This is a genomic window from Streptomyces sp. A0958 (assembly GCF_004795035.1).
GTDB lineage: Bacteria > Actinomycetota > Actinomycetes > Streptomycetales > Streptomycetaceae > Streptomyces.
Genome location: NZ_SSBK01000003.1, coordinates 286,718 through 367,874, shown reverse-complemented (window position 1 = coordinate 367,874; position 81,157 = coordinate 286,718). Strand labels below are relative to the sequence as shown.

The following is an 81,157-nucleotide window of genomic DNA, read 5'->3' as shown; positions in this document are numbered from 1 at the left end:
CGGGCCTTCGGTGCGTCCAGCCCAAGCCGCCGGTCCTTGAGGGCCGGGAACTGCTCCCGCGTCGCGGCGACCTTGGCCGGGTCGAACTCGACGGTCAGCACCTCCTCGTCCGCTCCCGCCTCGGCAAGCACCTCGCCCCACGGGTCGACGACGACGCTGTGCCCGGCCTGCTGGATACCGGCGTGGGTGCCGGCGGAGCCGACGGCCAGGACGTACGCCTGGTTCTCGACGGCCCGGGCGCGGGCGAGCAGGCTCCAGTGGGCGCGGCGGCGCTCCGGCCAGCCGGCCGCGACGACCAGGGTTTCGGCGCCGGCGTCGACCAGGCCCCGGAACATCTCCGGGAAGCGGAGGTCGTAGCAGGTGGCGAGGCCGAGGGTGGTCTGCGGGAGGGCGACGGTCACCAGATCCTCACCGGCGCCCATCATGACCGCCTCGCCCTGGTCGAAGCCGAAGCGGTGGACCTTGCGGTAGGCGGCGGCCCGTTCGCCCTCGGGCGTGAAGACGAGCGTGGTGTTGTAGAGGGTGCCGTCACCGGCCCGCTCCACGAAGGAGCCGGCGTGCAGCCAGACCCCGGCACCGGCGGCCGCCTCGGCCATGACCGCGTGCGTCGGGCCCGTCAGCGGTTCGGCCTCGTCCTCGAACGACTTGTACGCGAAGGCCCCCACCGGCCACAGCTCGGGGAGCACCACCAGGTCCGCGCCCCGCTGTTCCGCGACCAGGGAAGCGGCGCGTTCCCTGCGGGAACCGACGGGTTCGTCCGGGTCTACTGCGATCTGGATGAGGGAGGCGCGCACACTACCACCGTCCTGGCATTCGGGCCGTCAACACGGGCCTACGATCGTCACACGAAAGCACTGCCGGGGTGCCTGCTCGCAGCGTAACTTAGCCAACGAAGCCCATCGCCGCTCACAGCCCGCAGCCCGACCGTCCGCGCCCAGTTCTCCAGCCCATGCACCGCAGAACCGCACGAGGGGTCCCGTGACCGTCCATCCCAGCCTCCAGACCTACGCCGACGCCTGGACCCACTCCATCGAGTCGATAGTCGAGTTGGTGAGCCCGCTCACCGAGGGAGAGTGGAACGGCCGTACGCCCTGCCCCAACTGGTCGGTGCGCGACATCGTCTCGCACATCATCGGCATGGAGTGCGAACAGCTCGGCGACCCGCGTCCGATCCACACCCTGCCGCGCGATCTCTACCACGTACAGAGCGACTTCGCCCGCTACATGGAGATGCAGGTCGACGTCAGGCGCCACCACACCGCGCCGGAGATGACCTCCGAGCTGGAGTACACGATCATCCGCCGGGCCCGGCAGCTGCGCAACGAGACGCGTGATCCGGAGACCATGACACGGGCCCCGCTGGGTGCCGAGCAGACCCTTGAGACGGCGCTGCGGATGCGCGCGTTCGACGTCTGGGTGCACGAGCAGGATCTGCGTACGGCGCTGGGCAAGCCCGGCAACCTGGACTCCCCCGGCGCCGCTATCGCCCGCGACGTCCTGCTGATGGGGCTGCCGAAGGTGGTGGCCAAGAGCGCGGGCGCCCCGCCCAACTCGGCGGTGGTGCTGGACGTGCACGGTCCGGTGGAGTTCCTGCGCACGGTCCGGGTCGACGCCGAGGGCCGCGGTTCGGTGGACGGTGCTCCGTCGCTCGGCCCGGCCGCGACGCTGTCGATGGACTGGGAGACGTACGTCCGGCTGGCCTGCGGACGGGTGCGGGCGGGCGCGGTCGCGGACCGGGTCAAGACCGAGGGCGATCAGGACCTGGTGGCCGCCATCCTCCAGCACTTCGCACTCACCCCGTAGAACGAGGCAGTACACGGCGACAGCGGCGCCCGCCCCCGCAGGGGGGACGGGCGCGCCGCCATGTCCGGGGTGCTCACACGGGGACGTGCACGGCCTCCACGCGGCTGATCACGTGGTGCTCCCGCTCCCGGTGCGCGGCCTTCGCGCGCAGCCGCAGGATCTGGGCGACCCCGAGCGCTTCCAGGACGAAGACGGAGGCGAACGCGACGCGGTAGTTGTCGCCGGTCGCGTCCAGCAGCACACCGACGGCCAGCAGCGTGGTCATCGAGGCGACGAAGCCGCCCATGTTGACGATGCCGGACGCGGTGCCCTGGCGCTCGGGCGGGTTGGCCGGGCGGGAGAAGTCGAAGCCGATCATCGAGGCGGGCCCGCAGGCGCCGAGCACCACGCACAGGACGACCAGCAGCCACATCGGCGCGTGGTCCCCGGGGCGGAAGATGGCCGACGCCCACAGGACGGCCGTCGTCCCGACCGTGCCCAGCGCGAGGGGGATGCGGGCCGCGTGGTGCCGGGCGATGACCTGGCCGTAGACGAGCCCGACCGCCATGTTGGAGAGCACCACCAGGGTCAGCAGCTCGCCGGCGGTCCCCCGGCTCAGCCCCTGGTCCTCGACCAGGAACGGCATGCCCCACAGCAGCAGGAACACCATGGCCGGGAACTGCGTCGTGAAGTGCACCCACATCCCGAGCCGGGTGCCGGGCTCCCGCCAGGCGGCGGCGATCTGCTTGCGTACGTACGTCCCGCCGGCGTGCTGCGCGGGCTGCGGCTCGTGCCCCTCGGGGTGGTCCTTCAGGAAGAGCAGGAGCAGCACCAGCACCACGACCCCGGCCAGTGAGCTGCCGACGAAAGTGGTGGTCCAGCCGAAGCCGTGCAGGGCGCGGGCGATGACCAGCGTCGAGACGAGGTTGCCCGCCATGCCGAAGAGGGCGGCGACCTGCCCGATCAGCGGGCCGCGCCGGGCGGGGAACCAGCGCGCGCCCAGCCGCAGCACGCTGATGAACGTCATCGCGTCGCCGCAGCCCAGCAGCGCGCGGGAGGCGAGCGCGGTGCCGTACGAGGGGGAGAGCGCGAAGCCGAGCTGGCCGAGCGTGAACAGGACGGCCCCGAGGGCGAGGACCTTCTTCGTGCCGAGCCGGTCGACCATCAGGCCGACGGGTATCTGCATGCCCGCGTAGACCAGGAGCTGGAGGATGGAGAAGGTGGAGAGCGCCGAGGCGTTGACGTCGAACCGGTCGGCGGCGTCGAGTCCGGCGACGCCGAGGCTGGTGCGGAAGATGATGGCGACGAAGTAGACGGCGACACCGATGCCCCAGATCCGGGCGGCACGCCGGCCGCCGGGCGGGTCACCGGGCAGATGCAGGGTGGGTGCGGCGGCGGAACTCACCGGTCCTCACCCCGGACCAGCACCTTGACCCTGCTGACGTGGCGGCGCACGACCTGCGCGGCGCCTTCCGCGTCCCCGGCCCTGATCGCCTCCAGCAGCTCGCTGTGCTCCGCGATGTTGGCGGCGATCCTGCCGGGGTGGGCCTCCATGACGGCGACGCCCATCCGCAGCTGCCGGTCGCGCAGCTGGTCGTAGAGCCGGGACAGGATCTCGTTGCCCGCGTGGCGGACGATCTCGGCGTGGAAGCAGCGGTCCTTCACGGAGACGGCGGCCAGATCGCCCGCCTCCGAGAACTGCCGCTGCTCCTCCAGCAACCCTTCCAGCCGGCTGATGAGCTGCGTGGAGGCGGGCACGGCCTTGCGCGCGGCGAACTCCTCGACGAGCAGCCGGGTCTCCACCACGTCCGAGATCTCCTGGGCGGAGACGGCGAGGACCAGGGCGCCCTTCTTGGGGTAGAGCTTGATCAGCCCCTCGACCTCCAGCCGCAGCAGCGCCTCGCGCACCGGCGTACGCGAGACCCCCACGGCCTCCGCGAGGTCGCCTTCGGTCAGCAGCGTGCCGCCTTCGTAACGGCGGTCCAGGACCGCGTCCTTGACGTGTGTGTAGACGCGCTCGGCGGCCGGGGGCCGCTTCACGGGCGGGCGGGCGGGGGACGCGGCGGGTGCGGGGGCAGGCATGCACACAGCATAGATACAACCTGCACGCAAGCGGTCACCCGTCCCACGATGTGGGCGCAGACCTGTTCCGGCCCGAGCGCCGAGAGGCCCTGCGGCCGTACGCGGCGGCGGTCCGCGCGAACTCCGCGCCGAGCCGCCACCCTCCTACGTCGGCGGGGTGTCGTCCCCCACGAGTCGGAGCACGGGCCTCTGGGGTGCGAACTCGCCCAGGCCGAGCGCCGCCTCGCGCCAGTGCGCGGCCAGTTCGAGCAGCCGCTCGTCGTCCTGCCGGTAGGCGGGCGGCGGAACGTCCGGCACGGTCCGCCACAGGATCGTCGCGGCGAACCGGACGGCGTGCAGGGCGGCCGTCGTATGCGCCTCGACCCCGTTCTCGCCCAGTTGCCGCAGCACCTCCAGGCGCTCGGCGAGGGCGAGAAGCTCGCCGTACGCCCTGACGGACTCCTGCGCACGCACGACATCGTCCACGGTTACCTCCGGCCTCTGGGGCGCTCGGCGCACCTGTCGCTGCGGTGCGTCGGGCCGGCTCGCCGATCCCCGTGCCGGACCTCCCGCACAGGGCCTCGGATGTGACGCCGATGGTAGCCCCTGGCCACCGCACCCGACCGCCGAGCGGACTCCACAGGCCCGCCCCCGGCCCCGGATGTCGTAAAAAATCACCCCCCCGTGGACCACAACCATGGGGTGCGGTCATACGTCTTATCAGCGCAGCGGCACCCTCATGTGGCCGCATTCCAGGGGCATTTGGAGCGTTTAAGTTGAAACTCGGCATTAAGGGCATAAGGCGCGCTTCCGCAACCGCCACGGTGGCCCTCACGACGGGCGCCCTCCTCGCGGGCGGCGCGTTCGCCTCCACGGCGCAGGCCGCCACGCCGAAGGCGCCCTCGATCGTCGCCAAGGGCGGCTTCGTGATGAACAACGGCACCGGAAAGGCCCTGTTCACCAAGGCCGCGGACACCCGCCGCTCCACCGGTTCCACCACGAAGATCATGACCGCCCGGGTGGTGCTGGCCCAGAAGGGCCTGAACCTGGACTCCAAGGTCACGATCCAGAAGGCGTACAGCGACTACATCGTCTCCAAGGGCGCGTCCTCGGCCCGCCTGATCGTCGGCGACAAGGTCACCGTCCGTCAGCTGCTGTACGGCCTGATGCTGCCGTCGGGCTGCGACGCCGCGTACGCGCTGGCCGACAAGTTCGGCTCCGGCTCCACGCGCGCGGCGCGCGTGAAGTCGTTCATCGGCAAGATGAACAGCACCGCCAAGACGCTCGGCCTGAAGAACACGCACTTCGACTCGTTCGACGGCATAGGGAACGGGTCCAACTACTCGACCCCGCGCGACCTGACGAAGCTCGCGAGCAGCGCGATGAAGTACTCCGCGTTCCGCACGGTCGTGAAGACGAAGTCGACGAAGCAGAAGGTCACGACCAAGACCGGCGGCTACCGCTACATGTCGTGGACCAACACGAACAAGCTGCTCGGCACGTACAGCGGCGCGATCGGCGTGAAGACGGGCTCCGGCCCGGCGGCCAAGTACTGCCTGGTCTTCGCCGCGACCCGCAAGGGCAAGACGGTGATCGGTACGGTCCTGACGTCCACCTCGGAGGCGACCCGCACCGCGGACGCCAAGAAGCTGATGGACTACGGCTTCAAGAAGTAGGCCAGTGAGTTCGGTTGCACGAAGAAGGGGCCCCGCACGCCACGGCGTGCGGGGCCCGTTCGTTTCGCGCCTCAGCGCACGGAGGCGGCGTCGAAGACCACGATCCCGACGTTCGACGCCCCGTACGGGTACCCGTACTTGCAGCAGACGACCAGGGACTGCGCGTCGTCCAGGCACCGCCGGTCCCGGCTGTCGAGGGTGCCGGGTCCGTACGAAAACCAAGAAGCGCGTGGACGGCCCGGGCCCCGGCCCGACCAGCTCGGCCCCGAGTACGGAGGCCAGGGGCCGGGTCAGCTCGAACGGCTTGACCCGGCCCCCGAGAAAGGGGAACCCCATGGCCTTGCTGTCCCAGTAGACGAACGACAACCCACCCCCGAGCCCGAACAGCATGGGCTCGGAGAGGTCGATCCCCTCATGCCGCAGCAGAACCCCCAGCGCGGTCGTCTCGCAGTGCTGCGTTTCGCGTGCCTCGACGCCTTCCACATGACCATGCGGCACATCCTGCTAAGGGGCTGGGGTCGCAGAAGTGACGCCACCCGAGTTCACCGACTCCTGGCCGGCAGTCTCAGTCTGCTCTCCCGCCTCTTTCGCGCACGCCTCGCGGGCCCTCTTCTCGCGCCACGCGTTCCTCACGGCAACGGCGACCCCGCCCGCCGCCAACGTGCCCAGCGCCCCGGCCCCGGCGCCCATGCAATAGATCTTCGGCGCCGCCTTCGCGACGGCAGCCTTACCGATGACTGGCGCCGCCTTCGCGACGGCAGCCTTTCCGATGTTCTTGACCAGGTTATCGACGCCGCCCACTCGACTGGCAAGCACCACGATGTCCTGGTATTTCCCTAGGTTCCCCACCCTTGGCCCCCTCCGCTCATGCTCCGGCTTCCCCTCACCCGAGCAGCCGGGCACACCGGCAACTCGCCGGGAAACGTTACCGCCTGATGCCGAACGGGCCTACGCCGCAGAGGGTTTGACCGGCCCCCACCCCCGACTGTGATAGGGGTCGCCGGGGACAGCACCAGTTGCCCGCGACGTAATTGCCTGACTAAAGTCAGAGAATGGCAGCGGACCAGATCGAGCAAGTACGACGCTTCAACCGGACGGTCGCCGAGCGCGTGGGCGTCCTGCAGGACCACTACCTGGACGGCACGCGCCCCTACGGGCAGGCGCGGCTGCTCTGGCAGATCGGGGACGGGGAGACGCACGACGTGCGGAGCGTACGGGCCCGGCTCGGGCTCGACTCCGGGTACGCGAGCCGGCTCCTGCGGGCCCTGGAGCGTGACGGCCTCGTCGCCGTCGAGACCCACCCCGAGGACCGGCGGGTACGCACCGTGCGGCTGACCGACGCCGGGTGGCAGGAGCGGGCCATGCTCGACGCCCGTAGCGACGCGCTCGCCGCGTCCCTGCTCGACCCGCTCGACGCCCGGCAGCGGGACCGGCTGCTCGGCGCCATGGAAGAGGTCGAGCGGCTGCTGACCGCCTCCGTGGTCTCCCTGGACGTCCTCGACCCCGACCACCCGGACGCCATCCACTGCCTGCGCGGCTTCGCGGACGAGCTGGGCGCCCTCTTCGGCTTCGACCCGGCGAACAGCCTCCTGCCCGACCCGGGCGAACTCCGCAGCCCTCGCGGCCTCTTCCTCGTCGCCCGCCTGCACGGCGAACCGGTGGGCGCCGCCGGCCTCAAGCTGCCGGCCGACGCACCGGCGGAGATCAAACGCCTGTGGGTCTCCCCCCGCGCCCGGGGCCTCGGCCTGGCCAAGCGGCTCCTGACCACCCTCGAAGCGCACGCCGCCGGCCACGGCAGAGACCTGGTCCGGCTCGACACCAACAAGGCCCTGACAGCGGCCCTCCACCTCTACCGCACCAGCGGCTACACCGAGATTCCGGCCTTCAACGACGAGCCGTACGCCCACCACTGGTTCGAGAAGCGAATCGCGCGGGAGGCGTGAGGGGGAGGGGGCCACCCAAACCGCCGCTCGCAGCCATGGAAGGTAAAACGATGACGGGTGAAGCGAGCGCGATCGTTCTGAGCAAGCAGGACCTACGCGAGGTCACCGCGTTCGCCGCGATGTGCGCCGAAGCGGCGCTGGGGACGTTCGAGGCGGATCAGCCGGACGATTCACGGCCTCGCGACGCCGTCGAAGCCGCGTGGGCGTTCGCCCGGGGCGGCGAACGAGGAAAGGCCCTGCGCGATACGGCGTCGGCGGCCCTCAAGGCGGCGAAGGGTACGGACACCACGGCTGCCCGTGAGGCGGCTTGGGCGGCGATGTCGGCGGCAGCCGCCGCGTATCTGCACCCCTTGGCCAAGGCCACCCAGGTCAAGCACATCCTCGGAGCCGGTGCGCATGCGGCCCGAGCGGCCGAACTCGTCGCCGACGACGATCGAAGCGTGGGCTCCCGGCACCTGGAGCACGTGGTGCGACGCGCGACGCCGACCGCCGTCGACGTGCTCAAGCGCTTCCCGGCTGCGCCGGGTGGTGGCGGGCGGGTCGGCGAGCTGATCCGCGCACTGGACAGGGACCTGCGTGCGCTGACCTCTACGCGGTGACCGCCCCTACGCCTGGAGCAGGATCACCTGGAAGGCGTCCCACGCGGTGGGGGCGAGGACGACGACGGGACCGTCCGTCTGCTTGGAATCGCGTACGGCGACCGCGCCGGGGACGTTACGGGCGACCTCGACGCAGTCCTTCTCCAGGGTGCTGTAACTGGACTTGATGAACTGGAACTCAGACATACAACCCCCTCAGCCGTCGGCTCCCGCGCCGGACGGCTTGCTCAGCTCACGCTGAAAAGCGTCCCACGAGGCAGGGGCGACCACCAGTACGCCACCGGCTGTCCGCTTGGAGTCCCGCACGGCGACCGCGCCGGGGACGTTGCGCGCCACCTCGACGCACTCCTGCCCGGCGTTGCCTCCGCTGTAGCTGGACTTGACGAACTCGTACGCGGGCACGCGGTCTACAGCTCCTTGAAGATTCCGTCGATGAGCGCCAACGAGTTGCGCTGCGCGAGCGCGACTCGGGTCATGCGATCGAAGAGCCTGTCGTGACGCTCGGCATCAGTATCGCTCTCCAGCCAAAGAGTGGTCGAGGTGGTATCCATGTGGACCACGTCGAGCGCCCCAGGTTCGGCAAAGGACACGATGGTGAAAGCACTCGTCATGCCGGGGTGCGCGCCCGCGAGGTACGGCATGACCTGAAGCTTCACGTTTGGGCGCCGGGCCATGTCCAGCAGGTGACCAAGCTGCTCCCTCATCACTTGGCGGCCGCCGACGAGTTGGCGGAGGGCACTCTCCTGCACGAGCGCCCACAGCTCCAACGGGCGGTCGCCGGTCAGGCGGGCTTGTCGGGCCATACGCGCCTCGACGAAAGGCTCGATCTCGTCGGGGTCCTCCCAGGAGCCATTCCCCACCGCAAGCGCCCGTGCGTAGTCCGGCGTCTGCAATAGGCCCGGCACGATGGCGAGTTGCCAGGTACGGAGGCCCGTGGCGATGTCCTCCAACGCCACGTACTCGACCATCGCGTGGAGTCCCGGGTACTGGTTCCACCAGCCGCTCGCCTTGCGGCGCTCCCGATCTGCCTTGGCAAGCGCCAGCAGCCTGCCCAGCATGGCCTCGTCCGCCTCGCCGTAGAGGTGGCACAGGGCCCGGACGTCCGGGTCCCGGATCGGAACGAGCCCACGCTCGATCTTCGCGACCTTGGCAACCGACGCGGTGAGCGCCTCCGCAGCGTGCGACTGGCGCAACGAGCGCGCCTCCCGCATTCGCAGCAGTTCGCCACCCAGGCGGCGTCCGAGCACGGTCGAAACCGTACGCCCCCGATCCGGACTGTTACCCGCCACAGCCAACTCCCTCCCGCGCAGTCCGCACCAGTCTGAGACCCCGAACCATCGAACACCAATTAGGGCAGAAAATTCTCTGCGCGAATCACTTGCTGCCTCAGAGAAGGTTCCACTACTTTCAGTGGCACATCGATTACGCAGCGACTCGCGGCGGAAGCGCACCGCCCTGCCCAACCGCAACCGCAACCGCGCGCAGGCCCGGCACTGCCACCGCCGCCCACCACCCACCGCACCCGACCCCAGAAAGGCGCGCGACCATGACCGCAGCCCCCGAAGAGACGCCCGTCCCCGAGCCCCCGCTCCACGAGGACCGCCTCGACTACACGCCCACCGCACGCAGCGTCACCCTCGCCCGCAGGCGCGCCGCGCGACTCGTCACCGCCTGGGGGCACCCGCAGCGCGCCGGGGAGGTAGCCCTCCTGGTCAGCGAGTTGGCCACCAACGCCCTGCTGCACGGAAGCCTGCGCGGGCGGCTCTTCCGGGTGCATCTCACCCTCACCGCCGGCGCGCTCCGCATCGAGGTCACCGACCCCCGGGGCGAGCGGCTGCCCGGGCTCCGCTCAGCCGACAGCAACGAGTGCTACGGACGCGGGCTCCTCATCGTCGCCGCGGTCGCCGACCGCTGGGGCGTCGAGCCGCGCACCGTCGGGAAGACCGTGTTCGCGGAACTCACCCTCCGCCAATCGGGCATGTCGATGACCCCCGCAACCGCGCGGTGAAGTCCGCCCGAGCAACGTCGGCGGGGAGCCGGAAGCCAAGTGGGCGCGGTGGATGCGCCCGTGATGGCGTCAGGCCTCGTCCGCGTCCGCGTCCGCGCGATTCAGGGCTTCGGCGATCATCCGGACGGCGAACTCGCGGTCGTCGGCGATGCGGTTGATCTGCTCCGCGAGCAGGAACGCGGTGGCCTCCAGAGGAGTCATCTCCGCGATCGTCCAGTCTCCGTACTGCTTGCGCCACAGGTTGGGGCTCAGACCGGTGCCCGCGGCGACGACCAGGGCGGTCATGGTGGGAATGACCTCCCGGGGAACGCTCCTCGGCATCCTGCGCATCGAGGTCACGAAACCGGGCACCACGTACTCGATGACATCCTTGTCGTGCTCTTCGTGAGCCTTCCGCAGCCAGGTCATGAACATGTAGATGATCGTGCACGTGCCGTCGAGTACGTCATCGATTCCGCCGGGACCCAGGGAAGCGGTGAACTGCTCGATCAGCACCTTGTGCTCGGGATCGGTCCCGGCGCCGCCCTCGTAGACGCTCTTGAGCCGGGAGTCGATCATCAGGAGCGCCGCGTCCACGTCACCGGCGGGAGCGTGCTTGGGGTCGCAGGTCGAAGTCACGGCATTTCTCCCTCAGTTGACTGCGTTCAGTAGTGTCACGCGTCCTTACAGTAGTCGTCGTACGGGGCGGCGGTGCGGGTCCGCGAAAGTTGCGTCCGGGCCACCTCACACGCCCCGGACATGGCAAAGGGCCCGCGCAGACTTCACGCGGGCCCCTCACACACGTACCACCAAGGCGCCTACGCCCAGGTGATCAGCCGCTTCGGCTGCTCCAGGATCGCGGCGATGTCCGCCAGGAACCTGGAGCCCAGCTCGCCGTCGATCAGACGGTGGTCGAACGACAGGGCCAGCGTCGTCACCTGACGCGGCTTCACCTTGCCCTTGTGGACCCAGGGCTGGAGCTTGATCGCGCCGACCGCGAGGATCGCGGACTCGCCCGGGTTGAGGATCGGCGTACCGGTGTCGACGCCGAAGACGCCCACGTTGGTGATGGTCACCGTGCCGCCCGCCATCGCGGCCGGAGACGTCTTACCGTCGCGGGCCGTGGCGACCAGCTCGCCCAGGGACGCCGCCAGCTGCGGGAGCGTCCGGTCGTGCGCGTCCTTGATGTTCGGGACGATCAGGCCGCGCGGAGTGGCGGCGGCGATGCCCAGGTTCACGTAGTGCTTCTGGACGATCTCCTGGTTCGCCTCGTCCCAGACCGCGTTGACCCCGGGGTTCCGCTTGATCGCGACCAGGAGGGCCTTGGCGATGATGAGGAGCGGGTTGACCCTCACCCCCGCCATGTCCTTGTCCTCCTTCAGCTCCGCCACCAGCTTCATCGTGCGCGTCACGTCGACGGTCACGAACTCGGTGACGTGCGGAGCCGTGAACGCGCTGCCGACCATCGCCTGCGCGATGGCCTTGCGCACGCCCTTGACCGGGATACGGGTCTCCCGGGCGCCCACCTCGACGGGAGCGGCCGAAGGCACCGCGGCCTCCTGAGGTGCCGGAGGTGCGACGGAAGGCTCCGGCTCCACCACCGGGGCCGGCGTCGCCGCCGCGTGCACGTCCTCGCGGGTGATGACACCGCCGGCGCCGGTCGGGGTCACCGTCGCCAGGTCGATGCCCAGGTCCTTCGCGAGCTTGCGCACCGGCGGCTTGGCCAGCGGGCGGGCCTCCGGGACCGGGGCGGCGGTGCCCTGGCCGTTCAGCTCGCCCTGGACCGCGGCGGGCACGGCGGCCGGGGGTGCGGTCTCGGCGCCCTTGCGGGCCCGCCGCTTCGTGGAGGACTCGGCCACGCCGTAGCCCACCAGAACCGGCTGGCGGCCCTTCGGGGCCTCCTCGGCCTCGGGTTCCGGAGCCGGCTCGGGCGTCGCGGCGGGCGCCTCGGGCGCGGAACCCGGCGCCACGTCCACCGCGATGATCACCTGGCCGACGTCGACGGTGGTGCCCTCGGGGAAGCGCAGCTCGTGGACGACCCCGTCGAACGGGATCGGCAGCTCCACGGCCGCCTTCGCCGTCTCGACCTCGCAGACGACCTGGCCGTCGGTGACGGTGTCGCCGGGCTGGACGAACCACTTGAGGATCTCGGCCTCGGTCAGTCCCTCGCCCACGTCGGGCATCTTGAACTCACGGAAGCGTGCGGCGTTGGAAGTGTCGGTCATCGTAGTCACGCCCCTGTCCTCAGTACGCCAGCGAGCGGTCGACGGCGTCGAGCACGCGGTCGAGGCCCGGCAGGTACTCGTCCTCCAGCCGCGCCGGCGGGTACGGGACGTGGTAGCCGCCGACCCTCAGCACGGGCGCCTCCAGGTGGTAGAAGCACCGCTCCGTGATGCGGGCGGCGATCTCGGCACCGGAGCCGTAGAACACCGGCGCCTCGTGGACCACGACCAGCCGGCGGGTCTTCTCGACGGATGCCTGGATGGTGTCGAAGTCGATCGGGGACATCGAGCGCAGGTCCACGACCTCGATCGACTTGCCCTCCTCCTGGGCAGCCGCGGCGGCCTCCAGGCAGACCTTCACCATCGGGCCGTACGCGGCGAGCGTCAGGTCCGTGCCGGTGCGGGCGACGGACGCGGCGTGCAGCGCGCCGGGGATGGAATCGGTGTCGACCTCGCCCTTGTCCCAGTAGCGGCGCTTCGGCTCGAAGAAGATGACCGGGTCGTCGCTCTGGACGGCCTGCTGCATCATCCAGTACGCGTCCGACGCGTTGGACGGGGAGACCACCTTCAGCCCCGCGACGTGCGCGAACAGCGCCTCGGGCGACTCGCTGTGGTGCTCGACGGCGCCGATGCCGCCGCCGTAGGGAATCCGCACGACGACCGGGAGCTTGATCTTGCCGAGCGCGCGGGCGTGCATCTTCGCGAGCTGGGTGACGATCTGGTCGTACGCGGGGAAGACGAAGCCGTCGAACTGGATCTCCACGACGGGCCGGTAGCCGCGCAGGGCCAGGCCGATCGCCGTACCGACGATGCCGGACTCGGCGAGCGGGGTGTCGATGACCCGGTCCTCGCCGAAGTCCTTCTGGAGGCCGTCGGTGATCCGGAAGACCCCGCCCAGCTTGCCGACGTCCTCGCCCATGATGAGGACCTTGGGGTCGGTGTCGAGGGCCTTGCGCAGCGACTCGTTGAGCGCCTTCGCGATGGACATCTTTTCCACGGCCATGGCTACTTGCCCTCCTCGGCGAACGATGCCTGGTAGGCGGCGAACTCGGCGCGCTCCTCGTCCACGAGGGGGCTGCCGTCGGCATAGGCGTGGTCGAACAGCGCCATCCGGTCCGGGTCGGGCATGGCCCGTACCGCCTCGCGGACCCGCTTGCCCAGGGTCTCGCTCTCCTCTTCGAGGGCGGTGAAGAACGCCTCGTCGGCCGCGCCCTGCTTCTCCAGGTACGTGCGCAGGCGCAGGATCGGGTCCTTCGCCTCCCAGGACGCGCGCTCCTCGTCGGCCCGGTACTTCGTCGGGTCGTCGGAGGTGGTGTGCGCGCCCATGCGGTACGTGAACGCCTCGACCAGGGTCGGGCCCTCGCCGCGCCGGGCCCGCTCCAGGGCGGAACGGGTGACGGCCAGGCAGGCCAGGACGTCGTTGCCGTCGACCCGGACGCCGGGGAAGCCGAAGCCCTGGGCGCGCTGGTAGAGCGGGACGCGGGTCTGCTTCTCGGTGGGCTCGGAGATCGCCCACTGGTTGTTCTGGCAGAAGAAGACGACCGGGGCGTTGTACACCGCGGAGAAGGTGAACGCCTCCGCGACGTCGCCCTGGCTGGAGGCGCCGTCACCGAAGTACGCGATCACGGCCGAGTCCGCGCCGTCCTTGGCCACGCCCATGGCGTAACCGGTGGCGTGCAGGGTCTGCGAGCCGATGACGATGGTGTACAGGTGGAAGTTGTTGGTGTTCGGGTCCCAGCCGCCGTGGTTCACACCGCGGAACATCCCGAGCAGGTTGGTCGGGTCGACGCCCCGGCACCAGGCCACACCGTGCTCGCGGTAGGTCGGGAAGACGTAGTCGTCGTCGCGCAGGGCGCGGCCGGAGCCGATCTGGGCGGCCTCCTGGCCCAGCAGGGAGGCCCACAGGCCCAGCTCGCCCTGACGCTGGAGCGCGGTGGCCTCGGCGTCGAAGCGGCGGGTGAGGACCATGTCCCGGTACAGGCCGCGCAGCTCTTCCGCGGTCAGGTCGATCGAGTAGTCCGGGTGCTCGACGCGCTCGCCCTCGGGCGTCAGCAGCTGTACGAGTTCGGGTGCGGAACCCTTCGCGGGCGTTTTCGCGGCGCTGGTCCGCTTGCTGCTGCGTCGCGGTTTGCGCGCGGCAGCAGTGCTCTCCACGGTCACGTGCGTGCTCCTCCGTCGGTCCGGCCCCCGGGGTCTGCCGGGAGACCAGTGCGGCTCGCCTGTGTCCGTACCCGTGCACGGGGTGGGTGCCGCTCGGTCCGGGAACAGGCGTGACAGGTGCCCCGGCGAGCGCCCTGTTCAAGGCACGTTACCCAGTGGGTCCCGTAACTGCGAAACCCTTCCTGACCTGCGATTTTGCTTGGATATCCAAGTAAATCGAGGAATTCGGGGAGTCTCGCTGGTCACAGCACTGGTCACAGCCTCGCAGGCCGCCGGAACAACGGCACGTTATCCCGCGCGACACCGGCAGGGAAGGGGGGAGTGTGTGAGACTGCGTTTGTGAGCGAAGAAGGAAAAATCACCGTTTTTCTGCTCGACGACCACGAAGTGGTCCGCCGCGGAGTCCATGAGCTGCTGGCGATGGAGGACGACATCGAGGTGGTCGGTGAGGCCGGTACGGCGGCCGACGCGCTGGTGCGGATTCCGGCGGTCCGCCCCGATGTGGCCGTGCTCGACGTACGGCTGCCGGACGGCAGCGGCGTGGAGGTCTGCCGCGAGATCCGCTCCCAGGACGACTCCGTCAACTGCCTGATGCTGACCTCGTTCGCCGACGACGAGGCACTGTTCGACGCGATCATGGCGGGCGCCTCCGGCTACGTGCTCAAGGCGATCCGCGGCAACGAGCTGCTGACGGCCGTACGGGATGTGGCGGCCGGGAAGTCGCTGCTCGACCCGGTCGCGACCGCGCGCGTCCTGGAGCGGCTGCGCGACGGCAAGAAGGCGCAGGGGGACGAGAAGCTCGCGAACCTCACGGACCAGGAGCGCAAGATCCTCGATCTGATCGGCGAGGGCCTGACCAATCGGGTGATCGGTGAGCGGCTGCACCTCGCCGAGAAGACGATCAAGAACTACGTCTCCAGCCTGCTGTCCAAGCTGGGCATGGAGCGCCGCTCGCAGGCCGCCGCGTACGTCGCACGGCTCCAGGCGGAGAAGCGCTGAGGGACGGCCGCCCGCGCATCGCGCAGATCGGGACTTTGGTCCCGGCCACCCCGGGGCCCCGGCCTCTTATTCGCGCCCACACACAGGGCCGACAGTGGAAGACATGTCCCTTGAGGAACTACACGCGATCGACCTGCTCGGCCGGGTCCCCTACGGCCGGCTGGCGACCAGCATGCGGGCCCTCCCGTTCCTGACGGTGGCCCGGCACATCGTCATCGACGGCCGCGTCGTGCTGCGCCTGCACAGCGGCCTCGGCTGCCACGACGCCTGCGACGGCACGGTCGTGGCCTACGGTGCGGACAACTTCAACGCGGCGGCCTCCGCAGGCAGCGACGACCTGTGGTCCGTGCAGTTCACCGGGCCCGCGCGGATCATCGAGCCGACCTGCGCCCAGCGCGAGCGCTTCGGGCCGGTCCCCGTCGAGGTCAACGGCGAGCCGTTCGTACCGTCGTATCTCCGGCTCGAACCGCACTTCGTCACCGTGCACACTCTGGGCTTCGACGCAAGTCAGCAGATCCGCAACGCAGCGTGATCTAACATCTGACGCGTGTCGCGCTCATCTGTCGCCCTGCCGCCTGTTCCCCCGGTCGGTGAGGTGCTTCGCCGTTACCCGCACGCCGGTGAGCCGCTCACCTGCACCCCGCTCTCCCAGGGTCTGCTCAACCACGGTTACCGGGTGTCCACCACCCGGGGCCCGTACTTCCTCAAGCACCACCTGGACGACGCCACCCGCGACCGCGCCACCATCGTCCGCCAGCACCGCGCCACCCGGCGCCTCCAGTCACTCGGCGTGCCCGTCGCCCCGCCCATCGAGGCCGGCGACGGCGAGACCGTCACGGAGATCGCCGGCCGCTGCTACGCCCTGCACCCCTGGGTCGACGGCCTGCACCGGGGCGGCGCGCAGCTCACCCTCGCCCAGTCGATGCGTCTCGGGACGCTGCTCGGAGCCGTACACACGGGTCTTGAGCAGGTGATGGGGAGCGAGCGGGACACGGACACGGGCGGGGCCGGTGGGAGTCCGGCCGGGTACGCGAGTCCGGAGGCGGCCGACACCTTCGCGCTGATCGGCGACCTGCTGGCCGCCGCGCGCGGGCGCCGGACCCGGGACTCCTTCGACGAGCTGGCCGAACACCGGCTGCGGGAGCGGCGCACCCTGCTGGAACGGCACGCGGACCGCCGCCCGCCCGACCCCGGGGTGCCGGCGACCGGCTGGGTGCACGGCGACTTCCACCCGCTGAACGTGCTCTACCGGGGCGCCGATCCGGTGGCGATCCTCGACTGGGACCGCCTCGCGGTCCAGCCGCGCGCGGAGGAGGCGGTCCGGGCGGCGGCGATCTTCTTCGTCCAGCCGGCCGGCGCGCTGGACCTGGCGAAGGTACGGGTCTACGCCCGCGCCTACCGGCGGGCGGCCGGGGCCGACGCCGCCGAACTGGCCGCCGCGGTGCACCGGGTGTGGTGGGAACGGCTCAACGACTTCTGGATACTGCGCTGGCGCTACTGCCTGAACGACCGGAGGGCCGACCCGCAGTTCCCCGCGGTGTCGGCCCTGGCGGTCTGGTGGACCCGTGAGTACGAGGCGGTGCGCGCGGCCTTCACGGGGTGACGGCCGCGCCGCGCTCAGCCGCCCGTGGCAGAGCCGGCCGCACCCGCGGGCGCTCCGGCGGTGGCGCCTTCGACGACACCGCCGGCGGCCCCGTCCGCGCCTTCGGACGCGCCTTCGCTGGTGCCCGTACCGCCGTCGCTGGTGCCGGTGTCGCCGCCGTCGGCCCCCGCACTGCCGTTGCCGGAGCCGTTGCTGCTCCCGTTGCTGGTGCCGGTACTGCCGTTGCTGGAACCGTTGCTGCTGCCGGTCGACGCCGAACCGCCGCTGCTGGTGTCCGTGCCGCCGTCCTCCGTGCCGCCCGTGTCCGGCTCGATCGAGGGGCTCGGGGGGGCTTCCGACGTCTTGCTCGGCGTGTACGAGGGCCGCCGCGTGTTGTCCCACTGGTTGCCGGTGCTGGTGCCCGGCTGCTCGGTGTCCTCGGTCTGTTCCGGGGTCGGCGTCGGGGACTCCTCCGTCGGGCTCGGCGAACTGGAGGTCTCGGTGGGCTTCTTCTCGTGCTTGTCGCCGCCGCTGTTCGCCGCGCTGACCGCGATGGCCACGCCCGCGCCGATCGCGATCAGGGCGAGCACGACGAACAGCAACAGCTTGCCGCGCCCGCTGCCGCCCTGCCGGGTGCTGCCGCCGTCGTAACCGCCGTCGTCCGGGTTCATCGGCGGCAGGATCGGGGCCTGCGAGGTGTCCCCGTGCTGCGGGTAGCCCATGGCGCGGGTGGCGCCGGTCATGCCCTGGGGCGGGGTGCCGGAACCGTCGTTGAGGAGGACCGGGCCGGTGTTCCACGTGCCGGTGTGGCCGCCCTGGACCTGGAGCATCTGCAGGCCGTACTGGACGAGCCCGCGCATCTCCTCGGCGCTCTGGAACCGGTCGTCCGGGTCCTTCGCCAGCGAGCGCATCACGAGCCCGTCGAGCTCCGGCGGCACCACGTCGGAGATCTGCGACGGCGGGACCGGGGTGTCCTGGACGTGCTGGTACACGACGGAGAGCGGCGTCTCACCCGTGAACGGGGGCCGCAGCGCGAGGAGTTCGTACAGCAGGCAGCCGGTGGCGTACAGGTCGGAGCGGTGGTCGACGGCCTTGCCGAGGGCCTGTTCGGGGGAGAGGTACTGCGGCGTCCCCATGACCATGCCGGTCTGCGTCATCGTGGACTGCGCGCCGTGCAGCGCGCGGGCGATGCCGAAGTCCATCACCTTGACCGCGCCGGAGTGCGTGATGATCACGTTGGCCGGCTTGATGTCGCGGTGCACGATCCCGTGCTGGTGCGAGTAGGCCAGCGCCTCCAGCACGCCGGAGACGATGATCAGCGCCTGCTCCGGAGGCGGGGCCTCGGCGTTGAGCAGCAGATCGCGGATCGTACGGCCCTCGACCAGCTCCATCACGATGTACGGGACGGTCTGGCCGTTGACCGTGTCCTCGCCGGAGTCGTACACCGCCACGACCGCATGGTGGTTGAGCCCGGCGACCGACTGCGCCTCGCGCGTGAACCGTGCCTTGGAGACCGGGTCCTCGGCGAGGTCGGAGCGCAGCAGCTTCACCGCGACCGTGCGTCCCAGCCGGACGTCCTCCGCCGCGAACACCTCGGCCATGCCGCCCCGGCCGAGCCGGTGCGTCAGCCGGTAGCGCCCGTCACCGACGACCCCTCCGATGCCCCAGGATTCGGTGCCATCCGGAACTCCGCCGCCGTTTGCTTCGGGTTCGGGTGCCATCAGTCCTCGCCGTCGTATCTGTCCGCGTCCGTCCGCGCGTCCGCGGGGTCTCACGGTGCCTTGCTGCGTTACCGGCTGCGCCGCCGGCCGCATTGCCCCGTCACGCTACAGCCTCCGTCGGACACGCCGATTCCGAGCCGGACCGGTCATCCAATCGGCTGGCGCGCCACCGACGCAAATCCCGCACGGTTCCTGTAACGCTTCCGAGACGCTTCTTGGGCGTACGGTCACGGAACGGGCACCCGGCTTGACGTGTCGTACCCCTCGGGCAGACTTGGCCAGTAATACGGATCTTCGCGTGAGTCGCGCGCCGAGGGGGAAGCAAGTCATGGGCCAGGACGGCGCACACGGTTCACAGGGTCGCTACGCGGGCGGTTCGGTCGCCGGCGGCCGGTACCAGCTGCGTGATCTGCTCGGCGAAGGCGGGATGGCGTCCGTATACCTGGCGTACGACTCCGCGCTCGACCGGCAGGTCGCGATCAAGACCCTCCACACGGAGCTGGGCCGCGAACAGTCCTTCCGTGAGCGCTTCCGCCGCGAGGCCCAGGCCGTCGCGAAGCTCCAGCACACCAACATCGTCTCGGTCTTCGACACCGGCGAGGACGAGCTCGGCGGCGCGCTGATGCCGTACATAGTCATGGAGTACGTCGAGGGGCAGCCGCTCGGCTCCGTACTCCAGGCGGACATCCGCGCCCACGGCGCGATGCCGGCCGACAAGGCGCTCAAGGTCACGGCCGATGTGCTGGCCGCGCTGGACACCAGCCACGAAATGGGCCTGGTCCACCGCGACATCAAGCCGGGCAACGTGATGGTGACCAAGCGCGGCATCGTGAAGGTCATGGACTTCGGCATCGCCCGCGCCATGCAGTCGGGCGTCACGTCGATGACGCAGACCGGCATGGTCGTCGGCACTCCGCAGTACCTCTCCCCCGAACAGGCCCTGGGCCGCGGGGTGGACGCGCGCTCCGACCTCTACTCGGTCGGCATCATGCTCTTCCAGCTGCTGACCGGCCGCCTCCCCTTCGACGCGGACTCCCCGCTCGCCATCGCGTACGCGCATGTGCAGGAGGAGCCCGTCCCCCCGTCCACGATCAACCGCTCGCTGACCCCGGCGATGGACGCCCTCGTCGCCCGCGCGCTCAAGAAGAACCCGAACGAGCGCTTCCCGAGCGCGGCGGCGATGCAGGACGAGATCGCGCGCGTGCTGAGCGCGAGCGGGCAGACCGGCGCCCCGGTGATCGTCGGGGGCGGCAGCGCTCCGGCGAACAGCGGCTCGGGCGTCGGCTCGGCGGTCTTCCCGCCGGTCGACCAGTCCGCGCCCGCCCCGCAGAGCGTCCAGACGCCGTACCAGCCGGGCCCCTACCAGTCCCAGCAGCAGCACGGCCCGTACGGTCCCGCGACGCCGGCCCCCGCCACGAGCCCGTCCTACGGCTACCCGCAGACGGCGGCGCCGGCCTACCAGGGCGTGGCGCCCATGTCGCCGATGCAGCACCAGACGCCCACGCCGTACACGATCTCCCCGCAGACCGCGACGGCCTCCGGCCCGGGTGGCGGCGGTTCCAAGCGGAACATGCCCGTGATCATCGGCTCGATCGTCGTCGCGCTGGTCGCCATCGGTGGCCTGGTCACGGTCATCGCGCTCAACGGCAACGACGACAAGGGCAGCACCGACGCCGCCGCGAGCGCGTCCCCGTCCGGCGAGCACCGCGATCCGGAACGCAACCGGACGATGAAGACCGATAAGTGCACGGACGCGTTGGAGGACTCGGACGACCCGAACAAGGTCGTCGCCCCGAGCTTCCTCTACAAGGACATCCTCTCGGTGCGCGCCTGCGCGGACGCGGCGGGCTGGACGATCAAGCAGATCAAGGTCCCGGGGAACGCGTACGCGGAGGACCAGGTCGTCGACCAGTTCCCCACCCCCGGGACGGCCGTGCCGGAGACCGGCGCCCACTTCGAGCTGCGCATCGCTACGGGAGACCCGGAGTAGGGCCGCTTGTCGGTCATCCGTACGTATCAACTGAGATGCCGGTCATATCGCCACATGTGACGCTGGCCGCATGGCTTCGGGACGGTTCTCCGCGCGCTCCTCGCGGGGCGTGGCCTGCCTGACGTTGACGGCAGCCGCGGCCCTGGGGGGCGTGGCGCCGGCTTCCCCGTCTTCTCCCGCACCCTCTCCCTCGCCTACGCTTTCGTCCTCACCTTCGCCTTCGCTTTCGCCCCTACCTTCGTCCTCGCCCTCACCCTCACCCTCGCTTTCCTCCTCGTCCTCGCTTTCCTCCTCGCCCTCGCTTTCCTCCTCGCCCTCGCCTTCGTCTTCGCCCACCGCCGGGACTGCGCGTCCCGGGGAGTTGCAGTCGCCGCTCGCCGGGCGGCCCGCCGGGGCCGGGCGGCAGCGGCCCGGACGGTCGCCCGCCGAGCTGGCCCGGCAGGACGCGCTCGACGACCGGGCCGAGCGCGACGAGCCGTCCGCGACGGCGCAACCCGCCGCCGTGCCGGCCTTCACGCCGGACCCGCGGGACTTCCCCGACAACCTCCCGGCGGGGCGGCAGGCGCTCGACGGGGCGACCGTGCGGCGGGTGCAACAGGTGTCGCTCGGCGCGGGAATCGCCCTGGTGGGGCTGGGTATCGGCTTCCTCGCCTTCCGTATGCGCCGCGCCCGCTGAGGGCCGGGGCGAGCTCCACAGAGGTCCCCGGAGAAACTTGCGTCGAACAACATACTCGGTATACATACTCAGTATGTCGATCCGTCACGGGCTCCTCGCCCTCCTGGAGCGAGGGCCGCGCTACGGCTCCCAGCTCCGCACCGAATTCGAATCACGCACCGGCTCCACCTGGCCGCTCAACGTCGGGCAGGTGTACACGACGCTGAGCCGGCTGGAGCGTGACGGCCTCGTCGTCCAGGACGGCGAGGACGACCAGGGCCACGCCCTCTACTCGATCAGCGACGCCGGGCGCACCGAGCTGCGCTCCTGGTTCGAGACGCCGGTCGACCGCAACAGCCCGCCCCGCGACGAGCTGGCCATCAAGCTCGCCATGGCGGTCGGCGCGCCCGGCGTCGACATCAGGGCCGTCATCCAGGCCCAGCGCCACCACACGGTGAAGGCCATGCAGGACTACACCCGCCTCAAGGCGCAGTCCCTCGCCCAGGCCCCCGCCAACCGCGACGAGGTCGCCTGGCTGCTCGTCGTGGAACAGCTGATCTTCCAGGCCGAGGCCGAGGCCCGCTGGCTGGACCACTGCGAGGCCCGGCTGGTCCGCCTCGCCGAGGCCGCCGCCACCGAGCCGGAGCGGAGCCCGTCCCAGGCCACCGCCCCCCGCCCCGCCGGCCGGACCCGCGCGCGCCGCTGAGCCCGCGGCCCCGGGCACGCACGCACGGGCGGCCGCAAGCCCGTAACTCCGTCACCGATGACGTCACCACCGACCTCATCGACGTCACCGAGGCTCCACGCGGTGCCCACGCATCCGGCACCGCCCACAGAACCGTTCCGAGGGGGAACCACCCGCATGTCCCTGCACGTTCCGTCCCCAGCCGCACCGCCCCCGACGGTGGACACACCGGTGCTCGAACTCCGCGCCCTCACCCGCACGCACGGCACCGGCATCGCCGAGGTGCACGCGCTGCGCGGCATCAGCCTGTCGGTGCACGCCGGTGAACTCGTCGCCGTGATGGGCCCGTCCGGCTCGGGCAAGTCCACCCTGCTGACGCTCGCCGGCGGTCTCGACACCGCGAGCGGCGGCCAGGTGATCATCGAAGGCCAGGACATCTCCACGCTCGGCCGCAAGGGCGTCGCCGCCCTGCGCCGCCGCAGCGTCGGCTACGTCTTCCAGGACTACAACCTGATACCCGCCCTGACCGCCGCCGAGAACATCGCCCTGCCGCGCGAACTCGACGGGGTCTCCGTGCGCAAGGCCCGCAAGGAGGCGCGGGCCGCGCTGGAGGAGATGAACCTCCTGGAGATCGCGGACCGCTTCCCGGACGAGATGTCCGGCGGCCAGCAGCAGCGCGTCGCCATCGCCCGCGCGCTGGTGGGGGACCGGCGCCTGGTGCTCGCCGACGAACCGACCGGGGCCCTGGACTCCGAGACCGGCGAGACCGTCCTCGCCCTGCTGCGCAACCGCTGCGACCAGGGCGCGGCCGGGGTGATGGTCACGCACGAACCGCGGTACGCGGCCTGGGCCGACCGGGTCGTCTTCCTCCGGGACGGGTCGATCGTCGACCAGACGCTGACGGCCGGGGCCGACTCGCTGCTGGCCGCCGGGGGAGCCGAGTGAGCGTCTTCACGGGGTGGCGCGCCGCCCTCCGGATAGCCCGCCGCGACGCCCTGCGGGCCAAGGGCCGCAGCGCCCTGGTGGTCGCGATGATCGCGCTGCCGGTCCTCGGGGTGACGGCCGCCGACATCACGTACCGCAGTGCGGAGCTGAGCCCGGCGGAGCAGTTGACGGCCCGTATCGGCTCGGCCGACGCGCTGTACAGCGACCCGGGCATGGGGCCGCTCCAGCAGATGCCCGACGGCGACATGTACAACAGCGAGAACAGCGAAAGCAGCGACCTGCCCAATCAGGACGTGCCGCCGATCGACATGCACGCCGTGTTCCCCAAGGGCGCGCGGGCGATCAGCGAGCAGTCCGTGCCCGCGAGCGTCACGACCGCGTACGGGCTCGCCAGCGCCGACATCGTGGAGCTCAAGACCTCCGACCGCATGGCCCGGGGGAAGATCGAACTCGTCAAGGGCGCGTTCCCGCGCGGCTCGGGCGAGATGGTGGCCACCGAGCCGTTCCTGAAGTCGACGGGCCTGCACGTCGGCTCCGACGTCACGGTGACGGCCTCCGGCAAGAAGTACACGATCACCGGTGCGGTCGAACTGCCCGCCGATCTGAAGACGAAGCAGCTGTACGCCGACCCGGGCGCGGTGATCGCCCCCTGGCAGGCCATGGCGGACCGCGACAAGAAGGTGCCGGCGCCCCACCCGGGCACGTCGCAGTGGCTGGTCGAGGGGGCCGGGCAGGCCGGGATCGTCTGGAACGACGTGCTGACGGCCAACAAGGCCGGTGCTGTCGTCACCTCGCGCCAGGTCCTCGAGAACCCGCCGCCGGACTCCGAGATCCCGCTGCTGCGGTCGTACCCGGACTACAACTCCGGCAACGCCGGCTCCAGCGAGACCAGCGCCGCCCTCATCACCGTCGTCGCGATGGCGATCCTGGAGATCGTGCTGCTCGCCGGACCTGCGTTCGCCGTCGGCGCGCGCCGCTCCCGGCGCCAGCTCGGCCTGCTCGGCACCTGCGGCGGCGACCGCAGCCAGGTCCGTGCCGTCGTCCTCGGCGGCGGTCTCGTCCTCGGCGGCGTCGGAGCGGTCGCCGGTGTCGCGGTCGGGCTGCTGCTGACGGTGGCGTTCCGGCCGATGATCGAGAACTGGGCCGGGCACCGCTTCGGCTCGCTGTCGATGCGGCCCACCGAACTCCTGGTCATCGCCGTGCTCGGCCTGATCACCGGCCTGCTGGCGGCGCTCGCCCCGGCGATCGTGGCCGGCCGGCAGTCCGCACTGGAATCGCTCACCGGCCGGCGCGGGGTGCGCCGCAGCTCCCGGGTGCTGCCCGTCACGGGCGCCTGCGTGCTCGTCCTCGGCATCGTCATCGCCGTCTACGGAGGCATCAGCGGCAACTCCACCCTGGTCGCCGGCGGCTCGGTCGTCGCCGAACTGGGCCTGCTGGCCTGCATTCCGGTGATCGTCGGGCTGTTGGGCCGGCTCGGCCGCAGGCTCCCGCTCTCGCCCCGGATGGCTCTGCGCGACGCGGCCCGCAACCGCGGCCGCACCGCTCCGGCGGTCGCCGCCGTGATGGCGGCCGTCGCGGGCTCGGTGGCCATCGCCACGTACATGTCCAGCACCCTGGCCGAGTCCGACTACGACTACACCCCCATGCTGACCCAGGGCACGATCGTCCTCTCCGGCGACGGCGAGGCCGTGGAGCGGCTGCCGGTGGCCCGGGCCGCCGTCGAGCAGAACATGGCGGTGACCGGTGGCCGCGCCGACATCTCCCGGGTCTGGGCGGGCAGCGACTGCCACGTCTACTACGAAGACGCGGAGGACGCCTGCGGCACCCTGGAGTTGGTCAAGCCCACCGGCAAGGGCCACACCTGCCCGCTCAACACCAAGGGCGCCAAGGAACTCGCCGCACGGCTCTCCGCCGAGGAGCACCGCACGATGATGCGGTCCCCGGCCTGCGTGGACGAGTACATCTCCGTGGGCTCCCTCAGCACGGACTCCAACAACATCGTCGTGGGCGACGCCGCCCTGCTCGCCACGTATGTGAAGCTCGACGACCCGGCCGCCACCGCGGCCCTCAAGGCGGGCACGCCCGTCCTGCTCAACCGGGCGTACGCGCAGAACGGCGAGGTCACCCTCAAGGCCGTCCACGCGTACAACGACAAGGACAAGAAGAACCGCAAACTGCACCCCGGCCCGGCCCGCAAGACCACGGACCGGCTGAAGGTGTACGTGGCGAAGGCCGAGTACGCCGCCACGCCCGGAGTCCGCATGATCCTCCCCCAGCAGACCGCCGAACGCCTCGGCCTGCACACGCAGCCGAACGGCAGCGTGTACGCCGTCAGCCACCGGCCCACGGACGCCGAGGACCAGCGCGTCACGGCCGCCATCGAGCAGGCCGGCGGCGGGATCTGGGTGCAGTCCGACTCCGGGCCCAACGACCGGGGCAACACCATCCTGCTGATCCTCACCCTGTTCGCCGGGGTGGTGACCGTGGGCGCGGCGGCGATCACCACCGGTCTCGCCAAGGCCGACGCCGAGGCCGACCTCACCACGCTCAGCGCGGTGGGCGCGCCCCCGCGGGTGCGGCGGACGCTCTCGGGCTTCCAGTGCCTGGTGGTGGCGCTGACCGGGGTGCTGCTCGGGACGGCCGCGGGACTGGTGCCCGCGGTGGCGCTGCGCCTGGTCGACCTACGCCAGTCGATGGAGCAGATGCGGCTCCAGCCCATGGAGTCCGCCTACACGCCGATCGTGCTGCCCTGGACGGCCATCGGGCTGCTGGCCGTGGCGGTCCCGCTGCTGGCGGGCATCCTCGCGGCGGCGTTCACCCGCTCGCGGCTGACCCTGGCACGGCGGGCCGGCTGAACCACTGGGCTGTTCCGGTGCCCCCGGGGACGGTGGATCATCCGTTCCCGGGGGCACCACAGTGGTGAACGCCGTATGTGCGCGACAATGGTCGGCATGGAGATGCCGAGGAATGAACGGTCGCAGGAGCACCCCCAGGTCCTCGTGGTGGGCCAGGACGGAATGGCGATCGGCGGCGGTGGCACTGACGACGAGTCGCGGGAGGTCCCGGTGACGGAGATGGTCGAGCAGCCCGCGAAGGTCATGCGCATCGGCAGCATGATCAAGCAGCTCCTGGAGGAGGTCAGGGCGGCTCCTCTCGACGAGGCGAGCCGGGTGCGCCTCAAGGAGATCCACGCCGGCTCGGTCAAGGAGCTGGAGGACGGCCTCGCGCCGGAGCTGGTGGAGGAGCTGGAGCGGCTTTCCCTGCCGTTCACCGAGGACTCGGTCCCCTCCGAGGCGGAGCTGCGGATCGCTCAGGCCCAGCTGGTGGGCTGGCTGGAGGGCCTGTTCCACGGCATCCAGACCGCCCTGTTCGCCCAGCAGATGGCGGCCCGCGCCCAGCTGGAACAGATGCGCCGCGCCCTGCCGCCGGGCAGCGGGAGCGATGAGGAGGACGGCGGGATCGACCCGCACGGCCCGGTCCGCTCGGGGCCGTACCTCTAGACCGTGTTTTGAAAGACCCGCCTGCCGGGCGGTGTCCGGCACGCACGCTCTACTCAGGAACCCGTACCCCTACCTACCTACCGACCGACCATGCCCGAGGGGCCCGGCACGTGTGCCGGGCCCCTCGGTTCGGTGTCGCGCCTCAGGCGGCTGTGGGCGGCTGGAGCAGCACCTTGCCGATGTGGGCGCTGGACTCCATGACCCGGTGCCCTTCCGCCGCGTCCTGCATCGGCACCGTGCGGTCGACCACCGGTTTCACGACGCCCTCGGCGATGAGCGGCCAGACGTGCTCGCGCACCGCCGCGACGATCGCCGCCTTCTCGGCGAGCGGGCGCCCGCGCAGCGAGGTCGCCGTGACGGCCGCCCGCTTGTTCAGCAGCGCGCCGAGGTTCAGTTCGCCCTTGGCACCGCCCTGGAGCCCGATGATCGCCAGCCGGCCGTTGACGGCGAGCGCCTGCACGTTCCGGTCGAGGTACTTCGCGCCGATGATGTCGAGGATGACGTCCGCGCCCGCCCCGTCCGTGGCCTTGCGGATCTCCTCGACGAAGTCCTGCTCGCGGTAGTCGATCAGGATGTCCGCGCCGAGCTCCGCGCAGCGCGCCAGCTTCTCGGGCCCGCCTGCCGTCACCGCGACCCGCGCGCCGACCGCCTTGGCGAGCTGGATCGCCATCGTGCCGATGCCGCTGGAGCCGCCGTGCACCAACAGGGTCTCGGCAGGCCGCAGGTGGGCCACCATGAACACGTTGGACCAGACCGTGGCCGTCACCTCGGGCAGCGCCGCCGCCGACGTGAGGTCCAGCCCTGCGGGTACGGGGAGCAGCTGGCCCGCCGGGACGGCGACCTTCTCCGCGTAACCGCCGCCCGACAGGAGCGCGCACACCTCGTCACCGACGGCCCAGCCGGTGACCCCGGGGCCGAGAGCCGACACCCGGCCGGCGCACTCCAGGCCCGGGTAGGGGGGCGCCCCGGGCGGCGGGTTGTAGAAGCCCTGCCGCTGGAGCACGTCGGCCCGGTTGACCGCGCTGGACACGACATCGACGAGGACTTCGCCCTCGCCGGGAACGGGATCGGGCACCTCGGCCCACACGAGCGCCTCGGGGCCACCGGGTTCGGGGATCGTGATCGCATGCATGGCCGCGAGGCTACTCCGTGGCACGCCGCCCACGACGATGCGCGGGGCCGGGGCGGCGAAACGGGCTCAGGGCCACCCGGGCGCGCGCTCAGGAACACGCGGACGCACTCTCAGGAACACGCGGACGCACTCTCAGGGGCCCGGGACGTGGCCAGGGCGGCGGACCCGGGCCAGGGACACGCGGGCGCGCTCAGGCACACCCGGGCACGCTCAGGAACACGCGGGCGCGGCCGGGGGCCCTCAGGCATGCTCGGGGGCACTCAGGGGCGCGGGACGGCCTGGTGCAGGGGGTTGGGGGGCGGATCGTTCGACGCGCGGACGATGGTGATCAGCCGGTCCGTCAGCTGCAGGGGACTGGCCGCCGGATCGTCGTAGCCGAGCAGCCGGTGCCCGCGCAGGACGTTGACCACGAGGTCGTCGGTCTCCCGCACGTTCTTGCCCACCTCGGACTTTATGACCGGGCGCTCCACGAGGTCGAGCCCACTGCCCTGCTGGATGAGGTCCTCCATCACCGTGCCCGCGCTGGGGCTGAGCACCGAGAGGCCGAGCAGCCGTCCCGCCGCACTGGCACTGGTGATCACCGCGTCCGCACCGGACTGCCGCAGCAGCGGTGCGTTCTCCTCCTCGCGCACCGCGGCCACGATCTTCGCGCCGCGGTTGAGCTGGCGGGCGGTCAGCGCGACCAGGACGGCGGTGTCGTCGCGCTGGGTGGCGATGATGATCTGACGGGCCTTCTGCAGCTCGGCGCGCCGCAGCACATCGCTGCGCGTGGCATCCCCGAGGACGCCGGTGAACCCCTCGGCGTTGGCGATCTCGATCACCTTGGACGCCGGGTCGACAATGACGATCTGTTCCTTGCTCAGCCCGGTGGCACACAGGGTCTGGATGGCCGAGCGGCCCTTCGTACCGAAGCCGACGACGACAGTGTGGTCACGCAAGTTGGTTCTCCAACGCTTCAGCCGGAAGTCCTCCCGGGTCCGCTCCGTGAGGACCTCCAGGGTGGTGCCGACCAGGATGATGAGGAAGAGCACGCGCAACGGTGTCACGAGCACCACATTGGTGAGCCGGGCACCGTCGCTGTACGGGGTGATGTCGCCGTATCCGGTGGTGGAGAGGGTGACCGTCGCGTAGTACACCGCGTCCAGCAGATCGACCTTGTCGTCGGCCGCGTCGTGGTAGCCCCCGCGGTCGACCCAGACGATGAACACGGTGACGGCGAGCACCACCAGAGCCATCATCAGCCGCTTGGCGACCTGGCGCGCCGGTCCGTCCACGACCCGGCGCGGGAGCATCACCCTGGTCGGGACGACCTGTTCGTCGGCCCGCCTGGCCATCGCGTCATGGCCGGGAAGTTTCACGTGAAACACCCTTCAGTCCACGGCGTCGCCGAGGCCCACGGTAGATCGAGGATCTCCACCTCGGTGCCGGACCGTACCCCGCCCGGCTCCACGACGGCCAACCCGTCTGCGGCTGCGATCCCGCGCAGCATGGCGGGACCGTTGTAATGCAGTGGTACGACGTGCTCCTGTCCGCCTCCGGTTCCGGGTTCACCGGCCGACCGATGGACCACGGGCACCAGCCGGGTGTCGTGCGGATGCCCGTGCATATCGTCGCGCACGGCCACCCGGTAGGGATCGTCGGGGGTGCGGCCGGCCAGTCCGGTGAGGAGCGGCCCGGCCAGCGTGAGCAGACCGGAGACGGCGGCCAGTGGGTTGCCGGGCAACCCGACGAGACAGGGCCCGCCCGGGGCGAGCCGGGCCAGCAGCATGGGGTGACCGGGGCGCACGGCGACCCCGTCGACCAACAGCTCGGCACCGATCCGGGCGAGAACGCGGTGGACGTGGTCGACGGGACCGGCAGCGGTGCCGCCGGTGGTGATGATCAGGTCGGCGTCGGAGCCGGTGATCGCCTGCCACAGGGCCTCCGCGTCATCGCCGAGGCGGCGCGGCGCGGAGACGTCGGCCCCCAGCGCGCGCACCCAGGGGCCGATCATGGGCCCGAGCGCATCACGGATCAGCCCGTCGTGCGGCAGCCCCTCGGTCAGCAGTTCATCGCCGAGCACCAGGACGTCGACGCGCGGCCGGGGGCGGACGGGCAACGCGTCGTACCCGGCGGCTGCGGCCAGCCCGAGGACGGCCGGGGTCACCACCGTCCCGGCGGGAAGCAGGTGCTCCCCCGACCGGCACTCCTGGCCGCGCGGCCGGATGTCCTGCCCCTGGCTCACGTGACCCTGCGCGTACAGCAGCCCCTTGGCCTCGTCGGCGTGCGCGTGCTCGCTGCGGATGACGGCGGTGACCTCCGCCGGGATACGGGCACCCGTGGCGATGCGGACGGCGTCGCCGTCGGGCAGCGGGGCGGGGGCGTCGTGCCCGGCGAGGATGCCGCCGTCCCTCCGGATGTTCCACGGCCCCGGCCCGGCGACGGCCCAGCCGTCCATGGCCGAGGTGTCGAACGACGGCAGATCGGTGAGCGCGACGAGCGGTTCGGCGAGCACGTGCCCGAGCGCGTGACCGAGGACCGGCCACTCGACCCGCGCCCGAATCCCCCGCCCAACCCGCACGGCAACCCCCCGCGCCTCCCCCCAGGAAACCTCCCGGCGACGCGGGTCGGTGGGCGGGGAGGTACGGGGGTCGGTGGGCGGGGAGGTGCGGGGGGCGGTGCGCGGGTCGGTGGGCGGGGAGGTGCGGGGGGCGGTGCGCGGGGAGGTGCGGGGGGCGGCTTGTGGGTCGGTGCGGGGGGCGCTTTGAGGGGAGGCGGGGTAGCGGGGGGAGGGGGAGTCGGGAGCGGAGGTGGAAGTGGGGGCGGAGGCCCGGTCGTCGTGGGCGGAGGTGGCGGGCCGGCGGCTCGGCCGGTCGGTGGGCGAGTCGGGGGCCCGGTCGTCGTGGGCGGAGGTGGCGGGCCGGCGGCTCGGCCGGTCGGTGGGCGAGTCGGTGGGCCGGCTGCTGGCGGCGGGCCGTCCGGAGGACGGGCCGGTGGGCCGGTCGCTGGCGGTGAGCCGCCCGGAGGGCGGGTCGGTCAGCCGGTCGCCGGGCTCCCCGGAGGACGGGCCAGTCGGCCGGTCGCCGGCGGTGAGGCGCCCGGAGGGCGAGTCGGTCGGCTGATCGGTCGGCCGGTCACTCGGTGACGCGGCGGCGCGGGCGCTGGGCGGGCCACCGCGCAGCCCAGCGGCCCGGTTGCCCGGCTGCTCGGCGGTCCAGTCACCCGGCAGGCCGGAGGTCAGGTCGCCCGGCAGGCCGGCCACGCGGTCATCCGGCAGGCCGGCAACCCGGTCGTCGTCCGACAGCCCGGCGGCCGAATCGCTCGGCACCCCCGCAGGCGGGTCGCTCGGCCAGTCACCCTGTAGGCCGGTAAGCCAGTCGTCCGGCCCGTCCATGCGCCGGTCGCTCGGCAGCCCGGCGGCCCGGTCCGACCGCCCGACGGGCTCTGTCGCGGCCTCCCGAGGCGCCTGCCGACCCACGAGGGCCAGAGCCTGGGCGACAGCCCGCTCCTCGTCGGCCCGCGCCTCGGCCTCGGCGGCGACGCGCTTCTCCGCAGCGGCGCGCCGCTCGTCGGCGGCGGTGCGGCGCTCGTCGGCGGCGGTGCGGAGCCCATCAGCGGCGCCACGCCCCTCGGAGGCGGGCTCACCCCCAGCGGCCCCGGACGCACCGGCGGCCCCGGACGCACCGGCGGCCCCGGACGCACCGGCGCCCCCGGCAACACAGGGCTCCCCGGAAGCACCGGCGCCCCCGGCGCCGCCCGCGCCCCCCGTCCCGCCCCTGCGGCTCGTCACGGCGACCCGGTCTCGTCCGCCCACCGGAGCGCGAGTGCCGCCGCCTTGCGGGCGGCCTCCGCCACCGCCTCGGGCCCGCCGCCGTCGCCGCTCGCCTTCGCGGCCGCGTATCCGACGAGGAAGGTCGTCAGGGGTGCGGCGGGGCGGGCGACGCCATGCGCGGCGTCACGGGCGAGGTCGAGCAGGAGGCCGGTGTCGACGTCGAGGTCGATGCCGAGTTCATCCTTGACTGCGGTGATCCATTCATCCAGCACGGTCCCATGTTCTCTGATCCGGGCCCGGGCCGAAGCAATGTCCTCCCAGGTGTCGCAGTCGAACGAGGCGAGCGGCCCCGCCGGTACCCGGCACAGCGTCAGCTCGTGCGTGAGCAGCCGCAGGGGCAGCCCGGCCAGACCGCCGTGCTCGGCGGCGAGCAGCGCCAGTTCGCGGCGCAACGGCTCCGCCCGGTAGACGGCGACCAGCGGCTGGTCGCGCCCGTCCTCGTCGGTGCAGAGGGCGCCGTCGACGCCGGCTCCCGGGCCGGAGGCCGCCAGCAGCGCGCGCACCGTATCGGGCCCCAGGAACGGCAGATCGGCGGAGAGCACGAGAACGTACCCCGCCGACGTGTGCCGCACCCCCGCACCGAGCGCCGCCAACGGCCCGCCACCGTGCGGTTCTTCGCGCGCCCAGGTCACCGCGCGCACGGTGGGCCGCCGGCCGCCCACCACCACGGTGGACCCGGCGTCGGCGCAGGCGGCGAGCACGCGGTCGAGCAACGCCCGGCCACCGACCCGCAGCCCGGGCTTGTCGGCACCGCCCAGCCGCTTGGCGGCTCCTCCGGCGAGAACGATGGCGTCGTAGGCGGTCATGCCCCGAGTATGCGGGGCCCGCCACGCCGTACCCCCGGCAGGTGACGGAACCACGGCCTCACCGCCCCGCCCGCTCCCGCCGGGCCCCCGCTCCCGCCGCTTCTGCCGCCCCGCCGGGCCCGCGTCTGGTCCGCGTCTACAGACTCCGCAGGAGCAACGCGGGCTGCTCCACGCAGTCGGCCACATGACGCAGGAAGCCCCCGGCGGTGCCGCCGTCGCAGACCCGGTGGTCGAAGGTCAGAGACAGCTGGACGACCTGGCGCACCGCGAGCTGCCCCTCGTACACCCACGGCTTGGGGACGATGCGGCCGACACCGAGCATCGCCGCCTCCGGGTGGTTGATGATCGGCGTCGATCCGTCGACCCCGAACACCCCGTAGTTGTTGAGCGTGAACGTGCCGCCGGTCAGCTCCGCCGGCTTCAGCGTCCCCGTTCTGGCCGCCTCGGTCAGCCGGGTGATCTCCGCACCGATCGACTCCGTGTTGCGCGCATGGGCGTCCCGTACGACCGGGACGACCAGGCCCCGCTCGGTCTGGGCCGCGAACCCGAGGTGCACCTGCGGCAGCCGTACGATCTCGCGCGCCTCCTGGTCCACCGTGGAGTTGAGCTCCGGGTAGCGGGCCAGGGCCGCCGTACAGATCCGGGCGAGCAGGGCGAGCACCGACACCTTGGGGCCGGCTCCGGGTCCGCCCGCGCTGTTCATCGCCGCCCTCGCGGCCATCAGCTCGGTCGCGTCGGCATCGACCCAGCAGGTGGCGTCGGGGATCTCCCGGCGGCTGCGGCTCAGTTTGTCGGCGACCGCGCCACGCACCCCGCGCAGCGGAATCCGCTCGCCGGCGGAACGTACGGACGCCTCGTCCGGCACCGCGGGTGCCGCCGCCGGTGCCTCGGCGGCGGACCGGATGGCGGACTCGACATCGGCCCTCAGGATCAGCCCGTCGGGGCCCGATCCGGAGAGCCGGCGCAGATCCAGGTCGTGCTGGCGCGCGAGCCTGCGCACCAGCGGCGACACAACGGCGACCGGCCCCAACACCCGCTCGGGACCAGCGGACGAGGCGCCGGAGGAAGCCGCCGCAGGAGCCACCGCACTCGCGGCAGGCGGCGCACCGGCCGCCTTCAGCGCCTCCGGCCGCACCCTCCGGCGACGCACCGGCGGCGCCCCGGTCCCGTACCCCACCAGCACGTTCCCGGACCCGGAGCCGGAGCCGGAATCCGCCGCCGCGGGCTCGGCGTCAGCCGCACCGGTCGCGGAATCGGTCTCCCCCGAGGCCTCCCCGGACGACCCGACCGCCACCGTCAGCAACGGCGACCCGACCGGAAGCTCCGTGCCCTCGTCACCGAACCGGGCGGTCACCACACCCCCGTACGGGCACGGCACCTCCACCATCGCCTTGGCCGTTTCGACCTCGACGACGGGCTGGTCGATGGCGACGACGTCTCCGACCTCCACCAGCCAGCGCACGATCTCGGCCTCGGTCAGCCCCTCGCCGAGGTCCGGCAGCTTGAACTCAAGCACCTGGGCCATCAGTTCTCCGCCTCCCACTGCAGCCGCGCGACGGCGTCGAGCACCCTGTCCACGCCGGGAAGGTGGTGGCGCTCCTGCATCGGCGGCGGATACGGGATGTCGAATCCGGCGACACGCAGCACCGGCGCCTCCAAGTGGTGGAAACACCGCTCGGTGATCCGGGCCGCGATCTCCCCGCCGGGGCCCCCGAAGCCGGTGGATTCATGGACGACGACCGCGCGCCCGGTGCGGCGCACCGAGGCGGCGACGGTCTCGTCGTCGAACGGCACCAGCGAGCGCAGGTCGACGACTTCGAGGTCCCAGCCCTCCTCGACAGCGGCCTGTGCGGCCTCCATGCAGACCGGCAGGGACGGCCCGTACGTGATCAGCGTGGCGCTGCGGCCGGGACGGCGTACGACGGCCCGCCCGATGGGCTCCACGGCTGCGGGCTCCTGCGGCGACCAGTCCGCCTTCGACCAGTACAGGCGCTTCGGTTCCAGGAAGACCACCGGGTCGTCCGAGGCGATCGAGGCCCGCAGCAGCCCGTACGCGTCCTCGACCGTGGCCGGCGTGACGACGTGGAGACCGGGAGTCGCCATGTAGTACGCCTCCGAGGAGTCGCTGTGGTGCTCGACGCCCCCGATGCCGCCGCCGTAGGGCACCCGTACGGTGATCGGCAGCGGCATCGCGCCCCCGGTCCGGTTCCGCATCTTGGCGACATGGCTGATGAGCTGCTCGAACGCCGGGTAGGCGAAGGCGTCGAACTGCATCTCGACCACGGGCCGCAGCCCGTACATCGCCATGCCGACCGCCGCCCCGAGGATGCCCGCCTCGGCCAGCGGGGTGTCCGTGCAACGTTCGTCGCCGAACTCCTTCGCCAGGCCGTCGGTGATCCGGAAGACTCCGCCGAGCGTCCCGACGTCCTCACCGAGGACGTGCACCGAGGGGTCCTCGGCCATCGAGTCGCGCAGCGCACGCCCCAGGGCCTGCGCCATCGTGGCGGGCTTGGCCCTCGCGGTCCGCTCCCCGGCCGTCGCCGCTGCCGTGGTCATCGGGCTGCTCCCCCGTCGTCCGTGCCGTGCTGGTCGTGCTCCGCGTCCAGCTCACCGCGCAGGCGGTCCGCCTGCTCGCGCAACTGCGTCGTCTGCTCCGCGTACACATGGGTGAAGAGGTCCATCGGGTCGAGCACCGGGTCCGCGTTCATCCGCTCGCGCAGCCCCGCCGCCATCCGCTCCGCGGCCACCCGCGCCTCCTCGATGCCGTCGTCGTCGAGCAGCCCGCGCCCGGTCAGCTCGCGCTCCAGCAGCTGCACCGGATCGTGGGCCCGCCAGGCCTCGACCTCGCTGTCACCGCGGTAGCGGGTCGCGTCGTCGGCGTTCGTATGGGCGTCCATGCGGTACGTCACCGCCTCGACCAGCGTCGGCCCGCCGCCGCTCCTGGCCCGCTCGACGGCCTCGGAGAGCACCTGGTGCACCGCCACCGCGTCGTTGCCGTCGACCAGCCGGCCGGGCATTCCGTACCCCACGGCCTTGTGCGCCAGGGACGGGGCCGCGGTCTGCTTGGCCAGGGGCACGGAGATGGCGAAGCCGTTGTTCTGTACGAGGAAGACGACCGGGGCCCGCCAGACGGCCGCGAAGTTCAGCGCCTCGTGGAAATCGCCCTCGCTGGTGCCGCCGTCGCCGACCATGGCGAGCGCGACCACGTCGTCGCCCTTGAGCCGTGCCGCGTGGGCCAGGCCCACCGCGTGCGGCAGCTGGGTGGCGAGCGGGGTGCAGAGCGGGGCGATGCGGTGCTCGCGCGGGTCGTATCCGGTGTGCCGGTCGCCGCGCAGCAGCGTCAGCGCCTCGACCGGGTCCAGGCCCCTCGCCACGGCCGCGAGGGTGTCGCGGTAACTGGGGAAGAGCCAGTCCCGCTCCTCCAGCACCAGGGCCGCCGCGATCTCGCACGCCTCCTGGCCCGTGCTCGACGGATAGACCGCCAGCCTGCCCTGCTTGGTGAGGGCCGTCGCCTGGGCGTTGAACCGCCGGCCGCGCACGAGCTCGGTGTGGAGCCGCCGCAGCAGCTCCGGGTCCGCGTCGGCCACGGCTTCCGTACCGAGCACCCGGTACGGCTCGGGGTCCGGGAGCAGCGGTGCGGGATCGGTGAGCGGCTTCCAGGCCGGGGGCGGCGTGGGCCGGTAGGCGGCCGCGCCGGGCAGCTCTTGGACCGTCATGACAGGCACCTCCGAGCATCGAACGGTGTCGAAATATGGCGATATATCGAAAACGGCACAAGGCGCGAGTGTGGCGCGCCTCACCTACCGATTGTTCGGTCGCGAGCGCATTTTGGCTACAGGCACCGCCAGCCTGTGGACAAACGGTTCTCCACAGCCTGGGATGGGAACAGGTCGTCCAGGACGGGGAGGCACGGGAACATGCCAGCTGAACAAATGGCCGACGGGGCCGAGGAGCCCGGCCGACTTCCCCCGGCGCGCCCGCTGGACGCCATCGACCGCGCCATCCTGCGACTGCTCCAGACGGACGGCCGCGCCTCGATACGGTCGGTGGCCGACCGCGTCCACGTATCGCGCGCCAACGCCTACGCGCGGATCAACCGGCTCATCGAGGACGGCGTGATCCGGGGGTTCAGCGCGCGTGTGGACCACGAGCGGGCGGGGCAGGGCGCTTCCGCGTACATCACGCTCAAGATCGTCCAGAACTCCTGGCGCACCGTCCGCGAACAGCTCCAGGCTCTGCCGGGCGCCACACACATCGCGCTGGTCAGCGGCGATTTCGACGTGCTGCTCCTGGTGCACACACCGGACAACCGGACACTGCGCGAGCTGGTGCTGACCCGAATTCAAGCCATTCCGGAGGTGCTGTCCACCCGCACGCTACTGGTGTTCGAGGAAACGGACCTGGCCCCCGGCGCGGACCGCCCCGCGGAACTCACCTGACCGGAGACCTACGAGGCCGCGTGGACACGTACCAGGGGGCTGCGGGGGCACGGGCGCATCAGCTCGGACACGGCAAGCAGCGCGTCCGTATCGGTGTACTGCGCCGGGGCGGAGAGCGCGACGACGGCGGAGCGCAGCGGCCACGGCGCGGTACCGGTCTGGACCTACGCGGTGGTCAACGGCTCGACGAACCGGACTTCATGCCGTCGAAGGCCAGCTGCACCACGGTGTCCGCGAGCCGTTCCCCTTCCGCGCCCCCGTCGGGCAACGGCCGGTACCACTCCACCAAGGAGTTGACCATGCCGAACAGGAGCCGCGTCGCGAGTCGTATGTCCACGTCGGAGCGGAGATCGCCGTCCGCGACGGCCGCCTTGAGCAGTTCGGCGACCCGCTGGTCGAACTCGCGCCGCCGCTCCAGGGCCCAGCGCTCGGTCTTCGTATTGCCCCGCACCCGCAGCAGCAGCGTGACGTAGGGCAGTTCGGCTATCAGCACTTCGACCGTGCGACGCGTGACGTACTCGACCCGCTCGATCGCGCGGCCCCGCACCGCCCCCGACTCGTCGAGGATCTCGAACAGCCCGTCCAGGGCCCGGCTGACCGCCCGGCGCAGCAGTTCTTCCTTGCCCGCGACATGGTGGTAGATGGACGACTTGGAGATGCCCGCCGCCTTCGACAGGTGCTCCATGGACGTTCCGTCGTAACCGCGCTCGTTGAAGACACGGACGGCGACGGTCAGCAGAGTCTCCGGTGTGTACGTGTCCCGCTTGGCCGTGGTCATGCCCGCGATCCTCCCCTACGAGTTGTCCACAGGTTTCGTGGGCCCCCTTGTCCCGACCGATCGTTCGGTTACTCTAACTCTGTCCGCCCGTCCCTGCCCAGCTCGATGAGGAGTTGGTCCGTCATGGCCGCCGAGCTCTCCCCGCGCCTGCTGTCCGAGAAGCACCGCCCCACACTGGACCGGGCCCTCGAAGCGATCCGCACGCGGGACTACTGGTCCCCGCATCCCGAGCACCCGAAGGCATACGGGGAGGGCGGCGCCCCCGGCAGCCTCGGCGCCGCCGAGGGCAAGGCGGCCTTCGACGCCGTGCTGCACACCCGTATCGACCTAGGCCAGCCGGGCACCGACGGCTGGACGGGCGGGGAAGTCTCTCCGTACGGCCCCGAGCTGGCCGTCGAGTATCCGCACGCGGACCTGGACGTCCTGCTCCCCGCGATGCGCGCGGGCATGCCCGCCTGGCGCGAGGCCGGCCCCGCGACCAGGGCCCTGGTCTGTCTGGAGATCCTGGCGCGGATCAGCGCCCGCACCCACGAGTTCGCCCATGCCGTGATGCACACCAGCGGCCAGGCCTTCATGATGGCGTTCCAGGCCGGCGGCCCGCACGCACAGGACCGGGGCCTGGAAGCCGTCGCGTACGCGTACGAGGAGCAGCTGCGAGTCCCCCGCACCGCCGACTGGTCCAAGCCGCAGGGCAAGCGCGATCCGCTCGCGCTGCACAAGACGTTCACCCCGGCGGGCCGCGGCATCTCGCTGCTGATCGGCTGCAACACCTTCCCCACCTGGAACGGCTACCCGGGCCTTTTCGCCTCCCTCGCCACGGGCAACCCGGTCCTGGTCAAGCCCCACCCCCGCGCGGTCCTCCCGCTTGCCCTCACCGTGCAACTGGCGCGCGAAGTGCTCACCGAGGCGGGCTTCGACCCCAACCTCGTCGCCCTGGCCGCCGAGCGCCCGGGCGAGGGCATCGCCAAGACGCTGGCGGTCCGCCCCGAGATCAAGATCATCGACTACACGGGGTCCACGGAATTCGGTGACTGGCTGGAGACCAACGCCCGCCAGGCCCAGGTCTACACGGAGAAGGCCGGCGTCAACACGATCCTCGTGGACTCCACCGACGACTACCGCGGCATGCTCGCCAACCTCGCGTTCTCGTTCTCCCTGTACAGCGGCCAGATGTGCACCACCCCGCAGAACGTGCTCATCCCCCGGGTCGGCATCGCCACGGACGCCGGCGACAAGACGTACGACGACGTAGTCGGCGACATCGCGGCCGCGGTCACCGGCCTCCTGGGCGACGACGCCCGCGCGAACGGCCTGCTCGGCGCCCTGGTCAACCCCGACGTGAAGGCCCGCCTCGACGCCGCGGCCCAACTGGGTGAGGTGGTGCTGCCCTCACGCGAGGTGACCAACCCCGACTTCCCGGACGCCACCGTCCGCACCCCCGTGATCGTGAAGCTCGACGCCGCCAAGGCGGACGACGAACCTCCCTACCTCGCGGAGTGCTTCGGCCCGGTCTCCTTCGCCGTAGCGGTCGACTCGACAGCGGACGCCGTGGAGCTCCTGCGCCGCACGATCCGCGAAAAGGGAGCGATGACGGTCGGCGCGTACACCACGTCCGAGGAGGTGGAGCGCGCAGTGGAGGACGTCTGCCTGGACGAGTCCGCCCAGCTCTCCCTGAACCTCACCGGCGGCGTCTACGTCAACCAGACGGCAGCCTTCTCCGACTTCCACGGCTCAGGCGGCAACCCAGCAGCAAACGCAGCCCTCTGCGACGGCGCCTTCGTCTCCAACCGCTTCCGCACCCTGGAAGTCCGCCGCCAACGCTGAACCATCCAGCCCACCGACAAAATCCAGCCCGTCCGGCGTTTGAGGACCAGGACCGCCGGCAAAAATCCAGCCCGTCCGGCGTTTGAGGACCGGGGGCCCGGGGGCGGAGCCCCCGGTTACGGGAAGGGGCGGGTAGGGGAACAGCCCGCCGCAGGCACCCCACCCACCACAGCCCCACCGTCCCGCACCCACCGCGAGCGCCGGACACGGGGCGCCCCGCACCCCGCACCCGCACCCGCACCCGCACCCGCACCCGAAACCACCCAGGCACCGCCCAAAGGCAGGCGCCCCGCCCCACCCTCACCCCCCAGAGATCACCGCATACCGCCCCACCCACGCATGCATCGCAATCGCCGCAGCCGCCCCCGCATTGATCGACCGCGTCGACCCGAACTGCGCGATCGAGCACACCATGGCCGCATGCCGACGCGCCTCCTCCGTCAGCCCGGGCCCCTCCTGCCCGAACAGGAGCACACACCGCCGAGGCAACACCGTCCGCTCCAGCGGCACCGCCCCGGGCAGATTGTCGATGCCGATGATCGGCAGCCCCTCGACCTCCGCCCAAGCGGTCAGGCTCGCGGTGTCGGGGTGGTGGCGGACATGCTGGTAGCGGTCGGTGACCATGGCACCGCGCCGGTTCCAGCGCCGCCGCCCCACGATGTGCACTTCCTTGGCGAGGAAGGCGTTGGCCGTACGCACCACGGACCCGATGTTGAAGTCGTGGCCCCAGTTCTCCACGGCGACGTGGAAGTCGTGCCGGCGTAGATCGAGGTCGGCGACGATCGCCTCCCGGGTCCAGTAGCGGTACTGGTCGCCGACGTTGCGCCGGTCGCCCTGGGCCAGCAGCTCGGGGTCGTACCGCGCGTCCTCGGGCCAGGGCAGCGGGTGCGGCCCGACGCCGATCTGCGTACCGAACCCCTCGTCGTACTGCGCGGGCTCAGCACCCCCCGACTCATCGCCACCCAACTCGCCGCCCCCAGACCCACCGCCCCCAGACCCACCGCCCCCAGACCCACCGCCCACCGACTCGCCACCCACCGGCCCACCCGCCGCGGACGCATCCACCACGGACGCATCCACCACGGACCCATCCACCACAGGCCCACCGCTCCTGCTGGTACCACTGGTCTCACCGGTGCTGCCGGTCTCACTGCTCTCACTGCTCACCCGACGAGGGTATGGCTCCCGTCGCCACCGGCCGGCGGTGACTCCGGGTCGTCGGCGGCACACCGCTGGGCCGGGACCTTCCCGCGCCGCCGGAAGAGCAGCTGCCGCCCGAGGGCCGCCCGGCCGCCCAGCCACACCAGGAAGACGGTCGGCAGGAAGACGGCGTCCGCGGCGATCATCGCCATCGAGAAGAACGGCAGCCCCAGCAGAAGCGCGATCCCGGCGTGCTCACAGATCATCGCGCCGAGCAGAACGTTCTTGACGCGCCGGTTGAACAGGGTGAAGGGGAAGGCAACCTGCACGATGACGGTGGCGTACGACAGCACCATCACCATGAGACCGCTGGAGGCGAGAAGGTCCGAGAGAGCGGGCCACGGCGTGAAGTAGTCGAGCTTGAGCGGGTAGTACAGGGCGGTGCCGTCCTGCCATCGCGAGCCCTGGATCTTGTACCAGCCGGCCGTCGCGTAGATCAGACAGACCTCGGCCATGATCACGAAGAGCGTGGCGTTGTGGGCGAGGTTGGCGATGACGTCGAGCAGGGTACGCAGCTCGCTGCGCGGCGCCTTCCGGTTCACGGCCCACCAGGCGCCCTGGCCGATCCACAGGGCCCACAGGAGGACCGGCAGCCATATGGTTCCGCCCAGGCCGCCCGCCACCGTGGCTCCGACCAGAACGGCCCCGAGCGCCACCCACAGCAGCACCCCGGCCAGGTCCCCCGGCACCCGCCGGACACCGGCACCCGCCTCCCCGTCCGTCACGGCGGCCTCCGCCCGCCGCGCGCGCCGGGCGTCCAACGACCAGACCTGCCCGCAGCGGGCCAGCACCAGGTAGATGGCCATCAGATGGATGACGTTGTCGCCGCCGTCGCCCATGAAGATGCTGCGGTTCTGCAGCGAGAGGACTCCGGCCATGAAGAGGACGGAGGTGGCGCGGGTGTGCCAGCCGACCATCAGCAGCGCGGCCGAGAGCAGCGCCAGCGCGTAGACGATCTCGAACCAGAGGGCGCTGTCCGACCACATGAGCGTGGTGAAGGCCTGATTCCCCGATATCAACTGCTGCGCCAGGTCCCAGCGCCAGGGCGCGTCGGGCCCGTACATCTCGTGCCGGTGGGGCAGCTCCCGGAGCAGGAACAGCAGGTAGGTGGCGGAGAAGCCGATCCGGATGACGGCGCTCTGGTACGGCCCCAGGGCCGAGGCGGTGAGGCGCTGGATGCCGCGGGCGAGCCCGCGGTCGGGGCGGGGCGTGTTCACTGGTCCGCCTCCTCGTAGCCGGCCGTGCCCTTGGGCAGGTCGGCCGCATTGACCTTCCACCAGGGCAGTACGCGGTAGGACGGGCCGGTGCTGACCTTCTCGTCGCTCCACTCGGGCGCCGCGACGGCCCGCACCTCTGATCTGACCTGGACCCGCAGGATGGTCTCGCCGCCGTTGTGCTCGGTGAGGCGCAGCATCACGAGGCGGCGGACGTACTGCTCGGAAAGGGTGCCGCGCAGGCCGTTGGCCCGGTTCTGGTCGTCGTGCGATCCGACGTAGAAGTCCCAGGCGCGGCGGAGTTCGTTCTGCTGGACATGGCTGGGCAGCAGATTGCCGCGTATCGCCCGCCCGTCCTCGGCGGAGAGATCCGTCCAGGCCGTGGTGCGGGGGCCGTCGGGACCGGCTGTCTCCATACGTACCTGCACGGCGATGTTCTGCTGCAACGGGTTCGGGGCGAAGAGCTTCCAGTTCTGCTCGAACTCGGGGTAGACCCACTCGTCGACGGCCGCGCCGTGCTGCTTGGTCAGCGTGTTGGAGGGCGCGACGTGCAGAAAGACCACGGCCAGCTGGACACAGGCGATCACCCCGAACACGGCGAGCGCGACAGCGGCGGCGATCTGGTACGGAAACGAGAGCCCGGCCATTCCACCGACCGCCACGGGGGCCTCGGCAACGGGAACCTCCGCCGAAGAAATCTCGGCCTCGGGAACCTCGCCGGCGGACGCCTCGGCAGCGGAGGCCGTCCCGCTCGTATCGCCGGCGCCCCGGCCGTCGTCCGAATCCATCCCGCCCCGATCCCCGCCGATCTTGGTCAGTCAGTTATCCACAGGGTTGACACCCTACGGGCCGCAGACTCACCATTGAAGACATTGAACCGAACGATCGGTCGGTAGGGAGTCCGGGATGGCGGCAGTGACTGCGGGCCAGACAGCGCAGGCGACAGAGGGCAGTGCGGAAGGGGCGGACGACGCGGCCCTGCAGGCGGCTTTCGACGCCGCGGTGGCGGCCGACGAGCGCATCGAGCCCCGCGACTGGATGCCCGACGCCTACCGCGCCTCGCTGGTCAGGCAAATGGCCCAGCACGCCCACTCGGAAATCATCGGCATGCAGCCCGAGGCCAACTGGATCACCCGCGCCCCTTCGCTGCGCCGCAAGGCCATCCTCATGGCCAAGGTGCAGGACGAGGCGGGCCACGGCCTGTATCTGTACAGCGCGGCCGAGACCCTGGGCACCGGCCGCGACGAACTGCTCGACAAGCTCCACGCGGGCCGGCAGCGGTATTCCTCGATCTTCAACTACCCGACGCTGACCTGGGCGGACGTCGGGGCCATCGGCTGGCTCGTGGACGGCGCCGCGATCACCAACCAGGTGCCCCTGTGCCGCTGCTCCTACGGCCCCTACGCCCGCGCGATGGTCCGCATCTGCAAGGAGGAGTCGTTCCACCAGCGCCAGGGCTACGAACTGCTCCTCGCGCTGAGCAGCGGCACCCCCGCGCAGCACGAGATGGCGCAGGACGCGGTGAACCGGTGGTGGTGGCCGTCCCTGATGATGTTCGGCCCGCCGGACGACGCCTCATCGCATTCGGCGCAGTCGATGACCTGGAAGATCAAGCGGCATTCCAACGACGAGCTGCGGCAGCGCTTCGTGGACATCTGCGTCACCCAGGCCGAGGCGCTCGGCCTCACCCTCCCCGACCCGGACATCCGGTGGAACGAGGATCGCGGTCAGCACGATTTCGGGGCGATCGACTGGACGGAGTTCCAGGAGGTCCTGAAGGGCAACGGCCCGTGCAACGAGCAGCGCCTCGGCCAGCGCCGCCGGGCCCACGAGGAAGGCGCCTGGGTCCGCGAGGCCGCCGCCGCGTACGCACGCAAACACACGACCGGCCCCGGCCCCGCTCCCACCACAGTCGGCGCACCCGGCGCACCCGGCGCACCCGGCGCACCCGGTGAAGACACGGTCGTACCGAATGGAAAGGCGACAGCATGAGCAGCTCCACGGACTGGCCGCTGTGGGAGGTGTTCGTCCGCTCGCGGCGCGGGCTCTCCCACACCCACGCCGGCAGCCTCCACGCGCCGGACGCCGAGATGGCCCTGCGCAACGCGCGCGACCTCTACACCCGCCGGTCCGAGGGGATCTCCCTGTGGGTGGTGCCCTCCTCCCAGATCACGGCGTCCTCGCCGGACGAGAAGGACACGTTCTTCGAACCCGCCGGTGACAAGCCGTACCGGCACCCGACGTTCTACGAGATCCCGGACGGGGTGAAGCACCTGTGACGGCGGCCCTCGCCCTCGGCGACGACGCGCTGGTGCTGTCGCACCGGCTGGGGGAGTGGGCGGGCCACGCCCCGGTGCTGGAGGAGGAAGTGGCCCTCGCCAACATCGCCCTGGACCTGCTGGGCCAGGCCCGGCTGCTGCTCTCGCTCGCGGGCGACGAGGACGAGCTCGCGTACCTCCGAGAGGAACGCGCCTTCCGCAACGTCCAGCTGGTCGAGCAGCCGAACGGCGACTTCGCCCACACCATCGCCCGGCAGCTCTACTTCTCGGTCCATCAGCAGGGGCTGTACGAGCAGCTGGCCGCCGGCGACGGTGCGTTCGCGGGGATAGCGGCCAAGGCGGTCAAGGAGGTCGCCTACCACCGGGACCACGCCGAGCAGTGGACGCTGCGCCTCGGCGACGGGACGGACGAGAGCCACGAGCGCATACAGCGGGCGGTGGACGCGCTGTGGCGTTTCACCGGCGAGCTGTTCCAGCCGGTCGAAGGCGTGGACGTGGACTGGCAGGCGCTGCACAGCCACTGGCTGGAGGCGGTCACCACCGTCCTGGAGCGAGCGACCCTGACCGTGCCGTCGGGCCCGCAGTCCGGTGCCTGGACGGCGGGGGCGGGCCGGCAGGGCATCCACACCGAGCCCTTCGGGCGGATGATCGCCGAGATGCAGCACCTGCACCGCAGCCACCCGGGGGCGTCATGGTGACCTGGACGCCCCTTGAGGAGGAGCTGCTGGGCCTCGCGGGCTCGGTCCCCGACCCGGAGCTGCCCGTGCTGACGCTGGAGGACCTGGGCGTGGTCCGGAGCGTGGAAGTGGTCGAACCGGGCAGGGTCACGGTCAAGCTCACGCCGACCTACACCGGTTGCCCCGCGATAGAGGCCATGTCCACGGACATCGAGCGCGTGCTGCACGACTACGGCGTGCCCGAGGTCTCCGTGGTGACGGTCCTGTCCCCGGCCTGGTCGACGGACGACATCACCGCGGAAGGACGCCGCAAACTGGCCGAGTTCGGCATAGCGCCGCCCCGGCCCCACGACGCCGCGTCCGCCTCCGGCTCCGGTGGCCCGGTTCCGCTCGCCCTGTCCGTGCGCTGTCCGCACTGCGGCTCCACGGACACGGAGTTGCTGAGCCGGTTCTCCTCCACCGCCTGCAAGGCGCTCCGCCGCTGCGTGGCGTGTCAGGAACCGTTCGATCACTTCAAGGAGTTGTAGATGTTCCATCCGCTCCGGGTCAGCGGGATCGAGCGGCTCACGGACGATTCGGTGGCCGTCACCTTCGCCGTGCCGCCGGACCTGCACGAGACCTTCCGGCACAAGCCCGGTCAGCACCTCAACGTGCGCTACACCGTCGACGGCAAGGAGGTCCGCCGCTCGTACTCGATCTGCGCCCCGGCAACCGAGCGCCCGGCCTCTCCGGCGCTGCGCGTGGGCATCCGGCTCGTGGACGGCGGCGCGTTCTCGACGTACGCGCTCAAGGAGCTGCTGGTCGGCGACACGCTCGAGGCGATGCCCCCGATGGGCCGCTTCGTACTGGAGCCCCGCGCCGGACGGTTCGCGGCGATCGTCGGCGGCAGCGGCATCACCCCCGTGCTGTCCATAGCGGCCACCCTGCTCGCCCGTGAGCCGGGCGCCGACTTCTGCCTGTTCCGCAGCGACCGGACCGCCGCTTCGACCATGTTCCTGGACGAGGTCGCCGACCTGAAGGACCGCTACCCGGACCGGTTCCAGCTGGTCACCGTCCTCTCCCGGGAGGAGCAGCAGGCCGGCCTGCCGTCGGGCCGGCTGGACGGCGATCGGCTCTCCGGACTGCTGCCCGCGCTGCTGCCGGTGGCGGAGATCGACGGCTGGTATCTGTGCGGCCCGCTCGGCCTGGTCCGCTCCGCCGAGGGTGCGCTGCACGGTCTGGGCGTGGGCCGTTCCCGCATCCACCAGGAGGTTTTCCACGTCGACGAGGGTCCGGCCGCCCCCGCCGGACCACGCGTCGAGGCCCCCGTCGGCAGCACACTTACGGCGACCCTCGACGGACGGTCGGGCAAGTGGCCGGTGGCTGAAGGCGAATCACTGCTGGAGACGGTGCTGCGCAGCCGTTCGGACGCGCCGTACGCGTGCAAGGGCGGGGTATGCGGGACGTGCCGGGCCTTCCTGGTCGCGGGTGAGGTGCGGATGGACCGCAACTTCGCTCTGGAGCCGGAGGAGACGGACGCGGGCTACGTACTGGCCTGCCAGTCCCGCCCGGTGACCAAGGAGGTGGAGCTCGACTTCGACCGGTGACCATCTTCGGCCGCTACTCACAGGCTCGGCCGCTGATCACAGGCTTCGGCCGCTGACCGACTTCGGCCTCTGACCACAAGCAGCAGCGGTTCCCTCCTGTTCCCTTCTCATAGAACATGTCCTATCTTGACGCCCCGTCACATCGGGTCAGTCGGGCTAAGAGCGCACGTTCGCGGGAGGCCGGGACAGTGGACTTCACCTTCACCGAGGAGCAGCAGGCCGCCGCCGAGGCGGCGCGGGCGGTCTTGTCCGGCGTCGCACCCGATACGGTGCCCAGCCCCGCGCTCGTACAGGGTGCGGTGGCCGAGGACATCGACCGGTCGCTGTGGTCCCGGCTCGCCGCCGCGGACCTGCTGAGCCTCACACTGGCGCCGGAACACGGCGGGGCGGGGCTGGACCTCATCGCGCTCTGCCTGGTGCTGCGCGAGTCCGCGAAGGTCCTCGCACGCGTCCCGCTGCTGGAGACGTGCGCGGCGGCCATGACACTCCAGCGGTACGCCGGCCAGGGGCCGGACAAGGGGACACCGAGCCCGGAATCACCGGCGCCCGAGTCACCGGTCACAGAGCTACTGCCCCGCGTCGGCCGGGGCGAGCTGGTGCTCACCGTCGGATCCAACGGGCGCACCGGTCACGAGTCGGCCGAACTCGCCGTCACCGCGCGCAGGGAGGAGCCGGTCGCCCCCGCGAGCGGCGCCCGGGGTGGGGCCGTATGGGTGCTGGACGGGGTGCAGTCGGCGGTGCCGTGGGCCCAGGTTGCGGACTGGATCGCGGTCCCCGCTCACACCGCCCCCGACCCCGCCCACACCGACCCCGCCCACACCGACCCCACCGGGGAGAGCCGAACCGTCCTGGCGCTCGTCCGACGCGACCAGGAGGGCGTCACCATCGCCGAGCAGGTCTCCACCAACGGGGAACTCTTCGGGGAGGTCCGCCTGGACGCGGTGCGGGTCGGGCCCGGCGAGCTGATCGAGACGGCCGGCGCCTGGGAGTGGCTGCGCGACCTGCTCACCGTGGGGACCTGTGCCCTCGCGCTGGGGCTCGGCGAGACCGTGCTGAGCATGACGAGTCAGTACACGAGCAAGCGCGAGCAGTTCGGCTTCCCGGTGGCGACTTTCCAGTCCGTCGCCGTACAGGCCGCCGACCGCTACATCGATCTTCGGGCCATGGAGGTGACCCTCTGGCAGGCCGCCTGGCGGATCACCGCGGGAGGGTCGGGCGAGCTGCCCGCGGCGGGCGACGTCGCGGTGGCCAAGATCTGGGCCTCGGAGGGGGTCCGCCGCGTCGTGCAGACGGCGCAGCATCTGCACGGCGGCTTCGGCGCGGACACCGAATACGCCCTGCACCGCTTCCACGCCTGGGCGAAACAGATCGAGTTGTCACTCGGACCGGCAGCGGCCCACGAAGAGGCCCTGGCAGACCTCCTGGCGGCCCACCCGCCCGCCTGAGCCGATCCCCGGGCCGGAGGGCCCCAACAGCGTCAGGCGACGAAGGCCGGGCTGCCGTTGTCGGTGACCATCGGGCGACCCGCACCCTCCCAGGCGAGCATGCCGCCCTCGATGTTCACGGCGTCGATGCCCTGCTGCACCAGGTACTGGGTGACCTGGGCGGACCGGCCGCCGACCCGGCACATCACATGCACGCGCCGGCCGTCCTCCACCGTCTCGGTCAGCTCACCGAAGCGGCCCACGAAGTCACTCATCGGAATGTGCAGGGCACCGTCGACGTGCCCGGCCGCCCACTCGTCGTTCTCCCGGACGTCCAGCACGAGGCCGTCCGCCGGTACGGCAGCGACATCGACCGTGGGAAGCGGGCCGAAATTCATGGGTAGTGCCTTCTCTCGTCAATGCGCTCCGGAGTCACCGAAAACGCTACTGCACCAGAGCCGCGAGTTCCGCCTCGCGCTGCGAAACCTCGCCCAGCAGCTGTTCCGCGATCTCCTCCAGCAGATGGTCCGGGTCGTCCGGGGCCATCCGCAGCATGGCGCCGATCGCGCTCTCCTCCAGCTCCCGGGCCATCCCCGTCAGCAGCTCCTTTCGCTGGGTCAGCCAGTTCAGCCGGGCGTAGAGCTCGTCGGTCTCGCTCAGCTCCGCCTGCGGCGCGACCGGCCCGGCCGCCCACTCCTGGGCCAGCTCCTTCAGCAAGGCCTCGTCCCCGCGCCCGTAAGCGGCGTTGACCCGAGCGATGAACTCGTCCCGCCGGGCCCGCTCCGCCTCGTCCTGGGCCAGATCCGGGTGGGCCTTTCGAGCCAGCTCGCGGTACAGCTTGCGCACCTCCTCGGTGGGCCGGACCCGCTTGGGCGGCCGCACCGGCTGCTCGGTCAGCATGGCCGACGCCTCGGGAGACAGCCCGTCGGAGTCCATCCAGTCATGGAACAGCTCGTCCACGCCCGGCATGGGCATCACGACCGACCGCGCCTCCTCCGCCTTGCGCAGATCCTCCGGATCGCCCGTCCTGGCCGCCCGCGCCTCGGCGATCTGCGCATCGAGCTCGTCGAGCCGCGCGTACATCGGGCCGAGCCGCTGGTGGTGCAGCCGGGAGAAGTTCTCCACCTCGACCCGGAACGTCTCCACCGCGATCTCGAACTCGATCAGCGCCTGCTCGGCCACCCGGACAGCATGCGCGAGCCGCGCCTCGGGCCGTGCCTGCCCGGCCTCAGCTCGTGCCTGCCCGGCCTCAGCCCGTTCCTGACCCTCTTCGGCCCGTGTCTGACCGGCCTCCGGCCCCCCAGCCGCGTCCCTGGCACCGCCCCCGGCACCGTCGCCGGAAGCGTCCGGGGCGCCCGGGGCGTCCCTCTCCGCACGTGCGTCGTCCTGCGGTTCATCGTCGTTCCGGGTGGTCGGCACCCCGGCGGCTTCGTGGGTCACCCGTCCAGCGTATGGCCCCTGCCCGACCGCCGGGGACCCGCGGTCGGCGCAACAGGCCTCACACCCCCAGCTCGGCGGCTATTCGCCCCGCCCCGATCGCCTGCACCAACTCCGAGTGGTCCGCCTCGGTACGGTCCGCGTACGTCACCGCGAACGCCGCGACCGCTTCGTCCAACTCGTCGTTCTTGCCGCAGTAGCCCGCGACCAGCCTCGGGTCCGCGCTGTGCGCATGGGCACGCGCCAGCAGCGCACCGGTCATCCGGCCATAGTCGTCGACCTGGTCGGCGGCCAGCGCCGTCGGGTCGACGCTGCCCTTGCGGTTCCTGAACTGCCGTACCTGGAACGGCCGCCCCTCCACGGTCGTCCAGCCCAGCAGATGGTCACTGACGACCTGCATCCGGTTCTGCCCGACCACCACGCGCCGGCCCTCGTGCCCGACCTCCGGCACCTCGAACCCCACGGCGGCCAGATGCGGCGCCAGAACCGAGGGCCGAGCCTCCTTCACCTGGAGCACCAGCGGCTCCCCACGGTGGTCCAGCAACAGCACCACGTACGAGCGGGTGCCGACGCTGCCCGTGCCGACCACCCGGAACGCCACGTCGTGGATCGCGTACCGGGCGAGCAGCGGTGTCCGGTCCTCCGAGACGGTCCCCAGGTAGTCGCCGAGCCCCACCGCCACGGCCGCGGCCTCCGCGTCCGGCACCCGGCGCAGCACCGGCGGCGCATCGACGAAGCGGCGGCCGCCGCCCTCGCACTCCTCCGTGGACTTCGCCGCGAAGCGGGCGCTGGTGTTGTTGCGGGCCTTCTCGGAGACCCGCTCCAGGGTGCCGAGCAGATCCCGCGCGTCGGCGTGGGAGACGAGCTCCTCGTCGGCGATGGCGTTCCACGCGTCGAGCGTGGGCATCCGGGCCAGCAGCCGCATCGTCCGCCGGTAGGCGCCCACGGTGTCGTACGCGGCCCTGCGACAGGTGTCCTCGTCCGCACCGGCCTCGCGGCCCGCAAGCACCAGCGATGTGGCGAGGCGCTTGAGGTCCCACTCCCACGGCCCCGCCACGGTCTCGTCGAAGTCGTTCAGGTCGATGACCAGGCCACCCCGTGCGTCGCCGTACAGGCCGAAGTTGGCCGCGTGCGCGTCGCCGCAGAGCTGGGCGGCCACCCCGGTGACGGGGGTACCCACCAGGTCATGGGCCATCAGCCCGGCCGAGCCGCGCAGGAAGGCGAAGGGGGTGGCGGCCATCCGCCCCACCCGTATCGGCGTCAGCCCGGGCACCCGGCCCCGGTTGGACTCCTCGACCGCGCGCACCGCGTCGGGTCTCCCGGCAGGCGGCACCAGCGTCGCGTGCGAGGACCTGGGCACGCGCACCCGCAGCGCCTTGCCCTTCTCCTTCGCCGCCCCCACAGCCTCCGCCGAACCCGAACCCGAACCCGAACCCGCACGACGCGCGAACCCCGGCACAACCGGAATCCGCGTCGCACCCCCACCGGCCCCGAGCGGGACACCCGTCTCCGCCCCGCCGAGACCGACCCGCTCCACCGGCGGCAGCGTCGTTTCGATTCCGTGCATGGCGCGCACTCTCCCCCGCCCGGCGCAGCCGCCGGGCCACCCGCCCAACATCAACTGCCGATGACGGTACCGCCGTACACCGATCGCCGTCTGCCCCTGTGGACAGAGCCTGTGGATAACACCCAGCGGGCCCTTCCACCACTGGTCAGACCCTCAAACCCCCACCGTCTCCTCCATCTCCTCTTCCTCCTCGGCCGCCCACGACTCCTCGGTCGCCGACGACTCCTCGGCCGCCGACGACGTCTCAACCACCGACGGCTTTTCGGCCACCAACGCCTTCTCAGCCGCCGAAGACCGGGCCTGCAGCGCGGACGCCGTCCGGCGCTTCCCCTCGGCCAGGCCCGCGAGCCCCGTCATCACCAGACCGGCGACGAACCAGAGGGCCAGCACCAGCAGGTTTCCGCCCAGCGCGTGGCCTCCGAAGTACACGTGGCTGCGTACGCCTTCGACGAAGCCGGCCCCGTTCCAGAAGGAGTGCAGCGCACCGAAGAACCCGGGCTCCAGCTCGGGGCGGAAGATCCCGCCGGAGCTGGTGAAGTTGAGCATGACGAACAACACCATCACCCCGAGCGTGGTCCACCGCTTCAGGAAGGTGTGCAGCCCCACACCGATCAGCAGGATGCCCGCCGAGTAGAGCCATGCCATGGCCCAGAGACCGGCGAGCCCCTGGTCGACGAGCCCGAACAGCGGCCCGGCGAACACCGCTCCGATGACGCTCACCACCAGCGAGGTCCCCAGCGCCAGTGCCGCCCTCATCCGCAGACGCAGTACCGCCCCGGCTCCGCCGATCACGGCGACGGAGGCGTACGAGCCGATACTCACGGCGACCAGCAGGAAGAAGATCCCCTGGCCGGTCGGGTCCCCGTCCGCCGTCGGAGCCGTGTCCGTCACCTTCAGCGGGGCGCCCTGCCCGGCAGCCACCTGCGTGAAGACCTTCTCGACCACCGTCGCGCTGGTGTCGGAGGAGGCGGTGGCAACGAGCAGTTCGGGGGCCTTGCCCGGTATGTAGGCGCCGTAGCTGTCCTGCGTCCGCAGGTGGTCGGCCGCCGTCGCACGGTCGGCGACGGTACGCACGCTCAGCGCCCCGTCCCCCTTGTCCTGCAACGTCTGGGCGAGCACCTGAGCGCTCGGGCCGGAACCGACCACGTCCACCCGCAGGTCGTGCGGCTGCGGAGCGTGGAACGCTCCGAGATAGGCCAGCCCCATGCCGATGCACATCAGCAGCGGCGTGACGAGGTGACTCAGTACGTGACGCAGCGCCCCCGCCGGGGAACCGGCGGCGGCGCTCGAGCCTGCGGACATGGGGACTCCAAACGATCAATCGATAGTTGGCTTTTACAACTCCAATTCCGTTGTACTATACAACTGAACTTTCGAGGAAGGCGAGCCCGTGCCAGGCACCCCCGGAGAACGCGAGGAATCGCTGGACGTCATCCAGCGCGAACTGACCGCCTTCGCACGCCGTGCGCGGGCAGCGGCGGCCCGACTCCATCCGGAACTGCCACTGGTCTCCTACACGCTGCTGGCGCACATCGACGACCAGCAGGGGTGCCGCGCGACCGACCTGGCGGCGCACTACATGCTCGACAAGTCCACGGTCAGCCGGCAGATCGGCACCCTGGAAAAGCTCGGCCTGGTCGAGCGCCATCCGGACCCGGACGACCACCGCATCCAGGTCCTCCACCCCACCGAGGCCGGAACGCAGGCCCTCGCCGCCACCCAGGCCAGCCGCCGCGCCGCCTATCAGGAACGCCTCGCGGACTGGACGGCGGAGGATCTCGCCCGCTTCGCCGCGTACCTGCTGCGCTACAACGCGACAGGCGACGCCCCGCAGATGTAAATCGGGCGTTTCACGTGAAACCAACCGGCGGTGAAACCCGCCCCCGCCACCTCATCCGCAGGCTCGGCGCGCCCGGCCGCCAAACTGAAGAAGCCCCCCAGGCCAAGGCCTGAGGGGCTTCCTTCTTGTGCGCGAGGGGGGATTTGAACCCCCACGTCCCTAAGGACACTGGCACCTGAAGCCAGCGCGTCTGCCGTTCCGCCACTCGCGCATGAGTGGTGTTTCCAGACTCTCTCACTTGTTGGTGCGAGCGCCTGGCGACATCCGGAAGATTAGCACGCTGGACAGGGTGGATTCACATCCGTTGTTTGGCCGCCCGCCCGCCGGGCACTCGCCGCACGCTCGGCGAACGTCCGAAAGGAATCTGGAACCCGGAGCAGTCGCCCCCACTCCTCCAGAGTGGGCCCGAGGTGCGGGACACTGTGAGGAGGCCACCTCTACGATCCGTGTGAGAGGGGACACTCATCCACAGTGCAGACAAGGGGAACCAGCCGATTTCCCGACGCGTGGATACGATCAGTAAGCAGTACAGGGACGATGACACCGGAGGAGGTGCCCCATGGGAGTGATGAAGCGTTTCGAGCAGCGTCTCGAAGGTCTGGTCAACGGCACTTTCGCCAAGGTCTTCAAGTCCGAGGTCCAGCCGGTCGAGATCGCGGGTGCCCTCCAGCGGGAGTGCGACAACAACGCCACCATCTGGAACCGTGAACGCACCGTCGTCCCCAACGACTTCATCGTCGAGCTCAGCGCCCCCGACTACGAGCGCCTGAGCCCCTACTCCGGCCAGCTGGGCGACGAGCTCTCCGGCCTCGTCCGGGACTACGCCAAGCAGCAGCGGTACACCTTCATGGGCCCCATCAAGGTGCACCTGGAGAAGGCCGACGACCTGGACACCGGTCTCTACCGGGTCCGCAGCCGCACCCTGGCGTCGAGTTCGTCACAGGGCCAAGGCCAGGACCACGGCGGCCCGACCCCTCAGCAGGGCTACCAGAACCACCCGGGAGACGCCCAGCACGGGCGCCCCGGTCCCGCCCGCCCCGCCCCGCAGGCACCCGGCGGCTACGGCTACCCGCCGGCCTCCGCCCCGCCCATGCCCCCGGCCCCGCCGCCGGGCGCCGGGCGCCACTCAGGCCCCGACCGGCGTCCGCCGGCCGCTCCCGCCCCGCTGCCGAACACACAGGTGCGGCGCTGGATCGAGATCAACGGCACCCGCCATCAGATCTCCCGCCCGACGCTGGTGATGGGCCGCAGCACCGACGCCGACGTACGGATCGACGACCCCGGCGTCTCCCGCCGGCACTGTGAGATCAGGACCGGAACGCCCTCGACGATCCAGGATCTCGGGTCTACCAACGGCATCGTGGTAGACGGGCAGCACACAACCCGCGCTACGCTCCGCGACGGCTCGCGGATCGTCGTGGGCAGCACCACCATCGTTTACCGGCAAGCCGAAGGGTGAAGCGGGGGCAATGTCAGAGCTGACCCTGACGGTCATGCGGCTAGGTTTCCTGGCTGTTCTGTGGCTGTTCGTGATCGTGGCCGTCCAGGTCATTCGCAGCGACCTGTTCGGAACGCGCGTCACGCAGCGCGGCTCACGCCGCACCGCGACCGACGCACGCCCGCCACAGGCGCGCCAGAACGCTGCGGCGGCGGCACCGCCGCAGCAGCGCCAGCAGCCCACCCGCCAGCGCCGGGGGGCACCGACCAAGCTGGTCGTTTCCGAGGGCACGCTCACCGGCACCACGGTGGCGCTCCAGGGGCAGACCATCACGCTGGGCCGGGCCCATGATTCAACGATCGTGCTGGACGACGACTACGCGTCCAGCAGGCATGCCAGGATCTACCCCGACCGTGACGGCCAGTGGATCGTCGAGGATCTCGGGTCCACCAACGGCACGTACCTGGACCGGACCCGCCTCACCACCCCGACGCCTGTTCCGCTGGGCGCGCCGATCCGGATCGGCAAGACCGTCATCGAGCTGCGGAAGTAGTACGACAATGAGCGAGCGGAGCGAGCGAGCCGCTGGGGTCCGGGCATCGGACCCGGCCAGGCTCCCGACCGGAGGGTGGGCAGTGTGGCTCGAGACCGGCTGTACCCCGAACCGACGGGTGAGGTGCGCATGAGTCTGTCCCTGCGCTTCGCCGCCGGATCGCACAAGGGCATGATCCGGGAAGGCAACGAGGACTCCGGCTACGCCGGCCCCCGCCTTCTCGCGATCGCCGACGGCATGGGCGGTCAGGCGGCCGGTGAGGTCGCCAGCTCCGAGGTGATCTCCACGCTCGTCCAGCTCGACGACGACGTGCCGGGCTCCGACATCCTCACCTCGCTCGGTACGGCGGTCCAGCGGGCCAACGACCAGCTGCGGATGATGGTCGAGGAGGACCCCCAGCTGGAAGGCATGGGCACCACGCTCACCGCCCTGCTGTGGACCGGTCAGCGCCTCGGCCTCGTCCACGTCGGCGACTCGCGCGCGTACCTGCTGCGCGACGGCGTGCTGACCCAGATCACGCAGGACCACACCTGGGTCCAGCGCCTGGTCGACGAGGGCCGGATCACCGAGGAGGAGGCCACCACCCACCCGCAGCGCTCCCTGCTGATGCGCGCGCTGGGCAGTGGCGACCACGTCGAACCCGACCTCTCCATCCGTGAGGTCCGGGCCGGTGACCGGTATCTGATCTGCTCCGACGGGCTCTCCGGCGTCGTCTCCCACCAGACGATGGAGGAGACGCTCGCCAGCTACCAGGGCCCCCAGGAGACCATCCAGGACCTGATCCAGCTCGCCCTGCGCGGCGGCGGACCCGACAACATCACCTGCATCGTCGCCGACGTCTTCGACGTCGACAGCAACGACACCCTGGCCGTGCAGCTGAACGACACCCCGGTCATCGTCGGCGCGGTCGCCGAGAACCAGGCGGCCCAGCTGAACGACGGCGGCGCGATGCAGACGCCCGCCGGCCGCGCGGCCGGTCTCGGCCGTCCCGTACCGCCGCCCGCGGGCGGCTTCGGCCCTCCCGGCAGCGGCGACGACGTCGGCTACGGCGGAATGCCGGAGGGTTCCTTCGGGTCCTACTCCGACGACGACTTCGAGAAGCCCGGCGGCCGCAAGTGGCTCAAGCGGTCCCTGTACATCGTGCTAGCGCTGGCCGTCATCGGCGGTGGCCTGTACGGCGGTTACCGCTGGACGCAGACCCAGTTCTACGTCGGCGCGAAGAACGACAACGTCGCGCTGTACCGGGGCATCAGCCAGGACCTCGGCTGGGTCTCGCTCTCGAAGGTCGAGACGGACCACCCCGAGATCGAACTCAAGTACCTTCCGCCGTACCAGCGCAAGAAGGTCGAGGAGACGATCGCCGAGGGCAGCCTCGCCGACGCCCGCGAGAAGATCACCGAGCTCTCCAACCAGGCGTCCGCCTGCAAGAAGGACGCACAGCGCCGCGCGGCTGAGGAGAACGCCAAGGGCGACGAGGGCCAGGCGACGGGCACGGACAGCGACGCCACCAAGGCATCGAAGACGTCCAGGACATCCGGTGGCGACACCAAGACCGAGCAGACTTCCACGACTCCCACTCCTGGGCCCAGCCTCTCGGAGGAAGAGCAGAAGCTGGTCCCGCAGTGCGGTAAGAAGTAGAGCCGTAGGGGGCCTTCAGCACCATGAGCGTTGTCACCAACACGACCACGATCGGCGCGATCAACGCACCGAGCCGGCGCAACACCGAACTGATGATGATGGTCTTCGCCATCGCCATCTCCGTGTTCGCCTACGCCAACGTCGGCCTCGCCCTGAACGGCAAGCTCCCCTCCGGGATGTTCGGTTACGGGGCGGGGCTCATCCTGCTCGGCGGCGTGGCCCACCTCGTGGTGCGCAAGTTCGCCCCGTACGCGGACCCGCTGCTGCTTCCACTGGCCACCCTGCTCAACGGCCTCGGTCTGGTGCTCATCTGGCGGCTGGACCAGTCGCAACGGCTGATCGACCGGGCTGTGAACCGGTGGGGCAAGTTCACACCCGACGCCCCCAAGCAGCTGCTGTACTCCGCAGTCGGCGTTGCCCTCCTGGTCGCGGTTCTGCTGGTCCTCAAGGACCATCGCATCCTGCAGCGGTACACCTACATCTCCATGGTGGTGGCGCTGATCCTGCTGATCCTGCCGATGTTCTTCCCCTCGGTGAACGGCGCCAAGATCTGGATCAGCCTCGGCCCTTTCTCCATCCAACCCGGCGAATTCGCGAAGATCATCATTGCGGTCTTCTTCTCCGGATACCTGATGGTCAAGCGGGATGCGCTGGCCCTCGCCAGCCGCCGCTTCATGGGTCTGTACCTGCCGCGCGGACGCGACCTCGGCCCCATCCTCGTCATCTGGGCGCTGTCGATCCTGATCCTGGTCTTCGAGACCGACCTCGGGACGTCGCTCCTGTTCTTCGGCCTCTTCGTGATCATGCTGTACGTCGCCACGGAGCGGACCAGCTGGATCGTCTTCGGTCTCCTGATGTCGGCGGCCGGAGCCGTGGGTGTCGCCACCTTCGAAAAGCACGTCCAGGCCCGTGTGACCGCCTGGCAAGATCCGTTCGCCTGCTACGCCACCGACCGGAGCGGCGCATGTGAGCAGATCTCCAACGCCGTCATGTCCTTCGGCGCCGGAGGCACCCTCGGCACCGGCTGGGGCCAGGGCCACTCCGACCTGATCGGCTTCGCCGCCAACGCCGACTTCGTCCTCTCCACCGTGGGTGAGGAGCTCGGTCTCGCCGGAATGATGGCCGTTCTGCTGATCTACGGCCTCATCATCGAGCGCGGCGTCCGCACGGCGCTCGCCGCCCGCGACCCCTTCGGCAAGTTGCTCGCGATCGGCCTCTCCGGCGCCTTCGCCATCCAGGTCTTCGTCGTCGCCGGTGGTGTCATGGGGCTCATCCCGCTGACCGGTATGACGATGCCCTTCCTCGCCGCCGGTGGCTCCTCCGTGATCGCAAACTGGGCCCTGATCGGCATCCTCATCCGCATCAGCGACACCGCCCGGCGCCCCGCTCCCGCCCCCGCACCCTCCACCGACGCCGAGATGACCCAGGTGGTCCGACCGTGAACAAGCCCCTGCGCCGGATCGCGATCTTCTGCGGCGTCCTCATCTTCGCCCTGCTCGCGCGCACCAACTACCTGCAGTACGTGAAGGCCGACGAGCTCAACACCCGCAAGGAGAACCGCCGGGTCCGCATCGAGCGGTACGCCCACGAGCGCGGCAACATCATCGTCGACGGCGGCAAGTCCATCACCGGGTCCAAAGAGACCGAGGACGGCGACTTCAAGTACAAGCGGGTCTGGAAGGACGGCCCCATGTGGGCCCCCGTCACCGGGTACTCCTCGCAGGCATTCGACGCCTCACAGCTCGAAAAGCTCGAGGACGGCATCCTCACCGGCAACGACGACCAGCTCTTCTTCGACCGCACCATGTCGATGTTCACCGGCGACGAGGCGCAGGGCGGCAACATCGTCACCACGCTCAACAGCGCCGCCCAGACGGCCGCCTTCAAGGGCCTCGGCAGCAAGAAGGGCGCCGTCGTCGCCCTCGACCCGCAGACCGGCGCCATCCTCGCGCTCGCCAGCACCCCCTCGTACGACCCCTCGACCTTCGCGGGCAACGAAAAGGCCGACACCGAGGCCTGGCAGGCGCTGCTGAAGGACAAGGACAAGCCCATGCTCAACCGGGCGCTGCGCGAAACCTACCCGCCCGGTTCGACGTTCAAGGTCGTCACCGCGGCCGCCGCCCTTGAGAACGGCCTCTACACGGACATCGACGCGGACACGAAGTCGCCGCTGCCGTGGCGTCTCCCGCAGTCCACCAAGGACCTGGATAACGAGGGCCCCATCCCTTGCGAGAACGCCTCTCTCCGCAAGGCGCTGCGCTACTCCTGCAACACCGTCTTCGGCAAGATCAGCGATGACCTGGGCAACCAGAAGATGATCGACGAGGCCGGCAGGTTCGGCTTCAACAAGGAGATCTTCACCCCGGTCCGCTCCAACGCCAGCGTGTACCCCGAGGACAACCGGCCGCAGAACGCCATGGCGGGCATCGGCCAGGCCTCCAACCGCGCCACCCCGCTCCAGATGGCCATGGTCGCCTCCGCCGTCGCCAACGACGGAAAGCTGATGCAGCCGTACATGGTCGCCCAGCGGCAGGCTCCCAACCTGGACGTGATCTACACCCACGAGAAGGAGGAGTTCAGCCGCCCCCTCTCGGCCGAGAACGCCCAGAAGCTCCAGGAGATGATGGAGACCGTCGTCAAGGAGGGCACCGGCACGAACGCCCAGATCCCGGGCGCCACGGTCGGCGGCAAGACCGGTACGGCCCAGCACGGCCTGAACAACAGCGAGAAGCCGTACGCCTGGTTCATCTCGTACGCCAAGACGGACAGCGGTTCCCCGGTGGCCGTCGCCGTGGTCGTCGAGGACGGCAACGCCGACCGCGACGACATCTCCGGCGGCGGCCTGGCCGCCCCCATCGCGAAGGCGGTCATGAAAGCGGTCATCGACAGCAAGAAGTGACCCCGCCAAGCAGTGATACCGCTCACACATGGCCGTGAATACGCACCTGCGGATACCGGTCGGATATCAGGTATCGCCTGCGGGGCCGATCAGCTGATGCGGGGCCGGTAGCGTATGCGCGAACAGCACACCGCCGGACCGCACACCGGTGCGGTCAGGACTGACGGAGAGGGCTGGAACAGTTATGGAAGAGCCGCGTCGCCTCGGCGGCCGGTACGAGCTGGGCTCGGTGCTCGGCCGTGGTGGCATGGCCGAGGTCTACCTCGCCCACGACACCCGGCTCGGCCGCACCGTCGCTGTGAAGACTCTCCGGGCTGACCTCGCCCGCGACCCGTCCTTCCAGGCCCGGTTCCGCCGTGAGGCCCAGTCCGCCGCCTCGCTCAACCATCCCGCGATCGTCGCGGTGTACGACACCGGCGAGGACTACGTCGACGGGGTCTCCATCCCGTACATCGTCATGGAGTACGTCGACGGGTCGACGCTCAGGGAGTTGCTGCACTCGGGCCGCCGGCTGCTGCCGGAGCGCACGCTCGAAATGACCGTCGGCATCCTCCAGGCGCTGGAGTACTCGCACCGCGCGGGCATCGTCCACCGGGACATCAAGCCGGCCAACGTCATGCTGACCCGGACCGGCCAGGTCAAGGTCATGGACTTCGGCATCGCCCGCGCCATGGGCGACTCCGGTATGACGATGACTCAGACCGCGGCCGTCATCGGCACCGCCCAGTACCTCTCCCCCGAGCAGGCCAAGGGCGAGCAGGTCGACGCCCGGTCCGACCTGTACTCGACCGGCTGCCTGCTCTACGAACTGCTGACGGTCCGGCCGCCGTTCATCGGGGACTCCCCGGTCGCGGTTGCCTACCAGCACGTACGGGAAGAGCCTCAGCCGCCCAGCAGCTTCGACCCGGAGATCACGCCCGAGATGGACGCGATCGTGCTGAAGGCCCTCACCAAGGACCCCGACTACCGCTACCAGTCGGCCGACGAGATGCGCGCCGACATCGAGGCCTGCCTCGACGGCCAGCCGGTCGCCGCCACGGCGGCGATGGGTGCGGCCGGTTACGGCGGCTACGGCGGCGGGTACGACAACGACCAGCCCACCACCGCCCTGCGGGCCGCGGACCAGAACGGCGACCGCACGTCGATGCTGCCGCCGGTCAACCCGGACGACGGCAGCTACGGCTACGACGACCGCCCCGCCCGCCGCCGGCAGAAGAAGAACCACACCTCGACCATCCTGCTGGTCATCGCGGGCATCCTGGTGCTGATCGGCGCGATCCTCATCGGCAAGGCGGTCTTCGTCAGCGACGGGGGCGACACGGGCGCGTTCGACGTACCCAACATGGTCGGCATTTCCGTCAAGGACGCTCAGAAACGCGCCGACAATTCGAACGTCAAGCTCAAGATCGGTCCCGAGGAAGAGTGCAAGGACCAGCCCAAGGACAAGATCTGCCGCCAGACGCCGACGGCAGACGAGCAGATGCAGGAGCAGGAGACCGTCACGGTCTTCGTCTCCAGCGGCCCGCCGAAGGTCGACGTCCCGGACGTCACGGAGAAGTCCGAGGCCAACGCCCGCGAGATCCTGGAGAAGAGGGGCTTCACGGTCACCGTCACCTCGGTCGAGTCCGAGGCCGAGCCCAACACCGTCCTGGAGCAGTCCCCGAAGGGCGACTCGAAGGCCGAGGAGAACTCCGAGGTCAAGCTCACGGTCGCCACGGAGAAGCTGATCAGCGTGCCGCCGGTGGACACCCGCTCGTACGACGAGGCGGTGGCCCAGCTGAAGGCGCTCGGCTTCACCAACATCGGCAAGTCCGAGGTCGACGACGAGGACCACCCCGCAGGCCAGGTCGTCGGACAGACCCCTGAGGCCAACCAGAAGGTCGGCAAGGACACCGCGATCATCCTCAAGGTCGCCAAGGGCCCGACCCAGCCCCCGACGACCGCCATCCCCGAGGTCCGCGGGCACAAGGTCTCCGACGCCAAGCAGATGCTGACCGGAGCCGGCTTCACGAACATCCAGTTCGCCGAAGGCAGCTCGGACGACGACAACGCCATGGTCGTGAACGCCGACCCGCAGCCGGGCACCCAGTCCGACCCGGCCAACACCACCGTCACCCTCACCACGGCGGGCGGAGGCAACGTCTTCGGCGGGCCGAACGGTAGGCGGGGCCACTGACCTTCCCCGCACCCGGCACGAGCAGAGGGCCCCGGTCACCGCATCACGGTGATCGGGGCCCTCTGCCGTACGCGCCCGTACGCCCGTCTCAGCCCAGCTCCACCGGCTTCGTACGGTCCCGGTCGACCTTCTCCGTACGGACCAGCTCGCCCCACACGATGTAGCGGTACTTCGACGTGAAGACCGGGGTGCAGGTCGTGAGCGTGATGTAGCGGCCGGCCTTCTTCGCGCCCGAGCCCTTCGGGACGGGCCCCAGCACGTCGACGTTGTACTTCGACGTCTCCGGCAGCTCGTTGAAGACCTTGTAGATGTACCAGGTGTCCTTCGTCTCGAAGACGACCGCGTCCCCGGTCCGCACCTTGTCGATGTTGTGGAACTTCGCCCCGTGCCCGTCCCGGTGGGCGGCCAGCGTGAAGTTGCCCTCCTTGTCCGAGGGGAGCGCCGATTTCACCGGATCGGTGTAGTAGCCGGCGACGCCGTCGTTGAGGATCTCGGTGTCGGTGCCCTTCTTGACGAGCACCTCGCCGTTCTTCATCGACGGGACGTGGAGGAAGCCGATGCCGTCCTTGGTGTCCAGCGCGCCGGGGCCGTCGGCCCAGTGGTCGCGGACCGTGTCGCCCTGTTTGGTGGCCTCGCGGTCGGCGAGCACGTTCGTCCACCACAGGGAGTAGACGACGAAGAGACCGAGCACCAGACCTGCGGTGATGAGGAGTTCACCGAAGACGCTGACGGCTGTCGCGAAGGGGTGACGGCCCCCGGTCCGCGCAGGCGGCGCGGACTCGTCGGTCTGCTCCTGGTCCTCGGTCCTCGCTGTCACCGCACCGCCCCTGTCGTCATGATGTCCAGCCCGTTCAGTCCACGAGCACGTCGGGCTTCCCCTTGCTGCGCGGCCGTTCGTCGACCATCTTGCCCCAGACGATCAAACGGTACGTACTCGTGAATTCGGGCGTACACGTCGTCAAGGTGATGTACCGGCCGGGCTTGGTGAACCCGGACTGCTGCGGCACCGGGCCGATCACGGACACGTTGGACGGCGAGGTCTGCGACAGCTCGCTCGTCATCTCGTACGTGTAGTACGCGTCCTGCGTCTCGACCACGATCGGGTCGCCCGGACGCAGCCGGTTGATGTAGCGGAACGGCTCGCCGTGCGTGTTGCGGTGGCCGGCCAGGGCGAAGTTGCCCTGCTTGTCCTCGGGCATCGCCGTGCGCAGCGGTTCCTCGCTGTAGTGGCCGACCATCCCGCGGTCGAGGACCTTCTCCTTGCTGGTGCCCTCGGCGATCGGGGTGACGACGTCCAGCTTCGGGATGTGGATGATGGCGAAGCCCTGCCCCGGCTCGAACGCCTCCGGTTTGCGGGTGCCCTTGGCCCAGTCGTCCTGGATCTTGTGGGTCTCCCTGCCGGCGATCTGGTCGGCGCGCACGTTCGTCCACCACAGCTGATAGGTGACGAAGAGCAGCATCAGGATGCCCAGTGTGATGAACAGTTCGCCGACGACCCGGCTGATGACGACCGCGGGGCTGTCCTTGGCGGCCTTGGCCGCCCGGCGCGCCTCCATGCGGGTCATGGGCTTCGCCGGGGCACCTTCCGTACCGGCCGCGCTGCCGGGCCCCGGGCGCGGTGCCGGGCGCCGCCGTCCGCGCCCCTTGGCGGCGCGTCTGCGCTCGGCCCGGCCGCCGGTCGCGGATGCGGGGGGCACGGGCGACGCGCCGCGGTGCTCCCCGGACTCCTCCGCGCTCCCGGTCTCGTCGGCCCCGGCCGAAGGCTCCTGCTCCCGCGCGGACTCCTCGGCCGGGTCTATGCGCCACAGCATTTCCGTGCGCGGCTCGACGTTCCCGTCGGTCGAGGGCACCGGCTCGGCCGGGGCCCGCCGCGCGGTCTCCTGGCGGCCGTACCAGTCCCGTTCGTACCCCTCGGGGTCGTACCACTCGGGCGGGGCCTGCTGGGGGCCCTGCGGCGCGTGTGGCGCCTGCTGCTGGGGCGGTACGGCCGGCGGCCCTTGGTGCCCCGGCAGCGGGTCGTTCAGCGGGTCCGCCAGCCTGTCAACCGCCGCATCGAACGCGCCCGGGTCCCCGTACGCCTGCGGATCGTGCGGGTCGTCCTGCCGCCCGTCCCCGGCTCCGTGGCGGGGTGGGGTCACGCGACGGCCTTGCCCACCACCGGAGCGAGCCCCGCCGACCTCTCGACGGCTCCGGTGTCACCGCAGCGCACCAGCCAGTTGGCCAGCATCAGATGGCCGTGCTCGGTGAGCACCGACTCGGGGTGGAACTGCACACCTTCCACGGCCAGTTCCCGGTGGCGCAGGCCCATGATGATGCCGTCGGCCGTCCGCGCGGTGACCTCCAGCTCATCGGGGACCGTGTCCGGTTCGGCGGCGAGCGAGTGGTACCGGGTCGCGGTGAACGGCGAGGGCAGACCGGCGAACACGCCCGCGCCCTCGTGGATCACCGGGGACGTCTTGCCGTGCAGCAGTTCGGGGGCGCGGCCCACGACACCGCCGTACGCCACCGCCATCGACTGCATGCCCAGGCAGACCCCGAACACCGGGACGCCGGTCGCCGCGCAGTGCCGCACCATGTCGACGCAGACGCCCGCTTGCTCCGGGGTGCCGGGTCCGGGTGAGAGCAGGACGCCGTCGAAGCCGTCCTGGGCGTGCGCCGTGGTCACCTCGTCGTTGCGCAGCACCTCGCACTCGGCACCCAGCTGGTAGAGGTACTGGACGAGGTTGAAGACGAAGCTGTCGTAGTTGTCGACGACCAGGATGCGGGCACTCATCGGCCGGCCCCCGTCGCCGCGCTCGCGCCGTCGACCGTCACGTCACCGAACGGAAGCAGCGGCTCCGCCCACGGGAAGACGTACTGGAACAGCACGTAGACGACCGCCAGGGCGAGCACGAGCGAAATCAGCCCGCGCACCCACGCGTTGCCCGGCAGATGCCGCCAGATCCAGCCGTACATCCTGACCCCTCCATTCGGTACGGGTCCAGAGTAAGGGGCGGGGGGCCGGCCGTGGGGCAGCTGTGGAAAGCCGTGGACGGGCCATGGAGAGCCGTGGGTCAGCTGTGAAGGGCCGCCGGCCTGCCCTCGGTCACGGGCTGGGTCGCGTCCAGGTGCGCCCAGGCGATCAGCCGGTGGCTGCTGCCCCACTCGGGGTCGCAGGTGGTCAGCGTCAGATAGCGGCCGGGCCCGTCGAAGCCGGACTTGCGCGGGACGGGGTCGATCACCCCGGTGTCGCTCGGCACGGTCCGGTACGGCTTGCGGTCGATGCGGTACGTGAACCACGTCGTCCCGTCCGTCACCAGCACCGCGTCACCGGGGCGCAGCTCGGGGAAGTCCTTGAACGGGTCGCCGTACGTGCGGCGGTGCCCGGCCACCGCGAAGTTGCCCGTCGCGCCGGCGCGGGCGGTGCCCCGGTAGTGGCCGAGGCCCTTCTGCAACGTCTTGACCTCGGTGTTCTCCAGGACGGGCCATTCCCAGTTCTTGCCGAAGCGGGGGATGTAGAGCACCGCGAACGGCTTCCCGTCGCGGTACGCCTCGGGAGTCGGCGCGGGCGACTCGGTCGCGGGTGCGTCGGCTGTGGGCGACTCGGTCGCGGGTGCGGAGACCGTGCCGCGTGCCCACTGGTTCTCCAGGGCGTCGATCTGGCCCTCGGTCGCACCGGCGGCCTTCACTCCGGTCCAGAACAGGAGGTAGACGACGAAGAGGATGATCAGGGCGCCCACGGTGACGCACAGCTCGCTGAACGTCCTGACGATGAGTCGCACCGACACCGGTCGGCCTCCCCGCGGCTGCTCGTTACTTCACCGGCTCCGCATAGTGCAGGTCCACTGTGCCCGAGTAGCCGGGAAGAGTCACCGCCCCGTGCTCGTCGACTTTCCAGCCGAGCCCGTACGCCTTCACGTACAGCAGGTAGTTCTGGATCGCCGGCGAGGCGTCGAGCGCCTTCCTGAGCGCACCGGGGTCGCCCACCGCGGTGATCTTGTACGGGGGCGAGTAGACCCGGCCCTGGAGGATCAGGGTGTTGCCGACGCAGCGCACGGCGCTGGTGGAGATGAGCCGCTGGTCCATGACCTCGATGCCCCGGGCGCCGCCCTGCCACAGCGCGTTGACGACCGCCTGCAGGTCCTGCTGGTGGATGACCAGGTCATTGGGCTGCGGGTCGGGGTAGCCGGGGCTGGCGGTGGCGTTCGGCGGGGCGTCGTTGAGCGTGACGGCCAGGGCCTGACCGGAGAGCTTGGTGGTACCGGCGGCCCGCTCCAGCGCCTTGAGGCGGGCGGCCTCCGCCTTGGTGCTGCCGTTGTCGCGCTGGGCGAGGGTGTCGATGTCCCCGCGCACGGACGCGGCGGACTCCTCCAGAGCGGCGTTCTTCTCGCTGCGCTGCTGGATGAGGTCGGAGAGCTTCAGCAGCGAGGCGTCGGTACGGATATTGGTGCCCTTTGCCGTATTGGCGCTGGTCACGAAGATAAGGCCGGCAAGGGCGAAAACGGCAGCCGTGAGCACTCTGACCGGGTGCCGGAACGTGCGCCGGACCGGCCCTGGGGGAGAGTCGGCAGAATTGCTCAACGTACCCTTATCTCCTTCGGTGCCACGGAAGCACTACGCTAACGGACGCCCGGGGGAGGCAGCATTCCCCCTTGCGCCCCGCCCCGGCGCCAGCCACAGTTCCCTGCGCGGTCACGCAGCGCATCGACAGGAGAGTTCCTCGTGCCGAAGTCACGTATCCGCAAGAAGGCCGACTTCACGCCGCCCCCGGCGAAGCAGACGACCAACATAAAGCTGACCAACCGCAGCTGGGTGGCGCCCGTGATGCTGGCGCTCTTCCTGATCGGTCTGGCCTGGATCGTTGTTTTCTACGTGACCGACGGCGACCTGCCGATCAAGTCGCTGGGGAACTGGAACATCGTCGTAGGCTTCGGCTTCATCGCGGGCGGCTTCGGCGTCTCCACGCAGTGGAAGTAGCCCGCGCGACCGCGCAGTGACGCACGACGGCCCCGGTTACCGCAACCCCTGCCCTGAGTTACCCACAGCGTTATCCACAGGCAGGGGAAAAGGTCAGACGATCTGTGGATAACTCCCTGGCCGTTGACGCCGGTGTGACTGCGAACGCCCCCGCACCGGGGCACAACGCCCCTTGTCCCTGCTGGAAAAACCCAGCTCAGCGACAAGGGGCTCAGTTGTATCCGCTTCATGCACAAGATCGGAACCAGGCTGTGGAATCCTGTGGACAACTTCGATCACAAACGGTCCGCATCGGCTCTGCGGACCTTGTCGGAGGCGCCCCCTACGTCAGGGCGGCTGTCCTGGCGACCACGATCAGGATCACCACCACGAGGGTTACGGCACAGGTCCCGAACTGCACGAGATCGCGCCGTTCACGCGGGGCGTGCACCATGCCGATCCCGATCAGCACCCCCGCGACCAGTCCGCCGACATGCGCCTGCCAGGCGATCCCGCCCCACGGGTTGAAGGTGATGACCAGGTTGAGCGCGAGGATCATGAAGACCGGGCGCATGTCGTAGTTCAGCCGGCGCATCAGGACGACCGTCGCACCCAGCAGACCGAAGATGGCGCCCGAGGCCCCCAGCGAGGGCTGGTTCGGCGCCGCGAGCCAGTACGTCAGGGCGCCGCCCGCCAGCCCCGAGAGCAGATACAGCGCGAGGTAGCGGACGCGGCCCAGCACCGCTTCGAGCGGTCCGCCCAGCCACCACAGCCCCAGCATGTTGAAGGCGATGTGCCACACCTCCTGGTGCAGGAACATCGACGTCACCAGCCGGTACCACTGGCCTTCCGCAATGCCCTCCGGCGGCCCGCCGTAGTAGAAGTTGGCCCGGCCGAGCAGCACCAGGTCGTCGACCAGCGCGCCGTTCGCCAGCACCGCGACGAACACGGCGACATTGACCCCCAGCAGGATCTTGGTGATCAGCCGGGGATCGGCCGCGACGGGGCCGCCGGCGAGCGTGCGCGGCCGGGCGGCGGACGCGCCGTGCCCCGTGCCGGAGCCCTGGCGGACGCAGTCCGGGCACTGGAAGCCGACCGAAGCGCTGACCATGCAGTCCGGGCAGATGGGGCGGTTGCAGCGGGTGCACCGGATCGCCGTCTCCCGGTCCGGGTGGCGGTAGCAGCCGGCCGGGCCCCCGACGGGCGGGGGCGGTCCGGGCGCGCCCGGCGGCTGCTGGTCCATCGGTCCCATCGCTTCCCGGTCCCCTCGGTCCTCGTCGTCCCGGTGACGCGCACGACACCGCCCCGCGCATCCGTTCTGTCATGAGATACGGACGGGCGGGGCGGTTGGTTCCCGAACGCGGAACCGGAGAGTGACCGGCCGGTGACGAAAGGCGATCAGCGCGTTTCGACGTCGACCGACTCGATGACCACGTCCTGCAACGGACGGTCGGTACGCGGGTTGGTCCGGGCGGTCGCGATCGCGTCGACGACCCGCTGGCTCGCGGGGCCGACCACCTCGCCGAAGATGGTGTGCTTGCCGGTCAGCCAGGCCGTCGGCGAGACCGTGATGAAGAACTGCGAGCCGTTGGTGCCCGGCCCGGCGTTGGCCATCGCCAGCAGGTAGGGCTTGGTGAAGGCGAGATCGGGGTGGAACTCGTCACCGAACTCGTAGCCCGGGCCGCCGGTCCCGTTGCCCAGCGGGTCGCCGCCCTGAATCATGAAGCCGCTGATCACACGGTGGAAGACGGTGCCGTCGTACAGCCGGTCCGTGGTCTTCGCCCCGGTCGCGGGGTGGGTCCACTCGCGCTCCCCGGTGGCGAGCTCGACGAAGTTCTTGACCGTCTTGGGCGCGTGGTTCGGCAGGAGCCGGATCTCGATGTCGCCCTGGTTGGTCTTCAAGGTGGCGTAAAGCTGCTCGGCCACGATCTGCCTTCCGTAAGTCTGCGTGTCTGCTGTGCACGGCTGCCCCGTCCCGGACGTCGGGCCGCTCCGAATACCGCCCACCCCGCGGCCGGGCGGCTGCGGCATCCCGATCCTTGCACGGGCCACCCGCACCGTGTCCGACCCGGCCGCCGGGCGCTTCCCGCGCCGCCCCGGCACGAAACGTGCCGCCAAGTGCGTGACCTACCCACGCGGTCCGGGCCGAACCGTGGCATTGTCATCGGAAGACTCCCCTTGCACCGCATTGCCCGAGAGCATCCTTGATGAATCGAATGACCCGGATGCCCGCCCCGCGTGCCTGACAGGCCCCATGCAGGCATGATCTCGAATTGGGTGGAAAGGCGGAGTACCTACCCGCCACCAAGGAGGAGGATCACGTGACCCGCATCGACAGCGTGCGCGCCGCAACCGACTCGGCGAAGGACAGCGTGCAGCACGCCGCGGTAGTGGTGGCGCCCTACGCCGACTCGGCCAAGGACCAGGCCGTTCACTATGCGCACGAGGCCCGCACGCTGCTCGCGCCGAAGATGTCGAAGGCAGCCAAGCAGGCCCGTGTCCAGTACGGCGCGCACGTCGCCCCCCGTATCGAGCTCGCCCGCACACATGTCCCCCCGAAGGTCGACGAGGTCGCCCAGCGCGCCGCGCAGCGCACCCGCCGGGCCGCACGTAGCGCCGCTGACTACACCGTCCCGCGCGTCGAGAGCGCCATGGCCGCCGCCCAGCCGGTCGCCGAGGAGGCGACGGCCCGCAGCGCCGCGGCCCTCGCCGCCCTGCGGGGCCAGGTCACGGCCAAGCAGATCCAGAAGCTGGCCCGCAAGCACCAGCGGCGGGCCAAGGCCGGCAAGGCGTTCAAGGGTGTGGCCGTGACGGGCCTCCTCGCCGGCGCCGCGTACGCCGTATGGCGCTGGTGGGACAAGCAGGCCAACCCCGAGTGGCTGGTGGAGCCGCCGGCCCCGACCGAGGTCGACGACCGCGCTCCGCTGTCGTCCGTCGACGGCACCCCGAACGCCTCGGCCATCCTGGACCCCGAGGTCGAGGCCAAGCAGGCCGACGCCGAGGCGGGCGAGGACGGCCCGGACGTCCTGGGCGGCACGGACCCGGACGACCGCCCCTGACCCCCGCCGACGGCGAGGCCCATGCAAAGAGCTCCCCCGACCTGCGTATACGCAGGTCGGGGGAGCTCTTTCGATGTGGAGCCTAGGAGATTCGAACTCCTGACATCTGCCTTGCAAAGGCAGCGCTCTACCAACTGAGCTAAGGCCCCGACAGCAGACAGCTCGTGACGTCATGACGTCACGGCCACCACCGCAGAACAGAGTACCGGCTCACCCCCGGAATCCTGCAAAAAGACTGGGACTCCCCGTGCGCGACCACGCTCCGTAAGATGCTGGTCCAGGTTCGCAGCAGCGAAGCCGATGCGAAGGGGAGACGCAATGGATGCAGCGCAGCAAGAGGCGACGGCCAGAGCCAGAGATCTTCAGCGCAGTTGGTACGGGGAGCCGTTGGGGGCGCTCTTCCGCCGGCTGATCGACGATCTCGGCCTGAACCAGGCACGGCTCGCCGCGGCACTCGGACTGTCCGCTCCCATGCTCTCCCAGCTCATGAGCGGTCAGCGCGCGAAGATCGGCAACCCGGCTGTCGTCCAGCGCGTCCAGGCACTCCAGGAGCTGGCCGGCCAGGTCGCCGACGGCAGCGTCAGCGCCGGCGAGGCCACGGAGCGCATGGAGGAGATCAAGAAGTCCCAGGGCGGCTCGGTCCTCTCGGGCACCGGCCAGACCACCACGAGCGGCGGAGCACCCACTGTGCGCCGGGTGGTCCGGGAGATCCAGTCGCTGCTGCGTTCGGTCGCGGCGGCCGGTGACATCATCGATGCCGCGGACTCCCTCGCCCCGACGCACCCGGAGCTGGCAGAGTTCCTCCGGGTGTACGGCGCGGGGCGCACCGCGGAAGCGGTGGCGCACTACGAGAGTCATCAGAGCTAAGGGCCTTTCGTCGGATCAGGCCGAGACATGAACGGGGAGCGAGCGCAGCGCCATGGGTGAGGTCTTCGCCGGACGGTACGAACTGGTCGATCCGATCGGGCGGGGTGGGGTCGGTGCCGTCTGGCGTGCCTGGGACCACCGGCGCCGCCGCTATGTGGCGGCCAAGGTCCTCCAGCAGAGCGACGCTCACACGTTGCTCCGCTTCGTGCGCGAGCAGGCGCTGCGGATCGAGCATCCGCACGTCCTCGCGCCGGCCAGCTGGGCCGCCGACGACGACAAGGTCCTGTTCACCATGGACCTCGTCAGCGGCGGCTCGCTCGCCCATGTCATCGGCGACTACGGGCCGTTGCCCCCTCGGTTCGTCTGCACCCTGCTCGACCAGCTGTTGTCCGGTCTCTCGACGGTGCACGCCGAGGGGGTCGTTCACCGGGACATCAAGCCGGCGAACATCCTGATGGAGGCCACCGGTACGGGCCGGCCCCATCTGCGGCTGTCCGACTTCGGCATCTCCATGCGCAAGGGCGAGCCCCGCCTCACCGAGACGAACTACGTGGTGGGGACGCTGGGTTACTTCGCGCCCGAGCAGATGATGGGAGCCGAACCGGACTTCCCCGCCGACCTCTTCGCGGTCGGCCTGGTCGCCCTGTACCTGCTCCAGGGCACGAAGCCAGACTCCCAGGGGCTGATCGAGCACTTCGCGTCGCACGGCACCCCGAGCGCCCCGGACGGCGTCCCGGAGCCGCTGTGGCAGGTCATCGCGGGGCTGTTGCAGCCCGACCCGCAGGACCGTTTCCGTACGGCCACGGGCGCGCGCAAGGCCCTGACGGCCGCCGTCGAGATGCTGCCCGAGCCCTCGCCCGACGACGAGCCGGTGGAGGTCTTCGACCAGATCGGCCCGCTGCCGGAGGGCTTCGGCCCGGACGGGCCCCTGCCGCCCGGCGGGACGGCCGCCGCCCGGACTGCCGCCCCGCAGACTGCCGCCCCGCAGACTGCCGCCCCGCAGACTGCCGCCCCGCAGACAGCCGCCCCGCAGACAGCAGGTCACCGGACAACCGGCGGGCAGGCCGTGCACCAGCCGACCCCGGACCCCCAGCCCTCGGCCCCCCAGCCTGCCGCACAGGCCCCGGCCCACCGGACGGCGGCGCCGCAGCCGACCGGGCAGCCGCAGCCGTACCCGCCCGCGCCCACCTCCATGTCCGAGACCGGCAGCTTTCACCTGCCGCCCCCGGAATTCGTCGCTCCCGCGCCCCGGGCACCGCAGCCCCATGCCCAGGTGGCCCCGCACCCGTACGCCGCCCCCGCGCCGGTCCCGGCGCACGCCCCAGCGGTTCCCGGACCGCACGACCGGGCCTTCACCCACCCCTACACCGCCCCGCAGCAGGGGGGTGCGGCCCCGCAGCCGATCGGGTCCGCGCCCGCCCCACACACGCGTCCGGGACCGTCCCCGAAGGTGGCGGTCCCGGTCCTGCTGGTGGCGCTGATCTGTTTCGCGGTGGGCATCTGGGCACTGACCCAGGCCTGAGGGCGGCCGCCCCCGGCCCGGCTACCAGGCCTGGGGCGGGCCTCCGTACGGGTACTGCCCGCCGCCCGTGGGCGCGGTCGGCAGGGCCGCCGCGCGGCGCCGCGCGATCAGCGTCCACGCACCCATCCAGAGCACCAGCACGGCGCCGGCACCGATCCCGGCCGCCGCGACCAGCTTCATCGTGCTGCTCCGGCTCTCGCTCTGCGCGGCCTGCGCGCCGCTCTGCCCGTTCCTCGCCATGTCCTTGTCGCCCTGCGTGACGGCGAAGATCCCGGCGTCACCCGTGTACGGCGTATCGGCGGCCTTCCCCGTCACCTTGATCTGAAGCGTCAACGCGATCGGCTTGTCGCCGTACGGCTTCGCGACCGCCGGGCTCAGCGATACGGAGAGGTAGTACCAGCCCGCGAACCGCATGGCGCTCACGTCGTCGCTGGAGTCGAACCTGTTCTCGTACGCCACCGGGGGCAGCGGATCGAGGGAGACGGACGTCGGCTTTCCCGCGTACGACATGGGCGACACATCGTCGACGTGCCCGATCGCGGGATTGTCCAGGGACATCGCGAGCGCGCTGCTGACGTACTGTCCCTTGCCGGCGGTGCTGTTGCTCAGGCCGGCCGTGGCGAAGACCTGCTGCCCCCAGTCCACCGGAATCCGGTAGAAGAGGGTCTGCCCGGGCTCGATCCTGTCCTTCCACTCACCGGTCTGCAGGCTCGTCGCGTCGTAGTAACCGGCGCCCCCGTGCCTGGTGTTGTCCTTGGCCGGGGCGGGCGGGGGCGGTGAGGCGGACGGCCAGGCCGTCGGCGCCTCGGTCGGCGCCGACGAGGCGTGGGCGAGCTTCGGCTCGGACGCGTAACGCAGCTCCAGGTCCCAGTCCCCGTGGCCGGAGGTCGCCTTGGTCTCGCGCTCGACCAGGACGTAGTACGCGCCGGCCTCCTGGCAGCTGCTGTTGTCCTCGCCCACGAGCCGGGAGGCGTAGGCGGCGATCGGGCGGGGGTACTGCGCGGACTCGAAGATGGCGTCCTGCGAGCTGCACTGGTCGTCCGAGCTGTCCCGGATGCTGACCGTGATGCCGTCCCCGTAGGCCACCTTGCCCTCGTCCTTGGGCACGACGACGGCCGAGACGTAGGCGTTCGTCTTCGCGTCCAGGTTCAGCCGGTAGTAGAGCTTCTGGCCGGCCTTGATCGAGCTCTTGAAGACCGAGTCGCTCTTCAGTTCCGTCGCGTCGGCGTTGACCTCCGCGCCGCTGACCGCCCCGGCGCCCGGATCGAAGGTGTATGTGCCGGGGCCGTCCGCCGCGTACGCCTGCCCCGGCAGCGCCGCCACCGCGAACACCGCCGCCACCGCTGCCAGAGCCCCCCGCACTCTGCTGCGCTGCCTCATCACGCGCTTCCCCTCGTCATCCGGGCGACTGCCCCGCGGCGGCCGCGTACATATACGAACACGGCCAGCACCACGGCCATGGCGGCAGCCCCCGCGCCCGCGGCCGCAACGACGGCCCATCCTGCCCCTCCCGCTCCACCACTGTCTGCGGCGGCGGACGAATCGCCCGTCTTGTCCGCGCCGGCGCCCTTCTTGCCGTGCCCGCTCCCGCCGGGCTTCCCCGCCACCGCCGGGGCGTCGTGCCCGGGCCCGCTGCGCTCCTCGCCCAGAACCGCCACGCGCAGCACCATGCCGATCTCGGGGTTCTCGGCGATCTCCGCGGCATGCGCGCCCAGCGTCACCGAGATGTAGAAGTCGCCCCCGATGTGCACCGGCTGAACGTCGGCCCGGCTCTCGTAGCGGTTGGTCCAGGCGACCGGCACGCCACCCATCCGCACCGCGGCGGGGCTGCCGTCGTACATCGTGCTCCCGTTGAACTCACCGCCCCCGCCGAGCGGGTGGCGGGCCGGCGTGTAGAGCCGGCTCGCGCCGTAGGAGTACGTGGTGCCGGTACGGCCCACCGTGGGCTCGTTCGCGAACTCCACGTCGTACACCACCTGCTGGCCCCAGCCCGCCGGGACCTTGTACCAGAGCGTCTGGGACGGCAGGATGCGGTCGCGCCACACGCCCCGGCCGAGCTCCTGGGCGTCGTTGAAGCCGGTGCCGCCCCGCACGTCACGCGGATCGCCCGTGGGCAGCGTGGCGTTCGTGGCGCCCTCGCCGTACTCGGCCTCGGACTGGGCGGGCGTCACCCCCTCCGGCAGCGGCTCCTCGACCCCGTACACCAGCTCCAGGGGCCAACGGGCCGCGTCGGAGCCCTTCTTGCTCTCCCGCTCCACCACGAGCCGGTAACGGCCCGCGCGGTCGCAGGTGCGGGTGCCGCCCTCCGAGCGGATACGGGCGACGGCGGCCGTCAGCGGCGTCGCACCCTCCTTCTGGGAGAAGTGCTCGGTGTTCGACTCGCAGTATCCGTGGTCGGTGTGCTCGATCCTGGTGGTCAGCGCGTCGAACGTGTCGACGGCCGCCCCCGGCTGCGGTACCGCCGTCGCGGCGAAGTCCGCCGTGGACGCGTCGTCCAGATCGACCGCGTAGTACCGCTTCTCGCCGGGCCCGATGGTGTCCAGGTACTGCCCGGGCGTCAGTACGGGTGCCCGGTCGGCCGTGGCCGTGCCCTCCACCCGGCGGCCCTTCAGCCGGTAGCCGTCCGCGGAGAGCTGGGCGGCGCGCTGCAACTGCCGGGCCAGCGCCTCGGCGTCCGGCGCGTCGTAGTAGCGGCCGTTGCCCGCGTGCGCGATGCATTCCAGCTGCTCGCGGGCCGCGCCCGCCACCTGGAAACCGACGGTGTCGATCCGCAGCCCGACGCCCTCCTTGCCGAGCTGTTCGGCGACCTCGCAGGGGGGCGGCGCACCGCAGTTGTCCTCGCCGTCGGAGATCAGCAGGATCGTGCGCGTGCCGATGGCCCCGTCCGCCGGCTTCGGCAGGTCCTGTGCCGCCTTGCGCAGCGAGAGGCCGATGGGGGTGTCACCCCGTGGCCGCACCGCCTCGACAGCCCGCTTCACGGCGTCCCGGTCGAGCTTCTGCACCGGTCGCACGAGCCGGGTGTCCGTGCAGCCGCGCGGCCGGTCGGCGCCGTACACCCGCAGACCGGTCGGATACCCGTCCGGGAGCCCGTCCACGACCGTGGAGACGGCCGCGCGGGCGCTCTCCATCCGGGTGTGACCGGTGCCGTCGTCGTCCCCCATGGAGCCGGAGGAGTCGAGCACCATCACCAGACTGCTGTCGCCGCCCGACCGCGCGGCCGCCGGTGCCGCGGGGGCGTCCGCCGGGCCTGCCAGGGCCGGCAGCGCGCCCGCCACCAGGGCGAACAGCGCCCCGCCGATCAACGTCCCCGCCCGCGCACCGCGGCGGTGATGGCCTGTCCTCACCCGTGCCCCCTCGACCGAAATCCCGCTCTCTTTGCTCAAGCAAGCTATTGATTTGCTTGAGCGAACTCAAGAGCACAGGTGTCACGGTCCCGCAACAGCACGAAGCCCCGGCCGCGTCGGCGGCCGGGGCTCGTAGCAGGCTGTTCCGTCTCAGACACCCGATCCTGCGGGCACGGAGTCGGTCGCCTCCGTCCACAGATCCTGCTCGGCGCGATCCGCCTGGATCTGGCGGTACACGAGGAGCCCGCCGATGGCGGCCAGTGCGACCAGGAGAAGCTTCTTCACCGCGCGACCTCGTCTTTCGTTGGCGTAGGGGACTTCTGCCGCCCGACTATACACACCGGCCGATATCGACCGGTGACCTCCCCGCAACCCAATTGGCGCCTGTGGAAGTGCGGTCGGCGCACGGCTGTGCGTACCCGGCGCCCGGCCCCCGGAGGCCGCCCGTAACGCGCCCGCCGGGACCGGGCCGAGGCCGGTTGAACCATACGAGTGGTGTTCATCTGAAGATCGGCGCATGAGCGGCGTCGGTCCACGAAATCGCGGGCCGCATCCACATCATCGGAAAGGTAAGCAAACCGGAACACCTGAAAGTGAGGGGCCATGAGCACCTTCAAGGCCAAGAGCATCTGGACCGCCTTCATCACCGCGTTCTTCGCCCTCCTCGCGTCGCTGGGCCTCGCGGGCTCCACCGCCGCCGCCACGGAAGCCACGGTCACGGAGCCGGCGGCCACGCCCCACGAGCACACGGCCGCCGCCCGCGCAACCGCGCCCGTTCCGTCGGTGCGATGGACCCTTCCGCGTGACCGGGCGCTGCCGCCCACGATGAAGCAGCGCATCCGCGCCGAGGCGCACGGCTCCTCACCCGCCACCAGGCACCTGTCCGCTGACACCAGGGACACCGCGAACACCACCAGCACCGCCCACACCTCCCACGGCGCCCCGGCCGGAGACGCGTCCCTCCTCCCACCCTGAGAGCGCCCCACCTGATCTTCTGAGCCCCCGGGCCGGTTCACACCGGACGGGGGCTTTCCCGTGCGCCCAGGGGCCTTCCCCGGGCGGCTCGGGTCTTCCCCGCCTCCCTCAGCCCATGCACCCGCGCACCCATGCGCCCGGACGGGACGGCACGGGACGCGGGAGAGGCGTACGTAGGCCAGGGAGGGGGAAGGCCGGCGGCGCGCACACAGGGGCTGCCGAAGAGAAGAAGCGCGTACGCACACACCGGGGCGCCGGCTCCACACCCCCGCCGGGCAATCGCCAGGCAGTACAGGCACGCACAACCACACGCATACGCAGAAGGCCCGGCTCCTCCGAAGAGGAACCGGGCCTTCTGTTGTCGCTGGTGGGGCTAACAGGATTTGAACCTGTGGCCTCATCCTTATCAGGGATGCGCTCTAACCAACTGAGCTATAGCCCCGCCGCGCTGCTGCGCTGACTTCTGAAGATTAGCGCACGTCGGGGCCAGTCCCAAAATCGATACCCGCGGGGTTACTCGTCCTCGGCCAGCGTGAGCTCGACGCCGCCCACGAAGCCCGCCGACAGGTTGTAGATGAAGGCACCCAGCGTGGCCAGCGCGGTGGCGAGGACCACGTCGATCACCGCGATGACCGCGGTGAAGACGAGAACCCTCGGCAGCGACAGGAACGCCTGCAGATCGAAGCCGTTGCTGTCGTTGGAACCGGTCGCCTCACTGATCGTGCCGCCCACGGTGGAGAAGACGCCCATCGCGTCCATCACCATCCACAGGACCGCCGACGCCACCACCGTGCAGATGCCCAGCGCGATGGACAACAGGAAGCTGACCTTCATCACCGACCACGGATCGGCCTTGGCGACGCGCAGACGCGCCTTGCGGGTACGCGGAGTGGTCCGCGCCCCCGTCCGCGGCTTGCGGGCCGTCTGCGCCGCGCCCATGCCCGGCACGGGGCCCTGCTGGCCGCCCCCGGGGCGCCCGCCGCCCTGGGTCCCGCCCGGAGGCGAGGGATAGGCCTGCGGCGGGTGGTAGGGGCCCGCCTGGCCCGGTGCGGGTTCCCGCTCACCGGGCAGCGGCCCGGTCGCGTAACCCTCGTACTGGGGCTGAGGGCCCCGGGTATCCGTCACAGTGCCCCCTTGGGAGTCCGTGGCAGGGCCACGGGCACCGTTACCCCCCGCTCCGGAAGCGGCCGAACCGGCGCCCGTGGCTCCACTCACGCTCTACTCCTCGTGCTCCCCGGTCGAGGACGTCGTGTCCTCGACATTGCTGTCGACCGTGCTGCCGGCAGCCGCGTCGGCCGTGGTGGCCTCCGCCGTCACTGCCGCGGTCGTCTCGCCTTCGGCGTCATCGGCCGCGTCGACCTCTTCGGCCTCGCGACCCGCCTCGGCGTTGCGAGCGATGCCGACAACGGCGTCTCGCTTGCCCAGATTGATCAGTTGGACGCCCATGGTGTCACGGCCCGTCTCCCTGACTTCGTTGACTCGCGTACGAATCACACCACCGCCGAGCGTGATGGCGAGGATCTCATCGGTCTCCTCGACCACCAGCGCACCGACCAGCGAGCCCCGATCCTCCACGATCTTGGCGGCCTTGATACCCAGGCCACCGCGACCCTGAACGCGGTACTCGTCGACGGCGGTCCGCTTCGCGTAACCGCCGTCAGTGGCAGTGAACACGAAAGTACCGGGCCTGACGACATTCATCGAGAGCAGTTCGTCTCCCTCGCGGAAACTCATCCCCTTGACGCCCGATGTGGCGCGGCCCATCGGGCGCAGCGCGTCGTCCGTCGCGGTGAACCTGATCGACTGGGCCTTCCTGCTGATGAGCAGCAGATCGTCCTCGGACGAGACCAGCTCCGCGCCGATCAGCTCGTCGTCGGAACCGTCCGCCGTCTCGCGCAGGTTGATCGCGATGACACCACCGGAACGCGGCGAGTCGTAGTCCTTCAGCGCGGTCTTCTTCACCAGGCCGCCCTTCGTGGCCAGGATCAGGTACGGCGCGGCGTCGTAGTCGCGGATCGCCAGGATCTGCGCGATCCGCTCGTCCGGCTGGAAGGCGAGGAGGTTCGCGACGTGCTGGCCGCGCGCGTCCCGGCCGGCGTCCGGAAGCTCGTACGCCTTGGCCCGGTAGACGCGGCCCTTGTTGGTGAAGAACAGCAGCCAGTGGTGCGTCGTCGACACGAAGAAGTGGTCGACGATGTCGTCTTCCTTGAGCTTCGTGCCGCGCACACCCTTGCCGCCGCGCTTCTGCGAGCGGTAGTCGTCCGTCTTGGTGCGCTTCACATAGCCGCCGCGGGAGATCGTGACGACGATGTCCTCCTCGGCGATCAGGTCCTCGATGGACATGTCACCGTCGAAGGGCACCAGCTTGGAACGCCGGTCGTCGCCGAACTTGTCGACGATCGCCGCCAGTTCCTCGCTGACGATCTGCCGCTGCCGTTCGGGCGAGACCAGGATCGCGTTGTACTCGTTGATCTTCGCCTGGAGCTCGTCGTGCTCGGCGGTGATCTTCTGGTGCTCCAGCGCGGCCAGCCGGCGCAGCTGCATCTCCAGGATCGCGTTGGCCTGGATGTCGTCGATGTCCAGCAGGCCCATCAGGCCCTCGCGCGCGATTTCGACGGTCTGGCTGCGCCGGATGAGGGCGATGACCTCGTCGATCGCGTCCAGGGCCTTGAGCAGGCCGCGCAGGATGTGCGCGCGCTCCTCGGCCTTGCGCAGCCGGAACCGCGTACGCCGGACGATGACCTCGATCTGGTGCGTCACCCAGTGGCGGATGAACGCGTCGATCGACAGGGTGCGCGGCACCCCGTCCACCAGCGCCAGCATGTTGGCGCCGAAGTTGGTCTGCAGATCCGTGTGCTTGTACAGGTTGTTCAGGACGACCTTGGCGACCGCGTCCCGCTTCAGCACGACGACCAGGCGCTGGCCCGTGCGCGAGGAGGTCTCGTCGCGCACGTCGGCGATGCCGCCGACCTTGCCGTCCTTGACCAGGTCGGCGATCTTCTGCGCGAGGTTGTCGGGGTTGGTCTGGTACGGAAGCTCCGTCACGACCAGGCACTGGCGGTTCTGGATCTCCTCGACCGCCACGACCGCGCGCATCGTGATCGAGCCGCGGCCCGTGCGGTACGCCTCCTCGATACCCTTGCGGCCCACGACCAGCGCACCGGTCGGGAAGTCCGGGCCCTTGATCCGCTCGATCAGGGCCTCCAGAAGCTCCTCCTGCGAGGCCTCCGGGTGCTCCAGGTACCACTGCGCACCGGCCGCGACCTCGCGGAGGTTGTGCGGCGGGATGTTGGTCGCCATGCCGACCGCGATGCCCGCGGAGCCGTTGACCAGCAGGTTCGGGAAGCGCGCCGGCAGGACCGTCGGCTCCTGGTTGCGGCCGTCGTAGTTGTCCTGGAAGTCGACGGTCTCCTCGTCGATGTCCCGGACCATCTCCATGGACAGCGGCATCATCTTGCACTCGGTGTACCGCATGGCGGCGGCCGGGTCGTTGCCCGGGGAACCGAAGTTGCCGTTGGAGTCCACCAGCGGCATGCGCATCGACCAGTGCTGCGCCAGGCGGACCAGGGCGTCGTAGATCGAGGAGTCGCCGTGCGGGTGGTACGTACCCATGACGTCACCGACGACGCGGGCGCACTTGTAGAAGCCCTTCTCGGGCCGGTAGCCGCCGTCGTACATCGCGTACAGCACCCGGCGGTGGACGGGCTTCAGGCCGTCCCGCACGTCGGGCAGGGCACGCGAGACGATGACGGACATCGCGTAGTCCAGGTAGGAACGCTGCATCTCCGTTTCGAGCCCGACGGGCTCGACGCGCATGCCCACGCCCTCGACGGGCGGTACCTCTTCGGGCGTCACGGGGACAGGGGTGTTCTCGTCGGCCATTGCTGGTCAAAGTCCTTTCGCGCTGCGGCTTGGAGGGTCGCCGGACCCTCCTCCTTGTACGGCCGACTCAGATGTCGAGGAAGCGGACGTCCTTGGCGTTGCGCTGGATGAACGAGCGCCGCGCCTCGACGTCCTCGCCCATCAGCACCGAGAACAGGTCGTCGGCCTGCGCCGCGTCGTCGAGCGTGACCTGGCCGAGCACCCGGTGGTCGACGTCCATCGTGGTGACGCGCAGCTCCTCGGCGTTCATCTCGCCGAGACCCTTGAAGCGCTGGATCGAGTCTTCCCTGATCCGCTTGCCGCTCTGCTTGCCGAGCTCCACCAGCGCGTCGCGCTCGCGGTCCGAGTACGCGTACTCGAAGTCGTCGCGGCCCCACTTGATCTTGTAGAGCGGCGGGCGCGAGAGGTAGACGTGCCCGGCCTCGACCAGCGGCCGCATGAAGCGGAAGAGGAACGTCAGCAACAGGGTGTTGATGTGCTGACCGTCGACGTCGGCGTCCGCCATCAGAATGATCTTGTGATAGCGGAGCTTCTCGATGTCGAAGTCCTCGTGGACCCCGGTGCCGAAGGCCGAGATCAGCGCCTGGACCTCGGTGTTCTGCAGGATCTTGTCGACCCGGGCCTTCTCGACGTTCAGGATCTTGCCTCGGATCGGCAGGATCGCCTGGTACATCGGGTTACGGCCGGACTTGGCCGAGCCACCGGCGGAGTCACCCTCGACGATGAAGATCTCGCACTTGGTGGGGTCGTTCGACTGGCAGTCGCTGAGCTTCCCGGGGAGCGACGCGCTCTCCAGCAGGCCCTTGCGCCGGGTCAGGTCGCGCGCCTTGCGGGCCGCCACACGGGCGGTCGAGGCGGCGATGCCCTTGCGGATGATGTCGGCCGCCTCGTTGGGGTTGCGGTCGAACCAGTCCGTCAGCTGTTCGTGGACGACCTTCTGCACGAAGGTCTTGGCCTCCGTGTTGCCCAGCTTGGTCTTCGTCTGGCCCTCGAACTGCGGCTCGCCCAGCTTCACCGAAATGATCGCCGTCAAACCCTCGCGGACGTCCTCGCCCGTGAGGTTGTCGTCCTTCTCACGCAGCAGCTTCTTGTCGCGCGCGTACCGGTTGACCAGGGAGGTCAGCGCGGCGCGGAACCCTTCCTCGTGCGTACCGCCCTCATGCGTGTGGATCGCGTTGGCGAAGGAGTAGACACCCTCGCTGTACTGCGTGTTCCACTGCATGGCGATCTCGACCGAGAGCAGCCGTTCCTTGTCCTCGGACTCGATGTCGATCACCGACTGGTGGATGACATCGCCCTTGCGGGAGTTGAGGTACCGGACGAAGTCGACGATGCCGTTCTCGTAGTG

General features: G+C 70.8%; 77 protein-coding genes, 3 tRNA genes and 1 pseudogene (1 of these 81 only partly in view). 34 read left to right on the top strand and 47 right to left on the bottom strand.

Annotated features, from left to right (window positions below):
- Positions 1 to 794 (bottom strand): carbon-nitrogen family hydrolase (locus E6P78_RS05290; RefSeq protein WP_136202285.1); only part of this gene is annotated, 794 nt, incomplete at its 3' end.
- A 184-nt stretch (positions 795 to 978) separates the two neighbouring features.
- Between E6P78_RS05290 and E6P78_RS05285 the strand changes: the two genes are divergently transcribed.
- Positions 979 to 1,803: a maleylpyruvate isomerase family mycothiol-dependent enzyme gene (locus tag E6P78_RS05285; RefSeq protein WP_136202284.1), complete on the top strand. Its 825-nt coding sequence runs from the start codon at positions 979 to 981 to the stop codon at positions 1,801 to 1,803.
- Between the two features lie 73 nt (positions 1,804 to 1,876).
- Here E6P78_RS05285 and E6P78_RS05280 read toward each other — a convergent pair whose 3' ends face one another.
- From E6P78_RS05280 to E6P78_RS05270, 3 genes are all read right to left on the bottom strand, one after another.
- Positions 1,877 to 3,187 (bottom strand): MFS transporter, encoded by a 1,311-nt coding sequence (locus E6P78_RS05280; protein ID WP_136202283.1) that lies wholly within the window; start codon positions 3,185 to 3,187, stop codon positions 1,877 to 1,879.
- Positions 3,184 to 3,864, bottom strand: a complete 681-nt coding sequence (locus tag E6P78_RS05275) for a GntR family transcriptional regulator (protein WP_136202282.1) — start codon at positions 3,862 to 3,864, stop codon at positions 3,184 to 3,186. Before E6P78_RS05275 ends, E6P78_RS05280 begins: the two co-directional genes overlap by 4 nt.
- A 144-nt stretch (positions 3,865 to 4,008) precedes the next feature.
- Complete coding sequence (locus E6P78_RS05270; protein WP_136202281.1) at positions 4,009 to 4,329, bottom strand: hypothetical protein; 321 nt, start codon at positions 4,327 to 4,329, stop codon at positions 4,009 to 4,011.
- A gap of 290 nt (positions 4,330 to 4,619) precedes the next feature.
- Between E6P78_RS05270 and E6P78_RS05265 the strand changes: the two genes are divergently transcribed.
- Positions 4,620 to 5,519, top strand: coding sequence for a D-alanyl-D-alanine carboxypeptidase (locus tag E6P78_RS05265; RefSeq protein WP_206307723.1), 900 nt, complete (start codon positions 4,620 to 4,622; stop codon positions 5,517 to 5,519).
- Between the two features lie 252 nt (positions 5,520 to 5,771).
- On the opposite strand, the pseudogene E6P78_RS05260 reads toward E6P78_RS05265, so the two are convergent.
- Both E6P78_RS05260 and E6P78_RS05255 read right to left on the bottom strand, forming a co-directional pair.
- A pseudogene (locus E6P78_RS05260) lies at positions 5,772 to 6,002 on the bottom strand (BtrH N-terminal domain-containing protein); the annotation flags it as partial.
- Positions 6,003 to 6,023: 21 nt separating this feature from the next.
- Complete coding sequence (locus tag E6P78_RS05255; protein ID WP_136202279.1) at positions 6,024 to 6,338, bottom strand: hypothetical protein; 315 nt, start codon at positions 6,336 to 6,338, stop codon at positions 6,024 to 6,026.
- Between the two features lie 233 nt (positions 6,339 to 6,571).
- Here E6P78_RS05255 and E6P78_RS05250 point away from each other — a divergent pair, with 233 nt between their 5' ends.
- Both E6P78_RS05250 and E6P78_RS05245 read left to right on the top strand, forming a co-directional pair.
- Positions 6,572 to 7,462: a helix-turn-helix domain-containing GNAT family N-acetyltransferase gene (locus tag E6P78_RS05250; RefSeq protein WP_136202278.1), complete on the top strand. Its 891-nt coding sequence runs from the start codon at positions 6,572 to 6,574 to the stop codon at positions 7,460 to 7,462.
- Between the two features lie 50 nt (positions 7,463 to 7,512).
- Positions 7,513 to 8,061, top strand: a complete 549-nt coding sequence (locus E6P78_RS05245; RefSeq protein WP_136202277.1) for a putative immunity protein — start codon at positions 7,513 to 7,515, stop codon at positions 8,059 to 8,061.
- Between the two features lie 6 nt (positions 8,062 to 8,067).
- Here E6P78_RS05245 and E6P78_RS05240 read toward each other — a convergent pair whose 3' ends face one another.
- Genes E6P78_RS05240 through E6P78_RS05230 form a run of 3 tightly spaced genes read right to left on the bottom strand, consistent with a single transcriptional unit; the run spans position 8,068 to position 9,350 of the window.
- The gene (locus tag E6P78_RS05240; RefSeq protein ID WP_136202276.1) at positions 8,068 to 8,247 is read right to left on the bottom strand and encodes a DUF397 domain-containing protein; all 180 of its coding nucleotides are present in this window, start codon (positions 8,245 to 8,247) and stop codon (positions 8,068 to 8,070) included.
- 9 nt (positions 8,248 to 8,256) lie between these two features.
- Positions 8,257 to 8,463, bottom strand: a complete 207-nt coding sequence (locus E6P78_RS05235) for a DUF397 domain-containing protein (RefSeq protein ID WP_136202275.1) — start codon at positions 8,461 to 8,463, stop codon at positions 8,257 to 8,259.
- Between the two features lie 5 nt (positions 8,464 to 8,468).
- Complete coding sequence (locus E6P78_RS05230) at positions 8,469 to 9,350, bottom strand: helix-turn-helix transcriptional regulator (protein ID WP_136202274.1); 882 nt, start codon at positions 9,348 to 9,350, stop codon at positions 8,469 to 8,471.
- 257 nt (positions 9,351 to 9,607) lie between these two features.
- On the opposite strand from E6P78_RS05230, the gene E6P78_RS05225 reads away from it, so the two are divergent.
- Positions 9,608 to 10,069, top strand: coding sequence for an ATP-binding protein (locus E6P78_RS05225; protein ID WP_136202273.1), 462 nt, complete (start codon positions 9,608 to 9,610; stop codon positions 10,067 to 10,069).
- Positions 10,070 to 10,138: 69 nt separating this feature from the next.
- Here E6P78_RS05225 and E6P78_RS05220 read toward each other — a convergent pair whose 3' ends face one another.
- The 4 genes from E6P78_RS05220 to pdhA (E6P78_RS05205) all read right to left on the bottom strand — a co-directional run bounded on the left by E6P78_RS05220 (position 10,139) and on the right by pdhA (E6P78_RS05205) (position 14,430).
- Positions 10,139 to 10,687 (bottom strand): hypothetical protein, encoded by a 549-nt coding sequence (locus tag E6P78_RS05220; protein ID WP_136202272.1) that lies wholly within the window; start codon positions 10,685 to 10,687, stop codon positions 10,139 to 10,141.
- 179 nt (positions 10,688 to 10,866) lie between these two features.
- A complete protein-coding gene (locus tag E6P78_RS05215; protein WP_136202271.1) occupies positions 10,867 to 12,282 on the bottom strand; it encodes a dihydrolipoamide acetyltransferase family protein in 1,416 nt (471 codons plus the stop codon).
- A gap of 10 nt (positions 12,283 to 12,292) precedes the next feature.
- Entirely contained in the window at positions 12,293 to 13,273 is a 981-nt protein-coding gene (locus tag E6P78_RS05210; RefSeq protein ID WP_136202270.1) for an alpha-ketoacid dehydrogenase subunit beta, read from the bottom strand.
- 2 nt (positions 13,274 to 13,275) lie between these two features.
- On the bottom strand, positions 13,276 to 14,430 hold the full coding sequence (pdhA, locus tag E6P78_RS05205) for a pyruvate dehydrogenase (acetyl-transferring) E1 component subunit alpha (protein ID WP_136202269.1): 1,155 nt from the start codon (positions 14,428 to 14,430) through the stop codon (positions 13,276 to 13,278).
- 339 nt (positions 14,431 to 14,769) lie between these two features.
- Between pdhA (E6P78_RS05205) and E6P78_RS05200 the strand changes: the two genes are divergently transcribed.
- The 3 genes from E6P78_RS05200 (at position 14,770) to E6P78_RS05190 (ending at position 17,032) form a co-directional block, all read left to right on the top strand.
- Positions 14,770 to 15,429, top strand: coding sequence for a response regulator transcription factor (locus E6P78_RS05200; RefSeq protein WP_136202268.1), 660 nt, complete (start codon positions 14,770 to 14,772; stop codon positions 15,427 to 15,429).
- 103 nt (positions 15,430 to 15,532) lie between these two features.
- Positions 15,533 to 15,961, top strand: a complete 429-nt coding sequence (locus tag E6P78_RS05195) for a pyridoxamine 5'-phosphate oxidase family protein (protein WP_136202267.1) — start codon at positions 15,533 to 15,535, stop codon at positions 15,959 to 15,961.
- 63 nt (positions 15,962 to 16,024) lie between these two features.
- A complete protein-coding gene (locus tag E6P78_RS05190) occupies positions 16,025 to 17,032 on the top strand; it encodes a phosphotransferase (RefSeq protein WP_136202325.1) in 1,008 nt (335 codons plus the stop codon).
- 14 nt (positions 17,033 to 17,046) lie between these two features.
- On the opposite strand, the gene E6P78_RS05185 is transcribed toward E6P78_RS05190, so the two are convergent.
- Positions 17,047 to 18,732 carry a protein kinase gene (locus E6P78_RS05185; RefSeq protein ID WP_136202266.1) on the bottom strand — a complete coding sequence of 562 codons (1,686 nt, stop codon included), beginning with the start codon at positions 18,730 to 18,732 and terminating at the stop codon, positions 17,047 to 17,049.
- A 328-nt stretch (positions 18,733 to 19,060) separates the two neighbouring features.
- Between E6P78_RS05185 and E6P78_RS05180 the strand changes: the two genes are divergently transcribed.
- The gene (locus E6P78_RS05180; RefSeq protein ID WP_136202265.1) at positions 19,061 to 20,722 is read left to right on the top strand and encodes a protein kinase; all 1,662 of its coding nucleotides are present in this window, start codon (positions 19,061 to 19,063) and stop codon (positions 20,720 to 20,722) included.
- Positions 20,723 to 20,764: 42 nt separating this feature from the next.
- On the opposite strand, the gene E6P78_RS32670 is transcribed toward E6P78_RS05180, so the two are convergent.
- Positions 20,765 to 21,058: a hypothetical protein gene (locus tag E6P78_RS32670; protein WP_168712564.1), complete on the bottom strand. Its 294-nt coding sequence runs from the start codon at positions 21,056 to 21,058 to the stop codon at positions 20,765 to 20,767.
- A gap of 25 nt (positions 21,059 to 21,083) precedes the next feature.
- Between E6P78_RS32670 and E6P78_RS05170 the strand changes: the two genes are divergently transcribed.
- From E6P78_RS05170 to E6P78_RS05150, 5 genes are all read left to right on the top strand, one after another.
- Positions 21,084 to 21,398, top strand: a complete 315-nt coding sequence (locus E6P78_RS05170) for a hypothetical protein (protein ID WP_240799066.1) — start codon at positions 21,084 to 21,086, stop codon at positions 21,396 to 21,398.
- A 73-nt stretch (positions 21,399 to 21,471) separates the two neighbouring features.
- Entirely contained in the window at positions 21,472 to 22,083 is a 612-nt protein-coding gene (locus E6P78_RS05165; RefSeq protein ID WP_136202264.1) for a PadR family transcriptional regulator, read from the top strand.
- A gap of 156 nt (positions 22,084 to 22,239) precedes the next feature.
- Complete coding sequence (locus tag E6P78_RS05160) at positions 22,240 to 23,007, top strand: ABC transporter ATP-binding protein (RefSeq protein WP_136202263.1); 768 nt, start codon at positions 22,240 to 22,242, stop codon at positions 23,005 to 23,007.
- Positions 23,004 to 25,862: an FtsX-like permease family protein gene (locus E6P78_RS05155; RefSeq protein WP_136202262.1), complete on the top strand. Its 2,859-nt coding sequence runs from the start codon at positions 23,004 to 23,006 to the stop codon at positions 25,860 to 25,862. Before E6P78_RS05160 ends, E6P78_RS05155 begins: the two co-directional genes overlap by 4 nt.
- Before the next feature lie 96 nt (positions 25,863 to 25,958).
- Positions 25,959 to 26,507 (top strand): bacterial proteasome activator family protein, encoded by a 549-nt coding sequence (locus E6P78_RS05150; RefSeq protein WP_136202261.1) that lies wholly within the window; start codon positions 25,959 to 25,961, stop codon positions 26,505 to 26,507.
- Between the two features lie 142 nt (positions 26,508 to 26,649).
- Here E6P78_RS05150 and E6P78_RS05145 read toward each other — a convergent pair whose 3' ends face one another.
- The 7 genes from E6P78_RS05145 to pdhA (E6P78_RS05115) all read right to left on the bottom strand — a co-directional run bounded on the left by E6P78_RS05145 (position 26,650) and on the right by pdhA (E6P78_RS05115) (position 35,972).
- A complete protein-coding gene (locus tag E6P78_RS05145) occupies positions 26,650 to 27,639 on the bottom strand; it encodes an NAD(P)H-quinone oxidoreductase (protein ID WP_136202260.1) in 990 nt (329 codons plus the stop codon).
- Positions 27,640 to 27,899: 260 nt separating this feature from the next.
- Positions 27,900 to 28,973: a potassium channel family protein gene (locus E6P78_RS05140; RefSeq protein WP_136202322.1), complete on the bottom strand. Its 1,074-nt coding sequence runs from the start codon at positions 28,971 to 28,973 to the stop codon at positions 27,900 to 27,902.
- A 20-nt stretch (positions 28,974 to 28,993) separates the two neighbouring features.
- Complete coding sequence (locus tag E6P78_RS05135; RefSeq protein WP_136202323.1) at positions 28,994 to 30,658, bottom strand: molybdopterin molybdotransferase MoeA; 1,665 nt, start codon at positions 30,656 to 30,658, stop codon at positions 28,994 to 28,996.
- Positions 30,659 to 31,404: 746 nt separating this feature from the next.
- Positions 31,405 to 32,256: an NTP transferase domain-containing protein gene (locus tag E6P78_RS05130; RefSeq protein WP_136202259.1), complete on the bottom strand. Its 852-nt coding sequence runs from the start codon at positions 32,254 to 32,256 to the stop codon at positions 31,405 to 31,407.
- Between the two features lie 136 nt (positions 32,257 to 32,392).
- Entirely contained in the window at positions 32,393 to 33,781 is a 1,389-nt protein-coding gene (locus E6P78_RS05125; protein ID WP_136202258.1) for a dihydrolipoamide acetyltransferase family protein, read from the bottom strand.
- Complete coding sequence (locus E6P78_RS05120) at positions 33,781 to 34,812, bottom strand: alpha-ketoacid dehydrogenase subunit beta (protein ID WP_136202257.1); 1,032 nt, start codon at positions 34,810 to 34,812, stop codon at positions 33,781 to 33,783. The genes E6P78_RS05125 and E6P78_RS05120 overlap by 1 nt, the downstream gene beginning before the upstream one ends.
- Positions 34,809 to 35,972, bottom strand: coding sequence for a pyruvate dehydrogenase (acetyl-transferring) E1 component subunit alpha (gene pdhA / locus E6P78_RS05115; protein WP_136202256.1), 1,164 nt, complete (start codon positions 35,970 to 35,972; stop codon positions 34,809 to 34,811). The genes E6P78_RS05120 and pdhA (E6P78_RS05115) overlap by 4 nt, the downstream gene beginning before the upstream one ends.
- A 216-nt stretch (positions 35,973 to 36,188) precedes the next feature.
- Here pdhA (E6P78_RS05115) and E6P78_RS05110 point away from each other — a divergent pair, with 216 nt between their 5' ends.
- Entirely contained in the window at positions 36,189 to 36,695 is a 507-nt protein-coding gene (locus E6P78_RS05110) for an Lrp/AsnC family transcriptional regulator (RefSeq protein ID WP_136202321.1), read from the top strand.
- A gap of 175 nt (positions 36,696 to 36,870) precedes the next feature.
- On the opposite strand, the gene E6P78_RS05105 is transcribed toward E6P78_RS05110, so the two are convergent.
- Positions 36,871 to 37,473 (bottom strand): TetR/AcrR family transcriptional regulator, encoded by a 603-nt coding sequence (locus tag E6P78_RS05105; protein WP_136202255.1) that lies wholly within the window; start codon positions 37,471 to 37,473, stop codon positions 36,871 to 36,873.
- Positions 37,474 to 37,596: 123 nt separating this feature from the next.
- On the opposite strand from E6P78_RS05105, the gene paaN reads away from it, so the two are divergent.
- A complete protein-coding gene (gene paaN / locus E6P78_RS05100) occupies positions 37,597 to 39,297 on the top strand; it encodes a phenylacetic acid degradation protein PaaN (protein WP_136202254.1) in 1,701 nt (566 codons plus the stop codon).
- A gap of 300 nt (positions 39,298 to 39,597) precedes the next feature.
- Here paaN and E6P78_RS05095 read toward each other — a convergent pair whose 3' ends face one another.
- The 3 genes from E6P78_RS05095 to E6P78_RS05085 form a co-directional block, all read right to left on the bottom strand.
- Positions 39,598 to 40,263, bottom strand: coding sequence for an RNA methyltransferase (locus tag E6P78_RS05095; protein WP_136202253.1), 666 nt, complete (start codon positions 40,261 to 40,263; stop codon positions 39,598 to 39,600).
- A gap of 197 nt (positions 40,264 to 40,460) precedes the next feature.
- Positions 40,461 to 41,714 (bottom strand): HTTM domain-containing protein, encoded by a 1,254-nt coding sequence (locus E6P78_RS05090; protein ID WP_136202252.1) that lies wholly within the window; start codon positions 41,712 to 41,714, stop codon positions 40,461 to 40,463.
- Entirely contained in the window at positions 41,711 to 42,499 is a 789-nt protein-coding gene (locus E6P78_RS05085) for a DUF5819 family protein (RefSeq protein ID WP_136202251.1), read from the bottom strand. Before E6P78_RS05085 ends, E6P78_RS05090 begins: the two co-directional genes overlap by 4 nt.
- Before the next feature lie 118 nt (positions 42,500 to 42,617).
- Between E6P78_RS05085 and paaA the strand changes: the two genes are divergently transcribed.
- The 6 genes from paaA to E6P78_RS05055 all read left to right on the top strand — a co-directional run bounded on the left by paaA (position 42,618) and on the right by E6P78_RS05055 (position 47,698).
- A complete protein-coding gene (paaA, locus tag E6P78_RS05080) occupies positions 42,618 to 43,703 on the top strand; it encodes a 1,2-phenylacetyl-CoA epoxidase subunit PaaA (RefSeq protein ID WP_136202250.1) in 1,086 nt (361 codons plus the stop codon).
- Positions 43,700 to 43,990, top strand: coding sequence for a 1,2-phenylacetyl-CoA epoxidase subunit PaaB (gene paaB, locus E6P78_RS05075; protein ID WP_136202249.1), 291 nt, complete (start codon positions 43,700 to 43,702; stop codon positions 43,988 to 43,990). Before paaA ends, paaB begins: the two co-directional genes overlap by 4 nt.
- On the top strand, positions 43,987 to 44,688 hold the full coding sequence (gene paaC / locus E6P78_RS05070) for a 1,2-phenylacetyl-CoA epoxidase subunit PaaC (RefSeq protein WP_136202248.1): 702 nt from the start codon (positions 43,987 to 43,989) through the stop codon (positions 44,686 to 44,688). The genes paaB and paaC overlap by 4 nt, the downstream gene beginning before the upstream one ends.
- Positions 44,682 to 45,194: a 1,2-phenylacetyl-CoA epoxidase subunit PaaD gene (gene paaD, locus E6P78_RS05065; protein WP_136202247.1), complete on the top strand. Its 513-nt coding sequence runs from the start codon at positions 44,682 to 44,684 to the stop codon at positions 45,192 to 45,194. Before paaC ends, paaD begins: the two co-directional genes overlap by 7 nt.
- Positions 45,195 to 46,253, top strand: a complete 1,059-nt coding sequence (locus E6P78_RS05060; RefSeq protein ID WP_136202246.1) for a 2Fe-2S iron-sulfur cluster-binding protein — start codon at positions 45,195 to 45,197, stop codon at positions 46,251 to 46,253.
- 188 nt (positions 46,254 to 46,441) lie between these two features.
- A complete protein-coding gene (locus E6P78_RS05055; RefSeq protein WP_136202245.1) occupies positions 46,442 to 47,698 on the top strand; it encodes an acyl-CoA dehydrogenase family protein in 1,257 nt (418 codons plus the stop codon).
- Between the two features lie 32 nt (positions 47,699 to 47,730).
- On the opposite strand, the gene E6P78_RS05050 is transcribed toward E6P78_RS05055, so the two are convergent.
- From E6P78_RS05050 to E6P78_RS05035, 4 genes are all read right to left on the bottom strand, one after another.
- Complete coding sequence (locus E6P78_RS05050) at positions 47,731 to 48,075, bottom strand: rhodanese-like domain-containing protein (RefSeq protein ID WP_136202244.1); 345 nt, start codon at positions 48,073 to 48,075, stop codon at positions 47,731 to 47,733.
- 46 nt (positions 48,076 to 48,121) lie between these two features.
- Positions 48,122 to 49,117 carry a J domain-containing protein gene (locus E6P78_RS05045; protein WP_136202243.1) on the bottom strand — a complete coding sequence of 332 codons (996 nt, stop codon included), beginning with the start codon at positions 49,115 to 49,117 and terminating at the stop codon, positions 48,122 to 48,124.
- 58 nt (positions 49,118 to 49,175) lie between these two features.
- Positions 49,176 to 50,681 carry a DUF2252 domain-containing protein gene (locus tag E6P78_RS05040; RefSeq protein WP_136202242.1) on the bottom strand — a complete coding sequence of 502 codons (1,506 nt, stop codon included), beginning with the start codon at positions 50,679 to 50,681 and terminating at the stop codon, positions 49,176 to 49,178.
- A 153-nt stretch (positions 50,682 to 50,834) separates the two neighbouring features.
- Positions 50,835 to 51,983 (bottom strand): hypothetical protein, encoded by a 1,149-nt coding sequence (locus E6P78_RS05035; RefSeq protein ID WP_136202241.1) that lies wholly within the window; start codon positions 51,981 to 51,983, stop codon positions 50,835 to 50,837.
- An 88-nt stretch (positions 51,984 to 52,071) separates the two neighbouring features.
- Here E6P78_RS05035 and E6P78_RS05030 point away from each other — a divergent pair, with 88 nt between their 5' ends.
- Entirely contained in the window at positions 52,072 to 52,521 is a 450-nt protein-coding gene (locus E6P78_RS05030; protein WP_136202240.1) for a MarR family winged helix-turn-helix transcriptional regulator, read from the top strand.
- 128 nt (positions 52,522 to 52,649) lie between these two features.
- Here the strand turns inward: E6P78_RS05030 and E6P78_RS05025 are convergent.
- Positions 52,650 to 52,732, bottom strand: a tRNA-Leu gene (locus tag E6P78_RS05025).
- A 348-nt stretch (positions 52,733 to 53,080) separates the two neighbouring features.
- Between E6P78_RS05025 and E6P78_RS05020 the strand changes: the two genes are divergently transcribed.
- From E6P78_RS05020 to pknB, 6 genes are all read left to right on the top strand, one after another.
- Complete coding sequence (locus tag E6P78_RS05020) at positions 53,081 to 53,980, top strand: DUF3662 and FHA domain-containing protein (protein ID WP_136202239.1); 900 nt, start codon at positions 53,081 to 53,083, stop codon at positions 53,978 to 53,980.
- Positions 53,981 to 53,990: 10 nt separating this feature from the next.
- On the top strand, positions 53,991 to 54,512 hold the full coding sequence (locus tag E6P78_RS05015; RefSeq protein WP_136202238.1) for an FHA domain-containing protein: 522 nt from the start codon (positions 53,991 to 53,993) through the stop codon (positions 54,510 to 54,512).
- Positions 54,513 to 54,641: 129 nt separating this feature from the next.
- Positions 54,642 to 56,150 carry a Stp1/IreP family PP2C-type Ser/Thr phosphatase gene (locus tag E6P78_RS05010; RefSeq protein ID WP_136202237.1) on the top strand — a complete coding sequence of 503 codons (1,509 nt, stop codon included), beginning with the start codon at positions 54,642 to 54,644 and terminating at the stop codon, positions 56,148 to 56,150.
- Positions 56,151 to 56,173: 23 nt separating this feature from the next.
- Positions 56,174 to 57,592: an FtsW/RodA/SpoVE family cell cycle protein gene (locus E6P78_RS05005; RefSeq protein WP_136202236.1), complete on the top strand. Its 1,419-nt coding sequence runs from the start codon at positions 56,174 to 56,176 to the stop codon at positions 57,590 to 57,592.
- Entirely contained in the window at positions 57,589 to 59,049 is a 1,461-nt protein-coding gene (locus E6P78_RS05000; protein WP_136202235.1) for a penicillin-binding transpeptidase domain-containing protein, read from the top strand. The genes E6P78_RS05005 and E6P78_RS05000 overlap by 4 nt, the downstream gene beginning before the upstream one ends.
- A gap of 184 nt (positions 59,050 to 59,233) precedes the next feature.
- Entirely contained in the window at positions 59,234 to 61,225 is a 1,992-nt protein-coding gene (gene pknB / locus E6P78_RS04990) for a Stk1 family PASTA domain-containing Ser/Thr kinase (RefSeq protein ID WP_136202234.1), read from the top strand.
- A gap of 88 nt (positions 61,226 to 61,313) precedes the next feature.
- Here the strand turns inward: pknB and E6P78_RS04985 are convergent, their stop codons facing one another.
- The 6 genes from E6P78_RS04985 to E6P78_RS04960 all read right to left on the bottom strand — a co-directional run bounded on the left by E6P78_RS04985 (position 61,314) and on the right by E6P78_RS04960 (position 65,785).
- Positions 61,314 to 62,042 (bottom strand): class E sortase, encoded by a 729-nt coding sequence (locus E6P78_RS04985; RefSeq protein ID WP_136202233.1) that lies wholly within the window; start codon positions 62,040 to 62,042, stop codon positions 61,314 to 61,316.
- A 34-nt stretch (positions 62,043 to 62,076) separates the two neighbouring features.
- Entirely contained in the window at positions 62,077 to 63,363 is a 1,287-nt protein-coding gene (locus E6P78_RS04980) for a class E sortase (RefSeq protein ID WP_136202232.1), read from the bottom strand.
- Positions 63,360 to 63,998: an aminodeoxychorismate/anthranilate synthase component II gene (locus E6P78_RS04975; RefSeq protein WP_136202231.1), complete on the bottom strand. Its 639-nt coding sequence runs from the start codon at positions 63,996 to 63,998 to the stop codon at positions 63,360 to 63,362. Before E6P78_RS04975 ends, E6P78_RS04980 begins: the two co-directional genes overlap by 4 nt.
- A complete protein-coding gene (locus E6P78_RS04970) occupies positions 63,995 to 64,180 on the bottom strand; it encodes a hypothetical protein (protein ID WP_018553860.1) in 186 nt (61 codons plus the stop codon). Before E6P78_RS04970 ends, E6P78_RS04975 begins: the two co-directional genes overlap by 4 nt.
- 98 nt (positions 64,181 to 64,278) lie before the next feature.
- Positions 64,279 to 64,992, bottom strand: a complete 714-nt coding sequence (locus E6P78_RS04965; RefSeq protein WP_136202230.1) for a class E sortase — start codon at positions 64,990 to 64,992, stop codon at positions 64,279 to 64,281.
- 25 nt (positions 64,993 to 65,017) lie between these two features.
- Positions 65,018 to 65,785: a DUF881 domain-containing protein gene (locus tag E6P78_RS04960; RefSeq protein ID WP_168712563.1), complete on the bottom strand. Its 768-nt coding sequence runs from the start codon at positions 65,783 to 65,785 to the stop codon at positions 65,018 to 65,020.
- A gap of 141 nt (positions 65,786 to 65,926) precedes the next feature.
- Here E6P78_RS04960 and crgA point away from each other — a divergent pair, with 141 nt between their 5' ends.
- Positions 65,927 to 66,181, top strand: a complete 255-nt coding sequence (crgA, locus tag E6P78_RS04955) for a cell division protein CrgA (protein WP_018553863.1) — start codon at positions 65,927 to 65,929, stop codon at positions 66,179 to 66,181.
- Positions 66,182 to 66,503: 322 nt separating this feature from the next.
- Here crgA and E6P78_RS04950 read toward each other — a convergent pair whose 3' ends face one another.
- The gene (locus tag E6P78_RS04950; protein ID WP_136202319.1) at positions 66,504 to 67,403 is read right to left on the bottom strand and encodes a rhomboid family intramembrane serine protease; all 900 of its coding nucleotides are present in this window, start codon (positions 67,401 to 67,403) and stop codon (positions 66,504 to 66,506) included.
- Positions 67,404 to 67,558: 155 nt separating this feature from the next.
- The gene (locus E6P78_RS04945; protein WP_136202229.1) at positions 67,559 to 68,086 is read right to left on the bottom strand and encodes a peptidylprolyl isomerase; all 528 of its coding nucleotides are present in this window, start codon (positions 68,084 to 68,086) and stop codon (positions 67,559 to 67,561) included.
- A gap of 395 nt (positions 68,087 to 68,481) precedes the next feature.
- On the opposite strand from E6P78_RS04945, the gene E6P78_RS04940 reads away from it, so the two are divergent.
- Positions 68,482 to 69,219: a DUF5324 family protein gene (locus E6P78_RS04940; RefSeq protein WP_136202228.1), complete on the top strand. Its 738-nt coding sequence runs from the start codon at positions 68,482 to 68,484 to the stop codon at positions 69,217 to 69,219.
- Positions 69,220 to 69,295: 76 nt separating this feature from the next.
- On the opposite strand, the gene E6P78_RS04935 is transcribed toward E6P78_RS04940, so the two are convergent.
- Positions 69,296 to 69,368, bottom strand: a tRNA-Ala gene (locus tag E6P78_RS04935).
- Between the two features lie 169 nt (positions 69,369 to 69,537).
- Between E6P78_RS04935 and E6P78_RS04930 the strand changes: the two genes are divergently transcribed.
- Complete coding sequence (locus E6P78_RS04930; protein ID WP_136202227.1) at positions 69,538 to 70,086, top strand: helix-turn-helix transcriptional regulator; 549 nt, start codon at positions 69,538 to 69,540, stop codon at positions 70,084 to 70,086.
- Positions 70,087 to 70,138: 52 nt separating this feature from the next.
- Positions 70,139 to 71,608, top strand: coding sequence for a serine/threonine-protein kinase (locus E6P78_RS04925; protein WP_136202226.1), 1,470 nt, complete (start codon positions 70,139 to 70,141; stop codon positions 71,606 to 71,608).
- 21 nt (positions 71,609 to 71,629) lie between these two features.
- Here E6P78_RS04925 and E6P78_RS04920 read toward each other — a convergent pair whose 3' ends face one another.
- From E6P78_RS04920 to E6P78_RS33245, 3 genes are all read right to left on the bottom strand, one after another.
- A complete protein-coding gene (locus E6P78_RS04920; protein ID WP_240799065.1) occupies positions 71,630 to 72,988 on the bottom strand; it encodes a hypothetical protein in 1,359 nt (452 codons plus the stop codon).
- Entirely contained in the window at positions 72,988 to 74,952 is a 1,965-nt protein-coding gene (locus E6P78_RS04915) for a VWA domain-containing protein (RefSeq protein WP_240799064.1), read from the bottom strand. Before E6P78_RS04915 ends, E6P78_RS04920 begins: the two co-directional genes overlap by 1 nt.
- Before the next feature lie 150 nt (positions 74,953 to 75,102).
- Positions 75,103 to 75,237, bottom strand: coding sequence for a DLW-39 family protein (locus E6P78_RS33245; protein WP_003958712.1), 135 nt, complete (start codon positions 75,235 to 75,237; stop codon positions 75,103 to 75,105).
- A gap of 318 nt (positions 75,238 to 75,555) precedes the next feature.
- Between E6P78_RS33245 and E6P78_RS04905 the strand changes: the two genes are divergently transcribed.
- A complete protein-coding gene (locus E6P78_RS04905; protein WP_136202225.1) occupies positions 75,556 to 75,927 on the top strand; it encodes a DUF6344 domain-containing protein in 372 nt (123 codons plus the stop codon).
- Between the two features lie 365 nt (positions 75,928 to 76,292).
- On the opposite strand, the gene E6P78_RS04900 is transcribed toward E6P78_RS04905, so the two are convergent.
- The 4 genes from E6P78_RS04900 to gyrB all read right to left on the bottom strand — a co-directional run.
- Positions 76,293 to 76,369: transfer RNA gene (locus tag E6P78_RS04900), tRNA-Ile, on the bottom strand.
- A gap of 71 nt (positions 76,370 to 76,440) precedes the next feature.
- Positions 76,441 to 77,052, bottom strand: a complete 612-nt coding sequence (locus E6P78_RS04895) for a DUF3566 domain-containing protein (protein ID WP_136202224.1) — start codon at positions 77,050 to 77,052, stop codon at positions 76,441 to 76,443.
- 93 nt (positions 77,053 to 77,145) lie between these two features.
- Positions 77,146 to 79,809 (bottom strand): DNA gyrase subunit A, encoded by a 2,664-nt coding sequence (gene gyrA / locus E6P78_RS04890; protein ID WP_136202223.1) that lies wholly within the window; start codon positions 79,807 to 79,809, stop codon positions 77,146 to 77,148.
- A 67-nt stretch (positions 79,810 to 79,876) separates the two neighbouring features.
- Positions 79,877 to 81,157 carry the 3' portion of a DNA topoisomerase (ATP-hydrolyzing) subunit B gene (gyrB, locus tag E6P78_RS04885; protein ID WP_136202222.1) on the bottom strand. It continues 807 nt past the right edge of the window, so the window shows 1,281 of its 2,088 coding nt (coding positions 808-2,088); the start codon falls outside the window, past its right edge; it ends in the stop codon at positions 79,877 to 79,879.

Bases quoted from the DNA above. Each gene is read 5' to 3' on its own strand.
- E6P78_RS05275 (WP_136202282.1), bottom strand. From the start codon at position 3,864: ATGCCTGCCCCCGCACCCGCCGCGTCCCCCGCCCGCCCGCCCGTGAAG.
- E6P78_RS05250 (WP_136202278.1), top strand. From the start codon at position 6,572: ATGGCAGCGGACCAGATCGAGCAAGTACGACGCTTCAACCGGACGGTC.
- E6P78_RS05245 (WP_136202277.1), top strand. From the start codon at position 7,513: ATGACGGGTGAAGCGAGCGCGATCGTTCTGAGCAAGCAGGACCTACGC.
- E6P78_RS05240 (WP_136202276.1), bottom strand. From the start codon at position 8,247: ATGTCTGAGTTCCAGTTCATCAAGTCCAGTTACAGCACCCTGGAGAAG.
- E6P78_RS05225 (WP_136202273.1), top strand. From the start codon at position 9,608: ATGACCGCAGCCCCCGAAGAGACGCCCGTCCCCGAGCCCCCGCTCCAC.
- E6P78_RS05210 (WP_136202270.1), bottom strand. From the start codon at position 13,273: ATGGCCGTGGAAAAGATGTCCATCGCGAAGGCGCTCAACGAGTCGCTG.
- E6P78_RS05195 (WP_136202267.1), top strand. From the start codon at position 15,533: ATGTCCCTTGAGGAACTACACGCGATCGACCTGCTCGGCCGGGTCCCC.
- E6P78_RS05185 (WP_136202266.1), bottom strand. From the start codon at position 18,732: ATGGCACCCGAACCCGAAGCAAACGGCGGCGGAGTTCCGGATGGCACC.
- E6P78_RS05180 (WP_136202265.1), top strand. From the start codon at position 19,061: ATGGGCCAGGACGGCGCACACGGTTCACAGGGTCGCTACGCGGGCGGT.
- E6P78_RS05165 (WP_136202264.1), top strand. From the start codon at position 21,472: ATGTCGATCCGTCACGGGCTCCTCGCCCTCCTGGAGCGAGGGCCGCGC.
- E6P78_RS05160 (WP_136202263.1), top strand. From the start codon at position 22,240: ATGTCCCTGCACGTTCCGTCCCCAGCCGCACCGCCCCCGACGGTGGAC.
- E6P78_RS05150 (WP_136202261.1), top strand. From the start codon at position 25,959: ATGGAGATGCCGAGGAATGAACGGTCGCAGGAGCACCCCCAGGTCCTC.
- E6P78_RS05145 (WP_136202260.1), bottom strand. From the start codon at position 27,639: ATGCATGCGATCACGATCCCCGAACCCGGTGGCCCCGAGGCGCTCGTG.
- E6P78_RS05140 (WP_136202322.1), bottom strand. From the start codon at position 28,973: ATGGCCAGGCGGGCCGACGAACAGGTCGTCCCGACCAGGGTGATGCTC.
- E6P78_RS05130 (WP_136202259.1), bottom strand. From the start codon at position 32,256: ATGACCGCCTACGACGCCATCGTTCTCGCCGGAGGAGCCGCCAAGCGG.
- E6P78_RS05125 (WP_136202258.1), bottom strand. From the start codon at position 33,781: ATGGCCCAGGTGCTTGAGTTCAAGCTGCCGGACCTCGGCGAGGGGCTG.
- E6P78_RS05120 (WP_136202257.1), bottom strand. From the start codon at position 34,812: ATGACCACGGCAGCGGCGACGGCCGGGGAGCGGACCGCGAGGGCCAAG.
- pdhA (WP_136202256.1), bottom strand. From the start codon at position 35,972: ATGACGGTCCAAGAGCTGCCCGGCGCGGCCGCCTACCGGCCCACGCCG.
- E6P78_RS05110 (WP_136202321.1), top strand. From the start codon at position 36,189: ATGGCCGACGGGGCCGAGGAGCCCGGCCGACTTCCCCCGGCGCGCCCG.
- E6P78_RS05105 (WP_136202255.1), bottom strand. From the start codon at position 37,473: ATGACCACGGCCAAGCGGGACACGTACACACCGGAGACTCTGCTGACC.
- paaN (WP_136202254.1), top strand. From the start codon at position 37,597: ATGGCCGCCGAGCTCTCCCCGCGCCTGCTGTCCGAGAAGCACCGCCCC.
- E6P78_RS05085 (WP_136202251.1), bottom strand. From the start codon at position 42,499: ATGGATTCGGACGACGGCCGGGGCGCCGGCGATACGAGCGGGACGGCC.
- paaA (WP_136202250.1), top strand. From the start codon at position 42,618: ATGGCGGCAGTGACTGCGGGCCAGACAGCGCAGGCGACAGAGGGCAGT.
- paaB (WP_136202249.1), top strand. From the start codon at position 43,700: ATGAGCAGCTCCACGGACTGGCCGCTGTGGGAGGTGTTCGTCCGCTCG.
- paaD (WP_136202247.1), top strand. From the start codon at position 44,682: ATGGTGACCTGGACGCCCCTTGAGGAGGAGCTGCTGGGCCTCGCGGGC.
- E6P78_RS05060 (WP_136202246.1), top strand. From the start codon at position 45,195: ATGTTCCATCCGCTCCGGGTCAGCGGGATCGAGCGGCTCACGGACGAT.
- E6P78_RS05050 (WP_136202244.1), bottom strand. From the start codon at position 48,075: ATGAATTTCGGCCCGCTTCCCACGGTCGATGTCGCTGCCGTACCGGCG.
- E6P78_RS05040 (WP_136202242.1), bottom strand. From the start codon at position 50,681: ATGCACGGAATCGAAACGACGCTGCCGCCGGTGGAGCGGGTCGGTCTC.
- E6P78_RS05035 (WP_136202241.1), bottom strand. From the start codon at position 51,983: ATGTCCGCAGGCTCGAGCGCCGCCGCCGGTTCCCCGGCGGGGGCGCTG.
- E6P78_RS05020 (WP_136202239.1), top strand. From the start codon at position 53,081: ATGGGAGTGATGAAGCGTTTCGAGCAGCGTCTCGAAGGTCTGGTCAAC.
- E6P78_RS05015 (WP_136202238.1), top strand. From the start codon at position 53,991: ATGTCAGAGCTGACCCTGACGGTCATGCGGCTAGGTTTCCTGGCTGTT.
- E6P78_RS05010 (WP_136202237.1), top strand. From the start codon at position 54,642: ATGAGTCTGTCCCTGCGCTTCGCCGCCGGATCGCACAAGGGCATGATC.
- E6P78_RS05005 (WP_136202236.1), top strand. From the start codon at position 56,174: ATGAGCGTTGTCACCAACACGACCACGATCGGCGCGATCAACGCACCG.
- pknB (WP_136202234.1), top strand. From the start codon at position 59,234: ATGGAAGAGCCGCGTCGCCTCGGCGGCCGGTACGAGCTGGGCTCGGTG.
- E6P78_RS04975 (WP_136202231.1), bottom strand. From the start codon at position 63,998: ATGAGTGCCCGCATCCTGGTCGTCGACAACTACGACAGCTTCGTCTTC.
- E6P78_RS04970 (WP_018553860.1), bottom strand. From the start codon at position 64,180: ATGTACGGCTGGATCTGGCGGCATCTGCCGGGCAACGCGTGGGTGCGC.
- E6P78_RS04950 (WP_136202319.1), bottom strand. From the start codon at position 67,403: ATGGACCAGCAGCCGCCGGGCGCGCCCGGACCGCCCCCGCCCGTCGGG.
- E6P78_RS04930 (WP_136202227.1), top strand. From the start codon at position 69,538: ATGGATGCAGCGCAGCAAGAGGCGACGGCCAGAGCCAGAGATCTTCAG.
- E6P78_RS04925 (WP_136202226.1), top strand. From the start codon at position 70,139: ATGGGTGAGGTCTTCGCCGGACGGTACGAACTGGTCGATCCGATCGGG.
- E6P78_RS04920 (WP_240799065.1), bottom strand. From the start codon at position 72,988: ATGAGGCAGCGCAGCAGAGTGCGGGGGGCTCTGGCAGCGGTGGCGGCG.
- E6P78_RS04905 (WP_136202225.1), top strand. From the start codon at position 75,556: ATGAGCACCTTCAAGGCCAAGAGCATCTGGACCGCCTTCATCACCGCG.
- gyrA (WP_136202223.1), bottom strand. From the start codon at position 79,809: ATGGCCGACGAGAACACCCCTGTCCCCGTGACGCCCGAAGAGGTACCG.